The following is a 115,343-nucleotide window of genomic DNA, read 5'->3' on the forward strand; positions in this document are numbered from 1 at the left end:
GGCTCTGGCTCTGGCTCTGGCTCTGGCTCTGGCTCTGGCTCTGGCTCTGGCTCTGGCTCTGGCTCTGGCTCTGGCTCTGGCTCTGGCTCTGGCTCTGGCTCTGGCTCTGGACGAGTGTCCTCCGGCGACGCGGCGGACTGCTCCACCGGCTCAGCGGGAGATTCAGGGATCAGCGAGGACCGCTTGGGCGTGGGGTCTTCGTGGACCTCAGGCTCGTCCACGTCGTCTGCTTCGACGTGGAGCAATTCCTCGGAAGCGGTGCGCGCATCGCGCTGGGCTTCTTCTGCCTTTTCGCGAGCAATGTGCTCTTGCTCAGCGATACGTTCTGGAGTCATCGCGGGGATCTGTCCCGTCGCGATCATTTCCTCTTCAGCGGTCCAGGTCTCGACAGGACGCTCAAGGCGCTCGAGCCGCCGGCGCTCGCGTCGCGACAGCGCGCGGCCGTCAGGAGCGTAGAGCGGCATACCGTGGGTGTCGAGGCCAGGTTCGAGTGCAGCAGTGTCGTCAAGGCGCTGTGCCTCGCGCTGCTCCTGCACGCGTCGCTCACGGCGTGAGAGCGGACGCTCCTGGTCACTCATCCATTCCTCCTGCATACAGGTCGTGCTCTGCGATGTAGTCCGCCACAGCACGCGGAACCAGGTAGCGAATCGGTGCACCCTCAGTTACGCGTCGACGCACGTCCGTCGAGGATACCGCCATAGCGGGAACCTCCACCAATGTGTGTGGCGTATTCGACTCAGACAACGAATGACCAGGGCGAGTTACTCCCACGAATGTCGCCAATTCGGACAACGTCTCGGCGTCTCGCCATTCGTGAAACCGCTCCAAGGCATCGGTCCCTGTGACGAAGAAAATCTCGGCGTCCGGGTACTCGGCGTGGAGGTCGCGCAAAGTGTCGACGGTGTACGTCACTCCCCCACGATCGACGTCAACGGCGGACACCTCGAAGCGTTCATCACCGTTCACCGCAAGCCGGCACATTTCGAGGCGATCGTCAGCGTTAGCGGCACCCTCGTCAAGCTTGAACGGCTGCACATTGACTGGCACCAGCAACATGAGATCGAGGTCCAGCGTGGCGCACACGTCCGATGCCGCGGCCAAGTGACCGTGGTGAACGGGGTCGAAACTGCCGCCCAGGACCCCGATCCTGCGCCGCGTCGCGCTCACGTTAGTGACGGGTGCCGATGCTCCGGAAGGCGAATGTGATGAACAGCAGGGCCATGAGGCCAGTAAATGCGAGCAGGCCAAACGCCTCTGCCGGCATGGGCAGTTCGTTGACGACGTGCTCGGCCTCAGCGGCAGCTTCGGTAATCACAGGTGGGGTCCTTCCGTCAGGGGTTGGGCGTCATTATTCCACGCGTGGGCGTCGTCACGGGCGCACGTGGCCGTCGCCGTAGGCGATCCAGGTCGTGGTGGTGAGTTCTGCCAGTCCCATGGGCCCGCGAGCGTGGAGCTTCTGGGTTGAAATCCCGATCTCGGCACCGAGCCCAAACTCTGCACCATCAGTGAAGCGAGTCGAAGCATTGACCATGACCGCAGCAGTATCGAGGCGGCTGACGAATTGCTCTGCTGCACCGATGTCCTCGGTCACGATCGCCTCGGTGTGGCCCGTCGAGTAGCGATCGATATGAGCGATTGCCTCGTCAAGGTCGTCAACAACGCGCACGGCAATGTCGAGGCTGAGGTACTCGGTTTCCCAGTCCTCATCGGTGGCGGGCACGACAGGGACGTCGGCAGGCGCGAGTTCCGCGGCGGCGGCGTCGGCGTGGAGAGTCACACCCTCGGCGTGAAGGGCGGCGAGGACCGCGGGGAGCAAATGAGGGGCCGATGCTCGGTGCACCAAGAGCGTCTCTGCTGCGTTGCATACACCGACGCGGTGGGTCTTGGAGTTGACGACAATGTCGATGGCGCGTTGCAGCGGGGCCGACTGATCGAGGTAGACGTGGCAGTTACCCTCGCCAGTCTCAATCGCCGGAACAGTCGAGTCGCGCACCACGGCCTGGATCAGCGAACTTCCGCCCCGAGGAACGAGCACGTCGACCAGACCACGCGCGTTCATCAAGACGTGAGCGCCTTCACGGCCGTAGGCATCGATGGATTGGACCGCATCCCGGGGCAAGCCCACCGAGTCGAGGGCGTCCTGGAGGACTGCCACGATGACTTCATTGGAACTGGCGGCCGCGGACCCGCCGCGCAGAACCGCAGCGTTTCCCGACTTCAACGCCAGTCCCGCCGCGTCCACGGTCACGTTCGGTCGAGCCTCGTAGATCATCCCGACCACGCCCATCGGCACAGCCTTTTGCACAAGACGAATGCCGTTGGCGAGAGTCGAGCCGCGCTTGATCTCTCCCACTGGGTCCGGGAGCCCGGCTAAATACCGAAGTGCCTCTGCAATAGAGCCGATGCGGTCCTCGGTGAGGGCCAGGCGGTCAAGCAGTCCAGGGCTCATATCGGTGGCGCGCCCACGCTCAAGGTCCTTCGCATTCGCTTCGACGATGCGTGGCGCTTGGTCCACCAAAGCATCGGCCATTGCGAAAAGTGCCTGGTCTTTGGTGGTGCGTGTTGCGGTCGCGAGCGCGCGGGAGGCGAGCTTGGCACGTTGGCAGGCCTCAAGGACTGCTGCCTCAACGCCTGGGGTCACGGCGGTGTCAGTCATGCCACAAGAGTCTACGCGGGCCGAGCGAACGTCACCGGCCGCGCGCAGGCGCCACAGCCTCCGCGACGGTGGGTCGAGTTGCCGGTGCCCCGAGCCGCTTGCGGAGGACCGCCTTGTGTCCTTCGACAACAGCGAGAACCACGGCGGTCAGTGCGAGACACACTCCCCACTGCCACGCATCAAGATGGGTCGTCTGAAGCCAACGCTGGAGGAAGCCGAGCTCTGTCGAGGCGACAGTCAGAACCACCGGCCACACTAAGAGCTGCGGGGCCTTGCCCCACGGCCCGGTAAGGCCTGATTCAGGGTCTCGACGTAGAGCAAGACCGGTGACGACCGTGCCTAGCGCCATGATCACGAAAGCCATGGTCATCGGTGCCGAAGCAGAGTCCGTGGACAACTCATCACCCCACACCACGAGCGGCAAGAGCGCGGCAAGGAAGAGGGGCACGCCATACAGAGCCCACCTGGCGAGGTTTGAGCGACTCGCGATGCCCTGCTCAGGATCGCGCGGCGGACGCTCCATCAGTCCCTCCGGAGCGGGATCAGCGATGATGGTGAGAACGCAGAAGAGGACAATCGCGAAGTTCAGCGCGAGCGCCATGATCGGAGTCAGGGCCATTCCGTCATTGATGTTGAACACGCTCGCCGCGAGAAACAGCGAGATGAGCGCGATCAACTGCGACATCTGGAATGTGATGAAGTTCAGGATCTTTTGGTACACCACGCGACCCAGGCGAACCGCGTTCACGAGCGTCGCGAAGTTGTCGTCAGTGAGGACCAGCTTCGCGGCTTGCTTCGTAACTTCGGAGCCGGAGCCCATGGCCACACCGATCTGAGCCTGCTTGATCGCGGCAGCATCGTTCACTGCGTCGCCAGTCATCGCGACCACATCACCGCGTGCCTGAAGCCGCCGGACGAGCCGAAGTTTGTCTTGTGGCGTCACACGCCCAAACACCGACATGCGTTCGAGGTCTGCATCAACCTCATCATCGGACATCGCGGCGAACTCCGCGCCTGTGAGCGCACTGCCCTGCAGTCCTAGGTCGGCGCCAATTGCCTGAGCGGTTACTACGTGGTCGCCGGTGATCATGCGGACTTCAATACCTGCGGCCTGCGCTTGCTGGACGGCGACCTTCGCGGCCGGCCGGAGCGGATCCACGATGCCGACAACACCCATAAACGTGAGTTCGCGTACCGCAGCCATGGGATCTGCCAGCGCAGCGTCCTCGTCTGCGGGGTCAACAAGTCGGATTGCGAGCGATAGCGTGCGTAGTCCTCGCTCACTCATGCCCTCGATCTGGTCCGTCACATCCTGTGCACGTGTGTCAATCGGCACGACCGACTGCGATTCAGCCTCGAGGAACGTAGCGGACCGCTGGAGGATAACGTCTGGTGCACCCTTCACCACAACCGCGAGGCGCTCAGCGCCTTCCCACTCGATGCGGTGGAAGGTGGCCATAAACTTGTGGTCCGAGTCGAACGGTACCTCTGCGAGCCGTGGGAACCGCCGGTGCGTGGCGGGCACGTCGACCCCAAGCTTCTCGGCGAACACCACGAAGGCAGCTTCCGTCGGGTCCCCGACAACGTCACCATCCGGACTCACCGTTGCGTCGTTTGGCAACGCAAGCGCATAAGCCATGGCTGGCGTCTCCTCAACAGGCGCTCCAGCTTCGCGTCGAATCGTTCCCTCAAAGGAGTACCCATGCCCGTCAATTGTGAAGGCGCGGCCACCAAACCATGCTTCGCGCGCCGTCATCTCGTTCATGGTGAGCGTGCCGGTCTTGTCCGAACAGATGGCGCTGGTCGCGCCCAAAGTCTCCACGTCGTTGAGAGACGCAACGATAGCTTTTGCATCCGTCAACTGGTTTGCGCCCCATGCCAGCATCTGCTGAACGAACGTGGGCATACCCGTGGGGATTGCCGAAATGGCAACCGCCGTACCCAGGAACATCAGATCAGCAAAGGACTGACCGCGAGTAACGCCGAGGACAATGATGACAAGAACGGCGCCCCATGCAACGGAACCGATAACGCGGGTCAGCCCACTCAATTCCTGCTGGAGCGGGGACGCAACACGCTCCACGTCCGCGAGCATGGTTGCAATCGCGCCCATCTCCGTGCTCATCCCAGTCGACACCACAACGGCAGTCGCTGTTCCGCGAGTCACCGAAGTGTTCTGGAAGAGCATTGACGTGCGGTCGCCCAAGACGGCCTCGCGATCGGTCGGGTCAGCGCGCTTCTCAATCGCGGCGGACTCACCTGTCAGTGCGGACTCTTGAGTCTCGAGCGAACTGGCCCGGAGCACTCTCGCGTCTGCCGGAACGATGTCGCCGGCTTCCAGCTCAATAACGTCACCTGGGACGAGATCCACGGCTGGAATCGCTGCCACTTCACCGTCGCGATGCGTGCGAACCGTCGGCACTTGCATGGTCGCCAGCGCGTCGACACTGGCCTGAGCCTTCGCTTCTTGCGCTGCGCCAGACCACACGTTGAACAAGACAAGAAGGCCCACGAGGACGCCGGTAGGGATCTGTCCGATGCCCAGCGAGACTGCTGTCACAGCGAGGAGCATCAAGTTCATCGGGTCAACGACTTGCTTGAACGCGAGCTGATACCAACTGGCGGACTTCTTAGCTTCGAGTTGATTGGGTCCGTAACGCGCCAGGCGGCTCGACGCCTCGTCTCCGCTCAGACCTGCCGTCGTCGCGTCAACGTGGTCGAGAACATCGTCCGCGGGAAGTGCCCACCACAGTGGCTCGTCGCGCTGAGTGGTCGTCGCTGACATGACCCTCCATCATCGTGTGAAACGAGCCTAGCGTCCGGACACCCCGCAGCAAGAGCAGAGCACCGTTAAATTACGGCTACGAATGCGATCGACGCCGGAGCCCGCCGAGTATGTACGGCCAGGGGAAATGGGGGCTAGTGGGTGACGATCAAGTCGTCGATGTGGACCAGGGGCTTGGCGAAACGGTCGCCCAAGTCGGTCCTGAGGGTGTCCGTCGACAGCCCAAGCATCGGGGGAATCTCATGCGCGGCAAACGCGCTGAGGCCGCGCGCGACGACGGCGCCGTCGGGCCCCACGAGTTCCACGGGGTCGCCAGCATCAAAGTCGCCCCGCACTGCGCGTACTCCCGCAGCTAGCAAGGAGGCTCGCTGCCCCTCGACCGCCTTTGCGGCGCCCGCATCCAGCACGAGTTGGCCCTCCGTGCGCGCCGCGTGAGCGAGCCATGTGAGCCGGGTAGCGTTGTGACGTCCCGTCGCAAGGAACAGCGTGCCCACGTTGTCGCCCGCGACGGCCGCAGAGACCGTGGGCGCAGACGTCAGCACGGTGGTGACACCTGACGAGGTCGCAATGGTGGCAGCTTCCAGCTTGGTCACCATTCCGCCGGTGCCCAGGGCTGAGCCACGCTTCGTGATGTCAATGCCGGCGAGATCCTCGGGACCGGCCACCACATCGATGCGGCGAGCGCCCGGTGTGTCAGGCGCGGCCGTGTAAAGCCCATCGACATCCGTCAACAGAACCAGAGCATCGGCCCTAATGACCGTCGCGACCAGCGCCGCCAGCCGGTCGTTGTCGCCAAACCGGATCTCGTCTGTCGCAACGGTGTCGTTTTCGTTGACGATCGGCACAACGCCCAAGTCGAGGAGCTTCTCGAGAGCGCGTTGCGCGTTCCCGTAGTGGGTGCGGCGCACCATGTCTTCAGCGGTCAGCAACACTTGGCCGACGTGTAGCCCATGCGCGCCAAATGCACGTGAGTATGACGCGATCAACATGCCCTGACCCACCGACGCCGTGGCTTGGGCCAGCGGCAATTCGCGCGGACGAGCCGGCAGCCCGAGTGGGCCGATCCCGGCGGCGATCGAACCCGATGTCACGAGGACAACGTCACGCCCCTGCGAGCGCATCGCAGCGAGGACATCGACCAGAGAGGTCAATGCCGCCTCATCGAGACGGCCATCGGCTCCCGTCAACGACGATGAGCCAATCTTCACCACCACACGATGAGCTCGTGCGATCCCCTCCCGCGCGGTCATTCTCAGTCGTCCTCCGCGGGGTCCGTCCAGTGCCCGGCATCGCGTTCAGTCCACAATTCTTCGCGGGCAGCGCTCTTGGCGTCCATCCGCTCCTTGTGCTCGGCGCGCTTCTGCGCGCGCGTGGCACGGCCGCCTGCGCGCTCGTGCTCCTCGACTCGCAGGTCTGTGCCGCGCGAACCGAGCAGTTCGGCGCCAGCAGCCATGGTGGGCTCCCAGTCAAAGATCACGCCGCCTTCACGCGGACCAATGACAACCTCGGAACCGGGCACTGCACCAGCGCGGAAGAGTTGGTCCTCGACCCCGGCGCGTGCCAAGCGGTCAGCCAGGTAGCCGACGGCCTCATCGTTGGCGAAGTTGGTCTGCTTGACCCATCGCTCCACCTTGCGGCCACGGACCTCGAAGTAGTCGAGGGCACCGTCGCGCACGTGCTCAACGGTGAATCCGGAATCGTCCACGGCCTTGGGGCGAATGGTGATGGGCGCCTTCTCGACCTCAGGCTCTGAGATCCGGTGATCGGCAACCATGGCAGCGAGGGCGAAGGCAAGCTCTCGCAGGCCCTCGCGCGACACTGCGCTGACCTCGAAGATCGGCATGCCGGCCTTCTCAAGGTCGTCGCGCACAATCTGTGCGAGCTCGCGGCCATCGGGAACGTCGATCTTGTTCAAGATGATGACCTGCGGGCGCTCGGCCAGCGGTACACCGCTGATGGCTTCATCGCCGGTGTACGCGCGCAGCTCTTCCGCAATGACGCGGAGGTCATTGACGGGGTCGCGATCGGACTCGAGCGTGGCGGTGTCCAGCACGTGGGCAATCACGGAGCAACGCTCGATGTGGCGCAGGAAGTCGTGACCGAGGCCCTTGCCTTCCGACGCACCGGCGATCAGGCCAGGAACGTCCGCCATGGTGAAGCGAGTGCTGCCTGCTTCCACGACACCCAGGTTCGGCACGAGAGTGGTGAAGGGGTAGTCCGCAATCTTGGGACGAACCTTCGACATCGAGGCGATCAGGGAGGACTTTCCTGCGCTGGGGTATCCCACGAGGGCAACGTCCGCGATCGACTTCAGCTCGAGCGTGATGGTCTGCTCGTCACCAGGCTCACCGAGGAGGGCAAAGCCAGGAGCCTTGCGCTTTTGCGATGCCAGCGCAGCGTTGCCGAGGCCACCACGGCCGCCTTCAGCAATGACGTACTCGGCGCCCTCGCCAACGAGGTCGGCGAGCACTTCGCCACTGGGTGACTTCACGATGGTGCCGCTGGGGACGCCAAGACGCAGGTCAGGTGCGTTGGCACCGTGACGGTTGTCTCCAGCGCCCTGTCCGCCATTTTCGGCAGTCCTGTGCGGCGAGTGGTGATAGTCCAGCAAGGTCGTCACCTGAGCGTCGACGACGAGGAGGACCGAGCCCCCGCGCCCGCCGTTACCGCCGTCAGGGCCGCCCAGGGGCTTGAACTTCTCACGATGCACGGAAGCGACTCCGTGTCCGCCCTTGCCGCCCGCGGCGTGGAGCACGACGCGATCCACGAACGATGCCATATTCGTACTCCTCTCACGGTCGCCGGGCGCGAACGCGCACGGGTCTAGAAATGCGTTAGGGGCGCCACCTCACCGGCGACGCCCCTAACGGAACAGTAATGAAGTGTGGCTCTTAGCCTGCCACCACGTCGACGACCTTGCGGCCGCGGCGGTTGGTGAACTGCACGGTGCCCGCTTCAAGAGCGAACAGGGTGTCGTCCTTGCCACGGCCAACGTTGTTGCCGGGGTGGTGGTGGGTGCCACGCTGACGGATCAGGATCTCGCCGGCCGAGACGGACTCGCCGCCAAAGCGCTTCACGCCCAGGTACTGAGCATTTGAATCGCGGCCGTTGCGCGAGGAGCTCGCGCCCTTCTTGTGTGCCATGAGTGTCTCCTCGCTTACTTGATACCGGTGACCTTCAGGCGCGTGAGCTCCTGACGGTGGCCAATACGCTTGCGGTATCCGGTCTTGTTCTTGTACTTCAGGATGTCAATCTTCTTGCCGCGCTCGTCGCGAACGACTTCTGCGGTCACCTTGACCTTGGACAGCGCCTTCGAGTCGGAGGTGACCTTGTCACCATCGACGAGCAGCACTGGTGCGAGCTCAACAGTCGCACCCTGGTCTGCCTTTAGGCGGTCAACGACGATGACGTCGCCTTCGGAAACCTTCTCCTGGCGGCCGCCCGCCTTCACAATCGCGTACACCATGAAATCGAATCCTTCAAAGCTTGTGGTTTTCCTGCCGCTGCCATGCAGGGCGCAGGCAGGCTTCGGTGCTCAGCACCGACGTACAAATATACGTCGCGCAGCCCGCCAGGTCAAACTGACAGGCCGCCCTCCGCACTACTTCTTCGTGTTGTCCTCGTCCGCATCGGCGACGGGCGCAGGCTCAGGGGTCTGATCCTGCTTTTCCGACGATGAATCGGCCTCAGACGGGGCTTCGTGGGCTGGTTCCTCAGTGTCAGCTTCCGGGGTCTTCTCCGGCTGCTGAACCTCTGGCTCAGTTGTCACTGATGACTCGACCGTGGCATCGGGCTGTGCCCCAGCATCGACCGCTTCGTCGTCAGTGTGATGGGCCTTCTCTGCTGCTGCCGCGATGGATGCCAGCGTCGCCTTGACGGCAGCGCGGGCTTCCTCACGGTCATCGAGCGCGTGAAGTTCAGCGGCGGGAGGCTCGTCGACCTTTGGCTTGTCAGCCTTCTTCGACTGCTGGCTGTTGCCGCCCCCACCGTTGTTCTGGTTGGAGTTCTGGGTGTTGTTGTTGCCACCGCCACCCTTGTTGCGACCACCGCGACGACGCTCAGGCTGCTTCTCGCTGACCTCGGCCACGGGCTCGCCGTGCACAAGGAAGCCACGGCCCTTGCAGCAGTCACAGGTCTCCGAGAACGCTTCCACGAGTCCCTGGCCCACGCGCTTACGAGTCATCTGCACCAAGCCAAGGCTCGTCACCTCTGCCACCTGGTGCTTGGTCCGGTCACGGCCCAAGCACTCAATCAGACGGCGCAATACGCGGTCACGGTTGGCCTCGAGCAGCATGTCCACGAAGTCCACGACGATGATGCCGCCGATGTCGCGCAGCCTCAGCTGACGCACAATTTCTTCGGCGGCCTCAAGGTTGTTGAGCGTCATCGTCTCTTCAAGAGTTCCGCCCTTGCCGACAAACTTGCCGGTATTGACGTCGATGACGGTCATGGCCTCGGTGCGGTCGATGACCAGCGAACCACCCGAAGGCAGCCACACCTTGCGGTCCATGCCCTTGGCGAGCTGCTCGTCAATACGCGAGTCGACGAAGACGTCGCCTTCACCGTGATAGCGGTGCAAGCGCTCCATCAGGTCAGGTGCAACCTGGCCCACGTATGCGCTCAGCGAGTTCCAGGTGTCTTCACCCTGGACAGTCAGTGAGTCAAAGTCCTCGTTAAAGATGTCGCGCACCACGCGAATAGCCATGTCTGGTTCGCCGCGCAGAAGCTTGGGGCCCTTGCCGTTGGCAGCCTCAGCCTGGATGTTCTCCCACTGACGCTTGAGGCGCTCAACGTCGGCGCGCAGCTCGTCCTCGGAAGCCCCCTCTGCCGCCGTGCGCACGATGACGCCCGCGTCGGAAGGGATGACTTCGCGGAGAAGCTTCTTCAGTCGAGCACGCTCGGTGTCGGGCAGCTTGCGCGAGATGCCGGTCACGCCACCTGCGGGCACGTAGACCAGGAAGCGGCCTGCGAGCGAAATCTGGCTCGTGACACGAGCACCCTTGTGACCGATCGGGTCCTTCGTGACCTGGACCATGACCGTGTCGCCGGGCTTGAGAGCCAGTTCGATGCGGCGCGGCTTGCCTTCAAGACCTGCTGCGTCCCAGTTCACCTCACCGGCGTACAGAACGGCGTTGCGGCCGCGGCCAACATCGACGAAGGCTGCTTCCATTCCGGGGAGCACGTTCTGCACGCGTCCCAGGTAGACGTTTCCTGCCATCGACTGCTGCGCCTGGTGCGAGACGTAGTGCTCGACCAAGACATCGTCTTCCAGCACGGCAATCTGAACGCGGTGGTCCTTCTCGCGCACAACCATGGAGCGCTTGACGGACTCACGGCGCGCGAGGAACTCGGCCTCAGAAATTACGGGGCGGCGGCGCTGGCCGTCACGGGAATCGCGGCGACGCTGCTTCTTGGCCTGGAGACGCGTAGACCCCTGCAACTGGTCCTCGCTGGCACCGCCACCTGAGCTTCCGCCCGAGCGCGATCCGCGGCGACGGCGACGACGACGCGACGAGCTACCGCCCTCACCGTCATTGTCACCCTGGTTCGACTCGTCCTGCGCGGACTCGTCGTTGTCGGAGGAGGCCTTGTCCTGCTGCTTGTTCCCCTGCTGCTCGGGCTGGGCCGAACCTGCGTCTGAGGACTTGTCGGAGTCGTCCGAGGACTGCTCGTTCTCGTTGCCCTGGCCGCCCTCGCCGCCGGTCTTGCTACGGCCTCGGCCCCGGCCGCCACGACGGCGGCGACGCTTGGCGCCGCCTTCAGAACCGTCACCGGAGTTGTCAGGTGAACCGCCGTTGTCGCCTTGGGCCTTGCCAGAGCCGGCATCCTGAGCGCCGCTGTTGCCAGCATCGGCCCCAGACTTGGCGTTATCGGACTTTGGCTTCTTGTCACCGTCGGAAGCGTCAGACGACTTCTTCTGTGACTTCTGACCGGACTGGCCCTTGCTGCCCTTGGGCTTGTCGCCGGCGGGCTTATCGCTCTTAGGGCCCTTGTCTGCCTTGTTCGCGTTGTCGCCCTTGTCCTTCGGGGACGACTTTGCGGCGGGCTCGGGGTCCTTCTTGGCCGACGACGGCGGACCAGCGGGAGCCGATGCGCGACGCGGCTGGGCAGGCTCCGGCGCCTGGAAGATCACAGCGGTCGTAGGAGTTTCGGGTGGAGTACGTTCCTCGCTCAAGGCGGGTACCTCTCATCGGCACGGGCCACACCCCGCGCCGACGCTGTTGTCGGTCATGGCTCACACGTATGCGGCCACCTGAAGTCTGAAGGTCGCGGCGGACAGCGGCGCCTGGATCACGAGCGCCTATCCCCGATGTCTCCGCCTACCGGCTGTAGCCCGGCGGGACCGTGACGGGACTGGCTGCTGCGCAGTCGCTGCTTCTGTCGCGCGGTTGGCACCCGGTGTGGCTAGGTGCGACCTGTGGACCATTGTGACACACGGGGGGCCATACCTACTCAAAGCCCCTGGATCCAGCGTGTCTGAGGCATCGTGATCGAACCGTAATCACGCCTAGGACCTAGGTCCTCGGGCGCTACCAGCACCATCACCGGTACGTTGGTCCCTAACGACCAATCTGAAGGGAAGTCCCCCCGTGGATGTGCTCGAGTTAGCGCGGTGGCAGTTTGGCATTACCACCGTGTATCACTTCATCCTTGTGCCCCTCACCATCGGCCTGTCGACCCTTGTGGCGATCATGCAGACCGCATGGGTGCGCACAGGCAAAGAGAAGTACTACCGGATGACGAAGTTCTACGGGAAGCTTCTCCTGATTAACTTCGCGCTCGGTATCGCCACCGGAATCGTGCAGGAGTTCCAGTTCGGCATGAACTGGGCCGAGTATTCGCGCTTCGTAGGCGACGTCTTTGGCGCTCCACTGGCGATGGAGGCACTCGTCGCGTTCTTCCTCGAGTCGACCTTCTTGGGACTGTGGATCTTCGGTTGGGACAGGTTGCCCCGGAAGGTGCACCTCGCGACTATCTGGGCGTTTGCGATCGGCACGATTTTGTCGGCGTATTTCATTCTCGCCGCTAACTCGTGGATGCAGCACCCCGTGGGAGCTGAGTTCAACCCCGAGACGGGCCGAGCAGAGATGACTGACATCTTTGCGGTCCTTACGAACAGCACGACGCTAGCCGCATTCCCGCACGTGATCGCCACAGCATTCCTCGTCGCGGGAACGTTCGTTGGCGGTATTGCCGTGTATTGGATGGTGCGCAAGTCCCGCGAGGCCAAGGGCCACGAGGACATCGGCGTCTACCGCACCGCCGCTCGTTTCGGAGCCGTCACCATGCTCATCGCTGGCGCTGCAGTCATCGTGTCAGGCGACGTACAGGCGAAGTTGATGTTTGAGCAGCAGCCAATCAAGATGGCGGCCGCCGAGGGGCTGTGCCACACAGAACAGTCCGCAGAGTTCTCGCTCCTGGCGATTGGAAATCTTGCCGGGGACGACTGCGAATCGGTCAAGCACATCATTGTCATGCCCGGCCTGCTCAGTTATCTGGCCGAGGGTGATTTCAACGCGGAGGTTCGGGGTCTCGACGAGCTCCAGGAGTACTACGCCGACCGTTACGGAGCCGTGGATGAAAATGGCGAGGAGATCGTTTATGAGCCCAACCTCCTGGTGACGTACTGGTCCTTCCGGCTGATGATCGGCTTGGCGGTGTTCTCAGCCGCGCTGTCGCTGCTCATCCTGTGGTTCACCCGCAAGGGCCGAGCTGTTGAGCAGCCGTGGATGTCCAAGCTCGCGTTGATCTCCCTGCCGATGCCGTTCCTTGCCGCGAGCTTTGGCTGGATCTTCACGGAGATGGGCCGCCAGCCGTTCGTGGTGGCACCCAACCCCACGGGGTCGGACGAGATCATGCTGATGACAATGTTCGGAGTCTCCGAAGCGACATCGGTGTTCGAGGTTGCGCTGTCGCTGACCGTCCTCACGCTTGTCTACGCGATATTGGGAGTGTTCTGGTTCCGGCTGATGCATCGGTACGCCGTTGAGGGGCTACCCAACGTGGAACCCGAAGAGGTATCCACTGACCCTGACCGTCCCATGTCCTTCGCGTACTAGGAGTCCCCCATGGATCTGCCACTCCTTTGGTTCATTCTCATCGCGGTCCTGTGGACCGGCTACCTCGTTCTCGAGGGCTTCGACTTCGGTGTCGGCATGCTGCTCGAGAAGGTCGGCAAGGGCGACAAGGGGCGTCGAGTCGCACTCAACAGCATCGGCCCAGTCTGGGACGGCAACGAAGTGTGGCTACTCACGGCAGGTGGCGCCATGTTCGCGGCCTTCCCCGAGTGGTACGCGACGCTGTTCTCAGGCTTCTACATCCCGTTGCTACTGATCCTGCTCGCCCTCATTGTGCGTGCCGTCGCGATCGAGTACCGCGGAAAGATCAACGACGACGGATGGCGCCGGCGTTGGGACTGGATGATCATGGGCTCCGCGTGGGTCCCGTCGATCCTGTGGGGTGTGGCGTTCGCCAACATCGTGCGCGGTGTGCCGATTGACGAGAATGGCACGTACACGGGCGGCTTCTTTAACCTGCTCACGCCCTATGCCCTGCTGGGCGGTGCGACAACCTTGGTGCTGTTCCTCAGCCACGGCGCAATCTTCCTGTCACTCAAGACATCCGGCGACGTGCACGACCGTGCAGTGTCCGTCGCGCGCACCATGGCACCCATCGCCGTCGTCGTCGCTGGCGCGTTCGCGATCTGGACTCAGCTCGCCTACTCGGTGGCCTGGACCTGGGCTGCCGTTGCGATCGCCGCTCTAGCGCTTCTTGCCACATGGTTCTTCGGTGGCAAGGGTTCTTACGGCAAGGCCTTCGCCGCAAACGCGATTGCGATCGCTGCGGCCGTCGTCCTGATCTTCGGCTCGCTCTACCCCGACGTGATGCCGTCCACGACTGACCCGGCATACTCCCTCACCGTGGAGAACGCCTCGTCGACCGACTACACGCTCACCGTGATGTCGTGGGTCGCCGTGGTCCTTGTGCCGATCATCCTGATCTACCAAAGCTGGAGCTACTGGGTGTTCCGTCGTCGCCTGTCGACCGACCACATCCCCGAGCACAACTCCCTGACCTTCCTGCCTAAGAAGAAGTAACGGGTTGAAACCTCTCGATCCGCGCCTGGCGGGGCGTATTGGCCCCGCCAGGCGCTACATCGTTGTCACCGCGATTCTCGGTCTCGCGACTGCGATCACGATTGGCTTCCAAGCGCTCGTCCTAAGCCGAGCGCTCGCGCCCGTTCTCGCACCGTCTCCCCTCACCGAAGACGGGCTTGGGCCCCTAGGCGCCGTCGTGCCGACCGACGTGCGCACTCTGTCGGTAGCGCTCGCCTGGCTCGCGGTGATCGTCGCGGTGCGGGTAGTCCTGACCTGGACGCAGGAACGCCTGGCGCACCGAGCGGGCGCGCAGGTGATCTCGGAACTACGAGAACAAGTCGTCGCGCACGCCTCCGCCCTGGGGCCACGGTGGATCGCGTCTGGCGAGGGCACCGCGGTCGCGACCACGGTGACGCGCGGGCTCGAGTCGTTGATGCCCTATTTTGTGCGCTACCTGCCCCAATTGCTGCTCAGCATGACGGTCACCCCGGTGATGCTCGTGGTCGTGTTGGGTTTGGACTGGGTCTCGGCGCTCATTGTGATCGGCACGCTGCCCCTGGTCCCGATCTTCATGATCCTGATTGGGTTGGTGACCCGGGAACGCTCTGCAAAGCATCTTGAGGCAATGCAAAAGCTGGCCGGACGCACCCTCGACCTCATCGCCGGTCTTCCCACGCTGCGAGCGCTCGGCCGCGAGCGTGGACCGGCCTCACGGGTTCGTGAACTCGGCGAGGCACAACGCAAGGCGACGATGGGGTCGCTGCGCATCGCCTTCATGTCCGGCATGGCCCTGGAACTGCTGACGACACTCGCAGTCGCCCTCGTCGCAGTCACGCTGGGATTCCGCTTGGTCGACGGAGACGTGTCCATCGAAACGGCCTTGGCGGTGCTCATTCTTGCGCCCGAGGTCTATCTCCCCTTGCGCATGGTCGGCACCCACTTCCACGCGTCTGCGGATGGCCTTGCGGCAGCCGATGACGCCTTCACCATTCTTGAACGGCCCATCGCACACCGCGGCGGCGACAAGCCTGCGCCCACGCTCCACGATGCGACGCTCGTAGTCGAAGACGTGTCGGTCGCGACACCCGACGGTCGCCGCCTCGCTCCCGCGCGCCTCAATATGGTCGCCCGGCCCGGCACGGTCACGGCACTCGTGGGCCCCAACGGCGACGGCAAGTCCACCGCATTGGCAGCGGTTATGGGACTGCTCGAACCCGACTCTGGTTTCGTCGCGGCGCTGACCCCGGAAGGCCGGACCGACCTCATCGACGTCGCCGTGGACGGGTGGTCCACTCAGTTCGCGTGGTCACCCCAGCGCCCGGACCTGGGCCCCGACGGTCGCACCCTCAGCATTGGCCAACGCCAGCGTGTTGCGCTGGACCGCGCTTTGTCCGCCGAGCGGCCCGTCATCATTCTCGACGAGCCCACCAGCCACCTCCACCGCGCCGCTCGCGACGAGGTCATCGAACGGATCGTCGCCGCGGCCCGCGACGGTGCAACTGTGATCGTCGCGACTCACGAAGACGAGCTCATCTCTCAGGCAGACTCCGTGGTTGAGGTCACCGCAATGGAGGTGGCCCGATGACCGCACTAAAAGACCTCCTGCGGGAGTCCGAGCTCTCCCGACCGCGACTCACCCTCGCAATCCTGACGGGGTCTGCGGCACTCGGATCTGCGGTCGGCCTCGCAGCTGTGGCCGCATGGCTGATTGCCCGTGCGGCGGGCATGCCTTCCCCCGCCGATCTTGCCTTGGCAGCCGTGGTCGTGAGGTTCTTCGGCATTGGCCGCGGACTGTTCCGCTACCTCGAGCGACTCATCTCGCACGACGTTGCGCTCCGTGGCGTGGTCGCACTCAGGGCACGTGTCTTTGAGCGCCTCGCTGCGGCGCGCGCGGACAAGGTGCTCGGGCTACGCCGTGGAGACACTCTCGCGCGCTTGGGCGCGGACGTCGACGCCGTTGGCGATGCGGTGGTGCGCGGAATAGTCCCGCTTGGTGTCGCAGTTGTGGTGTCGGGCATCTCGATTGGCATCAACACCTGGATGGATCCGCGGGCGGGCGCGATTTTGGCGGTAGCGATGGTGATTGCCGGACTCGGCGCCGCAGGACTGACGTGGCGTTCCTCGCGCCTTGCGGCTGAAGCCGCGGTGACGGCCGATGCTCGGGTTGCGGAAGCAGTCGTGTCCAGTCTCGATGCCGCAGCAGAGCACAAGGTCTGGGGCACCGCCGGAGCTGCCGAAGATGAGTTGCGGGAGGCCGATGCCCGGGCTGAGCAAGCTCTTGACCGTTCCGCGAAGCCCGCATCCTTTGCCGTAGCGTTGCAGACTCTCAGCGCAGGTATCGCGCTGATTGGCTGTCTCTGGGTTGCTGTCACCGGCGCGAACGCAGGCATGTACGGACCGACCACGGCCGCCATCATCGCGCTGCTGCCGTTGGCGGCATTTGAAGCGGTAAACGCTGTCCCCAACGCCGTGACCCAACTGTTCCGTTCGCGCACCGCCGCCGAGCGCATCGTCGACATCGCTCCCGCTCTCCCTGCTGACTACTCCCCCGAACCACGCGAGGCAACCGCAGCATCGGCCGCACGCCCTTTCTCCCAGCCGAGTGAACTGACCCTTGACCGCCTCAGTGCGGCGTGGCCACAGATGAAGCCCACCGTCCCCGTCACTGCGGACGTGGCTCCAGGAAGCTCGCTCGCGATTGTTGGGCGCTCCGGCGTGGGCAAGACGACATTGCTGACGACGATTGCTGGTGCGCTCGAGCCCGCCAGTGGCACGGTGTCCGTGGGAGGAACTCCCGCATCGCGCGAGATGGTCGGCACGCTCGTGGGCATGACCGCCGAGGACGCGCACATCTTTGGAACATCGGTCCTGGAGAACCTTCGAGTGGCGCGCGGGGACATCACTGAGACGGAAGCGCGCGAGGCACTCGACTTGGTGGGCCTTGGCTCGTGGTTGTCCGCGCTCCCGGATGGGCTCGACACCGTGCTGGGCAGCGGCGACTCAGTTTCTGGCGGAGAGCGCCGACGACTGCTCCTCGCCCGTGCCGTCCTCACGGCCCACCCCATCGTCCTTATCGATGAACCTGCAGAGCACCTGGACACCGCAGGGCGCTCAGCGTTGCTCGCGGTTCTCGCGCGACTGCGAAGCCAGGGCCGTACCGTGGTGATCGTGACGCACCATATGAACTTGACCGAATCCGTCGATGAGGTGGTGAGCTTGGATGAGTGATCTTGGACCCAAGGAGCTTTCACTAGCGGACGCCATCACGGCGCTTAATCAGAACCTGCAGATGGACGAAGTGCTCGACACCCTGACTGAGTCAGCACGCTCACTGACGGGCGCTAAGTATGCGGCGCTCCACGTATTTGACTCCCAGGGCGAGTCCGTGGCGTTCCGGGTCAAGGGTATGGACGCCGACACCCAGGGCATGATTGGGCACCCGCCGGGCAAGGTCGGCGTGCTGGGCAAGATCCCCGACCACGGCACGCTCGCGCTCGAAAACGTCCGCACCCACCCTGCCCATCAAGGTATGCCTGCTGCCCACCCGCAGTTGGGCACGTTCCTGGGTACATCCTTGACCGTCGGCGACTCCGTTTTCGGCCACCTCTACCTCGCAGATAAACCCACGTCGTTCGATGCGGAAGACGAGCAACTGATCCTTGCATTGGCAGCGGGAGCCTCGGTCGCAATCGACCACGCCAAGCTATATCGCCAGGGTGCCGAACGCGAGCGGTGGCTCGAGGCCTCTCAGAAGATTACGACTGAGATGCTCACCATCACCGATGAAGAAGAAGCGCTCCAGGCGATCGTCGAGGCGGTGCGCGAGCTCGCCCAGGCCTCAACAGCTGCGCTCGTGCTCCCGGGGATCGAATCGCGGTGGGTAATTGAGATGGCCTCCGGGGACGGCACCGAGATGCTGCTGGGCCTCGAGTTGCCAAAAGAAGGCCGCGCAATGGATGTGATCCGTTCCGGGGACGGACTCATCGCTCCTGAGCCGCCAGGGAATCACGTCCTCAAAGAAGTCACCGACTACGGACCTTCCCTCTACGCGCCTCTTGAGGCGGAGGGAAAGGCCCTGGGCCTCCTCCTGCTGTGGCGGGACAACGGTGAGGAGCCCTTCAGCGAGGAAGATCTCCAAACTACGCAACGGTTCGCTCACCAGGCTGCGTTGGCCCTGAGTCTGTCCGAGCTATCGCACGCGCGCAACCACTCCGCTCTGCTTGAGGAACGCGGGCGCTTGGCCGATGACCTCCACGACTTTGTCTCCCAGGAGCTCTTCGCGACCGCGATGCAGATCGAGGCGATCTCCGAGGATGCCCCCGATGCGCTTCACCCGCGCCTGGCTACGACGCTAGATCACGTGAAGCGTGCCCAGCACGAGGTCCGCGGAGTCATGCGGGAGCTTTCCGGACAACGTAGTTCCGAACCAATTTCGGAACGCGCTCAACGCGAGATCACGCTTGCTGCGGCTTCACTGGGGTTCTCTCCCACGGTCGTGGAGGCTCAGTGGGTGCCGCTTTCGATGGCTGTCTCCGCCGACCCCACCCTGGGCGACGATGTCGTTGCCGTGCTCAGAGAGCTCCTGTCCAATGTGGCCCGCCACGCACACGCCACTGAATTGCAGATGTGGGTACGCGCCCAGGACGGCCGCCTAGAGCTCGGCGTTCAAGACAACGGCATCGGGCCGGCCGGCGCTCTGAAGCGCTACTCAGGCACGTCTAATCTCGCGAACCGTGCCTTGCGACGGCATGGAAGTTTTTCCCTCCATGCCGTCGACAAGGACGCTGCGCAACCGGGGTCGGTAGCGCGTTGGAACGTGCAGCTACCTGGCTAGTCGGTGTTGCGGGAGCGCATGCGTTGCGCGACCACGAGGGCGATCACGAGTGCGCCTACGACTGCGGCTGCGATCAGCCACCACGCCCCAGAGCCCGCACCTTCATCGTCTGATGCGAAGGCGTCGCTCGCGGTCGGCATGGAGCTAGGAGACGGGCTGGCGTCAGTCTCAATCGGATCGCCCACAACAGTCGAGGGCTCCACTGATGGCTGTGCCGACGGCGCTTCCTCTAGCTCCGGGACCTCGATCGTGGACGTCGTTTCCGCGTCTTCGGGAGTAGTTGTGACAACTGTCACAGTCCACGTCCCTGGAGTCATGAACGGCTCCTCGGAGATCCATAGGCCTTGCCCCTGGGACGATGAGATGAGCTCGATAGGGCCAACCTCCTCGCCCTCGTCAGAAACGGCTGTAACGACAGGGTCCATGATCTCTTCCACCCGGTGCCCGTCCTCGTCGTAGTCTGCGGACACCGTCACCCCTCCCGCAGCGTCTCCCTTGATCTCAAGGGTGTAAGGGCCGCCATGGGCCGATGCTGGGGAAGCGATGACAACTGCCGTCACCAATGCCGTGAAGACCGCGGCTACGAGAGCCCGAAGGCCCCGGAGGGCGGCCGCTGACCGCCCTCCGAGACCCAGGGTGTGAGAGGTAACGCCGGTCATCGACCGCTGTCCGTTCCACGGCGAGCAATGATCACCATGGCACCGCCGAGTGCGACCAGGAGGGCTGCAGCGTAGACCCAGAGCTGAGTCTGCTGCTGCTCAGGTCCAGTCGCAGGCAGGTTCGCCGAACCCGATCCGCTCGTGGAGCCGTCGGTCGAACCGCTAACCGAGGTAGTACCGCCGGTCGAACCCGAGCCGTTGTCGGTCGAGCCGCCGTCAGTCGAACCACCGTCAGTCGAACCACCGTCGGTGGAGCCGCCGTCAGTGCCACCGTCGGTTCCGCCGTCAGTGCCTCCATCGGTGCCTCCATCGGTTCCGCCGTCTCCGCCGGGATCGACGTCAACAGCCGTGACCGTCACCGGCGTACGCGCCAGTTCCGTGCCATCGAGGAGCACCACGAAGTGGTGATCGCCGGCAGGCAGGTCCGTTGGCACCTGAACGTTCAGGCTGAACGTACCGTCGGCCGTCGTCGTGACTCCACTGAGCTGACGTGGCACCGAGTAGACCCACACCTCGACGCCAGCACCCGCGGGCAGTCCCGATCCGCTGATCGTGATGATGTCTCCGGGAGAGACATCGTTATTCGACGCCGTGACCGAAGCCACGGGATCGGTCGGGTCAACAGTGTCCACTGCATCGACCGTTGCGTTACCGATCTCAGAGACGTGGCCAGCGTTGTCGATTGCACGGAACTCGAGGACGATCTCGTCCTCACCCTGGACGGCTACCGCTGTGCTGTAGACGGACCAGGTGTCCTCGCCAGCTTCGCGGTATTCGATCTGAGCGACACCGGAGGTATCATCCGCGGCCTCGACTGTGACATCACGCTCGTCAACCGTTGCAGTTGCGGTGGGAGCCACGGTGTCGACCTTGATCGTGGACTGCACCGTCGATGACACGTGGGTGCCATCCGTAGCGCGGAACCACATCGTGGTCTCGCCCTCAGCGTCGACCGTGATCGCATCCGTCATCGCGGTGAAGGTGACCCCATCGGTCGAGAACTCGGCAGACGCCTGGTCCTCGCCAGTGGTGGTCACTGCCGCAGCGACGATCACGGACTGGGTAAACCAGCCGTTCTCGCCATCCGCTGCCTCAGGCGTCGTGGTGACGTCAACCGTGAAGGTCGGCGCCTCCTCATCAACCTCGGGGAGCGAAGTGCTCGCGGCTGCGGACACGTTGCCCGCCCCATCCGTGGCGCGGTAGTGGGCAACCTGAGCATCGTCGGTGAGGTCGACAACCGCGCTGTATGCGGTCCAGTCACCCTCATCGATGCGGTACTCAACTGCCGCAACACCGCTCAGATCGCTCGCGGCCTCCAGCGTCAGTGTCCGGGGACTTGCATCCTCGTCCACTGTGGCCGTCAGCGCCGGGGCGGTGGCGTCAATCTTGAACGACACCTCTCCGGAAACTGTCTCGGCCTCTGGGCTGGATGCACGGTACGCAACCGTGTGCTCGCCGTCATCGGTGATCGCGATAGGCGCGGTGTACTCCGCCCAACCACCATCGTTGATGTTGACCTCACGGTAGACCGAGCTCTCGCCGCCTCCCGTGGTGTCCACTGCAACCGAGACTGCACCGGTGTACCAGTCAGCCGAGCCCTGAGGAGTCTCAGGGTTCAGAGTGTGAGACACCGTGAGCGGCTCCACCGCGTCGTCCTCGACCACGTGGAAGTAGTCGAAGCGTGCCGTGGAGGATGTGTCGCCCTGTGCAGAGTTGCCCAGTGCGTAGACACCGACGCTGCCCGAAGCGGCAGGCGCATTCGTAAGGGCCTCCTCGCCGATCTGTGCCCAGGTTTCTCCATCAGTGCTGTAGAAGCCAGTGAAGTCGTCACCCGAACGCGTCAGGCGGAGCCAGATGTCCTCGCCACCGTCCAAAGAGACGTTGGGCTGAGGGCTCTGCACCGAAGCGTCGATCTCCGAACGCATCTCAACGTTACGGGCCACCGTTGCGCCGGCCCGGTTCGTCGCGAGCACATCGACCTTGACGTAGTTGTCATCGTCGAAGCGTGCGATCAAACCACCCTGCTGGTAGCGGCGGTCAAGATCGGAGTAGTCGACCTTCGTCTCGACCGTCCACTCGTCTCCCTCAACGTTCTGCACTACGAAGTTCGGCACGTCTCCCGCAGAATCACCGAAGATGTCTGCTGCAGTCGTGTCGATCTCCAACTGGCCGTCAGCCACACGGTACAGCGAGGTGTCCTCGTTGATCACGCTCCAGCGGCATGTGTCCAGCTGCGAACCGTCGAACTCATCGTTCGGAGTCGCCGCAGTTGCGGTGTCATCCGGCGTGATGTGGAACCAGTCGAAGTGAGCATCGACAATCTCATCTGGCGCGGAGGCATTCGCGAATGCCGCCAGGCCGATGCGCGGGTTGTCCATTCCGTCAAGCGACTTGGTTTGGGGCATCATCGTGAAGTCGACGCCGTCGACCGAGTACCAGGCGTTCAGGTTGCTGCCGTCGCTCGTGTACCGCACGTAGTAGGTGTCAGGGAACTCGGCACCCAACTGGCCCGTGTTCGAATCGTTCACCTCGTTGGCGCTACCTTCTTCTTCCCGCACGAACTGGAAGATGCGGTTGCCAGCGTTGTCTGTCCCGCGCGCTTGAAGAACCATCTTGGCGTAGTTGTCATCGTCACCGTAGATGACGAGTCCAGCCTGCTGATAGCTGTTGCGTGCAGGGAACGTCACCTTGGCGGTGGCCGTCCACGGGCCCTCAGGCAGTGCCTGGAGGATGATGTTGTTCGCCGTGTTCGTCCCTTGGTACAGGTCGGTCTGCGATGCGGGAATCACCAGGTGGCCATCCTCGACGCGAGCGAACTGATCAGGGCGAACTGACTCGTCCCAGCGGCCCTCGTCCAAGTGACCGCTCTCGAAGTCATCCGAACGTCCCGAGAAGCAGATGGTCTGCGCGGGCTGAGCCACGTTGATCGACACATACTCCTCGCCGTAGGCACCCGACTCATCCGTGGCACGGACTCGCAGCAGGTACTGACCAGGCTCGGTGTACGTGAAGGCCTCCGTCGCGGTTCCCTCGACAAACCCTTCACCGAAGCCCTGGTCCCACGAGTACGTGATGTCAGTGCCTTCGGGGTCTGTCGCCGTCGCCGTGGCATTCACCACGAGCGGCGGCGCACCAGCATCATTGTCAACGTTGAGCTCCACAACCGGCAGCTTGTTGCCATCGAGCCCACTTCCCAACCAAGAGAAGTAGTTGATGTTCACACCACCGGTCTCGTTGACGAAGTAAAGGGTTCCCGTTCCCGTCGGCAGGTCGGGGAGGTCGACTTCCACGTCGGTGTAGGTCTGCCACCCGCCTGTTGACGAGTAGTCAAAGGAGCCAATCTCAGCGCTCTCTTCCAAGGAGTTCCAGCGCAGGGAGATGTGTCCAGTGCCACTAGGCGCTGCGACTCGAGCTGTCATGCCCTGGATGCCCTTGAAGTTCACGGGCTCGTATGACCACCAGTCACCCTCGCCAATGTACGAGACGTTTTGGCCACCGTCACCGTCGTCGTTGTCCTCTGTCCGGACCCCGTCACTGTCGCCACCGGTCTCGTCGAAGTACTCCGCTTCGAAGTGCTTCGGGTTGAGGATATTGGTGCCGTATGCGGTGAGAGGCACGCCGGCGTTGCCACCATCATCGGTGTAACGAACGTCGACCACCCAGAAGATGTTCGCCGTCAGGCCGTGACCGCTGTCGCGCTGCGTGACAAGAGTTCCTTCGCAGCCAGTGAGCGAGTCCATGGGGTGCTGGTGCGAGTCGTGACCCAGCGCCGTCAATACCTCGACGTTGTCGCAGTTGATCTCGCCCGAGCCGTCGGGGTCATCAATGATGACTTCGTAGTCGACGCCATCGCCCCATTCAAAGAATCCGCCCTGTTCGGGGAAGACAATATCGACGGTTGGCATCGCGTTTCCGACCACGATCGGGACCGTGGCAACTGCGAAGCGGTCGTCCTCGTCGCGCACCGTGAGCGTTGCGGTGAACTCCCCCGTCTCGGTGTACGTGTGAGTGGGGTTTTCCTCGTTTGATACTGCTGAGCCATCGCCGAAGTTCCACTCGTAAGTAAACGGCAGAGCAGCCGGATGACGCGATCCTTCAGACGAGAACTGCACCGTCATTGGTGCCTCAGCACCGTGAGTGACGTCAGCCGAGGCCTTGGCCACAGGCGAGGGGTTCGCCGCGATGTAGTCGATGCGGTACACGCCGGAGGTGGCGTTGTTACCACCAAAGCCAGCACCCCAGTCGATCACGTACAGCGAGCCATCAGGGCCCCAGGTCGCATCCATCACGCGGTTGAAGTCTGCCGCTGATCCGATGAGGTCAGGCAGCAGGGGCGCGGTGTGCAGTATCTCGGTGCCTGGGTTGTCGCCCTCGCGGTTGAGGTGGAAGGCGAAGGCCGAACCTGCATTCCAGTCTCCGAAGAAGGCTTTGCCATCCCAGTACTCGGGCCACTTGGTCTCAACGTCCAAGTCGGGGTCAAACGCATAGGCCGGTCCTGCCATGGGAGCTCCGGTGTAACCGTTGCTCGCAACGCCGGGCCAAGGGTTGTCTGAAGCTCCACGCTCACCGTGGAACTCAGGCTCGATGATGGGAGGCAGGTTCGTCAGTCCCGTGTTGTTGGGGCTGTCGTTGACGATCGCGTTCGGGTCGAACTCGTCGCCCTCCGCTCCGTTCTCGAAGTTGTAGTCGTGGTAGCACTCGTCGCCCGCGCAGTACGGCCAGCCGTAGTTGCCCGGCTCAGCGACGATGTTCCATTCTGTTGTGGCAGCTGGTCCGCGAGTTGCGCTGTCGCTACCCGCGTCGGGACCGTAATCCGCCACCAGAAGGTGTCCGGTATGAGGGTCAAGTCCGATACGGAACGGGTTACGGAAGCCCATAGCGAAGATCTCTGGACGCGTCAGATCTGCGTCGCTTGCGCTCTCGTCGAAGAGGTTTCCGTCCGGGATGGTGTAGCTACCGTCGGCCTGCGGCGTGATGCGGATGATCTTGCCGCGCAGGTCATTGGTGTTGCCCGAGCTGCGCTGAGCATCCCAAGGCGACCGGCCGTCGCGCTCATCAATGGGCGTGTAGCCATTTGATGCAAACGGATTGGTGTTGTCACCAGTCGCGAGTATGAGGTTGCCGTCGTTGTCGAAGACCATGTCGCCACCTGCGTGGCAGCACTGGGTGCGCTGGGTCTCGACCTCGAGCACGACGACCTCGGAGTCCGTGTCAAACGTTCCGGTAGAGGGGTCGTACGTAAAGCGCGAAATCTGGTTGTATCCCATACCTGAGGGGGTACCAGCACGCACCTCGGAAGGTGAGTAGTAGATGTACGCCCAGTTATTGGTGTCGAAGTTGGGGTCGAGCACCATGCCCAGCAACCCGTCTTCCTGCCCAAGCGAGACGTCCAGGTCGAGCGACGTCGACGTCGACAAGGTGTCGGGGTCCACCATGCGCACGCGTCCATCGCGCTCGAGGTAGAACACCGTGCCGTCGTGAGCCACGTTGAGCGACATGGGGTTGCCCGTGTCTGCGTCGAGCGTCACAAGTTCGTACGCCTCAGAGTCCGTCGCGTTGCACTGCGACATCACTGCGCCAGCCGCTGTCCGAATGCCTTCGAGTACGTGCTCCAGGAACTCCGGCTCAGCGAATGCAGCTTCCGTGTGGCCGCCGCCGGTGTACCAGGAGCGTCCACCGTCATAAAGCTGGCACCATGCGATGGGGTGGTCGTCACCCATGCCACCGCCGTTGTAGGTGTCCTCGTCCAATGAAGCGAGGACGTGCACGTCGCCGCGGGGGTTGTCGCCGTAGTCATACCACTCGTCGGTGCGAGTCCAGGTCTCAGGAAGGTGCTCCGTCGAGGGGTGCGCGTGATCCTCAACGTGCACATCTGCCTCTTGCACCGCAGGGTGCCCGTCGAAGTAGGCGCCAACGAGGCCGCCGTACCAATCCCAGGCATATTCCGTGTCCGATGCTGCGTGGACACCGGCGTACCCGCCGCCGCCCTGGATGTAGGACTCGAAAGCGGCCTGCTGGTCGGCGTCGAGGACGTCGCCAGTCGTGGATACCCACACGACGACGTCGTACTGCGCGAGGTTCTCCTCGGTGAATGCCGAGGCATCCTCGGTCGCGTCAACGTCGAAGTTGTTCGCGTCTCCGAGACCTTCGATCGCTGCCACAGCGGTCTCGATATTGCCGTGTCGGTAGCCTGCCGTCTTGGAGAAGACCAGCGCCTTGAAGTCTGCGGTTTCTTCAACCGCTGCCGGAGCCTGAATCTGGTTCAGCTCGGCTGGTGCGGAAGCAGGGGCCGCGGTAGCGGATGTTGCCCCTATTCCAACAGCAGGAATCGCGAGGGCCAGGCCGGCAACGGCTGATCCCCACTTCCTGGACCGTGTATGCACATCGTTGTACAAGAGTTCCTCCTGGTATTCGCATCATTGCGACGTTATGACTGCACGCGCACATAAGTCGTGCAAACGGACACCTAACGGAACTCAACGTAAGTCGGTATTTGTTGCATGTCAAACCAAATCGCCAAAGTAACGGTCACGATTGAGTCAAATCGGACATCGATCAGTGCGATCCGGCAGCGCAGATCGTAAGAGTGACGGAAGTCACTCCAGCGCTTTTACGTGAGCGATTGGCCCGCCAAGGCAGGCCACATGGCAGTCAGACAGAATGCGAGTGCCCGTCGGAAGGCACACCCCGCAGCGGTTCTATGGCGCGAGGTTAGCCGCGGAACGACTGGGCGCGGCGCTGCGTCGCCCACGCGACGATCTGCGTGCGCCGGCGCAGGCCCATCTTCGCTAGAACACTTGTGACGTGGTTCTTGACGGTCTTCTCGGCAATGCCGAGCTGGTCCGCGATCTCGCGGTTCGACTTCCCTTCGCCCACGGCCTTGAGCACTTTGCGCTCGGTCGGGGTCAGGCTTGAGATCGTCTCGTCCTCTTCAACATTGATGTGCTGCCCGTGCTCGCGCCCCGTCGCGCTGTCGCGCACGGCCTTCACGACCTCAGCTGAGCCTGCAGTCTTGGCGACAAAAGCATCGGCCCCCGCCTGTCGCGCTGCGGCACGCGCCTCGTCATCGTCATAACTGGTGAGCACCACGATGTGCGTGTCGGGCAAGGTGGAGCGGACGTGAGAGATGACATCGAGACCGGTGCCGTCTGGAAGTCTCAGGTCCGAGAGGATCACATCTGGACGTACGGCGTCGGCACGGCGAATTGCCTGCGCCACACTCGCTGCCTCGGCAACCACTTCGATTCCGTCGGCCCTATCGAGGATGTCGCAGATTCCGCGTCGCACCACTTCGTGGTCGTCGAGTACCAATACACGCACGTCAGACATACCCTGCATCGTAGGCGTTACCTGCTGTTCTGCACGACTCGGCTCGCCCACGGCACCGCTATGGCGGCGTTCAGCGACTCACGCCACGCGGCGAGTACCGCCGCTGGCACCGCGCACACCAGTGCGTCGCACGCCCGCCAACGCTCGCCCGCTGCACCAGTGAGCCACACCGCGCGCACGGCTCCCCCGCACGCCCATAGGCCTCTAAGCCACGCTCAAAGTAGCCGGACTCACCATTCACGTTGACGTAGAGCGCGTCGAAGCTCGTGCCACCAGCCCTGAGCGCGCTGCTCATCACGGTACGCGCGGCATCGACGAGCGTCCGCGCCTGCACCGAGGTCACGGCGTGGGCAGGGCGCTGAGGGTGCACACGCGCGTGCCACAGCGCCTCGTCCGCGTAGATGTTCCCAATACCGGAGACCAGGCTCTGATCAAGCATGACCTGCTTGATGCCACGTGTCCCCCGGCGCCACGACCTCATCGCAGCGCGCTCGTCAAGGTGTGGATCCAGCGCGTCGCGACCGATGTGCGACACGCTCACCGGCAACCTCGCGGCACCATCTCCGGCCCCGCCGGGCGCTCCATCGACCGTGGGTTCGAGCTCCTCGACGTGGAGATACCCAAATGTGCGCTGGTCCAGGAAGTCCAACACAAACTCATCGCCGCCACGGCGGAGCGCAAGCCGGGCCCTGCAATGGGAGTGCGGCTGAGGGGCATCGGCAGCGGTGTGCACCCGGAATTGGCCGGACATGCCCAAGTGAGCCGAGAAGGCCTCAACCGGCACGGCCTTGCCAACCCCAGCATCGGCCGGATGCTCCAGCGGCATCCACAAGAACTTGCCCCTGCGAACGGGCGCAACAATCCGAGAACCCACCAGCATCGATTGGAACTGACGAGAGCCGCCGGGGAGGAGCCTCACACAGGAGTCGCGCCTGACATCAACGGAGGTAATGAGCGCGCCGGTGACGAATGGGACGAGGCCGGCGCGAACGGTCTCGACCTCGGGAAGTTCGGGCATCGAGGACCCTACGCGGGAGCGTCAGCTGCGCTGGTGTCTGCAGCGATGAGCGCGGCGTATGCCTGAGACGCGGCCTCTTGCTCAGCGTGCTTCTTCGCGGACCCCACGCCCGTGCCGTATGCGGCGCCGTCGATCGTGACGGTCGCTGTGAAGGTGCGCGCGTGATCGGGGCCCTCCCCCTCACACGTGTACACAGGAGCACCCTTGCCTCGCTCAGCAGCGGCTTCCTGGAGCGAAGTCTTCCAATCCAGCGCCACGCCGGAGGTGGCGGCGGCTGCGAGGTGATTGGAAACCAGGCTCAACACGAAGTCACGGGAGGCATCCATGCCGTGAGTGAGGTAGACCGCACCGATGATCGCCTCAACGGCGTCACACAGGATGGAGTCTTTGTCAGCGCCACCGGTGGTGCGCTCGCCCTTACCCAGCAGAATGCATGGGCCCAAGTCGATGGTGCGTGCAATCTGCGACAGCGCCTTTTGAGAGACGGTGGCGGCACGCATCTTCGCGAGTTCACCCTCGGGAAGGTCGGGGTGATCGCGGTATAGGCGGTCGGTAACGACCACCCCGAGCACCGAGTCTCCGAGAAACTCCAGGCGCTCGTTGGTGGGAAGCCCGCCCGCCTCGTAGGCGAACGAGCGATGAGTGAGCGCGAGGACAAGTAAATCGGGGTCGATTGTGACACCCAGGCGTGCCACCAAGGCGTCGGCCGCAGCCTGCCCTGGAATGGTCACGTTACTTGTCCTCGCGCTGGAAACTCTTTACAGCTCGTTCTCGGTGCGCAGCGCCTCGGCGTACTGGCGGCCGTTGTAGGCACCACACGAGGGGCATGCGACGTGAGCGAGCTTGTCCGCCTTGCACGACGGGCACGTCGCGAGATTCGCAGCGGTGGTCTTCCACTGGGAGCGGCGAGCACGCGTGTTGCTGCGCGACATCTTGCGCTTGGGAACTGCCACGGCTAACTCTCTTTCTGTTCAGTCAAACTCTGGAGCGCCGACCACCTCGGGTCGATCGCTTCGTGGGCGTGGTCCGGATCATTCTCGAGCCTTGCACCACATTGGTCACACAGCCCCGGGCAATCCGGGCGGCACAGCGGGGTGAACGGCAGTTTCATCACTACCGCGTCCCGCACCACGTCTTCAAGATCGAGGCTCTCACCATCAAACTTAAAGACGTCCTCGGGCTCTTCGCCGTCCTCGTCAGACTCGATCTCGCCGACTGTGAACAATCCCTGGACAGTAGCGTCGACATCAAGCCGAACCTCATCCAAGCAACGTCCACACTCGCCAAGAGCCTGCGCGCGGGCGGTTCCGGAAACCCAGATGCCTTCCGACACGGACTCGAGGCTCACATTGAGCTCCAGATCCGCACCTTCAGGCACGCTGATGATATCTGTGCCCAGGGCCTGGGGCACCGCAAACGATTCGCTCACCTCGCGGTGTGCACCGGGACTCCGGACAATGTCCCTCACATGGAACACGTACGGAGAGGTGGTTGGGCGGTGCGACATCGTGCACCTCCCATCGTTTCCAGTCCCTCAGGACCTGGCCCTTACAACATCAGCAGGACCGACGCACTACTTTACGCGATAACCGGCCCTAGTCTCAACTTGACGCGGCCAGTGAGCGTGCAATCGCCTCAGACACGCCGGCCGGCACGTACGACGACACGTCCCCGCCGTGCCTTGCCACGTCCCTCACCAGCGATGATGCGACGTGGCTGAGTCCATTGTCTCCCACAATGAAGACGGTCTCAATTCCGCTCAGCGACCTATTCATCAGCGCCATGGGACGCTCTGCGTCGAAGTCCGCTCCCCCGCGCAATCCCTTGACGATGGCATCGGCGCCTGCGTCACGGCAAAAGTCGACCAGCAGGCCGTCTGTCTGGGTGGCGCGGACGCCCTCGATATTCACCGTAGCGGCGGCCGCGAGTGCCACCCGGGTCTCGGAGTCCAGGAGCGGCGTCTTGGTCGAGTTGTGTGCGACCGCGATGATCACCTCGTCGAACAGGGCAGCGGCACGCGCGGCGATGTCGACGTGGCCGACCGTGATGGGGTCGAAGGTGCCAGGAAAGACAGCAATGCTCATGGGGCCGACGCTACCTCACGCACCTGCGGCCGTGTCCGGCTCGCTGTGCTCGCCCGGGTCCGCTTCGTCACCTGAGCGAGCCTCCGCGAGCGCCGCATACGTTAGGCGGGTCTCCCCGTAGTCCTTTTGGGCGACGATCTCGAGTTGCGCAGGCCAGGTCGCAGCCTCTGCGCGAGTCGAGGATTCTAGGACAACCGTGGCGTCGGGAGCCAAGAGCGCGGGAAGTGCGGACAGCACGGCCTCAACTTCCTTGGGCGGCAAGTCATACGGAGGATCGATCATCACGAGGTCATAGGAGCCCGCTGTTCGGGAGACAAAGCTCCCGGCCTTCTCCTTGACGACGCGGGCACGGGTGCCCACCGACAGCGTGCGAACATTGCCTTGCAACACCCGCGCGGCTGATGCCGCCGACTCCACCAACGTGACGCTCGCGGCTCCCCTGCTCAGGGCCTCGAACCCGAGTGCTCCGGATCCCGCATACAGATCGAGTGCGACTGCGTCCCTCAGTACGTCGGAGTGGTCGAGACGCGAAAACAGCGCTTCGCGGACACGGTCTGTCGTGGGTCGCGTGCCTCGGGGCGGCACGCTGAGCCGCCTGCCGCCGAACTCTCCCGCAATGATTCTTGTCACACTTCCAGCGTACGGGCAGGGTGGGCGCCGGCGCGTCACTAGGGTGGATCCGGAGCATTGAATACCTGAGGGGATCCACGTGAGCGAGCACAACACCACCGTCTGGTGGCGCCAGCGGCGAGTCATCATTCCAGCGGCGGTGGGAGCCGCATTACTCCTGGTAGCAGCAGGGTGGGCAGTAGGACGCGCGATCGACCCGGCCGCCCCTGCGCCGACCCAGGCAGACGCCGCTTCACCAGGAGCGTCGGCCGAGCCAACGTCGAGCGCATCCCCCGAGCCTGACGAGGTGGTCTTGGGCCCCGCATGTATGGCGATGGTCGACATCACGTCGGAGTGGGACGGCGGGTATCAAGCGGACGTGTCCGTGACCGCTGCAGGCATCGACATTCCAGACTGGACCGTGTCACTGGACCTGGCCGATGCGAAGGTCACGTCATCGTGGAACAGCACTCTCGAGGTGGACGCTTCGGGCGCGACCTCGGCAGACAACATGGACTACAACGGTGCCGTCGACGCCGACGCCAGTACCGATTTTGGCTTCACCGCGACGGGCGAGGCAAACGTCACGGACGTCACCTGCTCGTCTTCAGTGGCGGGCCTCACTACAGCGAAGGACGATACCGATACGGGCATGGCCGACTCGGCCAACCTCTCCGCACCAGTGAATGCACCGAGCGGCGATGACTGGCTCAGCGTCGATGGCAACTCCCTTGTCGATTCCCATGGCAACGAGGTGTGGCTGACGGGGGCCAACTGGTTTGGCTTCAATACGTCTGAACGAGTGCTTCACGGCCTGTGGTCGGTCAACCTCGCGGACACCATGGCGGCCTACGCGGACCAGGGCCTCAACGTCATCCGTATCCCGATCTCGACGCAGCTGTTGCTCGAGTGGCGCGCGGGCGAGGCGAGCACGACAACCAACGTCAACACCTCGGCGAACCCTGAACTCGAAGGGCTCACGACGCTCGAGATCTTCGACGTGTTTCTCGCGCAATCGAAGGCCCACGGAGTGAAGGTCATCCTTGACATGCACTCTGCGGAGGCCGACAACACCGGCCACCTGGCTCCGCTGTGGCACACCGCGGCTGTCTCCGAAGACGACTTCTTCGCAGCATGGGAATGGGTAGCCGAGCGGTACCGCGACGACGACACGGTCATCGCCTTCGACCTTCAGAACGAACCTCACGGCAAGCCACCCGAGGATCAGCGAGCAAGTTGGGGCGACGACGGCGACAACGACTGGCGCGCGGTGGCGTCAGAGGCGGCTGACCGAATTCACGACATTCACCCCGACGTCTTGCTAATGGTCGAGGGCATTGAGTCAACGCCGCGCAACGGGTCCTCGTGGTCGAGCAACGATCCAGGTGACTACGACATCACCTGGTGGGGCGGAAATCTGCGACTGGCGGGCGACGATCCAGTCGATGGCCCCGACGACAAACTCATGTACTCTCCGCACGATTACGGCCCCCTGGTCTACGAACAGCCATGGTTCCAGGGCGACTTCACCGCGGACAGTCTTGAGTCCGACGTCTGGACCCCCAATTGGCTATACCTCCACGATGAGGGCATTTCACCGCTTCTCATCGGCGAATGGGGCGGGCGCTTGGGCGAGGACGATCGACAAGATCGTTGGCTCACCGCATTGCGCGATCTCATCGAGGACCGGCGACTCCATCACACGTTCTGGTCGCTGAACCCCAACTCTGGAGATACCGGAGGCCTCTTGCTCGATGACTGGACGACGTGGGACGCCGACAAGATGGCGCTGCTCCAGCCCGTGCTGTGGACAGACGGTGCCGGGTCCGCTGTGGGGCTTGACCACGAGGTTCCGCTCGGGGCTACGGGAGTTTCACTGAGCGAGTACCACCGCTGAGCGGTCCCCACCAGGCTGACCTCTAGCCTCGCTCGAGGAAGGCCTCGCGCTCGGGGTCAAGCCAGTCTTGGACGGCCGATGCCAGGGCGGGGTGATCGCCAAGGCTCGGATCAGCGTCAATCACCTCGGCAGCAGCCACGCGCGCGTCTTCAATCACCTTGGCGTCGCGCACGGCGCGCAGGAGCCTTAAGGAAGAGCGGCCGCCCGACTGCGCGGCACCCAACACATCGCCTTCGCGACGCAACTCCAGGTCCTTTTCTGCCAGCACAAACCCGTCTGAGGTGTCCGCGAGCGCCTGCAGACGCTCGCGCGCAACGGTGCCATCCTCCGCGCGTGTCACGAGCAGGCACAGTGATGGGAGGTCCGAACGCCCAACGCGGCCGCGGAGCTGATGCAACTGAGAGATTCCGAAGCGCTCAGCGTCCAGCACCACGATCATCGTGGCTTCAGGAACGTCGACACCCACCTCGATCACCGTCGTGGACACCAACACCGGCGTCTGCCCGCTCGCAAAGGCTGACATCGCCGCGTCCTTGTCGTCCGCGGACAAGCGGCCATGCATCATCCCGATGCGCACACCCTTGAGTTCGGGACGGCGCGCCAACTCGTCGACTGTGGCTGTCACCGATGCCAAGGGAACCTTCGGCTCCTCTGTCGCCACGGCATCGGCGATATCCAAGGTCAACTCTTCGGAGTCGTCGCCATCGGGCTCGACAGTCTCCGCAGGCTCATCGACGTCCTCGTCAATGCGCGGACACACCACGTAAACCCGATGGCCCTTGTCGGCTTCCTCGCGAACGCGCTGCCAGGCACGCGCGAGCCACGCTTCGTTCTCCGCCGGTACCAGGTGCGTCGTGATGTCGACGCGCCCAGCGGGACGCTGCCCAAGCACTGACGTCTCGAGGTCTCCGAAGACGGTCATCGCGACCGTGCGCGGGATCGGCGTGGCAGTCATCACGAGCGTGTGGGGCGGACGGTCTCCACGCTCGCGTAGGGCATCGCGCTGCTCAACCCCGAAGCGGTGCTGCTCATCCACGACGACTAAGCCGAGATCGGCGTACTGAACGCCCTCAGACAACAGTGCATGGGTACCGACCACGATCCCCGCGGCCCCCGACGCCGCCTCACCCAGGGCCTGCCGACGCGCCTTGGACCCCAGCGATCCAGTGAGCAGCGCGATCCGCGTCGCGCCGTCCGCACCAGTCAGCATCCCGCCGTCCGCGAGCGGGCCAAGAAGTTCTCTCAATGAGCGCGCGTGCTGGGCGGCGAGCACCTCTGTGGGCGCGAGGAGCGCCGCCTGTCCCCCGGCGTCGATCACCTGCGCCATGGCGCGCAGCGCCACCACAGTCTTGCCAGCGCCCACGTCGCCCTGGAGCAACCGCAGCATCGGCCGGTCTCGCTCAAGGTCAGCCGCGATCTCACGACCCACGTGAACTTGCGCCTCGGTTAATGGAAACGGAAGCCGGGCGTCCAGCGCCGCGGCGAGCCCGTTGGCCTTCGCGGGGCGCGGTGTCGCAGTCAGATCGGCATGCGCGGCACGTCGCCTGGCGAGCGCCGTTTGGAGCACAAACGCTTCCTCAAAGCGCAATCGGTCGCGGCCGCGCTTCCAGTCGGCGTCGGTGTCGGGGACGTGGACCAATTGGAGCGCCTCGCGCAGTCCCGGTAAGTCGCGCTTTTCCAGGGCCGATGCTGGCACGGGATCCGGCAGATCCTCAGCGGTGAGGGGGTCAAGAACGGTGCGCACCGATCGCCCGATCCGCCACGTCGGGACCGATGCTGTGGCGGGGTAGATCGGGATAGGGCGAGAGGCTTCCAGAACAGCCTCGTCCTCGCTGGCAGCGTCCACGCCAACGATCACGTAGTCGGGGTGCGTGAGTTGCCGGCGCCCGCGGTACTCACCGACGGTGCCGGTGAACAGGCCAGTCCGGCCGGCGCGGAGTTTGTCCTCGTGCATACGCAGCACGCCCGCGCGCTTGGCGAAGAATGTGAGTTGAAGTGAGGAGGCTCCGTCGGTCACGACCGCCTCGAGCATCGCGCCGCCGCGGGAGCGCATTGACCGCACTTGGACGGATTTCACCTGCGCCATGACCGTGACGTGTTCGCCCAGGCGCAGCGCGGCGATGTCCGTCATCTCCCCCGGCGCTCCATAGCGGCGCGGATAGTGGCGGACTAGGTCACCGACAGATTCGAGTCCGAGTTTCTTCAGCCCCCCAGCAGTACGGGCGCCGAGCACTGCCTTCAGCGGCTCACGCAGTCGCTCAGGACTCATGCGCCGCTCTCGACGCCGATCAGGACTGCGGGATGAGATTGACCGCCGCGGTACACGTGAATGTCCGCGGTCGGCGCGGCGGCGGAGACAGATGTGCGCACCACTCCGGTGACAGATTCCGGGATACCAGTGGCGAGGATGAGCGAGACCACTTCGGTATCGCGGTCGACGAGGGCGTCGACGTCCTCGTCGAGCGCATCAGCACTGCTGCGCCCCACCACGGTGCGGGCGACCGCTGCGGCCATCTCTTCGGCCAGGTCTTGCCCTGGTGTGACGAGGGCCGCGGCAGCGACGGCGGCGAGCACGTGCGCCTCGTGTTCGGCCTCGAGGACCGTGAGGAACGGCTCCTTGCGACGTTTGCGCGCCACGTCGGTCGCAACCGCCCGTAGCTGCGGGTCACCCGCGACAACCACGGCGAGGGTGCCCGATGCGTCCTTAACGGCGCGCCGCAGGCCCCGCTTCTTCATCGCGGCCGGGTCCGGCACCACCAAGACGACAGCGCCCGCGTCCGCGAAAGGCTCGGCCATTCCGGGGCACGTCGTGAGGGCGACGACTCCGGTCGAGGCGCGGTCAGCGTCATGCGAAGCCTTGATGTTGCGCACGACGATCTGGCGCGCGTGACTGGCGATGCCCTGGTCGACGGCGGTGTGCGGAAGGTCGGTATGCACGTGAGCTTGATAGAGGCCGTGAGCGCCGGTGACCGTCACAGAGTCGCCCACCGCATGGAGAGAGTCCGTCAGGGCCTCGCGGATGTCGTTGTCGTCCTCCACGACGAACATCACTTCATACGCGCCGCCGTCATGCACATGCGCGCCTTGCGTCGTCAGGTGCGTGTCGTGGTCGTGCAGTTCCCATGGCACCTCCTCGAAGGAGGCAAGGGCCTCGGGACCCGCGATGGTCTCCGCCAACATCTCGAGCTGCAACACCAATCCGGCAGCACCTGCGTCAACGACTCCGGCCTCGCGCGCTTGGGGTAAGTCATCGTGCGTCGCTGTGAGCGCGGCGCGGGCGCTTACGACCGCTTCAACGACGGTCCCTTCGCGGTCTGCGCCTGCGCTGGCCGCGGCACGAGCGCCCTGGCCCGCGAGCCTTGCGACAGTGAGCACCGTGCCCTCAACGGGCGATCCGACGGCCCGATATGCCGCGTCCGAGGCATGTTCGAGTGCGTCCGCGATGGCCTTGGGCTTGGCGCCCGTCAGCCCGCCGTGCGAGTCAACCGAGGACAAGAATGACGTGAGGTACTGGCTGATGATGACGCCGGAGTTGCCGCGCGCACCAAGCAGCGCGCCCCGGGAGAAGGCCGCGACAACCTCGCGGTGCGTGGCGCTCTCGGGAAGCTTCGCGACCGCGCGATTTCCCTCTTGCAGAGTGAGATACAGATTTGTCCCGGTGTCGGAGTCTGGAACGGGGAAGACGTTGATCGCGTCAAGATTCTTGCGGGCGCGCTTCACGGCACCCGCTCCCGAAGTGAGCCAGTGCCGCAGGTCCGTCGATTCCGCCATATCTCCCGCACATCGAGCGCTACCCGTGCAGCGCTGTCGCCATCTATGCTGTCATGTACCGCCGACGTGGCCCATGCCACACGCTCGGCGTTTGCCGTCAGGGGTGTCCGTCGGATACTCTAGTGCGGTTGCCCGAAGACTCGGGCTCTTAAATGTGGCGCTCCGCACCTGACGTGGACGCGCAAAGACACCAAGGAGAACTATCGTGGCTGCCAACTGCGACGTCTGCGGCAAGGGACCTTCGTTTGGTCACTCCATCTCGCACTCGCACCGCCGCACCAAGCGTCGCTGGAACCCCAACATCCAGCGCGTCCGTGCAGTGGTTGCCGGTACCCCTAAGCGGGTAAACGTGTGCACCTCGTGCCTCAAGGCCGGTAAGGTGCAGCGCGCCGTCTGACGTACATAAGACTCGTAAAAAGCGGGCGATTCCCCTCGGGGGACGCCCGCTTTTTCGTGCGCCCACGCGCTGGCATCGTTTACCCGTGAAGACCCTGCGGTCACGCGAATCGGCTTGTCGCGGGGCCGCACAACTCGCCAGACCCGATTGCGCTCACCGCAGGTTGTTCACGCGCTCGGTGCGAGTGCGACAACGGTGCGGGTGCGATAACAGTGCGAGTGCGACGACAGCGCGGTCACGACGCGTGCCGCGAGGAGCATTTAGCGGAAGTGGTCCCAGCCGGCCTCTCCTGGCCGCTCGCCGTCGATCACGAGCCCAGGCTCCCCGTCCTCAACCCGTCCGATCACGTGCCACCCGGCGGGCACCGCGGACTGGCGCGGGAAGCACGCCAGCATGTGGTGGTCCTCACCGCCGCCGATAGCCCAGCCCAGCGCGTCCTCGCCGAGCACCTGCCCCGTGAACTGCGCCGCCTCGTGAATGGGGATGGCCGCCGATTCAACCGCGAGCCTCACCTGCGACGCGCGAGCCATCCGAGCACCGTCACGTGCGAGCCCGTCGGACAGGTCCATCATCGCCGTTGCTCCGTGCAGCGCCGCCTCGAGCCCAGCCCCAATGCGAGGACTGGGACGCAGGAAGAGCTTGATCGCCTCAGGCGCATCGCGGCGCCCGGCCTCAAGCAACGCAAGCCCCGCGCGTGCCGCGCCCAATTCTCCGGCGACAGCAATAATGTCGCCCACCTCGGCATCGGCCCGGGTTACAGGTTCGGTGCCGTGTGTCTCGCCGATCGCGGTCACCGCGACGACGATCTCGCTCCCGCCGGAGAGGTCGCCACCCACCACGCCAACTCCGTGCGGCTCACACGCCTCGCGCAGACCATCAGCCAAGCCAAGAACGAACTCGACATCCGTATCCCCCGGTGCCGACAGACACACCTCAAGGGCCGTGGGCACGGCGCCCATTGCGTCGATGTCGGCGAGGTTCTGCATCGCAGCACGCCAGCCCACATCCGCCCCCGTGGACCACGCCCGGCGGAAGTGCCGGTCCTCGACCAGCATGTCTGCAGACACCACAAGATCACCGTCGACGGCGAGCACTGCAGAGTCGTCACCGGAGCCCAGAATCGTGGCATCGGTCTCGGGCAGTCGGGGCGCGAACAGAGCGATGAGCTCGTCCTCGGACATATCGCTAATGCGGGTCATGGAACGAGGGTAGCCAGCATTAGGCTTGGCGCATGCGTCGCAGTGCCACCTTTGCCATTCTCGGCTCCGTTGCCGCGGTCGCTTTGAGCGGCTGCGCGCACCCGCTGGTCGTCGAACCGGCCGAATACGCCGCCGACCCCGCGTGCGCGGAAGTGATGCTGGCGATCCCTGAGGTCGTGGGTGGTCTTGAGCAGCGCGGCACGACGTCGCAGGCAACTCAGGCCTGGGGTGATGAGTACGAGATCATCGCCCGCTGCGGCGTGGAGCCTCCCGGGCCCACGACGGAACCGTGCCTTGCCATTGCGACCGCCTCCGCAGACGTGGACTGGCTTGTGACAGAGGGCTCCGAGGACTGGGTGGCCGTGACCTTTGGCCGCTCCCCCGCGCTCGAACTGACCGTTCCGAAGGCCCGCGCGGACGAGGCCGTGACGGAGGTTCTGGCTACAGTCTCAACGGCCGCAGCCCGCGCTCCTGTCAACAATCTCGAGTGCCGCTAAGGCGACGAGTTCGTCCGGCCCGGCAAGCGGTGACGCCCCGGTGCTGAGCGCGAAAAGTTAGCGCAGTCCGAGCGGACGTGCCATCGCTGTCGCGAGCATTGTCGCGACGAGCTCCTCGAACCCCACGCCCCCAGCGGCCCACATCCGCGGGTACTGGCTGGTAGGCGTAAATCCCGGCATGGTGTTGATCTCGTTGACGGTGACGGTCCCGTCCTCCGCCAGGAAGACGTCTGAGCGCGCAAGACCTTCGGCACCCACGGCACGGAAAGCCCGTAGCGCGATGTCCCGCACGTTCGCGGACGTGTCAGCGTCGAGATCGTCCGCCATGCGGAGCACAACGGCGTCCTCGTCGAGGTACTTGGCCTCAAAGTCGTAGAACTCGTGGTCGCCGCCGGTGATGATCTCGCTCGGCATCGAGGCAACGGGACCGTCCGGGGTTTCGAGAACGGCCGTCTCAATCTCCCGGCCAGCGACAGACTGCTCAATGAGGACCTTGGGGTCGTGCTCGATGGCCGCCGCGATAGCCGCGGGGAGGTTGGCGAGATCGGTGACCTTGGAGATGCCCATGGAGGATCCAGCGCGCGCAGGCTTAACGAACAGTGGAAGACCGAGGGCGCGCACGTCGTCCATGCGCTCGGCGACATCATCGCCACGTAGTAGCGTGACGTCCGGAGTCACAGGCAGGCCCGCATCGCGGAACGCAGCCTTCATGAACTGCTTGTCCATGCCGGCAGCAGAGGCCAAGACGCCGGACCCGACGTACCGCACGTCCAGGAGTTCAAGGGCCCCCTGCACCGTTCCGTCCTCGCCCCACGGGCCGTGGAGCAACGGGAAGACCACATCGACATCGGCGAGGTCACGGACTTTGCTATCCGGCGCGATCACGCGCCAGCGCTTCTCCCCTGCGTGGTGCGGCAACAGCACGGTGTCACCGGACTCGTCGATGGTCGGCATCGCGCCGTCGACGATCTGCCACTGAGCAGGGTCATCACTGACGTGAACCCAGCGCCCCTGTTCGGTGATGCCCACCGCGATGACGTCCCAGCGGTCGCGGTCAATCGCCGCGAGCACGCCGCCTGCGGTCACGCAGGACACACCGTGCTCGGACGAGCGGCCGCCGAAGAGGACGACGACGGTGGCCTTGGCCATTAGGAGACCTCAGCCTTACGAGGGCGCGAGAGCAGGCCGCGAATGACCTGGTTGATGGGCTGGCCTTCGTGAAGCATGCTCACGACGGCATCACAGATCGGCACATCGACGTCGTAGGCGCGCGCGAGTTCCTGAATGGACTGTGAGGTCTTCACGCCCTCAGCAGTTCCGCCGGTGCGCTCGATCGCGACGTCAAGGGTCAGTCCGCGGCCGATGTGCGCACCAAGCGTGTGGTTGCGCGACAGCGGCGAGGCGCAGGTGGCGATGAGGTCGCCCATGCCCGCGAGCCCAGAGAACGTGTCGGGGTTCGCGCCCACGGCGACACCCAGGCGCGTGATCTCCGCCAACCCGCGGGTGATGACTGTCGCGGTCGTGTTGTGACCAAAGCCCAGTCCGTCCGTGGCTCCCACACCGACTGCGATGACGTTCTTGAAAGCGCCGCACAGTTCCACGCCCACAAGGTCGGGGTTCGTGTAGGGCCGGAAATAGGACGATGCTGTGGCCGCCGCGACCAGTTCCGTCGCCTCGGTGTTGGTACCCGCCACCACGGTGGCGCAAGGCTGGCGCGCCGCGATCTCGCGCGCAAGGTTGGGACCGGAAACGACCGTCATGCGCTCGGGCTCGATGTCCCACAGTTCGGTGAGCACTTCGCTCATACGAAGGTGCGTACCGATCTCGATGCCCTTCATGAGCGAGACCACCACCGCATCGGCCGGAATCAAGTCTTTCCACTCCGCGACGATGGTGCGGAGCTTCTGCGCCGGCAGTGCGACGACCACAATCTCTGCCCCTGCGAGTGCGGCCTCGACGTCGGTCGTGGCCTTGATGCCCTCGGGTAGCGGCAGGTCAGGGAGGAATCGCTGATTGAGGCGCTCGGCGTTGATCTGCTGCGCAGTTTCCTCGTCGCGCCCCCACACAGTGACGTCGGTGCCGGCATCGGCGAGCACGGCCGCGAATGTCGTGCCCCATGCTCCTGCTCCCAGGACGGTGGCCTTCGTCATTTACTCTCCCTCATGGTCGCGAGCACGTGAGGCGCGCGGGTCGAAAAGTTCGCTGGGCGGTTCTTCGCCGCGGATGCCAGCGAGCATAGTCGTCAGCGTGGTCATGATGCGGTCGGTCGCGCCACGCAACGTGGCAAGGTCGGGGTTCTGCCCGCGGAACTCATCGAGATCAACCGGCGGGCCCGCCTGGACAACGATCCTCTTGCGCGGGAACAGGTCTGGCTTCTTGGCATAGGGCGCGAGGAGCTCGTGGGCACCCCACTGCGCCACGGGAATCACGGGAACGTCGTTTTCGAGCGCCATGCGCGCAGCGCCCGTGTGCCCCTTCATAGGCCACATGTTGGGGTCTTTGGTGAGCGTTCCCTCGGGAAAGATCGCGATGGATTCGCCGCGCTCGAGGAGCTCGTGGGCCGCATCGACGGCGTCCTTGGCTTTGGCGCTACCGCGATGGACCGGGACCTGGTCAAGCTTGGCCAGCACCTTGCCAGCGACGGGAATGTCGAACAGCGATGCCTTGGCAAGGAAGTGCGGCGGGAAGCCGTTGTCGTACAGAAAGTGCGCAAACGTGAACGGGTCCGCGTAACTGGCGTGGTTGGCCACCGCGATGAACCCGCGGTCACGCGGAAAGTGCTCAGCGCCGGACCACTCGCGCTTGGTGACGGCGAGGATTGGCGGCTTGACGAAGGCGGCTGTCGCACGGAAGCCGCCCGGGATGCGCTTGCCCACGTCAGTCGATCACCGCGCCCAAATCTGCGAGCTTGCCGCGGAAGTTTTCGTATCCGCGGTCAATGATGCCGATGTTCGTGACAGTCGAGGTGCCCTCGGCCGCGAGCGCGGCGATCAGGTACGAGAAGCCGCCGCGCAGGTCGGGAACCTCAATCTCGGCGGCCTTGAGCGGCGTGGGTCCGGAGATCACGGCGGAGTGCTTGAAGTTGAGCTGGCCAAAGCGGCACTGCTTGTCTCCCAAGCACTCGCGGAACAACTGAACCTGCGCGCCCATCTGGTTGAGCGCGTGGGTGAAGCCCAGGCGGTTCTCGTAGACGGTCTCGTGGACGATGCTCAGGCCCGTGGACTGCGTGAGCGCCACGACGAGCGGCTGCTGCCAGTCAGTCATGAAGCCAGGGTGGACGTCTGTCTGCAGCGCGATCGACTTCAGCTCGCCGCCGGGGTGATAGAAGCGAATGCCGTCTGGCGTGACGTCGAACTGCCCGCCGACCTTCCGGAACGTGTTGAGGAAGCTCCCCATGTGCCGCTGCTGGGCACCACGGGCAAAGATGTCTCCGCCAGTCGCGAGCGCGGCGGCGGCCCAGGATCCGACCTCGATGCGGTCGGTGAGCGCGACGTGGTCATACCCGCGCATCTCCGGCACGCCCTCGATGGTCACGGAGCGGTCCGTGTCGACCGAGATGATGGCGCCCATCTTCTGAAGGGTGTCGATCAGGTCCTTGATCTCGGGCTCGACCGCGGCATTGTGGAGGGTCGTGATGCCCTCGGCCATGACTGCGGTGAGCAGCAACTGCTCGGTCGCACCCACCGACGGGTATGCCAGTTCGTGCTTGATGCCTTTGAGCCCGTTGGGGGCCGTGAGGTGGAGACCATCGGCCTCTTGGCGCACCTCGGCACCGAACTTGGTGAGAATCTCGAGGTGGAAGTCGATAGGCCGGTCACCGATGCGGCAACCGCCAAGGTCAGGGATGACGGCCGCGCCCAGGCGGTGCAGCAGCGGGCCGCAGAGCAAAATCGGGATCCGCGAGGAGCCTGCGTGCTGCGCGATGTCCACCGCGTCCGCGCTCGTGAGCTTGCTGGTGTCAGCTTCCAGGACACCCGAGTCCACGTCATAGTCGACACCCACGCCGTGCAGGCGCAAGAGCGACGACACAATCTCGACGTCTCTAATGCGCGGCACGTTGCGCAGTGTGGAAGGGGTCGAGCCCAGTAGCGCAGCCACCATCGCCTTGGATACGAAGTTCTTCGCACCTCGGACGTGGACCTCGCCGTTCAGAGCGCGCCCACCGGTCACGCGAATCGAATCGGTCATGTGACTATCGTGCCTCATGGCGCGCTAAGGCTCGCGCAATATCGCTGACAGGACAATGGCAGGATCGACTCATGAGTTCCTCGCCCGCGGTGATCTGTGCCGGATTGACCACCCTCGACGTGGTGCACCTCGTGGACGCCGTCCCTCCGTCCAACCAAAAGGTCGCCTCCCGGGACTTCTTCATGGCGGCCGGCGGTCCGGCCACAAATGCGGCGGTGACAGCGGCGCGGTGCGGGAGCGCGACCACCCTGGTGACGGCCTTGCCGCAGCACCACTTGAGCACGGTGATCCGCACAGACCTCGAGGACTGCGGCGTGGCGCTCCACGTCGCCGACGACTCCCCCACCGGACCGCCGCTCACCGCCGCCATCATGGTGACCCAATCGACAGGCGACCGGGCCGTGGTCTCACCCACAGCATCGGCCGTCGACGTGCCTCCCACCCCAGCGGACTTTGACCCACACGCGCTCCTTGACGGCGCCGGGGCCGTCCTTATCGATGGCTATCACCGCCACCTCTCGCTGCCCCTCGCGCGTGCGGCGCGTAAGGCGGGCATCCCTGTGGTGCTCGATGCCGGATCGCACAAGCCCTACACGGACGAGCTCCTCGCGGTGACGGATGTCGCGGTGGTCTCCGAGGACTTCGCGTTCCCAGATTCGCCCAGAGACGCCAGCGCCACGTGGGCGCGACTGCGGTCAGGCGGGGCGGTCGCCGCGGTGATCACGCAGGGAGCCGGGCCGATGCTCGTGTCAGTAGGCGCTTCAGTCACCGAGGTTGCGGTGGAGCAACTAGAGGTCGTCGACACCCTGGGAGCCGGGGACGTCCTTCACGGAGCGCTCACGCATTGCATCGCCTCGCTAGGCCTGGATGTGGCTCGTCTCGATCAAGACCTGGCTTGGGCCAGTCGCGTTGTCCGGGTCTCCCTGGGATCTTTCGGCACGCGGCGGTGGCTTAGCGAAGCTCTTCCGGAGTAATCACTCGGTCGACGCTGCGGGTCTTGCTGCGCACAAGTGCGTCGTTGTCGCGGTCCACTGACTCGACCCACTTCCGGGCTTCAGTGACGTCACGGCCCGTCTCGACACGGCGCGCGATCAGGCGCTTGCTCGTCACCGGCCACGGCTGGTCGATGTACCACAGCAGGTCCAGTAACGGCCTGACCTCATTCCACGGAGCGCGGTTAAGGCCCAGGTAGTTGCCCTCGAGAATCACGGTCGTGATCGCGGCGGGAATCTCGATCGCGTCAGCGACCGGCTCGTGCAGCTCGCGCGAATAGTCGGGAGCGGTGAGATCGCCGCGTTTGGGATCGCGCAACGCTTCCAAGAACTTGATCAAAGCCGGGACGTCGTATGTGTCAGGTGCACCCTTGCGATCAGCGAGGCCGCGCTCTTCCAGCGTCGCGTTCGGCAGGTGGAAGCCGTCGACGGGGATGGTGGCGGTCCCCGGTCCCCACTGGGCCGTGAGAGCCCATGCGAGGGTCGTCTTGCCTGATCCGGGAGGGCCTGCGAGGCCAAGAATGTTCATCGTGAAGTGGCCCCTGGGTGTCGACTACGGGAGGAATCCGCGGCAAGACCGCGGCTACGCTCCACGCTACTGCACGGCTGGGTGTCACTCACAAGGGCCGATGCCGTGGTCAGGCTTGGGCGTGAACCCCACCGTCGGTTTCGGCAATGGCGGGCACGACATCGGCGAGGTGGTCAGCCAGGTGAGCGGCGACGTCGATCTCGTCGGGTGCGTAGAGCCACTGGTACTGCAGGCCCTCCCACAGTGCCACGAGCCAAAGCGCCTCAAAGGCGGGGTCGCGGTCCAGCGACATGAGTCCGTCACTCTGCGCGGCAGAAAAGACCGCGGCGAAAGAATCAATCACCATGGTGAACCTGGTCGTGAAGTACTCATGCGCGGGGTGGCTCTCGGGCACGGCCTCACATGACAGCACGGCGTGAACAGCAACCAATCCCGCTTCGGAGTCCGCGTTCGCTTGAGCGGTCGCCACGCTCGCGCGCAAGAGGTCTAGCGCGGTCACAGGAGTCTGGGTCAGTCCGCGCTGGCCCACCTCACTGTCGCGGTAGGCCAGAACCTCACCCAGCAGGTCCTCCTTGGACCCAAAGTGGTGAAGAAGCGTCGATGCCGACACCCCAACCGCCGCAGCAATGTCTCTCACGGATGTGTCGGTGTAGCCGGAGGTTGAGAACAAGGCCATCGCGTCGCGCACAATGTCCGCCCGGCGCTTTCGTCCAGGCGCGTAGCCTGCCGTGTCTTCGGCGGGCCCAGCGTCGAGGGCGGGAAGCGCTATCGGCGTCGTCGCACGCGGTCCGTACTCTCCCGCGCCACGCTCTCGAGATAGGACTGCCTCGTGGGCGTCCAGAGCGTCGGGAACCGACACCCGCTCAGGGAGGTACTGCGCCAGCAGCTGCAGGCCGTCCCATGCCGCGAAGGTGCGCACGTGTTCGTCGTGCAGGTCGCGGCCGTCTGCGATCGCCCGGCCCAGCCCGGTGACGTCGATGACCTCGTCAGTGCGCAAGGTGGCGTACCTGGTCTTCATGTAACCGTGCGTGGGATGCTCCGGCGATACGGACTCCCCGATGAGCGCCGCGAACAGCGGCAGGTAGCCGACGATTTTGTCGTTAATGCGCGCAAGGTCGGAGAGATGCTCGACCCGAAGACTCTCCGCGCTTCCGCCAAATCTCGCGAATATTGGCTTCTGCAGATGTTCGATGACCGATGCGAGCAGCGCGTCCTTAGTCGCGAAGTGACGGCGGAGTCCCGTGTGGGAGATGCCTGCCTGGGCCGCAACGTCCCTCAGCGACACCGATCGGTAACCGCGGGACGCGAAGAGCTCGCTGGCACTTTCCACGATGGTTTGCCGCGTCTGTTCCGACGCCTGCGCACGCGCTCCGGGCCGCGGAGCGCCGCGTTCGGTCTGCGTAACTGACGTCGGTGCCATGTCCACACCCTACCGTCAACTTCCACTTGTTCGAGTTTAAGTTTCCACTCGTTCTATTTTGATGTACATTCGTTGCCAGACGCCGCATCAGCGGAGATGCACCAGTGCGTCAGGCTTCGAGAGGAAACCATGACAGAGACGTCATCAGCAGCCACGGACAGTTTGTCCACACCCCAGCCCATCAGAACGCCACGCGGCTTCGCACTCGCACTTTCGGGCGTCAACTTTGGTGTCTTCATTGCACTGATGACTCCCGTCATGGTGTCGATGGCTTTCAAGATCGAACACATCACGGCGAGCCGCGAAGAGGCCACCTCGGCACTCGGCCTCGTGTTGGGCGTGGGCGCACTCTTCGCACTGTTCGCAAACCCGCTGGCCGGACGCCTGTCCGACCGCACCACCTCACGGTGGGGAATGCGCCGCCCGTGGATCCTTGGCGGCACCATCGTTGGCCTAGGGGCGTTCGCACTCATCGGCGTCGCGACGTCCGTCTGGGTTGTGCTGATCGCGTGGTGCCTGGTTCAGGCTTCCTACAACGCCGTCCTCGCGGCAGCCCAGGCCACCCTCCCCGACCAGGTTCCCGAGAACGACCGCGGACGCGTCGGCGGCATCGTGGGCCTCATGACCCCGATGGCGATCCTCGCCGGAAGCTTCCTCGTCAACTTCCTGCCCGGGGATTTCGAGCGCTTCGTCGTCCCGGCAGTCATCGCGGTCATCGCGTCGGGACTCTTTGTGATCTACCTCAAGGACCGCAAGCTCGACCACGCCCCTGCTGAGCGTTTTACGGCCAAGCAGTTCTTTGGGTCCTTCGTCTTCAACCCCGTCAAGCACCGCGACTTTGGGTGGACATGGCTGACCAAGTTCATGATCATGTTCGGCTATGCCGGTATCGCCACGTTCCTGCCCTTCTACCTCGGCGACAAGTTTGGTCTGAACGAGCAAGAAACCATTGCCATCATCTTGGCCTCCAACGTCGCGGCCATGGCCTGCATGGCAGTGTCGAGCCCGCTGGGCGGCTACCTGTCGGACAAGATCGGAAAGCGCCGTCCGTTCGTCGCTGCTGCCGGAATGGTGATGGTCATCGGGCTGCTGATCCTGGCGTTCGCCCCATCGGTCCCAGTTCTCATCTTCGGTCAGGCGATCATCGGTCTGGGTGCCGGTTGCTTCTTCTCCGTTGACCTTGCCCTCGCGACCCAGGTCCTTCCGAACCGCGACGACATCGCCAAGGACCTCGGCGTGCTCAACATCGCTAACGCCCTCCCCCAGTCGATCGCCCCCGCTATGGCCCCGGCGGTCATCGCATTCGGTGCGACCACCGCATTGGGCGGCTACGAGACTTGGTACGTGTTCGGCGCACTGGTCGCACTCGCCGGATCGGTCCTCGTGTACCGCATCAAGGGCGTCAAGTAGCCGGATCGCGCTAGACCTCGGGAGATCAGCATGACCACGACTCAGCAATCACAGACCCGGCCATGGCTCGACGGCACCCTCCCCATTGAGGAGCGCATTGAGCTTCTCCTAGGGGAGATGACGATCGAGGAGAAGGCGGGCCTCTTCTTCCACACGATGACGGCAGCCCACGCCCTTGAAGAGGGGGACCCCGCGTTCAATCTACCGAGCGGACGCGACCTCGTGACTGACATGCACATCACGCACGTCAACCTGCTCGGCGCGGCGCCCACAGCGCGGGAACTTGCGCAGTGGCATAACGCGCTGCAAAGAATCGCTGCGGAAACTCGGCTCGGCATCCCCGTGACCGTGTCGACTGACCCGCGTCACTCGTTCACCGACAACCCAGGTGCCGCCATCATGGCCGGGCCGTTCTCGCAGTGGCCGGAGACCCTGGGTCTTGCCGCCATTGGCGACGAGGAACGCGTGGAGCGCTTCGCGGAGATTGCCCGCCAGGAGTACACCGCGGTGGGATTGCGCGTCTCGCTCCACCCACAGATTGACCTGGCAACCGAGCCCCGCTGGTCTCGTCAGGTCGCCACCTTTGGCGAAGACGCGGACCTCACGGGCCGTCTCGCGGCGGCGTACATCCGTGGCTTCCAGGGCGAGACGTTTGGACCCGGGTCTGTGTCAACCATGACGAAGCACTTCCCCGGCGGTGGTCCTCAGAAGGATGGCGAGGATCCCCACTTCGCGTATGGCAAGGAGCAGGTCTACCCTGGCGACCACTTCGATCACCACCTGGCTCCTTTCGAGACGGCCATTGAAGCGGGAACGCGCCAGATGATGCCGTACTACGGCATCCCAATGGGCACCGAGCACGAGGAAGTCGGCTTTGGCTTCAACAAGTCCGTCATCACGGGCCTCCTGCGTGAGCGCTTTGGTTTCGATGGGCTCGTGTGCACCGACTGGGGCCTGATCACCGACACTTCCGTCATGGGCGAGCCCTTCCCGGCGCGCGCTTGGGGCGTTGAGCACCTGAGTCCACGTGCACGCATGAAAAAGATCCTTGACGCCGGCGCTGACCAGTTCGGCGGCGAGAAGTGCGTGGAGACCTTGGTCGACCTCGTAACTAGCGGTGATGTCTCGCAGACACGCATCAATGTCTCCGCACGCCGCATCCTGCGCGAAAAGTTCGAGCTTGGACTCTTCGACAACCCCTACGTGGACGAGGACGCCGCCGAGCAGGTCGTCGGCAGCGCCCATTTCCGCGCCGAAGGTCGGCAGGCACAGCGCGACTCCGTCACCGTGCTGACAAACGACGGCACGCTCCCCTTGCAACGCGGAAAGCGCATCTACGTCGAGGGAATCGACGAGGAAACGGCGTCAGCCTACGGCGAGGTTGTGGCCAATCCGGCACAAGCTGACGTCGCGATCGTGCGCCTGCACGCCCCCTTCGACGAGCGCGCAACCGTGTTCGAGAACTTCTTCCACGCCGGCTCGCTCGAATTCGCGCAGGACGTCGTGGATCACATCCAAGAGATCGCCGCCGCGGTCCCCACCGTGGTCGACTTCGCGCTGGACCGCCCGGCGATCATCGAACCCGTCGTCAACGTCGCACACGCCACGACGGCGAACTGGGGCACCGAGGGATCGTGCTTGCTGGACGTCCTGTGCGGCCAATCGGAGGTGCGCGGAACGCTTCCGTTCGACCTGCCGCGGTCCACGGCGGCCATCGAGGCCTCGCGCCCCGATGTGCCCTTTGACACCGAAGACCCGCTGTTCCGTTTCGGCCACGGCCTCAACCTGTCCTGACCGTGCGAGGCGCCGCGCAACCAGCGGCGCCTCGCCTCACGGAGCAGTGATGAAGATGTCGAACATCTCGGGGTGGCGCGCGTGCACCAGCGCCGCGAACACCACAGCGTCAAACAACAAGTGGACCGTCACCACATAGGAGAACGACTTCCACTTTGCGAAGAGCCATCCTTGAATCAGCGCGAACGGAATCGTGAATACCGGCGCCCACTCGCGGTAGCCGAGTTCCCATAGGAACGACACAAAGACGAGGGTCTGCAGCCCGTTCGCCCACCACAGCGGGAAGTGGCGACACAAGAGCGCGAAGACCACGCAGATGAAGAACAGCTCGTCCCAGATCCCCACCGCATTCACGCCGACGAACAGCCTGGCCACATCCGTGTCTCCGGACAGGTCTGGCCAGTTCATATAGGCGCCTGAGCCAATGAAGTAGAACGGCAGCAGCAGGTAGCCCGCGACAATCACGATCCCGAGGTACCACCACTGTGCGCGCGTCCACTGGCGCCCAGTCCGCACGGGAAACTTCACTCCCCCGTGCCCCAGTACCCACCGTGCGAGCGCCCAAGGCACCAGGACCGCCAGCGACAGCGCCACAGTGAATCGCGCGATGCCCGCGTTGGTCAGATCTGCTTCAAGGGAGATGGTCGAGATGATGGCTTGGCCCAGCGCGATGAGCACCAAGTCTTTGCCCAGTTCACGGTCCGCCCACAGCCCCAGGGCGACTCCGGCCACGAGCGGGATATACCCCTCGGGCCGGGCGTGGATGGCAAACAGGACGACAGCTGCCGCGCACACCAAGAACGCTGCGCTGAGCCGCGCCCAATCGCGACCCTGGGTGAGGTCGAGCGACGGGGTGACCCTGGCATCGGCCGTCTGTGTCATGCGACCCAGCATGCCACGTCGCTCACCGCGCCTGCGGACATTTTGCAGGGCCGATGCTCGGTTCAGTTGGCCTTTAGACCGACAGCGCGACCTTGCGCGTCAACCGGGGATAGAGCGCGCCGAGGGACACCTGACGTACGACGTTGAGCGCGAGGAAACTGGTCCACACGAGGCCATTGGTGAGGCCTCCGCCGACCATCGCGCCGATGAGCAGCATCGGCAGGAAGACGCCCAAGACCGACACAGCCATCGCACCAAACATCAGCCCCGCTTGGCCCGCACCGAGGAAGACGCCGTCCAGCCAGTACGCCCCCCACGACAGCAGAGGGAGCAGTGCAATCCAGGGCCAGTACTCAAGAGCCGTGGCGCGGACCTCCGGCAAGTCCGTCAACAACGTCAAGATGACTCCTCGGCCAAGCCAGTACACGGCGGTCATCCCCACGCCGATCACGGCCATCGGAATCGCTGTGGCAATGACGGCGGCGTGGAATTGCGGCACGTCGCCGGCTCCCGCCGAGTGCGCCACGAGAGCCTCCGCGGCATTTGCGTACCCGTCGAGCGCGTAGGAGGCGAGGTTCATCAACTGGAGCATGATCGCGTTGGCGGCGAGCACCTCGGGCCCAAAGTAGGACCCAACGGAGGCCACGAACGTCACGACACCGGTCAGCAGCGCCGTGCGGCCCATGAGCGCACCGTTGAACTTGAGCAGGGTCCCCCAGCCGTGCCGGAGCGTGCGGTCGCGCCAGTCCCTAAAAGTGGCCCGCTGCGACTCGCTCAGATGTCGCCACAACAACGTGAGAGCCAGCCCGGCCCCAACGAGCTCGGAGCCAAACGTGCCCCATGCCGCCCCCTGAGCACCCATGCCGAGTCCGCCGACAAGGATGAGGTCGAGCACGATGTTCGTGAGCGCCTGCGTAGTGGCAATCACCAGCGGAATGCGGGTGTTCTTGGAGCCGATGAAGTAGCCGGACACGACGAGCGTCATCAGCAGTGCGGGAAGGCTGAGTCCCCGGATTAGCGTGTACGCGATCGCGGCGTCCCTGGCCGGGCCTTCCGGGGCAAGAATGTGCAGGATGCCAGGCACCACGACCCACATCACCACCAGCCACACCGCCGCCATTGCCAAGGCCAGCCCGAAGGCTCGCTGGACGTGACGCACTGCACCTTGCAGCTCGGCCCTACCCAAGGACCGGCCCACGAGCGACGTGGTGCCGGTGCGCAGGAAGGCGAAAATCCAAAACAACGTCGAAATAACTGCTGCACCCAAGCCGACGGCGCCGATGTCCGTGGCGGTTGCGAAGTGGCCCAGTGCGGCCGTGTCGACCAGGCCCGCAAGGGGCACCGCGATGTTGGACGCGATCGCGGGCAACGCAAGCGACGCCGCGGCCCGATGCGGTAGCGGTCGGGCGACGCGGCGTCGCTGTGACGTGGGGTGGCTCGTGATGAGCTCCTGTCGAATTACTTGGCGGGGCGGGCGGCCACGACTTCCTGCTTGGGCTCGGTCTTGGCCGGGAGGGTCTTGGGACGCCAGGATGCACGAGTGGCCTCGAACGCCGTGATGTCTTCCTCATTCTGGAGGGTCAGGCCGATGTCGTCCAAACCTTCCATGAGGCGCCAGCGCACGTAGTCGTCGATCTCGAACGGCACCGTGATGTCGCCGCAGGTGACGGTGCGGTCCTCGAGGGACACCGTGAGCTCCTTGCCGGGCTCGGCCTCCATGGCCTTCCACAGCAGCTCGATGTCGCCCTGCTGCACCTCAGCGGCGAGCAGTCCCTGCTTGCCGGAGTTGCCGCGGAAGATGTCAGCAAAGCGCGAGGCGATGACGACCTTGAAGCCATAGTCCTTGAGGGCCCACACGGCGTGCTCGCGGGAGGAGCCGGTACCGAAGTCGGGACCCGCAACCAGCACGGAGCCAGCCTTGTACGCGTCCTGGTTGAGAATGAAGTTCTCGTCGCCGCGCCAGGCAGCGAAGAGAGCGTCCTCGAAGCCCGTGCGAGTGACGCGTTTGAGGTAGACGGCGGGGATGATCTGGTCGGTGTCGACGTTGGAGCGGCGCAGCGGGACGCCGACGCCGGTGTGAGTGGTGAACTTCTCCATGGCGGTGTCTCCTTTACGCGGAGGCGCCGACGAGTACGTCAGCGTCTTCCAGGTCGGCGGGGCTGGACAGGGTGCCGCGCACGGCGGTGGCTGCCGCGACAAGCGGGCTGACCAGGTGGGTACGTCCACCCTTGCCCTGGCGGCCCTCGAAGTTACGGTTCGAGGTGGACGCGCTGCGCTCCTGCGGCTTGAGCTGATCAGGGTTCATGCCCAGGCACATCGAACAACCGGCGTTGCGCCATTCGGCACCGAAGTCGATGAAGATCTGGTCCAAGCCCTCGTCCTCTGCCTGGAGGCGCACCCGGGCGGAGCCGGGCACCACGAGGAAGCGGGTGTTGGGAGCCTTGGTACGGCCCTGAATGATTTCCGCAGCGGCGCGCAGGTCCTCGATACGACCGTTGGTGCACGATCCCAGGAACACGGTGTCAATCTCGAGTTCCTTGAGCGGCTGACCCGCGGTGAGGCCCATGTACTTCAGGGCGTTCTCGGCGGCCTCGCGCTGGTCGGCATCCGCGATGTCTTCGGGGTTGGGCACGTTAGCGCTAATCGGCAGGCCCTGGCCCGGGTTGGTTCCCCAGGTCACGAAGGGCTCGAGGTCCGATGCTTCGAGGTTGACTTCCGTGTCAAACACGGCGTCGTCGTCCGTGACGAGGGTCTTCCAGTCCTCGACTGCGGCGTCCCAGTCGGCACCCTCGGGGGCGTGGGGGCGGCCCTTGACGTACTCGAAGGTGGTCTCGTCGGGGGCAATCAGACCGGCGCGGGCGCCAGCCTCAATCGACATGTTGCACACGGTCATGCGTGCTTCCATCGACAGCGACTTGATGGCGTCACCCCGGTACTCCAGGACGTAGCCCTGGCCGCCGCCGGTGCCGATCTTGGCGATCACGGCGAGGATGATGTCCTTCGCCGTGGTGCCCTCAGGCAGGTCGCCGTTGACGTTGATCGCCATGGTCTTGAACGCCTTGAGGGGCAGCGTCTGCGTGGCGAGCACGTGCTCGACCTCGGAGGTACCGATACCGAAGGCAAGCGCGCCGAAGGCGCCGTGGGTCGACGTGTGCGAGTCACCGCAGACGACCGTCATGCCCGGCATGGTCAGACCAAGCTGCGGGCCCACGACGTGCACGACGCCCTGGTCCGCGTCGCCCAGTGAGTGGATGCGGACGCCGAACTCCTTGGCGTTGTTGCGCAGCGTGTCGATCTGCGTGCGGCTGGTGAGGTCCGCAATCGGCTTATCGATGTCCAGCGTGGGGGTGTTGTGATCCTCGGTCGCGATCGTGAGATCGGGACGGCGGACCTGGCGACCAGCGAGGCGCAAGCCCTCGAAGGCCTGCGGGCTGGTGACTTCGTGACACATGTGCAGATCGATGTAGATGAGGTCGGGCGCGCCGCCCTCACCCTTGTGGACCAGGTGACTGGCCCACAGCTTCTCCGCGAGCGTGGTTCCCATGATTACCTCCGAATGTTCGCATCTCACGATACGAGACGCTAGTATCGCTCTATGGACAATCATAGCGGCGTTGGCGTGGTGGACAAGACCGCAGCGATACTTTCTGTTCTCGAAAACGGGCCCGCGACCCTTGCGGAGCTCGTTGCCGAGACGCACTTGGCGCGCCCCACTGTGCACCGCCTCGCGCTAGCGCTCGAGCACCATCACCTCGTGGGCCGGGACTCTACCGGGGCATTCGTGCTGGGACCGCGCTTCGCGCAGCTCGCAGCATCGGTTGGCGAAGACCGCCTCGTGTCCGCGGCACTGCCCGTCCTCACCACGCTGCGCGACCGCACCGGAGAATCCAGCCAGCTGTACCGCCCGCATGGAGATCAGCGCATCTGCATCGCGGCCGTGGACCGCCCCGTGGGATTGCGCGACTCCATTCCCGTTGGCACGACCATGACAATGCACGCAGGATCCGCCGCGCAGGTGCTCCTCGCCTGGGCCGAGCCCGAGCGGATGCACGCAGCACTGTCCGGCTCTGCGTTTTCCGCCAGCGACCTCGAACGCCTGCGCGAGCGCGGCTACGCGGAAAGCGCGGGAGAGCGCGAGTCAGGCGTGTCCTCCGTGTCTGCACCCGTGTGGGGCACCGCCGGCACGGTCATTGCCGCCGTGTCGATTTCCGGCCCCATTGAGCGACTCACCGCACACCCCGCAGGCGAGCACGCGACGGCCGTCGTCGATGCCGCGCGCCAGCTGAGCGACGTGCTCAGACGCACCGAACAGTAGTGGCAGGACGTTAGTCCCTTGCAACATTGAGCCCGCGCGCGTAGACCAAGAATATGGATGCCGCGATCGTCTTTGAGTCAATGTGGGGCAATACTGCTGCAATCGCGCACGCCATCGCGTCTGGATATGGAGACAGCGCACGGGCACTCACTACCGACGAGGCAACTCCTGGACTGGTTCAGACCCTCGCGTTACTCGTAGCGGGAGCTCCGGTGCACGGGCTCAACCTTCCAACAGAACGGTCCCGCGCTACGGCAGCGGCAAGGAACACGGACCCCGACGAAATCCCTGCAGACACGACCCATCCCAGGCTTGAGATGTGGCTCGAATCCCTCCCCGCCGGGCATATTGCGTTTGCGGCGTTCGAGACGCGCATCGCTGGTCCGCTGGGCCGTGGCGCGGCGACCACGATCGAGCGGCATCTGCGGACGCTCGGCTACCGAGAGATCGACCGTCGCCATCAGTTCACCGTGACGATGCGGCCCCACACCAAAAAGCCTGCCGCGATGTTACTCCCGGGCGAGGAGCAGAAAGCCTTCGAGTGGGGCATTCGGCTGAGAAAATCTGTCCAAGCCGCACCTTAAGGGCATTCCATAACCCCAGGTATAGGCACGATCGAAACGATGTTAACGCGCACTTCTCCCGCATCGAATCGTTTCGTGTTACGTTCGGCTCACACTGCTCTGACAACCCCAGCGGAGCAGCATGTGCAATCCCCCACCGAAGGCTCAAAGGAGAGCAACACGTGAAACGCACCACGATTTCCCGCATCGCCGGAATCAGCGCCGGAGGCTTACTCATTTCTACGATCGCCCTCGCGCCAGCATCGGCCGACCTCGCCAATCAAGACTTCACCGAGGACGCCGGTAGCTTCTGGAGTTGGGGCCTCGCCGACGGCCATCAGGTCGTCGATGGCCAACTCTGCGGCACCTCAACCGGCGACGGCACTGGCGCCGGCGGCCTCGGCGCCAGCTTTCCCTTGAGCGCTGGCGACAACGTCGCAACGCTCGACCTCGACTCGACCGGCGAGGTTCAGGTCAAGGTCGTGTCCGGCCCCAGCGACTCTGTCGCCCACGCCGAGGTCATGGTCGACGCCGACGCCGAAAGTTCCGTCGAGATCCCGTTCACAGCGGACGCAGATGCGGACCCAGCAAAGATCATCGTCGACGTGAGCCACCTCGACGGCGTCCCACGAGAGGTCTGCATCGACAACGTCGCTGTCACCGCGCTTGTCGAACAAATTTCCAACGGAGGCTTCGATGATGGCCTCGACGGCTGGACACACTACGGATTCGAAGACGGCACCGCTCGCGTCACCGAAGAAGGCGTGTTCTGCGCAACGGTCCCGGCAGGCACCGCGAACCCATGGGACGTCGCGCTCTTCCAAGATCTCGAACTCACGACCGGCCCCTACACCTTCAGCTTTGACTCCTCCGGCGCAGGACCCATCCGCGGGCACGTGCAACAAGAAGGCGGCAGCTACACGCCCTACGGCGTCATCGAGGCGGCAGGGTCGGAGGAACTCACCACCCACACCGTCGACGTGACGATCACGGACGAGCCGGTCGATCCTCGCATGGCCTTCCAGGTGGGCGGAAACGCTGACGAATGGGAGTTCTGCACAGACAACGTCTCCTACGTCGGTGGTGCCGAGGCGGAACCGTACGAGCCAGAAACCGGCCCCCGCGTACGCGTCAACCAGGTGGGATACCTGATCCACGGCCCCAAGAACGCGACCCTCGTGACCGACGCCGCCGAGCCAGTGTCGTGGGCCCTCGAATCCGACGGCGGTGAGGCCGCATCCGGCCTCACCGCGGTGCAAGGCGTTGACGAGTCCGCGGGCCTGAACACACACGGCATCGACTTTTCCGATGTCACGAGCCCCGGCACCTACACGCTGAGTGCTGACGGCGAGACCTCTTACGAGTTCGAGATCGGCACGGAAGCCTACGAAGACCTCCGCACCGACGCGCTGAACTACTTCTACCTCGCACGCTCCGGCATTGAGATCGACGGCGACATTGTTGGCGAGGAATACGCCCGCGATGCGGGTCACGTCTCACAGGCCGGCGGCGACGCGACCAACCAGGGCGACCTGGGAGTGGGATGCCAAAACGCAGCGGATTCTGCTCGCGTCTACACCGACTCCTACGGATGGGAGCCGTGCGACTACACGCTTGACGTGGTGGGCGGCTGGTACGACGCCGGCGACCACGGCAAGTACGTCGTCAACGGCGGCATCTCGACCGCCCAACTGCTCGGAACCTATGAGCGGACCAAGACCGCAGCATCGGCCGACCTCGATGCCCTGGCCGATGGCACGCTCAACGTGCCGGAAGCTGCCAACGGCGTACCGGACGTCCTCGACGAGGCCCGGTGGGAACTCGAGTTCATGCTCAAGATGCGAGTTCCCGCGGGCGCGCAGTTCGAGGGACTGGTGCACCACAAGGTCCACGACGACGGCTGGACGGGCCTTCCGCTCATGCCTGCGGACGACCCTCAGGTACGCGAACTCCACCGTCCGTCTACGGCGGCGACGCTCAACCTGTCGGCCACCGCGGCGCAGGGCGCACGCCTGTTCGCGCCGTACGACGAGGACTTCGCCAACGAGCTGCTCACGGCGGCGCGTGAGACCTTCGTGGCAGCCCAGGGCACGCCGGACCTGTACGCACCGGCGGCCGACGGCGCTGACGGAGGCGGTCCCTACGACGACTCGGACGTGTCCGATGAGTTCTACTGGGCGGCCGCAGAGCTGTTCCTCACCACTGGCGAAGACCAGTACGAGGACTTCCTGCTCGCCTCCGAGATCCACGAGGCGGACTCGTTCCCGACCAGCGGATTCAGCTGGGACCAGTTGGACGCGATCGCGAAACTTAACCTCGCGGCCGTGCCGAACTCCTTCACAGACCGCGACGCGATCACGGAGCAGGTCCTTTCGGGGGCCGATGCCGTGGTTGCCGAGCAGTCGAGCCAAGCGTTTGGGCTGGCGCTACCTGACGACGGGTTTGTGTGGGGATCGAACGCCTCGGTTCTCAACAACCAGGTAGTTCTGGGAAGTGCCTTCGATCTCACGGGCGACGGCAAGTATGCGGACGCGGTCGTCGAGTCGATGGACTACCTGCTGGGCCGCAACGCGCTCAACTGGTCCTACGTGACCGACTACGGCGATGTGACGAGCATGAATCAGCACAGCCGCTGGTTCACGAACCAACTCGACGAGACTCTGCCGAATCCGCCGTCCGGTTCGGTTGCCGGTGGACCCAATGCCGACATCGGCACCTGGGACCCCGTCATCACCGCGACGTACCCGGACAAGGACTGCTCGGCGCAGCAGTGCTACATCGACCACATCGAGTCCTGGTCCACGAATGAGATCACCGTGAACTGGAACTCCGCGCTGTCGTGGGTTGCCTCCTGGCTCGCCGACTACGACCAGGGCGCCGGGATCGTGGAGCCCTGCTCAGTCAGCTACACCGTTCACGGGTCATGGCCCAAGGGGTTCAACACCCAAGTGTGGGTAGAAAACATCTCGGACGAGGCGATCACCGACTGGCAGCTCACGTGGGCCTTCCCCGCGGACGATGCCGTGACGCGCCAAGCGTGGAGCGCCACCTGGTCGCAGGACGGTGCTTGGGTCACCGCTGAAGGCAAGCGATGGAACGGCACCCTCCAGCCGGGCAATCGCACCACGATCGGGTTCATCGGGTCGCCGGGCAGCCTGTCCGACGCGCCGCCCGAACAGTTCTGGCTCAACGGCCAGGCCTGCGAGATGACCGGGTGAGGGTCGCTCGCTAGAGAAGGGTCAGGCCCGGCGGGAGGATGCCCCCGCCGGGCCTGATCTCTGTCTCAGTGCGCGGCTCGCTCCGACACCAGGTTCTCCATCGCCGCAGCTGCGCGGCGAAGTTCCCGGTACACGCTGTCTCGCCCGTCGCCGCGGCGCGCCACCACCACGATGAGGAATGCTTCAGCGACGGTTCGCGAGATGATTTCGTGCTCGCGGCCATGGATCACGGCGCCTTGCAGATCAGCGACTCCAAGACTGCGGGCGGTAAGTTCCACGACTCCCATCAACGAAGCAACCGAGGCTGCACCTCGTTCACGGTCAACGAGCGTGGCGTCGTCGACGTACGCAATCCCGTCCGCGGTGGCGACAATCACGCGCTCGACGTCGTCACATTCGCGCAAAGGCGCAACTAAGGACTCGACGTGTTGCCGGTCGATCAACTTGCCACCCGCGCCATGCCCGACATGGACCGAAGCCACTCAGATTCGCGCTGGACTACCTCACGCACCGCATCGCCCACCGGCACGTCGGCGCCAAGAACCACGGCGAGCAGGTGGCCCGCGTCAACGGGCGCGATCACGAGACTGCCAGCCTCTCCTTCGAGCACGGCGAGCCTCGCGGCGCCGAGGGCGAAGCTACTTGTGGCGGTCGCGGCAAGACCGACGGTGGCCGCCGTCAGTGCGGCCGCACCGTCCCGCGCGGCAAGCGGGACATCGTCGTACAGAGCGATGCCGTCTGTGCGGGAAATGATGACGCGCTCAATCCCGGTGACACTTCGCTTCAAGCGCGCGGCCACCAGGAGGCCGTGTTTGGGAATGATCATGAGTGTCCTCCCCCGGACGGGGTTGTGGTCGAGCCAGGGTTCGATACCGAAGTGGCCGCGGGACGAAGTGCGTGTCCGACCACGGCCCGCAATGCGCGCGAGGTGTCTGACATGAGCCTCGGATCGCACTCCACAAGGCTTTGCTCGGGCACGCCGAGCGAGGTCGCAAGGTCGGCCGCTGATACAGCCGTGCGATCCCAGCGGTTCACGGCTAGGACATACGGCACATCGGGCGCGAAGGATTGAAAGCGCTTCAGAATTCCGCGGGCCTGAGCTTGAGACTGCAGTCTGCTGGCGTCAACCACAATGACGTAACCTGCCATGCCGTGCCCCAGGATCGGCCACATGAAACTAAACCGCTCTTGCCCGGGGGTCCCGAACAAGGTCACAAGGTACTCCGAGCTGTCGACACGAATTCGCGTGGTGCCGTGGTCGAGCGCGACCGTTGTCTGCTCCTTGAGCCGTGACGTCTCGTCAGACACTGCTCGTTCAAATCCCAATGCATCAGTACAGGCAGTGGTCACAAATGTCGTCTTGCCTGCGCCAAAAGGCCCAGCGATGACGACCTTCTTCACATCGCTCATAGTGTCGACGGGTCACACGGCGGCGGGGCGGCACGTCTCCGGACCGCCCCGTGCCTCCGTGGCGCCCTTAGACCTCGAGGGCCTGCTCGACAGCCTGCAGCTGACGGCGAGCCATTGCCAGGTTGGAACGTGAACGCTCAAGCGCGACATAGATGAAAAGGCCGTGACCGTTCGGGGCGGTGACCAAGCGGATGAGGTGAATCTGGCTTCCGAGGGTGATGAGAATGTCCTCGATCTTGTCGTCGAGGCCGAGCGAATCCATGACACGCATCTTGGCGCGCACGACCTCCGTGTTACCGGCTGCAGCCAGTTCGAGGTCGAGGCCCGATCCCTGGGTCGCAAGCGTCATCCCGCTGTCGTAGTCCACCAGCGCGGCGCCGATTGCACCGTCGATGTCGAGGACCTGCTTCATTGAGTCGGCTGCGTTAGCCATGGTTTCCCTCCCAGGAATTGCGGCACAGGTGTGTGCCTTCAGATTGGAGTGCTGTGCGGCGCGGGCGTCTTCACGACGCGACACAAGCGTTCAGGTAAGACCCTGAAACGAGGAATCCCCGTCGCTGAAGCAACGTGGGACCGGGCAACTTTATGCCTTAACCAGGAGTTTCGTCTACGGCTGGGGGTTGACCGCCGGTCGAGGACGAATCTGCGAATCATGGGACTTCACAACCACGCCGGTGCACCATGTCCGATTCGCGAACTTTCATCGCGGATTTGTTGTGAGACTCAACAAGAACAGTCGACTCAGGCACCATCGTTATCAATTTCTAGACCGATCGGTGCGCGCCCTTCCAGTGCGACCATCTCTCACTTTCGAACCACTTAGAGTGGAAAGATGCCTGCTAAGCGCCCCTCCCCGATCGTCGTCTTCGACGGCGACTGCGGTCTGTGCAACGGCTTCGTGGCGTGGCTCATCCGACGCGACCGCGAGGCGCGGTTTCTGATTGCGGGGAGCGCCGGAGAGGTGGGGCGTGCTGCGTTGGAGTCGATGGGGTTGCGGCAGGAGATTGCCGACTCGACGCTGGTGGTTGCCACTGCTGACGGTCCGCGGACTAGGGCCGATGCTGTGAGGACCGTGCTCGTCGGGCTCGGATGGCCGTGGCGTGCGGGCGGCGCCATAGTGATTGTGCCCAGGCGCGTGCGCGACGGCGTCTACGACCAGATCGCGCGGCGCAGGCCGCGCCGACCGGCGGAAGATCCCGCGTGCGGTACTCCCCCAGTGGGTCTGGTGGAGCAATGGCGAGCGCGGTTGGCCACCGTCGCGGATGTGACTGCGCTGGCGCCTCCCCAGTAGGACGCCTGTGTACGTCTGCGCGTCAAAAGTGACGCAAATGTCCTACTGAGACCGGAACAGGAAAGGTCTGGATACGAAAAAACTCCCCACCGTACTCGGTGAGGAGTCCATCCGTAGCCCCGACGGGATTCGAACCCGCGCTACCGCCTTGAGAGGGCGGCGTGCTAGGCCGCTACACAACGGGGCCCTAGCTGCCAAAGCCACCTTCACTGGGGGCTGGCGCGAGATAAAACTCTACACTATGGCTGGCGATATTTGCTAATCGCCCGCCAGGAGGATGCGGCTCACTCTCGCGGCCGATGCGCGACTGCCCGCACGGCGGGCACAGTCACTGTGTGACAAACACACAGACGCTCCGCGCACTCGACGATATCGCCCTTGCGACCAGCCACCGCTCCCTCACCTCGCAGGTGCGCTTCGAGGTCCAGATGCCGGGGCTCCAATGGTCGTTTCTCGACGACGGCGCACCCGAGCAGTACTTCGTCGCATCGATCACGAAGTTGGCGACTACGGCCATCGTGTTCCAGCACATTGATGAGGGACACTACGCCCTGACAACCCCAGCACAGGACCTCCTCGAAGGCTCTGTCACAGAAGGCGTGCCTGGTTTCGCGACAAGCTCGCCACCGGTCACGGTGGCGGACCTCCTGGGCCACACCTCCGGCATCCCCGATTACTTCGAGACCGCACCGCGGGGCACGGACACGATGCTGGCGAGAATCCGCCGCGAGGACGTGGGGTGGACGCCGCTGGAGGCGATCGACAGCGTGCGCGGACGCGATGCCGTGGCGACGCCCGGGGACACGTCCAAGGCTCACTATTCGGACACCAACTTCCAACTGCTGCAGCTCATCATCGAAGGCATCGACGGGCCGTACGCGACCGCCGTGCAGCAGCGTATCTGTTCGCCGCTGGGCCTCACGCAGACGTTCGTGTTCGGCACCGAGCACCTCGAGCGCTTTGACGACATCGCAGCCATCACGGACGGCAAGTCCGCATTCGCGAGGCCGCTCGCCATGGCCTCGTTTCAAGCCGACGGCGGGATGGTGTCCACCACTGTGGAGCAGATCCGCTTCTTGCGTGCGTACATGGGCGGTCAACTGTTCTCCCAGGGACTCCTCGAAAGAGCCACGACTAACTGGCGCCGCATGTTCTTCCCCCTTGAGTATTCGCTCGGCACCATGCGCTTTCGCCTCCCCCGCGCCATGTCGCCGTTTAGCCCCATGCCGCCCTTCATTGGCCACTCCGGCGCCAGCGGTGCCGTGCTCTTTCACGACCCATCACGGGACCTGACCATTGCAGGCTCGGTGAACCAACTGCGCAAGCGGTCGATGGCTTTCCAGGTCCTCGGGAAGATCGAGCGCGCACTGCGCTAGTCCTGGCGGACTAAGTCCATCCAGTCCACATCAGCACCTGAGCGTACCCAGCACCCCTCCCCCCGTTCGCGGGTGCACCCTTGCGCAATTCGATACGCGTTATGTAAACTTGAGCGTAGGTGACTCAAGGTGAGTCACGGCAGAGCATTCACCAGGAGGTTCACATGACTGCCACCCCGCAGACTCCTGACACCCAGGAGCAGCAGTCCGCGCTCGAGCAGTTCGGGCAAGACTTCACCGCGCTAGCTGAGGCGGGCAACCTCGACCCGGTCATTGGCCGCGATGAGGAAATCCGCCGCGTCATGCAGGTGCTGACGCGCCGCACCAAGAACAACGCCGTCCTGATCGGCGAACCCGGCGTGGGCAAGACCGCGATCGTGGAGGGCCTGGCCCAGCGCATCGTCGCGGGCGACGTCCCCTCCTCCCTCAAGGACCGGCGCGTCATCGAAATCGCGATGAGCTCCGTCGTGGCCGGCGCGGCCTTCCGCGGTCAGTTCGAGGAGCGCCTCAAGGCAATCCTGGCGGAGGTCGAGCAGGCGGAGGGCCGCATCATCCTCTTCGTCGACGAGCTCCACACCATCGTGGGCGCCGGAAAGGCGGATGGCTCCGTGGACGCGGGCAACATCTTGAAGCCCATGCTCGCGCGCGGCAAGCTCCGCATGATCGGCGCCACAACCCTGAGCGAGTACCGCGAGCACATCGAAACCGACAGCGCACTCGAACGCCGCTTCCAGCCCGTCTACGTGGGCGAACCGAGCATCGAGGACACCGTCGCAATCCTCCGCGGGCTTCAGGAAAAGTACGAGGTGCACCACGGTGTGAAGATCACCGATGAGGCGATCGTGTCCTCGGCGCGTCTGAGCGACCGGTACATCTCAGATCGCTTCCTGCCGGATAAGGCCGTCGACCTGATCGATGAGGCGACCAGTGCACTCAAGATGCAACTCGACTCGATGCCCATCGAGTTGGACCGTGCGCGTCGCCGCATCATGCAACTCGAGATCGAACGCACCCAGGTTGCGAAGGACAAGGCGGCGCGCGCTCGTCGCGACGAGATCGACGCCGAGATCACTCGGCTCAAGCAGGACTCCGAGGCTCTCAACATGCGCTGGGCCCGCGAGAAGGATCTGATTATCCGACTCTCGGGTGCCACGGAGCGCCTGGAGAGCCTGCGCGGCGACCTTGAGCGCGCCGAGCGGCTCGGCGAACTCGAAAAGGCCGGACGCATCCGCTACGGCGACATCCCGGACGCAGAGCGAGAAATGGCCGATGCTCGGGCTGAGTTGGATGCCATCGATTCCGACGAGCGCATGCTGCGTGAGGAGGTCACCGGTGAGGACATCGCGGCCGTCGTGGCACGGTGGACCGGCGTTCCTGTCGAGAAGCTCCTGACCGACGAGTCCGCCAAGCTTGGCCACCTCGAGGAGCGCCTCCACGAGCGCGTTGTGGGCCAGAACCGCGCGATCGAGAGCGTGTCCGACGCGATCCGGCGTGCTCGCGCCGGCATCGCAGACGAACACCGCCCCATCGGCTCGTTCTTGTTCCTCGGTCCCACGGGTGTCGGCAAGACGGAGCTGGCCCGCGCTCTCGCCGAGCAACTCTTCGACGACGAGCGTGCGATGGTTCGCATCGACATGTCGGAGTACATGGAGCAGCACGCCGTGGCGCGTCTGATTGGCTCTCCCCCGGGCTACGTCGGCTACGAGCAGGGCGGTCAGTTGACGGAGGCAGTGCGCCGACGCCCGTACAGCATCGTCCTATTCGACGAGGTGGAGAAGGCCCACCCGGACGTGTGGAATGTGCTGCTGCAGGTACTCGACGACGGTCGCCTCACCGATGGCCGTGGTCGCACCGTGGACTTCACGAACACGATCCTCATCATGACGTCCAACCTGGGCAGTGACGTCGTGTTGGCGTGGGACGGCATCGACCGCGGGGCCCTCGAGAGCGACCTTCACGGCGTTCTCAAGCAGGCATTCCGCCCCGAGTTCCTCAACCGCTTGGATGACGTGGTCATCTTTGACCGGATTGACCCCGTGGCGATGGAGGGGATCGTCGAGACGGAAATTGCCTCCACGACGGCACGGCTGCGCACGCAGAAGGAGATCGATCTGTCCGTGAGCGAGGCTCTACGCGAGTCGCTTGCACGTGACGGGTTCGACCCGGCCTTTGGCGCACGTCCGCTCAAGCGCTTGATCCAGACGCGCGTGCTGAATGTGCTGGCGCGCGCCATCGTGGACGGCAAGGTGCGTGAAGGAGACACGGTAGCGGCGGACTGGGACGGCGCCACGGTGCACCTCACCATCGCGTAGTTCGCGACGCCCGCCGGGTAGAAGCATGAACTGCTCGGCGGGCGCACGTGCACACATGGCTGCGGTGACAAAAAGAAAAAGGCCCGCCGTAGCGGACCTTCAACCTGGCTGGCCTACCTGGACTCGAACCAAGACTAACGGAACCAGAAACCGTCGTGCTGCCAATTACACCATAGGCCAGTGTGGCCGGGCTGTTCCCCCGACCGGCGCACAACTGTACCGCGACCTAGGCCCTTCAACAAAATCGGCGCCGGGTCCTCGAAGGCGCCCCCAGCATCGGCCCTGCTCACTAGTCCCAATAGACCTCTGCGAGTGTTTCAGCCTCAACGAAACCTGCACTGATCAACGCGTTGCAGGACGTCGCCAATGCACCCAGCACGTCGCTCAGATCGCTCGCCGAGCCCCACGGCCGGCGCACCCCCGCGCTGACCGTGATGTCGGCGCAGCGGATGAAGTCCACACGGGTGAGGTAGGACCCAATTCCGAGTTGGGCATCGTCCCGCCCCACCCGCAGCACCACCGCGGAGCCGTCGGCGAGGACCGCCGTGGTCTGCCCAAATGCATCGGCCCGGGCTCGCACGGTGGGCACCCACACCATCTCCTCCGCAAGCGCCGCCTCAACGACCTCGTGCGCGGCGCCCCAGTACTCCTGCGCATCGCGATCCTCGCGCGCGGGCTCCTCTCCGTCGGGACGCAGGAGCGCGAACCCGTGGGTGACCTCGGCGGGGTGCTGTGCAACCCACGCCTGCTCGGCCACGACCGCGAGGAAGTCTTGGTCGTGACGGGCCGATGCTATGAGGGAGTCGATCTGCTCGGTGGCGGTTTCGTCGATGGGGTGATGGCTGACCGGGCAGTCCGCGGTTCCGGGCACGGTCTCGTCGACGGTGCCGTAGGTGTTGAGATAGAGGTCGGGATCGCGGAGCTCGGGAACGGGCCTTGAACTGTCGACTGGTTCCGCGTGAATGCCCAGATAGTCGGCGACCACTCCCACGTGATGGCGATGCGTGACGATCCGCGGCTCGTAGGGGTACCCCTGGGCGGCGGAACAGGCGACGGCGTCCACTCTGGCCTCCCACTCTGCGTAAACCTCCGCAGTCGCGACCTGCGCATCCGTCAGCGTGGCGTCCTCAGTTGCGCCGAGGTTCGGTGTGGGCATGGCCGTGGATTCATCGGCACCACCGGCTGCTCCGGGGTAGAGCCAGATCACTGCGGCCGCGATCAGCGCGCCGCACCCGAACGCGAAGAGAAGCCGGACGGGATCGCCCACGCGCGGACCGCGATGCTTAATTGAGGCGTTGGAATCGTCAAAGGTGTGATGGTCAGCGGCGGCTGTCTCGTCATGGCTAGCCGCGCGGATGCGCTTGCGTTCGCGCCGAGACGGGCGCGGAGGTGTCACATCGACATACTCGTGCTCCATCAGCGCCTCCGCAGGGTGCGGCCCTGCACCCTCACAGTCCAGATTAATCCCGGTGCGAGCGGCGGGCGAGGCGGACCCCGGATATGGATGGCCGCTAGGACAGGAGGTCGAGCACCTCGAGAAGACCTTCGATGCGTGACGTTCCCGCCGGAGCCTCCCCGTGTCCTGCGCGGCGGGTGCCCGGGCGATCGAGCCACACGCCATGCAATCCTGCGCGCTGGGCCCCGCCCGCGTCGAGGTCAGGCTCGTCCCCGATGTAGGCGGTAGTGGGGCTGTCAACGGTGAGGAGCCTGCATCCTTCGTGAAAGACGCGTTCGTCGGGCTTGCCGACACCAAACGTGTCGACTCCCACCAACATGGGCACGCGCTGGATCCCGCACGCGGCAAGCTTCAGCACTTGGTACGCACTGTCGGCGTTGGAGACCGCGCCGTAAGGGATGCCCCGCTCATCGAGAGCGTCCAGGAGTGCGGCGGAGTCATCAAAGGCACGCCATCCTTCGCGGAAGTGGCGCTCAAACCCCTCGTCCCAGATGTCGTAGGCCTCGTGATCCAAGGCTGGGCCGCCGAAAGTCGCGTGGAGGTCGTTGGCGCGGCGCATGCGTTGTTCGCGATGGGTCATCTCACCGCGCGTATGGGCCCGGTACCAGCCGCCGCGATCATCGCGCCAGTGAGCTAGCACCTCTTCCGGGTCCGCACCGGCGTCGAGATACTCGTCCGCTACTCGCAGCAGTGCGTGCCGGAAGGCGCCGCGTGTGTCGACGAGGGTGTCGTCAATGTCCAGCAAGATGGCCTCAATCATTGGCCACTCCGACAGCTGGCGTCGCGCCGAACGTTGGGTCCAAGACTCTCCATGCCACCACTTTTTGCACCCGGCCATGGTAGACCCCGACACGGCGACAGCGACGATCGCTCAACGAGTTGACTGAATGAGGCCGCGAACACTACTCTTCGTGAGCATGAAAACGATTATCATTCCGACAGCCGCATTGGCCGTTCTGACCCTGGGCCTCGCCGGTTGTGCATCCTCCGACGCCGACACCACCGACGGGGCTTCGGCCGGAGCCTCGACTTCACCTTCTGCCTCCCACGACGAGATGGAGCACTCCGAGGCCACCGCGACAGAAGTCGACGCGCCCGTGTCGCGCCTGACCGTTGCCCACGAAGGCGGTGTCTCCGTCCTCGAACTGGCCGGAGACACCCTTGAACCCGTCGGTGAAGTTGCAGTCGACGGCCACTTCCGCGCCAACGCGGGAGCGGACGGTCGCTACGTCTACCTCGCGAACTCGGAAGCCGGGACAGTTCAGATCGTGGATGCCGGCGCATACGCCGAGCCCCACGGTGAGCACTACCACTACTACGTGACCGAGCCCGCGCTCCTTGACGACGCACTCACCGGCGCTAACCCCGTACACGTCGTGGGCCACGCGGGCCAGGTCGCCGTCTTCTACGACGACTCCGGAGCAGTGGACATCATCGACGAGGCATCGGTCGCCACTGGCACCATGGCCGTGAGCCAGCAGTCCGCGGACTTTCCGCATCACGGCGTAGCCGTGCCGCTCGAGGGTGGCCTCGTTCTCACCGAAGCCGCAGAAGGCGAGTCACTACCCGCTTCCGTGCGCCAGACCGATTCCGCTGGCGAGTCCGTTGCTCTGTACGAGGACATCTGCCCCGGCCTTCACGGCGAGACGATGGTTGACGAAGTTGTCTACTTCGGCTGCACCACCGGGGTCGCAACGGTCAACACCTCCGATAAATCCAGCGGCTTCATTACCTACCCCGCTGATGCAGCCGAGGGACGCATCGGGACGTTCTACGGCACCGAGGACGTCCTCGCAGCCCCGTGGGACGAGGACACCATCGTCCTGCTCGACACTGCGCACGAGTCGTTCACCTTCGTTGATGTTGAAGGAACCATTGGTACCGTTGCGCGCGGCGCTCACGACGAGGTTCTTGTTCTCACGACCGACGGCATGCTGGCAGTTCTCGACGAGTCCGGTGAGGAACTCGCTCACATCAGTGCCATCGGCGAGTTTGAACTACCTGAGGGCCACGGCGGCGTCCGCCCCGCCATTGCAGTTCTCGACGAGACCATTGTGATCTCCGACCCCAATGCTTCCACTCTTGAACTTGTCGACGGCGACGAGTGGGCGCTCCTGTCCACGGTTGGACTTGACGCTGCTCCGACGGCGCTCGTAGCGACTGGCGGTTCCATGGAGGACGCTCACGCTCACGAGGAAGAAGCTGTCGAAGAAGACCACGACCACGGCGAGCACGCCGAAGACGGTGACCACGATGAAGACGAGGCTCACGACGATGCGCACGATCACGACAACGAGGATCACGACGACCACGATCACTAAGCCAACGAGTCACCTGCTCTAGCAAACACGTAGGAAAGCCCGTGTCCCAGCCGATGGGTCACGGGCTTTCCTACGTGTCAGGCGCGAGTGGCCGGGCGGCGCGCCGCCATCACGATCCAGTCCTCGCCGTCCTCGCTGTACTGCGACGTCTCGACAAACCCAAGACGCTCGTAGGAGCGCCGGGCACGCGGATTGCGGGCAAGGACCTCGAGCGTGAGTCGCTGCAAGCCCATTGTCGCGAAGGCGTGATCGACGACCAGCTGGCCGGCTTCCGTCCCCAACCCCCTGCCGTACCAGGCAGGCCCGCGAAGCGCGATGCGGTAGTTCGCAGCCACGGCGACCCCGGCATCGTCCGTCACCGGTTCGTTGAGAACAACTTCGCCTGCCACCTCACCGGTCGCGTTGTCGACGACCACGAGGTCGAGACGCTCAGGAGCCACGGCCCGCGAGCGCACCCACGCGTCGATCTGCGCACGCTCAAACGTCGCGGTCGTGGCCGTGAGGTCGTTGCCCTCGGCGTCATGGGCCATCTCCCACACGGCGTCGACGTCACGCTCCGCCTGTGCGCCCCGCGAGGCGTACGGGCGCAGCGTGACACGGTCGCCTGTGAGCGTGGGCTTAGCCCACACACCTAAGTCAGGCGTCGTCATCGCTCACGCGAGCCAGTCGCGTGCCTACAGCGTGGCGCGCAGCCGGCGCAGGCGCTCAAGCGAGTGCTCCTTGCCGAGAATCTCCATGGACTCGAACAGCGGCGGCGACACCTGACGACCGGTGATTCCGACACGCAGGGGGCCGAAAGCGAAGCGCGGCTTGATGCCCATCTCCTCAACGAGGACGGCCTTCAGCGCCTCCTGCTGCGGCTCTGGACCGAAGTCCTCAAGACCCTCAAGCACGGCGATCGCGGCGTCGAGGATCTCTGCGGCGTTCTCGGGAAGCTTGGCGAGGGCCTTCTCGTCGTAGGCAATCGCGGCGTCGTCGACGAAGAAGAAGCCGAGCATGTCCGGCGCATCGCCCAGCAGCTGCATGCGGGTCTGCACCAGCGGCGCTGCCTCGGCAAGGATCTGCTCCTCGGCGGGCTCCAGCTCACGGGTGTCCGCACTCGACACAAAGCCGCCTGCGTGGAGATACGGGACCATGCGCGCCACGAACTCGCCCACGGGGAGCATGCGGATGTGGTCGCCGTTGATCGACTCGGCCTTCTTGAGGTCGAATCGCGCGGACGTGGGCGTGACGTCGCGGATGTCGAACGCCTCGACAAGCTCGTCCGGCGTGAAAACATCGCGATCCGGGCCGATGCTCCAGCCCAGCAGGGCCAGATAGTTCAGGAGGCCTTCGCGAATGAATCCGCGGTCGCGGTGCAGGAAGAGGTTGGACTCAGGCGCACGCTTAGAGAGCTTCTTGTTGCCGTCGCCGTTGACCATGGGCATGTGGCCGAACTCGGGCACGCGGTCTGCGATGCCGAGCTCCACCATGGCGCGGTACAGCGCGATCTGGCGCGGAGTCGAGGACAGCAGGTCTTCACCGCGCAGCACGTGCGTGATCTTCATCAGCGCGTCGTCAACGGGGTTGACCAGCGTGTACAGCGGTGCACCGTTGCCGCGCACGATCACGAAGTCGGGGATGGAGCCGGCGGGGAACGTCACGTCGCCTCGGATCAGGTCCGTGAACGTGATGTCCTCGTCGGGCATACGCACGCGGATCACGGGCTGGCGGCCCTCTGCGCGGAACGCCGCCTTCTGATCCTCGGTGAGATCGCGGTCAAAGCCGTCGTAGCCGAGCTTGGGGTCGCGGCCGGCGGCCTTGTGACGCTCTTCGACCTCCTGGGGCGTCGAGAAGGACTCGTAGGCGTAGCCGCCCTCAATCAGCTTCGCGGCAACGTCCATGTGGAGTTCGTGACGCTCGCTCTGGCGGTATGGACCGTAGGGGCCGCCAACCTCGGGGCCTTCGTCGTAGTCGATGCCCATCCACTGCAGCGCATCAAGCAGCTGCAGGTAGGACTCTTCCGAGTCACGCTCGGCGTCCGTGTCCTCGATGCGGAACACGAGCTTTCCGCCAGTGTGGCGGGCGTAGGCCCAGTTGAACAGCGCGGTGCGGATCAGTCCGACGTGCGGGGTTCCGGTGGGCGAAGGGCAAAAGCGCACGCGCACGTCGGCGGGTGCGAGGGTCTCAGCGGTCACTGTGATGTTCTCCGTGTGGGGGTGTTACGAACGGCGGATGACGGGGTTGCGCAGGGTTCCAAGACCCTCAATCTCGACCTCGACGATGTCGCCGTGGTTGAGCGCGGTCACGCCCGCTGGCGTGCCGGTGAGGACCAGGTCACCGGGCAGCAAGGTGGTGACCTCTGAGGCGAGCGAAATAGCCTCGGCGACGCCGCGAATCATGTCGCTGGTGTTGCCGACCTGGGTCGCCTCTCCGTTGATGCGCGAGGAGATCCCGAGAGCGTCGGCATCCAGCTCGGTCTCGATCCACGGACCAATAGGCAACGAGGTGTCGAAAGCCTTGGCGCGGAACCACTGGTCTTCCTGTCGCTGCAGGTCGCGTGCGGTGACGTCGTTGGCGCAGGTGTATCCGTAGATGTATTGCTCAGCGTTCTCTGGCGTCACGTCCTTGCACATGCGGCCAATGACCACGGCGAGTTCGGCCTCGAGCTGGACGTCCTGGCTGTACGAGGGCAGGACGATCGGGTCATCTGGGCCCACGACGGACGTGTTGGGCTTGAGGAACAGGATCGGGACCTCGGAGGCCGGCCCGCGGGCAGGAATCTCCTTGGCGTGCGCCTCATAGTTCTTGCCCAAGCAGACTGCCTTGGAGCGAGGGATGACCGGAGCGAGCAAACGCACGTTGTCGGTGAGCTTGATTCGCTCGCCGGTGACGTTTCCGGGCGTGTACATGGGGTCGCCGGTGAGAACAATCAGTTCCTCCTCACCGGGTGCTCCGTCGACGATGGCGTACTGGGGTTCGTCACCTGTGGTGAATCGGGCGATGCGCATGCCGTCCAGCGTAGTCGCTCACCCCGCCGCGGCGCTTCCGCGCATGGCGTACCTGTCTTGTGACCGCTCCCCCGCCGTCCTACGCTGGCGATCATGAGCCCATCGGACCCTGACTCGGCACAGACCCCCGCGACACCGGTGCCGGATACCGCCGTGCGCAGTAGCGCGGCAGCACTCATCGCGGACGCGGATGCCGCGCTCGCCGAACTGCTGCACGAGGCCGATGCCCGCCCCGACCACGCCGTCGCCGACGACTTTTCCGGGACTCGAGTCGCCGACATCTTCGCTCACTTGGTGGGCTGGCATGAGTTGTTCCTCGGGTGGCTGGCCGCCGACGCCCGCAAAACCACGCCAGCGTTCCCCGCCTCCGGTTACGAGTGGGATCAGTTGGCGGAACTGAACGCGGCGCTCGTCGACCGTCGCAAGCACGATGACTACGCCACCCTGCGCGCGGCTCTCACCGAGTCGCACAGCCAGGTCACCGCCGCCGTGCGCGCACAGAACGAGGAACTCCTCTTCAACCCCGATGCCCACGCGTGGCTCGGAGACGAGTCCCTGGGCGCCGTCGCCTTCGAGTGCCTGGGCAACCACTACCGGTGGGGCGTCCTGATGCTCGGCGAGTGCGCAGCGCCGTGACCGAACAACCATTTGTCGCCAACTCTGCCGGTCGCCACTTTGGGGCCGATGCTGGGGTGACCCGAACATCGGCCCCCCGCATTGCTGCGCTTGACCTTGCACGCGGCCTCGCGGTGCTCGGCATGGTCGCGGCGCACGTGGGCAACGATGGCCAGCGCACCGGTCCCGAAGGCGCGTGGCCGTGGCTCGTGGTTTCGCACGGCTTCCCGTCTGCGCTGTTCGCCGTGCTCGCGGGAGTGTCGATGACGTTCATGCTGACGGCCCGCGGCACCATCCCCGTCGAACAGGTTGGCCGCGAGCGCCTGCGCTCCACCCGGATCCGCATCGCCACCCGGGCCGCCCTCCTCATCCCGCTGGGCTACGTTCTCGCCGCACTGGACACCCCTGTGGTCGTGATCCTCGCCAATCTGGGCGTGATGTTTGTCCTGGCGCTGCCGCTGTTGCGCGCGCCCATGTGGGTGCTGGGAACGGTTGGCGGAATCGCGATCGCTGCGGGCGGCTGGGCATCGCGCGAACTCCTCGAAACTCTGCCGGACATCCCGATTGTTGACCTGCTGTGGGCCGAGCACTACCCAGCCATCGCGTGGATGGGCTACATCTGCGCGGGGCTCATCGTGGGGCGCCTCCGCATGTCTTCCTTCCGAATGGTGTGGGCGCTGCTCGCCGTCGCGGTCGCGTCCGTGGTGATCGCATTCCGCCTGGTGCGCTTGGGAGCGTCGCAAGGATGGGACGTCGACGGACCGTGGCTCACGACCGAGCCGCACAGCTACTCGCCCATCGAGATGCTCGCCAACACAGGAGTCGCGCTCGGTGTGATCGCCGTCTGCCTGATGCTGGTCTACCCGGGCCATGGCGCCGTGGGCCGCATCCTTCGCGGAGCCCTGTGGCCCATCATGTCGGTCGGAACCATGGCCCTGACCGCCTACGTCGCGCACATCATCGTGATCGCGATCGTGGGCACCGAGATGGTGTGGGAGCCCACTAATGAGGGCCTTATGGCGCTGTGGCTGGGACTGCTCGTGGGGTGCTCGCTGTGGCGCTGGCAGTTGGGCGCCGGCCCCCTGGAGCGCGGACTCACGAAGGCCTCCACAGCAGCCGCCACCCGCTGGACTTGAGCCCCACTTCTCCCCTGGCCGTACATACACGGCGGGATTTCGGCATCCCGCGCCTCCAGGCCGTCATTTCTCGACGCTCGCGACCGCTGAGACAATGGCGGGATGACCGCTCTTCCCACCTCCACGCCCTCGGCACCCACAACGGTGCTGACGCGCGCTGACTGGGAAACCCAAGCATCGGCCCACGCGGAGCGGGCGAACGCCCTGACCGCCGGCCAGCGCGAGCGCTCCCCAAGCGGCAAACGCCACGCGGTCGAGGACTTCCTCTTCGACTACTACAGCACTAAGCCGCGCCACATTCGCCGTTGGCACCCGGGCCTCGGAGTGGGCTTGGAGCGGGCCGATGCTCACGCTGGGTACCGCTGGTTCGCCACCGATGACAACGGGGTCACCCGCCTCGACGTGGCTGCGTTTGCGGCAGATCGCGGCGACACGGTCGCCTACATTCGCCGACTCCTAGCCGCGACCGCGGGACGCCGGCCAGTGCTGGGATGTTTCGGTATGCACGAGTGGGCGATGGTCTACCAGGCGGACGAGACCGATAGGCGGCACGGGCTGCCGCTGCGCCTGGGACGCGACGGAACAGACGCCGTGGTCGAGTCACACGACCTTGTGTGTACCCACTTCGACGCGTTCCGGTTCTTCACTCCGCAGGCCGTGCCGCTCAACGAGCACGCCCTCACGCGCGAGACGCAGCCCGCGATGGACCAGCCTGGCTGCCTCCACGCCACGATGGATTTGTTCAAGTGGTCCATGAAGTTGGGTCCCGCGGTTCCCGGGGAGGTGCTGCTCGACTGCTTTGAACTAGCACGCGACGTGCGCCGCGTCGACATGCAGGCCTCGCCCTACGACGTGTCCTCCTACGGGCTGGACGCGATCGCAGTGGAGACTCCGGAAGGCAAGCGCGAGTATGCGCTGCTCCAGCGGGAATTTGCGCAGCGAGCCGAGCCGCTACGCGCACAGCTCATCGAGATCTGTGACGCGGTGCTCGGATAGCCCCGACCACGTCCCCGGTGTGAGCGTTGACCTACGTCTCGAATCCGACATCGGCGGAGACCTCCTCGGCCGCTGGGACCGCCCGGCGTCCTGCCGAGGCCACTGCACCAACGCCCGCAACGGTCACAAGAGCGATTCCCGCGGAAATGGCCCACGTAAGTTGTTGGTCGAGCAGAATGAGCCCGGCGAGCGCGGCGATGGCGGGCGCGAGCGCGAGCAGGATCGCGAAGGTCTCAGCCTTCATGCGGCGGAGCGCCGTCAGTTCAATCCCGTAGGGAATCGCCGAGGACAGCACGGCGACCGCGAAACCCAGCGCCAGCGCCTCGGGAGACAGCAGCGCGGCGCCCGCGATCGCTCCGGCGACGGGCAAGGTCACGACGGAGCCGACCACCATCGCGAGCGCCAGGCCCACGACGCCCGGCATGGCGGCACCCGCCGCCCGGGCGGTCAAGATGTACGCGGCCCACATGACGGCAGCGCCCACGGCGTAGAGCATGCCGAGGGGATCAAGGCTGGTGTCCGAGCCCGGGAGCAGTCCCGAGCCACCCAACAGCGCAACACCGGTTGCCGCAAGGAGGGCCCACATCAGGCCCTTCCAACTGCGGCTCGCCACGACACTGAGCACCAGCGGGCCCATCACCTCGATCGTGACAGCGGGACCTAGTGGGATGCGCTCGAGCGCGAGATAGAAGAACACGTTCATCGCGGCCAGCGACAGACCAAACAGCACCACGTGCTTCCACGAGATGGCTCCGCCGCGACGGATGGACACGATGGCCAACGGCAGCAGCACAATCGCCGAGAAGACCAGCCGCATCGCGACCACACCCCACGGCCCCACGGTCGGAATGAGGTTCACCGCGACGGCGGCGCCCACCTCCTGGCAGATCAGTCCGAGGATCACCAGCAACGGCATCACCGTGGTGCTGGATTTGTGGGTCATGCGCGCACTCTATCGACGATCCCAGTGTCGCCAATGACCGCCTGAGCGGACCCGGCAGTGATCGCAGCCACCTCGGCGCGGGCAGCATCAACTTGCTCGGGCGCGACCCGCATCGCAAGCCTTGCCACGGCCCCGTAGACGGGGTCGTCCAGGACTGCGCCGTGGGCATCGGCCCAGGTGTGGAGGGACGCCAGCACTCGCCCGGCATCGGCGTGAGGCAGGTCGATCGTGAGGGCGGTGAGCGGGACGCGGTCAACCCATTGCGCTTCGTCGAGCGCAGCGGACACCGCCGAGCCGTAGGCCCGCACCAGTCCCCCGGCTCCCAGTTTCACGCCGCCAAACCAGCGGCTCACGACGGCCACGACATCGGTCACGTGGCGGTGGCGGAGCACCTCGAGCATGGGCACGCCCGCAGTCCCTCCGGGCTCACCGTCATCGCTCGAGCGCTGACGGTCGGCATTGACCCCAACGACAAGCGCGGTGCAATGGTGACGGGCATCCCAGTCTTGTTTGCGGATTGAGGCAACCACGGCATCGGCCCGCTCCACGGAATCCACGGGAGTGATACGTGTGAAGAAGACTGACTTCTTGATCTCGAGCCGGTGTTCGACGGGCGCCGCGATGGTGGCGGGTAGCGGCGCGGCGGTCATCGCACCAGGCTACGGCTCGCAGTTAGGAGCCGCGGACCTGGTCTACGCCCTTGTTCGCGAGCGCGTCGGCCGCCTCGTTGCCCGGATCTCCGGCGTGACCCTTCACCCAGACCCACTTGATCTGATGACGCGCGACCTGCTCGTCCAGCGCCATCCACAGGTCCTTGTTCTTGACGGGCTTCTTGTCGCCGGTCTTCCAGCCATTGCGCTTCCATCCCTTGATCCACTTCGTCACGCCATTCATGACGTACTGGGAGTCAACGTGCAGGGTGATGTCGCATTCGCGCTTGAGCGCGCTCAGGCCTTCGATGACCGCGGTGAGCTCCATGCGGTTGTTCGTAGTGTCTTTCTCGCCGCCAAAAAGTTCCTTCTCACGGCCCTCGGCGCGCATGAGCGTGCCCCAGCCGCCGATCCCGGGATTGCCCTTGCAGGCGCCGTCGGTCCACATGTCGACATGGGTCAGGTCTGAGGAGGTCACGCCGCCACGATAGGGCACACTGGGGCTATGTCCCGCAAGCCTCACGCCGCGACGACGACCGGCACGCCGGCCATTCAGCTCTTGGAACGCGAGGGTGTGCCTCACGGGGTGCACCCCTACGAGCACGACCCCGCATCTGACTTGTCCTACGGGCTCGAGGCGGCCGCGTCGTTGGGCGTCGAGCCCGAGCTGGTCTTCAAGACCTTGTGTGTGGAGGCCGATGGCGTGGTCACGTTGGCGATGGTGCCCGTCACCGGGTCATTGGATCTGAAGGCCGTGGCTCGGGCCGCCGGCGCCAAGAAGGCCCACATGACCGACGCCGCGGATGCCGAGCGCATCACCGGATACGTCGTAGGCGGGATTTCGCCGCTCGGTGGGCGCAAGCAGTTGCCCGCGCTCCTGGACTCCTCCGCGTTCGACCACGACCGTATTTACGTCTCGGGCGGCCGGCGCGGCCTCGACATTTCACTTGCCCCGGCGGACCTGGTGCGCCTCACGGACGCCTCGACCGCCCCGATTGGGAAGGACTCATGAACCTCAATCCCGCACCCGCAGATCGTGACTACGCCGCCGAGCTTGCGGAGGTCAAGGCACGCGTTCACGTCGCCGAATCCTCGTGCGGCCGCTCCGGCGCAGGCACCCAGATCCTCGTCGCCACCAAGGCGTGGGAGGTCGATGCCGCGGTTGGCGCCGTACGCGCCGGCGCCAGGCTTGTGGGCGAGAGCCGCATGCAGGAGCTGGCACACAAGGGTGACGCTCTGCGCAAGGCGGGGGCCGTGGTGCACGTCATTGGGCAGCTCCAGCGCAATAAGGCGGGCATTGCCGTGGAGTACGCGTCGTGCGTGCAGACGGTCGACTCTTTGAAGTTGGCCGAGCGGTTGTCGCGCCTGTGCGTCGAGGCTCAGAGGGACTTGCAGGTCATGATTCAGGTGAACGTGTCCGGCGAGGATTCGAAGGCCGGGGTTGCGCCGGAGGAGGCGCTGTCGCTCGCGGCGGCTGTCCATGCGCTGCCCGCTCTCGAGGTCGTGGGGTTCATGACCATTGGGCTCAACTCCTCCGTTGAGGCGGATGTGCGCGCGGGATATGCGAAGTTGCGGGCTATTCGCGATGAGGCTTTGATCTCCTCAGAGCGCGGCAAGATCGACCTGTCCGGCGCGTGGCAGTTGTCGATGGGAATGTCGAACGACCTGGAGTGGGCGATCGCGGAGGGCGCCACCATGGTGCGCGTCGGAACAGCAGTAATGGGCGACCGAGACTAGGTCCCGCCACCCCCGGCTGTCCCCGTTCTCCCCTGGCCGTACATACTCGGCGGGATTTCGCCGCCGCGCCCCTCCTGGCCGTCACTTTGCGTCGGTCTGGACCCCAGCATCGGCCCCGCACGCAAGAATGGACAGCGATGACTGACGTGAGCCGCTCCCTCCTGCCCTACTTGCCCGCCGCCGAGCAGGGCACCGCACCCGACCCCGACGCGCTGTACGAGGCGTTCTCGCAGTGGTCGATCGAGCAGTCCCTGCCGCTGTATCCGCACCAGGATGAGGCGCTCATGGAGATCGTCTCCGGCTCGCACGTGATCCTCGCGACGCCGACCGGCTCAGGAAAGTCCCTGGTAGCAGCTGGAGCTCACTTCGCGGCGCTCGCGGCGCACCAGGCAGGCACCGGCGGCCGCACGTACTACACCGCACCGCTAAAGGCCCTGGTCAGCGAGAAGTTCTTTGACCTCATCGCGCTGTACGGCACGGAGAACGTCGGCATGATGACGGGCGACTCTGCGGTCAACCCGGACGCGCCCATCATCTGCTGCACGGCGGAGATCCTGGCCAATCTTGCCCTGCGCGACGGCTCCGCCACGGATGCCTCGCTCGTCGTGATGGACGAGTTCCACTTTTACGCCGACCCCCAGCGTGGATGGGCGTGGCAGGTGCCGCTCATCGAGTTGCCGGGCGCGCAGTTTGTGCTGATGAGCGCGACGCTGGGCGACACCGAGTGGCTGGTGGAAGACCTCGAGGAGCGAACATCACGGTCGGTCGCGGAGGTGACGACGCTTGAACGCCCGGTCCCGCTGAGCTTCGACTACAGCGTGGAGCCGCTACCGGAGGTCGTGGAGCGGCTGATCGAGACGGGCAAGGCGCCCGTGTACATCGTGCACTTCACGCAGAAGGATGCGGTGGACCGCGCGCAATCGCTACTCAGCATGAACGTCGCGTCCAAGGAAGAGCGCAAAGCAATCGCCGATGCTCTGGACGGCACCCGCTTTGGCACCGGCTTTGGCAAGACGCTGAGCAAGTTCCTGCGGGCCGGAATTGGCGTCCACCACGCGGGAATGCTGCCCAAGTACCGGCGCATCGTTGAGCGCCTGACGCAGCGCGGACTGCTCAAGGTCGTGTGCGGCACGGACACTCTCGGCGTCGGCATCAACGTGCCGATCCGCACCGTGCTCATGACGTCGCTCGTGAAGTACGACGGCGAGCGGATGCGCCACTTGAGCGCCCGCGAGTTTCACCAGATCGCCGGTCGCGCTGGCCGCGCCGGCTTCGACACCGAGGGCGACGTAATCGTAATGGCGCCCGAGCACGTCATCGAGAACCGCAAGGCCCTGGCCAAAGCCGGTGACGATCCCAAGAAGCGCAAGAAGATTGTGCGCAAGAGCGCGCCCCAGGGTTCAGTGAATTGGACCGATGCCACATTTGAGCGGTTGCGCGACGCACCTCCCGAGCCGCTCACCAGCCGGTTTGCCGTCACGCACGCCATGGTCCTGAACGTGTTGGCGCGAGGAATCGAGAATCCGGCGCTGGACCGGCCTGCACAAGATCCCGTGCAGGCGATGGTCGCACTGCTCGATGCGCTCCACGAAACGGACGCCCAGAAGTCTGCCCACGTGCGTCAGGCACTGCGGATCTACAGGTCGCTGCGCGTTGCGGGCGTGGTGGAGGCCGTTCGGGTCCCGGACGCGACGCACCCGCGCAGCGAGCGACCCTCGGTGCGTCTCACTGTCGATGTCCCCCGCAACTTCGCTCTGAACCAGCCGCTGTCGCCCTTCGCCCTCGCCGCGATGGACCTGCTCAACGTAGAGTCCCCCGACCACGCGCAGGATGTGGTGTCTGTGATCGAGGCGACGCTGTCCGATCCTCGCCAGATTCTTGTCGCGCAGCAGCACGCAGCCCGGGGCGAGGCCGTCGCGGCGATGAAGGCCGACGGGATTGAATACGAGGAGCGCATGGAGCTGCTCGAGGAGATCACCTGGCCTAAGCCGCTCGAGGAACTGCTGGAGCCCGCGTTCATCGCGTACCGACAGTCCAATCCATGGATCCTGGATGCGGAGCTGTCGCCCAAGGCGGTCGTGCGGGACATGCTCACCAAGGCGATGTCCTTCGGAGACCTTGTGTCCACCTATGGCCTGGAGCGCACCGAGGGCATCGTGCTGCGCTACCTCGCCGAGTCCTACCGGGCGATGCGCCAGACCGTGCCGGAAGATCACCGGACCGAGGACGTTGTGGCCATCACAGAATGGCTGGGCGAGATGGTCCGGGCCACCGACTCATCACTGCTGGACGAGTGGGAGATGCTGCAGAACCCGGAGGCCGCCCTCGCAGCGGCAGCCGACGGTGGCGACCTGGCGGCGGATGCCCTCGCTCCCCCGCCGGTTGCACAAGCACGCCCCATGAGCGGCAATCCGCGGATGCTGCGCCGCTTGGTGCGCAACGCGATGTTCCAGCGCGTGGAACTGGCTGCGCGCGAGGACTATTCGGCGCTGGGTGCGCTCGATGGATCGGCCGGATGGACCGCCGATGCGTGGCGTGAAGCTCTGGATCCCCTGTTCGAGGAGCAAGGCGACGACGCCATTCAGATTGGTCCCGACGCCCGGTCCGCTCGACTGATCACGTTCGTGGAGCCCGGCGGCGACCACTCCGACGGCTTGGCGCAAGCGGCCCTCGCCGCGACTCCGGATGCGGCACTGCCCGATGGCACGTGGGTGGTGCGGCAGGTCTTCGACGACCGGGATGGTGGCCACGACTGGGCGATGGTCGCGGTCGTGCACCTGGAGGACTCGGACGAGGCGGGAGCGCCCGTCTTCGAGATCATCGCGGTAGGCCCCCAGTAGCGACTCGACCACGTTGCCAGGTGGTGGGCGTCGCGGAAGGCGACCCTGGCATCGGCCCTATTCACGTCGAATTTACGGACGGCCGAACTTCTGCTTTCGGCATATCTACCAGGGATTTCAGGGCCAGTTAAGACAGGCTTGCCTTCCTAGCGGGCGGGCCATGGGTCGTTCTACTCTGACGGCTATGAGCACGATCGACCCACACCACATTGACGAAGAATCCGTCTCGCGACGCCTGAACGCCCTGCGCGCGGGCGTGCTCGGGGCGAACGACGGCATCGTTTCTGTCGCCGGCCTCGTCATCGGTGTCGCAGCGGCTACGCCCAATAATCACGGCGCAATTCTGGCCGCCGGTGTGGCGGGCCTCACGGCGGGTGCGCTGTCGATGGGCGTGGGCGAGTACGTCTCCGTCTCCTCGCAGTCCGACGCCGAGAAGTCGCAACTCCGCCGCGAGAAGCGCTGGCACCAGGTGCGGCCGGACTACGAGCTCGAGCAGCTGGTCGAGCTCAACATGGAGACCGGCATGAGTGAGGCGACCGCACGGGTGGCGGCGCAGGAGCAGACGGCGCACGACCCCGTCGCGATCCACGCTCGCATGCACCTCGGGATCGACCCCGACGAGGTCACCAGCCCGTGGCACGCGGCCTATGCGTCGCTAGGGGCGTTCACCCTGGGCGGGCTGCTGCCGCTGCTCACGATCCTGCTGGTGCCGGCATCGGCTCAGGTACCGGCCACTTACGCGGCCGTGATTGTCGCTTTGGCCATCACCGGGTTCGTGTCGGCGCGCTGGGCTCACTCACCGCGTGGCCGGGCCGTACTGCGCAACATCGTGGGAGGAACTCTCGCAATGGCGATTACTTACGGGATTGGCTCGCTGATCGGGGTTGCCGTCTAGTTTTCCACAGGCGGTCGCATTGCTCTGGCGCGGGCGCTTGCGGGGCGGCTAGGGTCACGTGGCATGGGGGCAACGCAGACTCTTCACTTGTTTAAGCGCGTCCGTGGTGCGCTGGCGGCGCTGGGCATCCTGGTGGGCGCGACGGCGTGCACCGGCGGCGGTTCCGCGGCGCCTTCCGTGAGCCCCACGGCCGATGCTGGGGAGGCTTTGCCTTCTGCCTCGCCCAGCGCGTCACCTAGTACTTCACCCTCGCCGTCGCCAAGCCCGACCGAACTGTCGGTCGAAGAAGTACGGGCGCAACTACCCGAGGCGGCCCTCACCGAGGACTTTCCAGGTGCCGATGCCTTCGCATCCTATTTCCTTGACAACTATCAAGGACTCTCTCAGCAGAACCCACTCCTTTTCAAAGCACTGTCCGCCGACACCTGTGACTTTTGCCAGTCGGTTGCGACCGCGCACACCCGGCTCCGTGAAGACGGCGTCACGATAGCCGGAGGCGATCTAGAGATCGTCAGTGACCAGGGCTACGGAGGCCAACAGGTAGACGGCACATTCGGACTTGAGTACGACTTCGCCACCTCCGACCTTGTGGAGACCGCTGCGGACGGAACCGTTATCCGCGAGGTCGCTGGCTCGGAGGGCCGTGCAACCATCATCGTGAATTTCGACGAGCATTGGAAGGTAGAGGCCGTTGGTTCGGATCAGGCGGGCGAATGACGGCAACAGCCTTTATCCATGCCATTGCGGTAGCAATTGCTGTCGCGGCGGGCACTGGAACGACCGACACTAGCGACCACGAGTTCACTGGCGTCACAAGGGACACTGATGTCCGCCTGGATCTCGTCACTCCAGGGGATGAACCGGCAGATCGTGCAGGAGCTAGCAACGTCTCCGCAGCGAGTACCCCGACTCGTTGGCAGCGTGCGCCGATGTGCACGGACTGGGCCATGGCGGGTGAGGATCCGCATGCGGTGAGCGTCGAGTTCTTTGGGTCGATTCCTGCATGTGGTGCGGAAGGTCAGGTCACGGCGCGCATCGAATGTGGTGACGGCGAGGAGATTCAGGATCCTCTGTGGCGTTCGGACCCACTCGATGGCTCAGATCTCTACGGTGGCTGGCGACGTGTCAGCTATTACACATGCACGACTGATCCGATTCATGCGTTGGCGATTGAGGCCTGGCAGTCCATGACGATCGCGCCCGAGGGCTATGTGTTGCAGCCCGACAACGGATGGGCGACCACTCACCAGGGGTTCTACGCCGTTCCTAATGCCGAAGCGCAAACTGCGACCGTGACGCTCACGGGCACCACGGTCACACTGCGAGCCACTCCAACTACATGGCACTGGTCTTCCACCGACGGCGACAAATACGTCCACACCACCCCGGCAGGCGGCTACGAGAGCGATGATCTGCCAATTACGTTCACGCCGGGTGAGCGACGCATCGGCTGGAACCTCACCACGACATGGGAAGGTGCCTACAGCCTCAACGGCGGCAGCACGTGGATCGATGCGCCGGGCACGGCAACCACGACGAGCGAGCAACGCTCTATTCACTTGTACTCGCCGACACCACGCCTTGTCGACTGTGACTTGGGCGGCAACTGCGCATCCGGCCAGAAGGCACCCACCGGTGCAGTCCCAACATTGACCGACCCGGACGCAGACGGCATCGACAACCACGCCGTCCCAGACGACGACATCAACGCCTACCTCGACAAAGTCGGACGCGGCTAACCCCGGCCACCACGACTCACGCAGGAACCACCGAAAACTGACGGCCACGGACCCGCCAACCCACAAACCCCGCCGAGTATGTACGGCAGGCGAGATAGGGCGCCAGGGGAAGTGGAGTTATGGCACCAGGCCGATCCACTCCGGCTTCGAGAACTTGGTCTCGACGAGTTCCGCCGCAGCATTGAGCTCATCAGGGCTCACCGAACCCGCAGTCGTCGCGTAGCGCCCGGCAAAGTGGCCAAGGAACGCATCGATCACGTCCTCGCGGGCCATGCCGGTCTGCGACCGCAGCGGATCAACGCGTTTGTTGGCGCTCTTGGTGCCCTTGTCGGACATCTTCTCGCGGCCGATCCGGAGAGTCTCGAGCATCGCGTCAGCGTCAATGTTGTACGCCATCGTCACGTGGTGGAGGACTGCACCGGACGAGTACCGCTTCTGCGCAGCGCCCGCGATCTTGCCAGCGTCTGATGCGATGTCGTTCAGCGGGATGTACCGCGCCTGAATACCAACGTCCGCGAGTGCGCCAAGCACCCAGTCGTCGAGGAAGGCGTAGGACTGCTCAAACGACAGTCCCTCGACCAGCGAAACCGGCACGGACAGCGAGTAGGTGATGGTGTTACCAGGCTGAATAAACATCGCGCCACCACCGGAAACGCGACGCGTGACGGTGATGTCATGCTTGGCGGCGCCCTCGGGGTCGACCTCGTTGCGCAGCGACTGGAAGGACCCAATCACGACGGCCGACGAGGCCCACTCCCAGATCCGCAGCGTGGGACCACGACGGCCTTCGGCGACCTCGCGGGTGATGACATCGTCGAGCGCCATCTGCATGTGTGGCTCGCGCGGCTCGTCGTGAAGGATCTCGAACGTGTGGTCGTGCCAACCGGTCGCATGGCCCAGGGCGCGGCGCACGGCGATCGCAACCGCTTCCGGCGAGAAGCCGACGAACTGAGCATCGGGTCCCGCGGCGCGCTCGACCACAGCCGCGAGCGTGGCGACAGAGGACTGCGCAGGCATCCCGGTCAGCGCGAGGCGAATGTCGAGGAGCGCCTCCGACGGCTCCAAGAAGAAGTCGCCCGAGATCACCACCTGCGACAGCGCGTCCGCAGACACCTCGACATCTGCGACGACAAGCTTGCCGCCAGGAACCTTGTATTCACCGTGCATAGCTCCATTGTGCCCTCGACCTAAGCCCGTCAAATACTTGGGTCCCGAAGGCGCCCTAGTGTGCGCCATCCTCGCGGCCAGTCACGACCTCCAAGAGTTCTTCTGCTCCCTTACCGACAGCCCCACCTGGGTGGCTGTGCAACACGCGGTCCCAGGTATAGCCACGACGAGACATCAATACAACGGCGAGAGCGTCGCCCCAGGCAGCTGTCGCCAACGTGCTACCCATGGCGATGATTCCCCCCAGGTCCGCCGCATCGCTGCTGACCCGGACCACCAAGTCACAGCCACGTGCCAACGGGCTCGTAAGCTGCCCGGTCAACGCGACTGTGAATGTCCCACGATCCTTAACCCTCGACACGAACTCGACTAGTTCAGTTGAGTCACCTCCTTTCGAAAGTGCGATGAGGAGGTCGTTTTCGTTGGCAACTGCGAGACTACCGTGCAACGCATCTGAAGGGTTTTGATAAAACGCAGGCGTGCCGGAAACGTTGAGAAGGTGCGCGAGCCGCCGTGCAATCGTTCCCGAGGTTCCGGCACCAGACACAATCACTTTGCCAGACGTCGCCATGATCTGATCAACCAGAGCGAAGAAATCGTCATCCACCTGATCCGCTACATATGCGACCGCTTCCGCTTCCGACCGGATGAAACGTTGCGCCTCATCGCGCTCACTCGCTTTATCGACCCTCACTTTTGGTGCTCCTTCTGCTGATTCGTCTGACTTGTCTGGGCATTGGCCCGCCGGCGTCTCCTGCTTATCGCTTCCGAGACTCGTTTTCTTTCGAATGCCACGACGAATACGCCGACCAAAATCAGACCTTGAACAATTTGATAGATATACGTGCTCACGCCCATCATGTTGAGACCCGAGGCGATGAGCTGGAGGACGATTGCGGCGAGCGCAGCGCCGACAACCGCAACTCGCCCGCCAAACGGATTCGCCCCACCGAGTACGGCAATCGTGATTGCGAGCATCAAGTACGAAGAGCCATAACCGGCTGAAGCGGAAGCCGTGCGCGAGACGAGAACCAAGCCGGCGACCGCCGAGATGAGTCCCGCAAGAACATAAGTCCTTGTCACGACCCACGTGTAGGCGATACCGCTGTACTCAGCCGCGGTTCTTGAGGCACCCATCATCGTCGAGCTCACGCCATACTTGGTCTTGGTCATGAGCAGCCACACGGCAACCACGACGACCCCGAACAGCCAGAACACGATGGGTACACCGAGCAGCGAGTTGTAACCGAACGATGAGAGCGGGTCTGTCACCCCATACGCGGCCTCACCGCGCGTGATCGCGACGGCGACTCCCGTGAAAATCTGCATTGTCGCGAGAGTCGTCAGAATCGGTGCCACCTTAAGTTTCGCAATAACCAGCCCGTTGAGAAGGCCGCACAGCACACCGATCAGCAACCCACCTGCCACTGCGATCAAGGTTGCGGTGAGTTGCCCCTGACCTTGCTCAACCCCAACACGGGAATACCAAGCAATGAATATTGCTGTGAGGTTCGCTACCGCGACGGTGGACAGATCAATTCCGGCTATCGTCATTGCAACCGAAATAGCCAGCGCCATCAGCCCCACTTCTGGGATCGAAAATGCGATGGACTCTACATTCAGCAGAGTTGCGTAGGAGTCAGGATTAATAGCGGAAAAAGCCATCGCAAGCACTAACGCGAGCGAGAGGAGCCCGAAAGTGCTTCCATTGCGCTTGACCGCAAGCGCCCAAGGCGGAGTGGCCTGCTCGACGGACCGCGAGGCCTGCCGTCCCGTATCAATACTCATGCCGACGCCTCCGTCGATTCTAGGATCCTAGTAGTTTTCGCTTCACGTGACGAGGCCTGTGCCTGAATCGCGACACCGACAAGCACCACAACACCGACTACAAGTACGTGCCAATAGCTCGAGACTCCGAGCCGCACTAGAGAGTTCTGAACAAGTGAAATAAGCAGTACGCCATACACCGTGCCCTTGACAGAGCCACGTCCGCCAGAATCCAACGCTCCACCGATGACTACGGCTGCAATCACATTGAGTTCGGTGCCCACCAGCTCAAAGGGCGACGCATGGCGGGACAGAACGACGTGCACCATGCCGGCAAACCCTGCGAGTGCTCCGGCGATCAGGTAGATCCGGACCTGGACGCTCGGCACACGAATGCCCACACGGCGAGCCGACTCTCGATCACCACCAATCGCATAGATCGAGCGGCCAAACATTGTTTTCCGGAGCATCCACGAGACCAAAAAAGCAAGTGCGATCACGGGAAGGACAAGAATGTTCACGGGGCTGTTGCCAAGCCTCATGATGGACGAGGCCCCGATCGCGTCGAGCTGCGCCGGAAGCGTAGATATGTACACACTTCCGATGAACGCGAGGAGCACACCTCGGATGATGACCTGTGTCCCCAGCGAGGCAATGAGCGTCTCCATTCGATAGCGAGCAACGAACAAAGCGTTCAGTGAGCCGAGTGCAATGCCCATTATCGAAGCCAACAAGAAAGGCCATAGAGCCCCGTCTACGCCGAAGAAGTTCATCACGGTTATTGTCGCGTAGCCACTGAAAATTGCGATGGCGGGAAATGACACATCCATGCCGCCCGAAATAATCACCAAGAGCAACCCAAGCGCAAGAGCGAGAGTCACAATCCCGGAGCGGATGATATCTCCTACAAAGGTCATGGTGAGCGCTGAGGGCTCGACGATCGCCATGACTCCCAGGAGGGCGAGAATCAGCAGCAACAGCGCTGTCTCGTGATTTTCGCCCTTATAACGGTCCCAGATTTCGTGCACTCTCAATCGTGCGCCGCGGGATCTGCGCGTATACGCCTTCATCGGTCCAACCTTTCGCGAATACGTTCGGGCGACACTTCGTCCATCTCCAGTGCGCCATCCATCCGGCCGCGTCGCACAAACAAGACTCGATGGCACACGCTGACGAGTTCCGGAACATCGTCGGAGATCATCAGGATGCCTGTGCCCTGTTCCGCGGTGAGTCGCAGAATGTCTAGAATCACGGCCTTGGATCCGGCGTCCACGCCAACCGTGGGTCCGTTCAGTATGAGAACGCTAGGCTCGGTCTCCATCCATTTGCCGAGTACGACTCTCTGTTGGTTTCCCCCCGAGAGTGAACTCACTGGGTTCGCGGGATTGTCGGTTTTGATGCCGAGCTTCTCAACCGCGTGTTGCGACGCGCGAGCCATCTGCCCACTATCGAGGAAGCCTCCGCGCCCACTCACTTTGTCGAGTGACGCAGCGATAAGATTTGACTCAATGCTCTGCTCAAGAATCACGCCTTGGGTAAGTCTGTCTTCCGGCACGTACCCGATACCAGCTTCAATTCCCTCTTGGACCGACCCGATGGGTTTGGCTTGGCCGGCTACGCGGATCTCGCCGGTATCGATCGGCAAGATGCCAAAGATCGATTCTGCGATCTCTGAACGACCTGACCCGAGAAGTCCTGTCAGTCCAACAATCTCGCCGGCACCGACTTCGAAGGAGACTCCTTCAAAGAGATCGTTTCGGCCGATCTCGTGTACTTCAAGCGCTGGCGCCTTGTCTTCTACGGGGAGCGCGGAAAGTTGGCGCTCTTCTGACGGCAGATAGCCAAGAAGCGACTCAATCAGCGTGTCGGGAGTAAACTCAGCGGCAGCCCCGCTCTTGACGACCGCACCATTTCGTAGAACCGTTATCCGGTCCGACATCATGAAGACCTCTTCGGTCTTGTGCGACACAAAGACGATGGCAACGCCGTCTGCTTTGAGCTGTTCAACGACGCGACTGAGGGAGTCGATCTCCCTCCAGGTAAGAGCGGTGGTCGGCTCGTCCATAAACAAAACCTTGACGTCGAGCGCGAGCGCCCGGCAGATCGCGACGAGTTGCCGGTCCGCGACCGAAATGTTCTCGACCTTTTCATCTAGGCTCAGTTGGAGGCCTAACCGCTCAACTACCCGCGCCGCTATAGACCGAGCGGCTTGTACGCGGACGACCTTGCTTCTTGCCTTCACTCGTGCAGACATTGCGATGTTCTCCGCCACCGTGAGGTTCGGGAACAGAGACATGTCCTGGTAGATGACCTGAATGCCCAGATCAATAGAGTCCGTCACGGACGGCCGACCTACATCCACACCATCCATTTCGATGTGACCTGCGTCCGCGGTTTCTACGCCGGAGATAATCTTGATCAACGTCGACTTGCCTGAACCGTTGGCACCAGCGAGACACATTACTTCGCCAGCGCGTACGTCGATGTCAACCTCGGTCAACGCCTTGACGCCACCGTAGGTTTTGGTTATTCCCTTTGCCTGCAATGCAAGCGGCATGATGTCTCTCCTCAAAGGGGCGCGGGGGCCGACCGGGAGGGATGGCCGACCCCCGCTGAAAATCACTTAGAACGGGTAGTCTTCGAGGTTGTCCAAGCGGATCTCGATCCACGCGTCACCGTAAAAGTTGTTGGCGATCTCCGGGTCCTGAGTGATCGACTCGTACCCGGGGACGCCGAGGTCCATGCCATCAACGATCTCTTCACCGTCCATCACCAGCTGCGCTGCCTGCAGCATGGCCTGACCCGCCAGCGCGGGGTCCCAACCAGTGATGACATCAATTGAGCCATCGTCGAGGAGACTGCCTGCCGTGGATGGCGTGGAGGTTCCGACCACACAGGTGTCGCCTTGCAGACCTGCTTCTTGTACAGCCCGCCCAATACCTGCAATGTCGGTTGACGCGGCGCCAATGAAGCCCTTGATATCTGGATAGGTTGCGATAATTTCCTTGGTTCGCTGATACGCGGTCTCTTGATCTTCTTCCGAGGAAATGGGGTCGGCCACACGTGAGATGTCAGGGTAGTCAGCGGCAGCACGTTCGAGCGCTCCTTCTGCCCACACGTTGTGGCTTGCAACTGTCAGCGAGCCAACCATATGGGCGTACTCTCCGGAATCTCCCATGCACGCGGCGAGCGTGTCCATCTGGAAGCCTCCATACGCGTTGTTGTCGAACGCTTCAATATTGGCAACAGCGTTCTCAATGCCCGGTGCTTCGTGAGTAATCACGACGATGCCCGATTCCTCCGCACGCTTGAGGACGGACTCAAGCGACTCGGGCGAGTTCGGCACAACCGTCAACGCGGCCGGCTGCTGCGGGATCAGATCATTGATCACCGCAATTTGCTTCTCTTCAGATGCATCGTCGCCGGCTGTTTGGGTGACGACAGTACCGGGGTGTTCAGCTGCCCACTCCTGGTTGCCGACCTCCATCCGGTTAAACCAATCTCCGCCGGCCAGCTTGACGACGTTGACCATCGTCACTTCGCCTTCATCGCCCACTCCGGCTTCTGTAGAGTCCGCACTGGCGCTACAGGCTGCGAGCGCGACACCTGCTGCCGCCGTGAACGCGAGGACTTTGACACGACTTTGTGTAACCATCTTTTCTTCCTTTTGTGTGTTGTGTGTTGAGTACTAGGAGGAGTGAGCTCTCAAGGAGTGCATCAGTTCCCGGTCAGCGTTCCCAAAGTGCTCGTACAACCGGTGATAGAGGTCGTAGAGGCCATCAAATTTCTTGGCCCTGCGGGCGTTGGGGAAGTATCTGGTCGCAATCGGACTAGCGATCTTGGCAGCCTCGTCGAATGAACCGAAGCCTCCGAGATCAGGACCGGCCGCGATAGCTGCGTGGAGTGCAGCACCTACGGCAGGAGTGTGAGCTGAGTCGCTCACTTCGATCTCCACGTTGAGGACATCGGCGAGCGTTTGCATCAACAACGGCGCCTTTCTGGGAAGACCCCCGCACGCGACAATTCGCCGGACAGGGAGGCCCGCATCCTGGAATGCCTCGATGATTCGTCGCTGTCCGAACGCCGAGCTTTCGATCAGTGCTCTATATACGTGCTCCGGCTTCGACTGCAGTGTCAATCCCACGAGTAGCCCGCTGAGGTGCGAGTCCATCAAGGTGGATCGATTTCCGTTGAACCAGTCCAGCGCAACGATCCCACTCTCACCGGGCTCCATGGCAGCGGATCTTTCTTCAAGCAGCTCAAATGTCGTTTGTGAGCGTGACTCCGCTTCGATTTCGTATTCAGCGGGGACAAAATTGCGTACGAACCAACCGAAGGTGTCGCCGACGCCGGCTTGCCCCGCCTCATATGCCCAGTAACCAGGAATCAAACCGTTGAACACCACACCTGCGGCACCAGGCACAAACTGCTTCTCTTCGGAGAGCATGAGGTTGCACACTGAAGTACCCATGACAAGGAGCATTTCGCCCGGTTCGGAGACACCAGCCCCAAGCACCGCAACGTGCGCATCGAGGTTGCTCGTACTCACGATAGTTTCGGGCGAGAGGCCTAGAATCTTCGCCCACATTGGAGTCAGGGTGCCGGCGCGGTCGCCAGGCTCTAGAAACGCGTGGCCATACTTTTCCAACATCTTCGAGAATCCCGGAGACAACGCCTCAAGGAACGCTGGGGACGGGTAGCCGATGTCACGCTGATATGCGGCCTTATATCCGGCAACCGCCACTCCCCGGGCCTCTGTGCCCACGAGAGTTGAGACGAGCCAGTCGCCGCACTCGTAGATTCGCTCCGCAGCGTCGAAAACTACGGGAGCCTCCTCGAACCATTTAAGCGTCTTGGCAAGCACCCATTCCGCAGAGACTTTGCCCCCGTAGTAGTTGAGGAAGACCTCTTGCCTGAGTTCTGCGAGGGCGTTGACGCGGTCTGCCTGCGGCTGCGCGGAGTGGTCCTTCCACAACTTTGCATACGCGTGGGGCTCTGACCTAAACGCATCGAGATCTGCTAACGGAACGTCATTGGCGTCGACAGGGATGAGGGTGCAGGCAGTGGTATCGATGCCGAGCCCCAACACCGCCTCGGGGTTGATCTCGTCGTGGCCGAGGACTCCCTTGACGGAAGCGACGAGGGCTTCAAGGTAGTCCGCAGGGTACTGAAGCGCCCAGTCGTTCGGTAACTTCTTGCCGCTTTCGGGAAAGATGTCGTCCACTACTCCATGGCGGTACGCAGACGATGCGATTGCAACTTCCCGACCGTCGGACAAATCAATTGCCACTGCGCGACAGGTCTCAGTGCCAAAGTCAACACCGATTGCGTACTTAGTCACGCGTTTTCCTCTCCGTTGAGCATCGGACACGTGGTCCGACCTTCGTTCCTATGCGGCTCCGGAGTCGCACTCTATGGTGCGCATTTCGAGGAACTCAACGATACTGTGCTCATATGAGCAAAGAATCTGATCGGCTGCAGTCAGCTGCTGGCGCGCTGGCACACGATGACCTCCTCATGGAAGTCGCAAGAAGTCACTACTTTCACGGCCTCTCGAAGGTCGAGATTGCGACTGAACTCGGGTTGTCCCGGTTCAAAATTGCACGCCTCCTCGACGAGGCGCTCGAGCGGGGGGCGGTCAGAGTGACATTGCACCGACCACGTGAACGTTGGACCGGATTGGCGATGCGCCTCAAGGAGCGCTTCTCACTTCAACATGCTGTGGTCGTGAATGCCGGCAGCGGGAACCCGGTTCACATCAGGCAAGCGCTCGGACGCGAAGGCGCCTTGCTTCTACAGCAACACCTCTCTCACGAGGACGTACTTGGAGTGGGGTGGGGCCGCACAGTGAAAGCTACTGCGGACTACGTGACGTCACTCCCCAAGTGCACGGTAGTCCAACTGGGAGGAATCGCAGGCAATCCCGGCGAGAACCTCATGGACCTCGTTCGAATTTTCTCCGGCATCACTGGGAGCGAGGCATACCCGCTCTACACGCCGCTCGTAGTGCCGAGTATTGAGACAGCAGAGAGCCTCAAACAGGCGCCGGAGATCAGCGCCACGATCGACCGCTTCCGGGACGTCTCGGTCGCGATCGCCTCGGTCGGCAGCTGGAACCCACCGAACTCGCAGTTGCGCATGTTCTGCTCCCCTGAAGTGCGAGAGGACCTCGACAGAAGAGGCGTCCAAGCAGAAATCTGCGGAGTGCTACTCGATAGCGAGGGGAATGAGATCGAAACGGCGCTGAAGGGCCGAATCATCTCGGCCACCTCCAGTGACCTGCGCCGCATTCCGACTGTCATCGCTATCGCTGGGCACCCCTCGAAAGCAGCCGCCCTTCGCGCGGTTCTGAAAGGCGGATACGCGAACATGTTGGTCACCGACACACAGGTTGCGCGCCTGCTACTCACTGACGATGCGAAGTAACGGATCATTCACAAAGGGGAGCGACAACTAGCCAGCCGGACCACGCGCAAGGAAAGCGATGCGACACACAGAGGGATCGAGCCGACAACGATGCTCATCTGAGCGAAAAATCGGGTGGGTGGGACCAGTGCAGGTGTTAGGTTGCGGACAATCACAACTACCAAGACTCTGGGAGATCCATTGACGCACCCACGCCTCTTCCTTGATTCCGCGGATAGAGCACGCAGCACTGACCTGTTCAGCACTGGAGTTTTCTATGGCCTCACGACGAATCCCACGATTCTTGACAGAGATGGTTGCAGCGTTCGAGACCTTGCTTCCGTCTACGCCTGGGCGCACGACGCCGGCGCCCAGGAAATCTGCTTCCAAGCATGGGGCCCGAATACGTCCACGTTGCTGTCCAATGCTAAACAAATCTTGAGAATTGACCCCAACATCATCGTCAAGCTGCCTGCAACGCGAGACGGCTTCGCTGCGGCACGGATCCTGAAAGAACATGGGACAACCGTGCTCATTACAGCGGTCTACCGCGCCTTTCAAGTGGCCGTCGCGGAGGCGATCGGCGTCCGCTATGTCGCACCTTACTTCGGCCGAATCAATGACGGTGGCAGAGACGCTAGCCAAGAAATCGCGGCAATGCAGAAAATATCGGAGCGCGGACACAGCCACACGCAAGTACTGGCAGCAAGTCTGAGGACCGTCGACGACGTCGCCGGCCTGTGCGCACTGGGGGTTCCTGCGCTCACACTAAACCTAAACTTGGCGGAAGAGATCCTATCCGCGCCTGAATCTGTCGCTGCCGCACTAGAGTTCGAGCGCGTTATCGACGCTTCTCTCGAAAGGTAATTCGTGCGGTCTTCGATACTGCTCGACCAGCTTGAGGCAACGGCCGAACAGTACCGAAGGACAACTCTTTAGCGCCGCGAGACGCCTTCCTTGATGAGTCCGTAGACCAGCGAGTCAACGAGCGCTTCCCAGGACGCCTCGATGATGTTGGGGCCTACGCCGACGGTGCGCCAGGTCTCCCCCGTCTCGCCGTGCACGGTCGTGATCAGGACGCGCGTCACGGCGTCAGTACCGTGCGATGCCTCCATGATGCGAACCTTGAAGTCGGTCAGTTCGAAGCGCTCGATTTCGGGGTACACCGCGCACAGAGCGCTGCGCACCGCGTGGTCGAGGGCGTTGACGGGACCGTTTCCTTCGCCGACCGCGACCTGTCGGGTGCCGCCCGCAACGAGCTTCACGATCGATTCGGCGTCGGCATCGGTGGGGTCGCCCAACTTGGATGACACACGCACGCGCCAGGTCTCGACGTCCCAGAACGTGTTGTCCTCGCCCATCTCGTCGCGAAGTACCAACTCAAACGAAGCATCGGCCGCATCAAAGGTGTAGCCGGCGGCCTCAGCGTGCTTGACGCGGTCGGTCACGCGGCCCAGAAGTTCGCCCTGACCCTCAAGGTTGAATCCGAGCTCCTTGCCCTTGAGCTCGATCGAGGCGCGCCCCGCCATGTCGGACACGAGCATGCGCAAGCCGTTTCCAACCTTCTCCGGCTGAGTGTGCTGGTAAAGGTCGGGGTCCACGCGGATCGCGGATGCGTGCAGGCCCGCCTTGTGAGCGAACGCGGAGGCACCGACGTAGGGCTGACGCGCGAAGGGAGCGATGTTGGTGATCTCGGAGATCGCGTGGGCGATGCGGGTCGACTCGGTCAGGCCCGCACCCTTGAGGACGCTGAGGCCCTTCTTGATCTCGAGGTTTGCGACCACGGAGACGATGTCCGCGTTGCCGGTGCGCTCGCCGTAACCGTTGATGCAGCCCTGGACGTGCGTGGCTCCGGCGGCGACGGCGGCCATGGAGTTCGCGACCGCGCAGCCAGAGTCGTTGTGGGCGTGCATACCGAGCACGGTATCGACCTTGGAGCCGACGGCGCGCACGATCTCGCTGACGTCGTCGGGGAGCATTCCGCCGTTGGTGTCGCACAGGCACAGGGTGTCGGCGCCACCGGCGACCGCGGCCTGGAGGGTGCGCAGCGCGTAGTCGGCGTCGTAGCGGTAGCCGTCGAAGAAGTGCTCGGCGTCCATGATGACGCGGCGCCCCTCGCCGGTGAGGAAGGCGAAGGTCTCCTCGATCATCGCGAGGTTCTCGTCGGGGGTGACGCGAAGTGCGCGCTCGGCGTGGCGGATGTCCGCCTTGCACACGAGCGTGACGATGGGTGCCTCGGAGTCCAGCAAGGCGCGCACCTGGGGGTCAGATGCGGCCGTGGTGCCGGCCTTGCGCGTCATGCCGAACGCGGCGAACTGCGCGTTCTTGAACGACAGCTCCTTGTTCACGAGGCTAAAGAACTCAGTGTCCTTGGGAACCGCACCGGGCCAGCCGCCCTCAATAATGCCGACACCGAGCTCGTCGAGCAGTGGGGCAATCGCCATCTTGTCCGCTACGGACAGGTTCATGCCTTCTTGCTGCGCACCGTCGCGCAGGGTGGTGTCGTAGACCTCTACCTTGAGATCCGTCATGGTGCGGGCTCCTTGTGAAGTGTCATCATTCCGTGCGGCCGGCCGCTAGGCGGCGGTGCTTGTGGCGGTGCCGGAGAGTTTTCCCAACAAAAAAGCCTCCCAAGGGTACGGGAGGCTGCGCGTCGGGGAATTCTCTCGCCGACGCGCTACGGAATGATGATCGCGGTGTACATCGAGTTCAGTATGGCACAGGGCCGATGCTGCGGGAACCCCAGGCGCTCAGGCTCCGGGGGCGCTGTGTGGCACCGAGAACGCGACGTGGTCGAGCATCGATCTCGAGCAGCCGGTCCACGCCTCAGGGCTTCAGCCGCGCAACCAACTCCGGCAGCAGCACTTCCGGTGCCACCATGTGGTCCTGTTTGGGGATCACTGCCACCTCTCCGCCCACCGCCGTAGCGAGCGCATCAGCGACCACGTGCAAGGATGCCGGGCTGCGCTCCCCCACCACCACGTGCACAGGGGAGGTGACCGCCGCCGCAACCTCGGTCGGGGGAAGGTCCGCCGTGAGCTCCATGTCGTAGCGCACGGTGGGTGCGAGCGCGACCATCGTCCGCCAGCCCCCGAACATGGGCAGTAGAGCGACAAACACACGTGGCATGCCAATCCCGGTCAGGAAGCGCCGCAACGCGGCAGCGTCCTTGCCGCGGTCGAGAAGATCGTCCACGTGCGACCTCAGCGCAGCGTATTCATCCTTTTCCTTCTCATCCGCCACCCAGGGGGCGTCGTAGAGCATGGTGGCTTGAACTTTCTCTCCCAGTCGATGAGCGGCGTGGAGCGCGATCACGGCGCCGGACGAATGCCCGTAGACATAGGCCTTCCCGCCTACTTGGTCGATCATCGCCTCCAGGTCGTCCACTTCCCGCTCCAGAGACCATGGCTCGCCCGCGCCAGAGTCACCCCGGCCGCGACGGTCGTAGGTGATGACTTGGAAGGCCTTCGCGAAGGACTTGGCATCCTTAACAATGGGGCCAAACCTACGAAACACCGTTGCTCCGGTCACGTAGATCAGCGGCGGCCCCTCACCTTGAATGTCATAGGCGAGCGTGGTGCCGTCCTGTGAAGTTGCGACGTTCATGCGGTGCTCGTTTCGTCGGGAGCGGTGTTGCCGGGATTCTTGACTTTCTAGACTACGCCGTCTTATATCTAGAAACTAGACTACTTAGTCTCACGAATCAAGGAGCCCACGTGACCATCAGGCCAACGTCGCTGGAGAAGCGGCGAGCAGTGCTGGCTGCCGCCGAGGAGGAATTCCTCAGCGGCGGCTACGACACTGTGTCGATGGATCGCATCGCCGCGCGCTCGGGCGTCGCCAAACAGACGCTCTACGCGCACTTTGGCAGCAAGGAAGGCCTGTTCCTGCAGTTGGTGACCGCAATGACCGAGGAAACTGGTGACCGCGTCCACGCCGATCCCCTCGCCGTCACCTCCGCTGGGGACCTGCCCGATGCACTCCACCGCTTACTGTCTAGACAGCTCGACCTGGTGCTCACGCCACGACTCATGCAACTGCGCCGACTCGTCATCGGAGAGCTGGGCCGCTTCCCCGACCTTGCCCGCACGCTCGCAGAACGCGGCCCGCACAGGGCCATTGACATCCTCGCCGATGTGCTGGCTGACCTCGACGCACGCGGCCTGCTCGCAGTCCCCCACCCCGGGCAGGCAGCTTCGCAGTTGAACTGGCTGGTGATGGGCCAGCCGGTGAATGACGCGATGCTGCTAGGCGATGCCAGCATTCCGTCTGCGGCTGAGCGAGACTCGCACGTGCGTGCCGCGGTCAGAACGTTTCTCGCGGCGTATGGAACGTAACGCCGCCCGCACTCGTGCCACGATGGGTCGCATGACGCTCCCCGGCACTAATGCCGCCACCAGCGCCCTCGCCACCGACCAGTACGAACTCACCATGGCCGCGAGCTACTTCTCGCAAGGCGTGACCGGGTCGGCGGTCTTCGACCTGTTTGTGCGCCGGCTACCGCTTGAGCGGCGGTTCCTCGTTGCCGCGGGCCTGGCCGATGCGTTGAGTTACCTCGATCAGTTGCGCTTCACTGATTCGGATGTCGAGTACCTGCGCTCGCTGGGCACCTTCAATGCGGATTTCCTGGACTACCTCGGGGACTTCCGTTTCACCGGCGATGTGTGGGCGATCCCGGAAGGCGAGATTTGCTTCCCCGACGAGCCGCTGCTCCGCATCGAGGCGCCCATCATCGAGGCCCAGATCGTGGAGACGGCCCTGCTGTCCACGGTTGCTCATCAGACGGCCATCGCGTCCAAGGCCGCGCGCGTGGCGCTGGCCAGCGGCGAACGGGGCTTTGTCGACTTCGCTTCGCGGCGCGCACACGGGCCGGAGGCTGCGGTGCGAGGCGCACGCGCCGCGTATGTGGCGGGCGCTTCGGCTACCAGCAATGTCTTGGCCGGCAAGGCGTATGGAATACCGCTGAGCGGCACGATGGCGCATTCGTATGTGATGGCCTTTGAAGACGAGGTGGACGCGTTTCGACGTTTCGCCCGCGACTTCCCCACGTCCGCGGTGCTGCTGATCGACACCTACGACACCGTGGAGGGCGCGCACCGCGCTGTCCAGGTCGCGCGTGAGCTCGCCGACGAGGGCGTTCGTCTGCGGGGCGTCCGGCTCGACTCAGGAGACTTGGCGGCGCTGTCGCACAAGGTGCGGGAGGTGCTTGACGAGGGCGGCCTTGAGGATGTCCGCATCATCGTGAGTGGCGACCTCGACGAGTATCGGATTACCGAGCTGCTAGAGGCGGGGGCTCCATGCGACGCCTTTGGCGTGGGAACCCAGATGGGAGTGAGCGCCGACGCACCCGCGCTCAGCGCCGTCTACAAACTCGCGGAGTACGAGGGTCGCCCCGTGCTGAAGATGTCCACGGGCAAGGACTCGCTGCCCGGCCGCAAGCAGGTGTGGCGCCGTGAAGTCGACGGCGGCTTTGGCGCCGACGTGATCGGGCTCGCAGACGAGTCGCTGGAGGGACGTCCACTCCTCGAACACGTGATGGCTGACGGCTCGCCCGTAGGAGAAACCCGGTCGCTAGCCGATGCCCGCGACCGTTGCGCCCGCGCGCTGACGTCGCTGCCAGACAGCCTCCGCTCGCTCGACGTCAGCGACCCACAGGATGAGGTGCCGACGTCCCCACGGCTGCGCGCGCTCGTCACCGAGGTCAACGCACTCCGGAACTGACGCGCTACCGCTGAGGCTTCTTCTGCAAGGACCGCAGCGCCGCGCGCCGCGCCTTCCAGTCCGGAAGGTGCCGGTCCATAATCGCGTAGAAGCCGAGACCGTGATTGGACTCGAAGAGGTGCGCGAGTTCGTGAACCAGCACGTACTCGAGTGCGTCGCGCCCGCGCCGACCAAGTTCGACATTGAGCGAGACTCGGCGTCGCACAGCGTTACAACTGCCCCATCGCGACGTCATGATCTTGAGGCTCACCCGCGGCTCAACATCCACGCCCATCCGCTCACACCACATCGGCATCAGCTCGTCGAGTTGCTCCCAGATCCACGCCTTCAACTGCTCGGCCTCGGGCCCGGCCTCAAGCTGCGGCGGCAAGTCAGTAATGAGTGAGCGCCGCTTCTCAATCCAGCCCGATTTGGCGCGGACAAAGCCGTCGATTGTCGACCGCGACATCGAGTACGGCGCGCTCACGGCCAACGAACCATCGGCAACGACGCGCAGCCAAACGCGACGCATACCCTTCTTGCGGGTCAGCGTGTACTCAGGAGTGGACTCGTTCATATCGCCACAAGGCTAAGCGCACCGCACGGTACGTCACAGACACGTCACACTTCTTGGGACACGGACCGCAGGCTCGCTCACCTGGGGACGACGCCCCGCATGGCAAGAATCCACAGCCCCTACGAGACCTCAGAGACTCGAGCCTCGGGGAACGCGAGAAAGAATGCCGCCGCCGCGAGCGCCGAGTTCCAGTTGATCGTGATCTCGTTGGTCGCCCACGAATGAATGTCGTCGACGTACGCTAGCTGCGGAGCGCAGTCTCCGTCCGGGTACTTCTCCCGGATGGCGTCGTCCCAGGTCGGGGTATCCGCGTTCGGGCCTCCCGCGACAGACCCGTTCGGAGGGTGTGGAAGCGTCGGGTCGACCTGGTGGGCGAACCACCGTGAGTGCTGATTGTGCACAGAGGTAACGCCGTAGCCCGTAATGTACGACAGCCCCAGCGCGTTGCGACCAAGCAGGTAGTCGATGCTTTCTTGAGCCGAGCGCAGTAGCGCAGCATCGCCGCTCAGGTCATACCCGGAGCCGAGCACCACGATGTTGTTCAGGATCTGGCTATTGGATCCCCACACGAACCCATCGGCTGGCAGCGCCATCCCGAACGGCTGAGCATCCTGCACGGCGGCAATCATGTGCGCACCCGCTACGACCTGCGCCGCGATCGCTTTGCGGTCCCTGAACCCGCTGTCCACGGTCGCGAGGTTGATCTTTGCGATGGCATCCAGCCGGTCCCAACTGAATCCCCCGAGCGGAAAAGAGTCGGCTGTGTGGACGTCGGAAGCGAGCAAGAAGTCTTCAAATTCCTGCTCACCCGTCGTCAGATACAGCTCGGCCGCCGCCCAGTAGAACTCGTCGCGAACGTCATCGTCGTCGTAGGGACCGCCTCCAAAGAAGCCATCGGCTTGCGGGGCATACACGTCGGGGTGGCGCACGGCCGCAGACCACGATGTCCGTGCTGCCTGCAGCAAGCGTGCCGCATAGTTTGCGTCGTATGGCTCCCACAGCCGCGCACCCTGGGCGGCGACGGCGGCCACGTTGAGGGTGGCTGCCGTCGAGGGCCGGTGGAGGTAGCGGGTGTTCGGTCCGTCCGCAGGTAATAGCGGCAGGCCGGTCCATCCATAGTCGTGCACCTTGTGATGAGCCATACCCGCCATCTCTTCACCGGCAGGCACCATCATCGACGTCATGAAGTCCAGCTCCCATCGGGCCTCGTCAAGCACGTCAGGGACGCCGTTGCCGTGTTCGGGCAACACCAGGGAACGATCGCCTAGGGCCGATGCTGCGGCACCTCCCGCACGTGCCGCACGCTCCCACACGCCCAACAGTTGGGCGACGGCGATACCGCCGTTCACGACGTACTTGCCGTGGTCCCCGGCGTCGTACCAACCCCCGACGACGTCGAGGGAGTAGCCCGCAGTCCACGGGGTTCCGTACACCTTGTCGGAGTCCTCCGCCGGCTGGCACGGGACGTCATAATCGCCCTGGTTGATGTCGTTGTCGCTTGGTCGCGAGATGTGGCCGGCGGCCCGCGCGTACTCGGGACCCACCAGGGACTGATCAATCTTTATCCCGGACCGCGCCAAGTAGAAGTAGTTGAGCGCGTCGCGAGTCAGCGGCTCGTAGAGACCCGCACGGACCACAATCGGATCGCTCTCGACACCACACGCCCGCACCACGTACGTGCCAGGTTCAACGAGCTGAGAGAAGTCGATGACATGCACGTGACTGCCCGCGGACGGGTCCACGCCAGCCACAACTGTGGTCCTCTGTGCCACCACCTGACCGTCCCCCGTCGCGACCTCCCAGTCCACCGCATCGGCCCCCTCAAAGACCAACGTCGCGCGTTTGGGCCCGTCGGGTAGATAGCCGTATTGGTTGACGTGGATGGTGGGCTCAGCGCTCACAGGGGCGTCCTTTCTCACAGCCGCTCAGGGCAAAAGGGGGACGCCCTTCACGATACGCGGGTCATCCACCCAAAGCGATCCTCAGCGCGCCCGTACTGAATATCAGTCAGGGCGCCGCGGACGTGCATGGTGAGCGTTCCCGGCCCGCCGTCGGCAACAACCTCGTCAAACGACGGCGACACTAGGCGCGCGATTGGCGTCACCACGGCGGCGGTTCCACAAGCAAATAACTCCACCACGGACCCATCGGCAATACCCGACCGCAAGTCCTCGAGCGCGATGTCCCGCTCGACGACCTCGCGACCCTCGGCGCGCAGCAGTTCAATCACAGAGTCGCGCGTCACGCCCTCGAGGATCGTGCCGGTGACCCGCGGAGTGACGACGGTGCCATCGCGACGCACTGCGAAAACATTCATTCCACCGAGCTCCTCGATGTACTTGTCCTCGCGCGCATCAAGGAACAGCACCTGGTCGCACCCGTTGTCCTGAGCCTGTTGTTGCGGCATGAGCGAGCCTGCGTAGTTTCCGCCGGTCTTGGCCTGGCCAGTTCCGCCTTCGCCCGCACGATGGAAGCCCTGCGCGACCCAGATCGACACGGGCCGCACGCCGCCCGCGAAGTACGCGCCCACGGGGCACGCCATCAGCAAGTACTCGACTTCATGAGAGGGGCGCACGCCCAAGCATGCCTCCGTGCCCATCAGCAGAGGTCGTAGGTAAAGGCTGGATTCGCCCTGGGTCGGCACCCAGTCGCCGTCGACCGCGAGCAGGGCCTCGACCGATGCAAGAAACTCGTCCTCGCTTACAGGAGGGAGCGACAGCCGGGCGGCAGATGCTGCCATGCGCCGAGCGTTGCCCTCGGGCCGGAACAGCCGCGTCGAACCATCAGCCCAGCGGTACGCCTTGAGGCCTTCAAACACCTGCTGCGAATAGTGCAAAACCGTCGCGCCCGGGTGCAACGATAGGTCAGCGAACGGTTCCACTCGACGATTTCCCCAGCCGCCCTCAAGCGTCCAGGTCGCGCGGGCCATGTGGTCGGTAAAAACCATGCCGAAGGCGGGGGCTTCCATCGCGAGTTCGCGGTCCGGGGCCGATGCTGCATTCGGGTTCCGCTCGAGCGCGTAGTCGGCTGCGGTGACAGGGGCTGATACGTCCATTCCGTCACCATATCCGCGCCCCCTCTCCCCTGGCCGTACATACACGGCGGGGATCCGGACTCCGAGACTCCCTGGCCGTCACTTTTCGTCGTGCAACCCGCACCACGCGGACGTACCGTCAAGAAGTAAGGCCACCACAGCATCGGCCCGCCCCAAGGAGGAAACATGGCGATCACTCACATCAACCCCGAAGGTATGCACGCCTCGCCAGTGTTCTCGCAGGCAGTCGTAGCATCCGGCACCCGCACTGTGTACGTGGGAGGCCAGAACGGCACCGACGAGTCCGGCGCGATCAACGGCGACCTCGTGGACCAGACCGAGCAGGCGCTACGCAACCTGTTGACGGTCTTGTGGGCGGCCGATGCCACACAGGCTGACGTCGTGAAGCTCACCATCTACCTGCATGAGGACGGCGACGTTCAAGAGGCGTTCGCAGGGTCGCAGGAGATCTGGGGAGCCCAGCCCGTGCCAATCACGGTGGTGAAGGTGGCCGGCTTCGCACGCGCCGAAGCGCTCGTAGAGATTGAGGCGATTGCTGTCGTGGACTGACGTCCCCGCCACCGAAAACCTACGGCCAGGAGTGCCGCGAGCCGCAAACCCCGCCGAGTATGTACGGCCAGGGGAAAAGGGGGTTAGGCGGCGGAGCGCGGGGGCTTGTTCTTGCCCGGCTTCTTGGCGTAGATCGACTCGATCACATCGGAGAAGTGCTCCATGACGACCGTGCGACGCACCTTGAGCGACGCGGTGATCTCCTCGCGCGTCTCAGAGAACTCGCGCGGCAGGATGCGGAACTCCTTAATGGCCTCGGCCTTCGACACCTGCTCGTTGGCAGATGCGACGGCGCGACCCACGGCCTCGCGAACCTTCTCGTTCATCGAGGCGGTTTCGAGATCCATCTCGGGAAGGTCGTGCGCGGCCAGCCAGTCGGGCAGCAGGACCGGGTCAAGCGTCACGACAGCGGACACGAAGTGGCGGCCATCGCCAATCACGACGGAGTCCTGAATGGCGGGGTGCGAGCGGATGAAGTCCTCGAGCATTGCGGGCTGAATGTTCTTGCCCGAGCTCAGCACGAGCAGTTCCTTCTTGCGGCCCGTGATGCTGATCGAGCCGTCCTTGATCTCGCCAAGGTCGCCGGTCGCGAACCAGCCATCGCGCATGACCTGCGCGGTGGCGTCGGGCGCGTTCCAGTAACCGGGGAAGGTTCCGATGCCGCGCACCAGGATCTCGCCGTCGTCGTCCACCTTGGCCTCGCAGCCCGCGATGGGCCGGCCCACGGTTCCCATGATGGAGCCGGTGACGGGGGTGCCCACCACTGCGGCGGAGGTCTCGGTCAGTCCGTAGCCCTGCATCACCGTGATGCCGAGGCCGCGGAAGAAGTGTCCGAACGACGGTGTGAGCTTCGCTCCACCCGCGAGGACGTACTGCAAGTTGCCGCCCAGAAGAGCGCGGATCTTGCTCAGCACCAGGCGGTCGGCAAGCTTGTAGCGGAAGTTCAGGCCAGACGAAGGCCCGCCGGTTTCCATCGACGCCGACATCTCGCGCGCGACCTTGGCCGACCAACGGAACAGGGTCTTGCGGATACCCTTCATCGAGGTATCTGCGCGGTTGTAGACCGTCTCGAGGACGCGCGGCACAAGTGGCATCCAGGTGGGCTTGAAGGCCTGAAGGTCGGCGGCGAGGCTCTTGTGGTTGGGCGTGTAACCGATCACGGAGCCCGTCTGCAGCGCCAAGATCATGGCGAAGCGTGCGAAGACGTGGGCCAGCGGCAGGAACAGCAGCACGCGGGTCTCGCCGTGCACAAAGGTGCCGAAGTTGGGGTCGGCTTCCACGTTGGCGGCGTGCTCGACAAGGTTGCGGTGCGTGAGCATCGCGCCCTTGGGGCGGCCCGTGGTGCCGGAGGTGTAGATGATGGTCGCGAGGTCGACCAGCGTGACGTCGGCGGTGCGCGCGGCGAGGTCCTCGTCGCTCACGGAAGCGCCGCGCGCGGCCAGTTCGTCGAGGCCTGCTGCGGTGAGCGGCAGTACCTCGGGCGCGCCCTCCAGCGCGGCGAGCATGGCCTGGTTCTCATCGCTCTCGACGCCCACGAACGAGATCCCTGCGTCTTCCACGATCCACGCGCACTGCGAGGCCGAGGAGGACGGGTAGATCGGAACCGTCACGCCGCCGGCGGCGAGGATCGCGTAGTCAAGCTCGGACCACTCGATGCGGGTGTCGCCCATGACGCCCACGCGGTCACCAACAGAAACGCCGGTCGCAATGAGGCCCTTGGCGATCGCGCGCACGCGGTCACGGAACTCGCCGATCGTGACGCCGGTCCACTCGCCCTGTTCATCCTTAACTTCGGCAAACGCTGCGGAAGGATTTGAACTCGCGCGCTCATTGAGCACCGCGGTCAGGTGCAGCGACGGGTCAAGGGTCACCAGGGGCGGTGAAGTCATCACGTTTTCGGCCATACTTAATCGTAACCTACGGGCGCGTAGGTTACGGAGACGTAGGTCACGGGTGAGCCGTGGGCGAACATGCCCGATGCTGCGCTCACCAAGGCGCTGTCAGAGGGCCGATGCCGTGGTCACCCCAACGCGGAACGAAGCGCGCTAGCCGCAGTAGTCGCAGGCGCCGGTGGCCGGCAGGTTGGTGAAGCACGAGGGGCACGTCGGCACCACGGGCTCTGCCTTCTTGGGGCTAGCTGCCTTCTTCTTTGCAGCGGCGGCAGGCTTGGCCAGCGTGGCAGTCATGGTTCCCGAGGTTGCCGCTGCGGGAGCACCGGCATGGGTGTCGGCGTAGGCGCCCGAGGGGTCGAGGTCCGCGTCGCTGTGCGTGCCCATCGGAAGGTCCAGGTTCCACTGCGACGACGATTCCGTGGGAACCACGCTGTCAGCGCGCGTCGCGCCCGGAAGCTCAACCCACTCGCTCTCGCCATCGGCAGGGTGTAGCGCGATGTACAACTCGGTGATGAACGCGACCGGCTTGGTCTGGCCCAGCGCCTCGAGCGCGATGTACTCACGCGAGGCTGGGATGTAGACGTGCTCGAAGTCGAAGTCGCGCGTCACCTCCCGCACACGATCGACCGCCCCCAACCCCAAAGCGAAGTCTGCCAGGGCGGCATCGAGAGTACGGAAGTAGGTGCGCTGTTCGAGGTCAGTTGGGGAAGTCACCGGTGAATCTTGCCCCACTTGCGGCACCCCATTTGACCACCTGCGCTCAGATTGAGAGAAGTCTCACGTGTCCGTGTCAGCTGGGGTCGCGATACTTCCACATGGTCAGTGTTCCGAAGACGGCGACGAGGACCGCCGACCACACCAACGCGAGCGTGAGATCCGCACCGGGCGACATCCCGTCCATCAGTGCGCGCACCGCTGTAACCAGGTGCGATACCGGGTTCACGTCCACCCACGCCTGCAACCAGCCAGGCATGGTGGACGGGTCCACGAAGATGTTGGACGCGAACACCAGCGGCATCATCACCATCATCGCGACACCCATCACCGCGTTGGGACTGCGCAGCAACATCGACAGGAACGTCCACACCCATCCAAGCGAGAACGCGAAGACGAGCAGTAGCGCCACCCCGAGCACGACGCCCACGAAGCCGCCGCCAGGGCGCCAACCAATCAGGAGGCACACAACCGACGTCACGATGGCGGCCACGGTGAATCGCACGGCATCGCCCAGGAGCATGCCCACAAGAGCGCTAGGACGCCAGATAGGCAGCGAGCGGAAGCGGTCAAAGACGCCCTTGTCGAGGTCTGTGCGGAGCGTGGTGCCCGTGTACATCGTGATGAACAGCACCGACTGCACCAGGATGCCCGGCGCCAGGTAGGCGATGTAATTATCGACCGAGCCGGCGATGGCACCACCGAAGAGGTACGTGAACAGCAGTGTCATCACGACGGGGAACACAGTGACGTCGAGCAGTTGCTCGGGCACGTGCTTGATCTTGAGCAGTGCACGCCACCCGAACGTCACCGAGGTCGACAGCGCACTGGGCCGCGCGGGGCGCTCGGTGTTCGCGAGCGCGTGGGTGATCGCATGCGCCTGGGGCGCTGGGGTGTTCTCCGCGGCTGGCTCGGGCGTGGACTCGGCTTGTGATGTCTCGGTGCTCATGCCGCCTCCTCCGTCTCGGAACCGGCGGTCTCCGCCGCGGGCTGCCCGGTCAGTGACAGGAAGACCTCGTCCAACGTGGGTTGACCCAGCGAGAACTGGGCAAGCCCCACTCCCTCGGAGTCCAGCGCACTCAGGGCTCGCGTTACGCGCGTGCGGTCGTCAATGACGGCGGACAAGGCCTGCGGGTCGGTGGGCAGTTCCACCTCGACGCCGAGTTCGCGGATCAAGATTTCCCGAGCCTTGTCCCTCTCCTCGCGCTCCATCACGCGCACGTGCAGAGCTCCTGCCCCCACGGAGGCCTTGAGCTGCGTCGCGGTGCCCTCGGCGATGATCTTGCCGGAGTCAATCACGGAGATCCGGTCTGCCAGGGCATCCGCCTCGTCCAGGTACTGCGTGGTGAGCATCACGGTTGTGCCGAAGTCGACCATGGCGCGCACGATGTCCCACACCTCATTGCGACTTCGCGGGTCCAGGCCGGTGGTGGGCTCGTCGAGGAACAGCAGTTCCGGCGTCACCACGATGGAGGCCGCAATATCGATACGCCTGCGCATGCCGCCGGAGTACTTCTTGACCTGGCGGTCGCGCGCATCGGTCAGCGCAAACGCTTCGAGCAGTTCGTTCGCCCGCCGCGTCGCCGCCTTGGGCGAGTAGCCGTACAGCTTCGCAATCAGCCGCAGGTTCTCGAGCCCCGACAGATCCTCATCCACGGAAGCGAACTGGCCGGTCAGCGATACCCGCGACCGCACCTCATCTGCCTGCGAGGCTATGTCGTAGCCGAGTACGGAGCCTGTCCCGGCATCGGCCCTCACCAAGGTCGCCAGCATGCGAATCACGGTGGTCTTGCCTGCGCCGTTGGGGCCCAGAAAGCCGTGCACTCCCCCGCGTTCAATCGCGAGATCCACGCCATCAACTGCGCGCGTGCTCCCGTACGTCTTGACGAGACCATGTGTCTCGATCGCCAACTCCGCCACGACACCTCCCCAAGTGACTGAGGCACCGGGCGCTCCCGATGCACCTCACAAGACTAAGCCCGGGCGCTGACACGCGCCCGGGCTTAGTCCGTGGATGAGCTACTTGAGGCCGGAACGCACAAAGGCGTCGACGATGTAGCGCTGGAGGAACAAGTACAGCAAGAGGATCGGCAGAGCGGCGATGGCAGAGGCCGCCATCAGTGCACCCCAGTCATTGCCCTCAGAGGACAAGAACTGGCGAATACCCACCTGCAGCACCGGCGCGCCGGTACGCAGCACGAGCGCTGGCCACAGGTACTCGTTCCACGCCGAGATGAACAGCATGATCGTGGTCGCGGCAATCGCGGGTGTCACGTTGGGCACCACGACCGTCCACAGCGTGTTCCACGACGAACGCCCATCAACCTTGGCGGCATCGATGATCTCCCGCGGGAAGGATTCCATGTGCTGACGCATCAGCAACACCGCGAATGCGGCGCCCAGGTTGGGCAAGATCACACCCCACAGCGTCCCGAGGAGCCCCAGGTCAGAGATCAACACGTAGTTGGGAATCATCGTGACCTGGAACGGAATCAGCCAGGAACCGATGAACAGCATCAAAATCACGTTGCGGCCCGGGAAGCGCCACATCGCGAAGCCATAGCCGGCAAGCAATGCGACAAGCATCTGCCCGGCCGCAATTCCCGCGGACAGCAGGATCGTGTTGAGCAGCATCTCACCCAGGCCAATGCGCGTCCAAGCGTCAGCAAACGTCTCGAAGCTGATGGGCCACGGAATGATGGACTGGTCGAGGACATCGCCCGGGGCACGCAACGCGGCCGCGAACATCCAGTACACGGGCAGGATGGAAAACACGGCTAGCGCAAGCAGGATCACGTGCCCGGCAAGTTTGCCTGGCGAGAAGCGGCGCTTGGGACGGGCCGATGCTCGCTCATGCTGGTCTGTCGGGTCCGGTTCGGGCGTGACGACAGGCGACGACGAGGCAGGCGTGTCGAGAAGCCCAAAGGCCGGCTTGGACGGCAGCCGAGGAGTCTCGACGCCCGGGTCTGCGAAGGCGAAAGTCACAGTCGGCTCCTAGTTGTCATGGAAGTTGAGCTTTTCGGACAGCAAGACGAATCCGACCGCGACAAGCCCAAACAGAAGGAAGAACACCACTCCGGCGGCTGCGGCGAGCCCTGCGTCAAAGCTCTGGAATCCGAGCTGGTACAGGAGGTAGTAGATGTTCGTGGTGGAGTTGATCGGGCCACCCTGGGTGAGCAAGTCGATCAGCGGGAAGGACCACTGCGCGGACAGCAGGATCGCCATGAGGCCCAGGAAGAGCAGCGTGGGGCTCAGCAGCGGAACGGTGATGCGCATCGTGGTGCGCCACGAGCCCGCGCCATCGGTGGCAGCCGCGTCGGCGTAGTCGGGGTTGATGCCCGCCACACCGGCAGCGACCACGAGGACGCCGAATCCGAGCATCTGCCACACCATGATCGCGATGATCGCCCAGATTGCAGTCGACGGATCACGGAAGATGTTCCCGAGATCGAGGCCCGCATTGTTAGCCGCAGTCCACAACAGTCCGGAGTCTTCAGCGAACATCCAACGCCAGACAGCTCCGGCAGCAATGGGCGGAATCAGGAACGAGACAAAGATCAGGCCCTGATACACGCTCTTGGAGCGCGTGCCGACCTTGCGTGACAGCAGCACAGCGATCGTGGGAAGAATGACCGCGGCCACGAAGCCCGCTGCGATGTACACCAGAGTGTTGCGCATCGCGGCGATCATCTCGGGATTGGTCACCACGTCTGCGTAGTTCTCGAGACCCACCCACTCCTTGGGGCTGGTGGGTAGGAGATTCCAGTCGTAGAACGACAGCCCGAAGCCCTCGACCATAGGCCGGTAGATCCACAGTCCGATCAGAGCAACCGCGGGCAACAGGTAGAGGTACGGCGCCAGCGGGGGCCGCCGGTGAGCCTTGCGAGGCTCCCCGACGGCCGCCTCCGGCGCGGCGACTTGCGTGAACATTAGTTCTGCGCCGCTCCCGACATTGCAGCCTCACGCTGCTCAGGCGTCATCGCGAGGAAGGCTTCCATCTGGTCAGCCTGCATCTCGTACAGCGTCGCGAAGTCTCCCAGCGGAACAATGGAGTGCATGACCTTGTCGCCGTAGACGTGCACGAGGTTGTGCGACTGGCCACCGTCCATGCCGCGAGCGCCAGGCTGCGCCATCGCGAGGTCCTGCGAGTAGCACGTTGCCGACGCGACGGACACGGGCACCCCTGCGAAGTCCGTGAAGGTGCTGTAGTGCAGGTGGCCGCCCAGGATTCCGCGCACGTCGGTGCCCTCGATGACCTTGGCCAGACGGTCCTGGTCCTTGAGGTCGACGAGCTTCATCATGGCGATGGGGCTCGGCACGGGAGGGTGGTGCAGCGCTAGCAGGGTGCCGTGGGGAGCCGGGCTGGCGAGCACGTCCGCGAGCCAGTCGAGCTGCTCGTCCGTGATCTCACCATGGTGCTTGCCCGGAACTGTGGAATCGAGTGCGATGATCCGCAGGCCGTTGATGTCGTAGACGGCATCGACGGGCTCCGAGGAGGCTTCGCCACCCAACAGGACCGACCGGAAGGCGCCGCGCTCGTCGTGGTTACCCATGACCCAAATCACTGTGGCGCCCATCTCTGCCGCGACGGGCTCAACCATGTCGCGGAGACGCTCATACGCCTCGATCTCACCCATGTCCGCGAGGTCACCGGTGAAGATGATGGCCTCGGGGTTCTGCTGGCGCGCAGAGAGCGAGTCGAGCAGTTCACGAAGGTTCTTGTCGGAGTCAACGCCGCCGTGGAGCAGGCCCTCGCCTACGAAGTGGGTGTCAGAGATGTGCAGCAGGAAATGGTCAGCGGTGTCGGGGGTCAGGTCAGTCATGATGCCTCCTCGGCAGTGGCGGGTACGGTGATGTTGCTGATCAAGGTGTCGATCTCCGCGGCTGTCATGCCGTGGGCAATCAGGTAGTCGCGGACGCTCCCGTGAGCGGCTTCAACGCGGTCGAGCGTGGCGGCGAGTAGCTCACGCGGACTCGCCACCAAGAGGTCGTCGATGTCTTCGGGAAGTCCAGGGAACTGCGCGGCAATGGCCGTGCGCATCTGCGCCGCCCACTCCCCTGCCAGATACTCCTGCGACAGCGTGTAGTCGTCGAGAACAATCTCGCGATCAACTCCCGCAAGCTCGAGCGCCATCGCGATCACGACGCCCGTGCGGTCCTTGCCCGCAGTGCAATGCACGAGGGCGGCACCTTCAGGCCCTGCCTCGGCGATGCCGCGCAACGCCTCGACGAGAGCCAGGCCAGACTCATCGACCATGAGTTCGTACACGGTCGCGAGCATCTGAGCGCCCGTTCCAGCAACCTTGGGGGCCGCATCGGAGTGCACGGGGACGTGGATCTCCACGATCCCGCTACCCGCGTAGTCGCTGGGCGACTTCAAACGCTCGTCGTCGCTGCGCAGGTCGACAACGCGAGTCACGCCAGCATCGGCCAAGTGCTTCACGCCTGTCTCTCCCACGCGTGCCGGCGCATCGGAACGCAGGAGTGCGCGCCAGCGAATCGATCCGGTCGTCGTGGGGTAACCGCCGACGTCGCGGAGGTTGAAGATTCCGGGCAGTTCGATGCGCCGCTGGGGCGCGGCCCCCGTCTCGTTGACGGGGGCCAGCGTCGTGTCACTCATTGATGAGGTCCTGTGCGCGCTCGGCGGCATCGGTCATGGCTGCCTCGGGGTCTTCGCCGTAGAACACGGCCTCCTCGATCGCGGTGGAAACGATCTGGGTGACCTGCGAGTAGTTGTCGCCGGGGTACGAGACCCAGGGCTCGAGGTTCTCGAGCTGGTCCAGGTTGGGCTGTGCGAGGGGGTTGGCCTCAAGCCAGTCGGCAAGCGCGCCGTCACCCTCAGTCAGGCCGGTGCGCAGCGGCAGGTATCCGATCTGCGAGGTGATGAGCTCGTAAGCACGCTCGGAGGTGAGGAACTGCGTCAGCTCCCATGCGGCGGCCTGCTTGGCCGGGTCATCAGACAGGATGAACAGCGCCGAGCCCGAGTTGGTCGGCACGGCGTCCATGCCTTCAAAGCCAGGCAGTGGTGCGGAGCGCAGTTCCCAGCCTCCGGCCTCTGCGGACTGCTGGAGGTAGCCCTGGAGGGCGGAGGAGTTGATGATGAAGGTCACCTCACCGCGAATTGCTGCCTCTAGTTGACTCTGCACATCGAGGTTGGCGATGACACCCTCATCCGCGAGTTCCCGCATCTTCTCGACTGCGGTCACCGAGCCTTCTTCACCGAAGGTGATCGTGGAACGGTCATCGCTGAGCACTGAGCCGCCCGCTGAGGCGATGATGCCCTGCATGCACCAGTCACCGCCCACGTTGACGCAACCGAGCGCCACTGGCTCAGTGCCGACGCTCTCGCCAACCTGAGTGGCGACCTCGGCAAGGGCGTCCCATGTGGAGACGTCCATGGTGTCGGGGTCAATGCCTGCGGCCTCAACGGCATCCGCGTTGTAGAACATCACTGGGGTGGAGAACACGTAGGGCATGGCCCACTGCTGGCCGTCCCACTCACCGAGTGCAGCTGCGCGCTCGTGCATGGGGTACTCGCCGCCGAGGTGCTCCTCAACGGCCTCGGTGCCCACCAAGGACTCGATGGACTTGGTGCCCAACGCGTTGACGGCGAAGTCAAAGGTATCGAAGGTCAGCTGCGCGACATCTGGCGCATCTCCAGCGAGCAACTGCTGCTGGACGGACGATGCAGTGGCGGAGTTTCCGCCGGTGAGGTCAGCCAGCGGGGGCTGGCCGGTGACGCTGATGTTGGGGTGCTCAGCCTCGAACTCCTCGAGCAACTGGTTGACGGTGTCAGTCCAGACACCCTCGGTCTGCAGGTTGTAGCTCTCGAACACGATCTCGACCTGCTCGTCGGGGTCGAGTGCTTCGATGGCGGCGTTGAGATCGGCGCTTGCGGCGTCGACATCGCCCGCAGCCTCAACGTCGCTGCCGCTTGAGCAGGCAGCGAGTCCAAGCGCGGCTGCGGCGACGAAAGCGCCGGAGCGGAGGTATGGGGACAGCATGATTTCTCCTCTTGATGGGGTCAGGTGTGGTGGCCGCCGTCACGGCGGTCGTCAGTGAAGTTCGGTGGGGGTGGTTAGACGGCGACGGCGGCAGGTACCGAGTCGACGACATCGGTGGAGGGCTCCTCGATCCACTCCAGTCGCCGGCCGCTGTCTGCCGCGAAGAGGTGGACGTGCTCCACGTCTGCGGTGAGCGTGATCGGCGAGCCGAGCGCAACCCCGTCCTCGCGGGAGGCTCGCACCGCGACGCGCTCGGTGCCGACGCGGCACGTGACGTGGAGTTCGTTGCCGAGGTTCTCGACCATCTCCACGGTTCCGGTCAGCGACAGGCCCGTCGCCGCGAAGCGTGCGGTGACGCGGAGGTGTTCGGGCCGCACTCCCACGTAGGCAGCAAATTCGGGGACGTCTCCGACAAAGAGCGATCCCCCGACGCCCTCGCCGTGCAGCACGATCTGACCCTCGCGGGACTCGACCGTCGCCGGAACAAGATTCATGGGCGGGCTACCGATGAACTGCGCCACAAAGACCGAGGCCGGGCGGTCGTATACGTCCTCGGGGGTTCCGATCTGCTCGATGCGCCCGTCATTCATGACCGCGATACGCGTCGCCATCGTCATCGCCTCGACCTGGTCGTGAGTGACATACACGATCGTGGCGGCCAGACGGCGGTGGAGGGTTGTGAGCTCGTGTCGCGTCTGGACGCGCAACTTGGCGTCGAGGTTGGACAGCGGCTCATCCATGAGGAAGGCCTTGGGCTCACGCACAAGCGCACGGCCTACGGCGACTCGTTGGCGCTGGCCACCGGACAGCTGCTTGGGCTTGCGCTCGAGCAGGTGCTCAATTTCGAGGATGCGAGCCACTTCCTCAACACGCGCCGTGCGCTCCGTCTTGGCAACCTTGCGCGACTTGAGGGGGAACTCAAGGTTGGCTCGCACGCTGAGGTGCGGGTAGAGCGCGTAGCTCTGAAAGACGAGAGCGATGTCGCGCTCTTTCGCGGACACGTCCGTGATGTCCTCGCCGTCGATCGCAATGGTTCCCGCGGTGGGCTCAAGGAGACCGGAGAGGATGCGCAAGAGCGTGGACTTGCCACATCCCGACGGCCCCAGCAGGGCGAGGAAGTCGCCGTCGTTCACGGTCAAGGTTGCGCTGTCGAGTGCGACAGTCTCGCCGAACTTCTTGGTCACGCCGGAGATCGCGATCTCAGCCACTGTTGCTCCTTCAGTCGGTATGGATCTCCTCGTTAGGAAATCCCGTTACCGATAAAGGTAAGGAGCCGTAATGAACATACGGTGACGCGTAATGGAACGCGCGGCAACGTCACCGTGAAGGTCACGTGACAGCGAAATCAGGCAGACGGAGCAGACTCCGGAGTGCCTTCGTTCGAGCCGACGCCACCGTCGACTGCCTCGGCAATGAATCGGAAAATCTCCGGCGAGAAGTCGTGCTCTCCCCCACGTGCGGACACCACACCATCGGCCAGTGCGGTGAGCACAACCATCTGTGCCGCCACAATGCCCGGCATCCCTACGGCCCAGTCCCTGACGGGCGGCCCTGCGATCAGAGCATGGGTGGCCATCTGAGCGAGCGGGGACCGCGCGTACCCCGTGAGAGACACGATTGCAGCACCCGAGCGCCGGGCGGCGTCGGCCGCCTCGATCGTCAGCGCATTGGTGCCGGAGTTAGACACGGCGATGCACACGTCACCCTCCCCCAGGCTGACGGCCGCCATGTGCTGGACCACAGCATCGGCCGGAGCCTCAACAGACCGGCCGTTCTGAATCAGCAAGAAGGCCCCCAACTGCGCGGCGGGCGCGGACCCACCATTGGCCGCGACGAGGACGCGGCGCGCGCCATGCACAGCCGACACCGCCGCCGCGAGCTCCGCGCGGTCGAGAGTAGACAGGGCTTGAGGCAAGTCCCCAACCGTAGTGTCGACGATGCGGTCCACCCCGGTGGCCTCCGAGGGCTCGCGCCCACCGACTGCGCCCGCCGCTGCGAGATCTCGCACCAGCATCATCCGCAGGTTCTGGAATCCCACCAGGCCCAGGGACTTGAAGGTGCGCACGACCGTCGCGGGCGACGTGCTGGCGCGCTCAGCGACGTCTGCCGCGGACCCCTGCGACACAAACTCCGGGTCCGCCACGACGACCTCTGCGACCCGGCGCTCGGCCGGTACCAGCCCTGGCAAATGGGAAGAGATGAACCCGACAGTGCCACCCACGGGAACGTTGACTTGACCGCTATCCATAGGCTCGTGTCTACCACTTGGCCACCTTGGCGCCTGCTCGTCTGACGCATCGTTCATCTTCTGTTTCGCTGATTTCACCCTCAGGAAACGCAAATTCGTCTCGGGCTAAGGTTTCTCCCCATACCTCCCGCACGTGCGCGGTGTTGAACTGACAGCGACGGACCGCCATGCAGGGAGATGGCCATGCTGACGACACGACTCACGATCGCAGGCGGCGCCACGATCGCGCTCACACTCCTGGCGGGCTGCTCCAGTAGCGACGGCACTGCCGAGAGCGCCGCGGACATTGGGGCCGGTGCCTCGGCAGCCGCGGAGGACATTGGCGAAGCCGTCGAGGAAGCGCTCGACGACGCCACGACCGATGAAGACTCCGGCGGCTTCATGGAAGGTGACGGCGAGGAGGACGACGACGCGATGGCGGGCGAGTCCGGACCGGACACCGCAACCGTAGAAATCAACGGCGAAACCTACAACTTCGCAATCCCCGAGGGCCACGACGGCTTGGACGCGCAATGCCTCGCGCTCGATGGGTCGTTCCAAGGCGTCATGCCGTTCGAAGGCTCCGACGACCCGGATACATACTTCTCCTTCGCACTCGTCGACTGGGACGCCGTGTCGGACGCGGAGGCCCATAACGACCCATCCATGAATCTGGCCCTGCCCGACGGCACCGAGTGGGTCGCGGGCGAGCAAGCAACCTGGTTTGGCCTGGACCCGGCAAACGTTCCTGTTGACCTGGTCCCGTCCTTCGACGACGCGGGCGCCTATGCGTCCGGAACCATCACGTTGCAAATGGTGCCCGAGCTGACCGATCTGGACGCCGAGGACGTCTTTGCAGATGCAACCGTCGAAATGGCCTGCCTGCGCTGATAACACACCTACGTTCATCTCTCCCGCTGAGGGAGGCTCGGATAGCGTGCCCATGAGGGGTGGGCGCGCTGTCCGAGCCTGTCGCGCGCCCGCTCGCGTCTGGCTGGAGGTGGCGCGGTGGACATCGTGGGACGCGATGCGGAGGTGGATCACTTCCGCGCGGCCCTGGCCGCCGCACGCGAAGCACGCGGTTCCACAGTCGTGATCACCGGCGAGGCCGGCATGGGCAAGTCCGCGCTCGTCGAGGCATGCTCCGGGATTGCCCACGCATCAGGCTTCACAGTCCTCACCGGCCACTGCCTGCCCCTTCACGATGTGCCGTTTGGCGGGTTAGCCGATGCGCTCCGTCCCCTGGCCGCAGGTTCCGCAGATGCGGCGGGAGACCTGGGATGGCTCGTCCGGTCTGGGCATAGGGCCGATGCTCGCTCACCTCGCGCACCCGTCGATGCCATTGTGGTGGCCGGCAGCGCGGCTCGCCTGCTGCGGGAGGGCACGGCGCCGCGTGAGGCGGTGATCGTCGTCGAGGATGCGCACTGGGCGGATG

101 protein-coding genes and 2 tRNA genes (1 of these 103 only partly in view) are annotated in these 115,343 nt (G+C 64.3%); 34 read left to right on the plus strand and 69 right to left on the minus strand.

The features are described from left to right. The 10 genes from AOP74_RS12305 to AOP74_RS11300 form a co-directional block, all read right to left on the minus strand. On the minus strand, nucleotides 1-578 hold a 578-nt coding region (locus tag AOP74_RS12305), incomplete at its 3' end, for a hypothetical protein (protein ID WP_201774331.1). Further along, the gene (gene nadD / locus AOP74_RS11265; RefSeq protein ID WP_061962448.1) at nucleotides 571-1,167 is read right to left on the minus strand and encodes a nicotinate-nucleotide adenylyltransferase; all 597 of its coding nucleotides are present in this window, start codon (nucleotides 1,165-1,167) and stop codon (nucleotides 571-573) included. The genes nadD and AOP74_RS12305, both read right to left, overlap by 8 nt. A gap of 1 nt (nucleotide 1,168) precedes the next feature. After that, nucleotides 1,169-1,315, minus strand: a complete 147-nt coding sequence (locus AOP74_RS12265) for a hypothetical protein (RefSeq protein ID WP_160297488.1) — start codon at nucleotides 1,313-1,315, stop codon at nucleotides 1,169-1,171. 54 nt (nucleotides 1,316-1,369) lie between these two features. After that, the gene (locus AOP74_RS11270) at nucleotides 1,370-2,656 is read right to left on the minus strand and encodes a glutamate-5-semialdehyde dehydrogenase (protein ID WP_061962449.1); all 1,287 of its coding nucleotides are present in this window, start codon (nucleotides 2,654-2,656) and stop codon (nucleotides 1,370-1,372) included. Between the two features lie 31 nt (nucleotides 2,657-2,687). Next, complete coding sequence (locus AOP74_RS11275) at nucleotides 2,688-5,441, minus strand: cation-translocating P-type ATPase (RefSeq protein ID WP_061962450.1); 2,754 nt, start codon at nucleotides 5,439-5,441, stop codon at nucleotides 2,688-2,690. A 134-nt stretch (nucleotides 5,442-5,575) separates the two neighbouring features. After that, entirely contained in the window at nucleotides 5,576-6,691 is a 1,116-nt protein-coding gene (gene proB / locus AOP74_RS11280; protein ID WP_061962451.1) for a glutamate 5-kinase, read from the minus strand. Nucleotides 6,692-6,693: 2 nt separating this feature from the next. Further along, nucleotides 6,694-8,220 carry a GTPase ObgE gene (gene obgE, locus AOP74_RS11285; protein WP_061962452.1) on the minus strand — a complete coding sequence of 509 codons (1,527 nt, stop codon included), beginning with the start codon at nucleotides 8,218-8,220 and terminating at the stop codon, nucleotides 6,694-6,696. Nucleotides 8,221-8,332: 112 nt separating this feature from the next. Next, complete coding sequence (gene rpmA / locus AOP74_RS11290) at nucleotides 8,333-8,584, minus strand: 50S ribosomal protein L27 (protein WP_061962453.1); 252 nt, start codon at nucleotides 8,582-8,584, stop codon at nucleotides 8,333-8,335. 14 nt (nucleotides 8,585-8,598) lie between these two features. Continuing rightward, complete coding sequence (rplU, locus tag AOP74_RS11295; RefSeq protein ID WP_061962454.1) at nucleotides 8,599-8,907, minus strand: 50S ribosomal protein L21; 309 nt, start codon at nucleotides 8,905-8,907, stop codon at nucleotides 8,599-8,601. A 135-nt stretch (nucleotides 8,908-9,042) separates the two neighbouring features. Next, on the minus strand, nucleotides 9,043-11,616 hold the full coding sequence (locus AOP74_RS11300) for an Rne/Rng family ribonuclease (protein WP_082096300.1): 2,574 nt from the start codon (nucleotides 11,614-11,616) through the stop codon (nucleotides 9,043-9,045). A gap of 415 nt (nucleotides 11,617-12,031) precedes the next feature. Here AOP74_RS11300 and AOP74_RS11305 point away from each other — a divergent pair, with 415 nt between their 5' ends. Genes AOP74_RS11305 through AOP74_RS11325 form a run of 5 tightly spaced genes read left to right on the plus strand, consistent with a single transcriptional unit; the run spans nucleotide 12,032 to nucleotide 19,373 of the window. After that, nucleotides 12,032-13,501 (plus strand): cytochrome ubiquinol oxidase subunit I, encoded by a 1,470-nt coding sequence (locus AOP74_RS11305; protein WP_061962456.1) that lies wholly within the window; start codon nucleotides 12,032-12,034, stop codon nucleotides 13,499-13,501. Between the two features lie 9 nt (nucleotides 13,502-13,510). Beyond that, nucleotides 13,511-14,539 carry a cytochrome d ubiquinol oxidase subunit II gene (cydB, locus tag AOP74_RS11310; RefSeq protein ID WP_061962457.1) on the plus strand — a complete coding sequence of 343 codons (1,029 nt, stop codon included), beginning with the start codon at nucleotides 13,511-13,513 and terminating at the stop codon, nucleotides 14,537-14,539. Between the two features lie 4 nt (nucleotides 14,540-14,543). Continuing rightward, complete coding sequence (locus tag AOP74_RS11315; RefSeq protein ID WP_061962458.1) at nucleotides 14,544-16,124, plus strand: ABC transporter ATP-binding protein/permease; 1,581 nt, start codon at nucleotides 14,544-14,546, stop codon at nucleotides 16,122-16,124. Further along, nucleotides 16,121-17,767 carry a thiol reductant ABC exporter subunit CydC gene (gene cydC / locus AOP74_RS11320; protein ID WP_061962459.1) on the plus strand — a complete coding sequence of 549 codons (1,647 nt, stop codon included), beginning with the start codon at nucleotides 16,121-16,123 and terminating at the stop codon, nucleotides 17,765-17,767. The genes AOP74_RS11315 and cydC overlap by 4 nt, the downstream gene beginning before the upstream one ends. Then, on the plus strand, nucleotides 17,760-19,373 hold the full coding sequence (locus AOP74_RS11325) for a GAF domain-containing sensor histidine kinase (protein ID WP_061962460.1): 1,614 nt from the start codon (nucleotides 17,760-17,762) through the stop codon (nucleotides 19,371-19,373). Before cydC ends, AOP74_RS11325 begins: the two co-directional genes overlap by 8 nt. On the opposite strand, the gene AOP74_RS11330 is transcribed toward AOP74_RS11325, so the two are convergent. The 9 genes from AOP74_RS11330 to rsmD all read right to left on the minus strand — a co-directional run bounded on the left by AOP74_RS11330 (nucleotide 19,370) and on the right by rsmD (nucleotide 31,093). Continuing rightward, on the minus strand, nucleotides 19,370-20,032 hold the full coding sequence (locus AOP74_RS11330) for a hypothetical protein (RefSeq protein WP_061962461.1): 663 nt from the start codon (nucleotides 20,030-20,032) through the stop codon (nucleotides 19,370-19,372). The genes AOP74_RS11325 and AOP74_RS11330 overlap by 4 nt on opposite strands. After that, nucleotides 20,029-26,427 (minus strand): ThuA domain-containing protein, encoded by a 6,399-nt coding sequence (locus AOP74_RS11335; protein ID WP_061962462.1) that lies wholly within the window; start codon nucleotides 26,425-26,427, stop codon nucleotides 20,029-20,031. The genes AOP74_RS11330 and AOP74_RS11335 overlap by 4 nt, the downstream gene beginning before the upstream one ends. Nucleotides 26,428-26,743: 316 nt before the next feature. After that, nucleotides 26,744-27,361 (minus strand): response regulator transcription factor, encoded by a 618-nt coding sequence (locus AOP74_RS11340; RefSeq protein ID WP_236683816.1) that lies wholly within the window; start codon nucleotides 27,359-27,361, stop codon nucleotides 26,744-26,746. Nucleotides 27,362-27,431: 70 nt separating this feature from the next. After that, nucleotides 27,432-28,379, minus strand: a complete 948-nt coding sequence (mutM, locus tag AOP74_RS11345) for a bifunctional DNA-formamidopyrimidine glycosylase/DNA-(apurinic or apyrimidinic site) lyase (RefSeq protein ID WP_061962464.1) — start codon at nucleotides 28,377-28,379, stop codon at nucleotides 27,432-27,434. 8 nt (nucleotides 28,380-28,387) lie between these two features. Further along, the gene (rnc, locus tag AOP74_RS11350; protein WP_061962465.1) at nucleotides 28,388-29,110 is read right to left on the minus strand and encodes a ribonuclease III; all 723 of its coding nucleotides are present in this window, start codon (nucleotides 29,108-29,110) and stop codon (nucleotides 28,388-28,390) included. Nucleotides 29,111-29,137: 27 nt separating this feature from the next. Next, on the minus strand, nucleotides 29,138-29,332 hold the full coding sequence (gene rpmF / locus AOP74_RS11355; RefSeq protein WP_061962466.1) for a 50S ribosomal protein L32: 195 nt from the start codon (nucleotides 29,330-29,332) through the stop codon (nucleotides 29,138-29,140). Nucleotides 29,333-29,334: 2 nt separating this feature from the next. Next, nucleotides 29,335-29,808, minus strand: a complete 474-nt coding sequence (locus tag AOP74_RS11360) for a YceD family protein (protein WP_236683817.1) — start codon at nucleotides 29,806-29,808, stop codon at nucleotides 29,335-29,337. 172 nt (nucleotides 29,809-29,980) lie between these two features. Then, nucleotides 29,981-30,463, minus strand: a complete 483-nt coding sequence (gene coaD / locus AOP74_RS11365; protein WP_061962468.1) for a pantetheine-phosphate adenylyltransferase — start codon at nucleotides 30,461-30,463, stop codon at nucleotides 29,981-29,983. A gap of 15 nt (nucleotides 30,464-30,478) precedes the next feature. Continuing rightward, complete coding sequence (rsmD, locus tag AOP74_RS11370; protein ID WP_061962469.1) at nucleotides 30,479-31,093, minus strand: 16S rRNA (guanine(966)-N(2))-methyltransferase RsmD; 615 nt, start codon at nucleotides 31,091-31,093, stop codon at nucleotides 30,479-30,481. A 79-nt stretch (nucleotides 31,094-31,172) separates the two neighbouring features. Between rsmD and AOP74_RS11375 the strand changes: the two genes are divergently transcribed. Then, nucleotides 31,173-32,969, plus strand: a complete 1,797-nt coding sequence (locus tag AOP74_RS11375) for a cellulase family glycosylhydrolase (RefSeq protein ID WP_061962470.1) — start codon at nucleotides 31,173-31,175, stop codon at nucleotides 32,967-32,969. Nucleotides 32,970-32,991: 22 nt separating this feature from the next. Here the strand turns inward: AOP74_RS11375 and AOP74_RS11380 are convergent, their stop codons facing one another. Together AOP74_RS11380 and AOP74_RS11385 are read right to left on the minus strand one after the other, a co-directional pair. After that, nucleotides 32,992-35,238, minus strand: a complete 2,247-nt coding sequence (locus AOP74_RS11380) for an ATP-dependent DNA helicase RecG (protein WP_061962471.1) — start codon at nucleotides 35,236-35,238, stop codon at nucleotides 32,992-32,994. Beyond that, a complete protein-coding gene (locus AOP74_RS11385) occupies nucleotides 35,235-36,740 on the minus strand; it encodes a DAK2 domain-containing protein (protein ID WP_061962472.1) in 1,506 nt (501 codons plus the stop codon). Before AOP74_RS11385 ends, AOP74_RS11380 begins: the two co-directional genes overlap by 4 nt. A gap of 205 nt (nucleotides 36,741-36,945) precedes the next feature. On the opposite strand from AOP74_RS11385, the gene rpmB reads away from it, so the two are divergent. After that, the gene (rpmB, locus tag AOP74_RS11390) at nucleotides 36,946-37,137 is read left to right on the plus strand and encodes a 50S ribosomal protein L28 (protein WP_061962473.1); all 192 of its coding nucleotides are present in this window, start codon (nucleotides 36,946-36,948) and stop codon (nucleotides 37,135-37,137) included. Nucleotides 37,138-37,397: 260 nt separating this feature from the next. On the opposite strand, the gene AOP74_RS11395 is transcribed toward rpmB, so the two are convergent. Further along, on the minus strand, nucleotides 37,398-38,336 hold the full coding sequence (locus AOP74_RS11395) for a thiamine-phosphate kinase (protein WP_082096302.1): 939 nt from the start codon (nucleotides 38,334-38,336) through the stop codon (nucleotides 37,398-37,400). Between the two features lie 32 nt (nucleotides 38,337-38,368). Between AOP74_RS11395 and AOP74_RS11400 the strand changes: the two genes are divergently transcribed. Beyond that, nucleotides 38,369-38,833, plus strand: a complete 465-nt coding sequence (locus AOP74_RS11400) for a DUF3515 family protein (RefSeq protein ID WP_061962475.1) — start codon at nucleotides 38,369-38,371, stop codon at nucleotides 38,831-38,833. A 57-nt stretch (nucleotides 38,834-38,890) separates the two neighbouring features. Here AOP74_RS11400 and AOP74_RS11405 read toward each other — a convergent pair whose 3' ends face one another. Genes AOP74_RS11405 through murA form a run of 4 tightly spaced genes read right to left on the minus strand, consistent with a single transcriptional unit; the run spans nucleotide 38,891 to nucleotide 43,021 of the window. Then, nucleotides 38,891-39,982 (minus strand): D-alanine--D-alanine ligase family protein, encoded by a 1,092-nt coding sequence (locus tag AOP74_RS11405; protein ID WP_061962476.1) that lies wholly within the window; start codon nucleotides 39,980-39,982, stop codon nucleotides 38,891-38,893. Beyond that, nucleotides 39,982-40,983: an NAD(P)H-dependent glycerol-3-phosphate dehydrogenase gene (locus AOP74_RS11410; protein WP_061962477.1), complete on the minus strand. Its 1,002-nt coding sequence runs from the start codon at nucleotides 40,981-40,983 to the stop codon at nucleotides 39,982-39,984. Before AOP74_RS11410 ends, AOP74_RS11405 begins: the two co-directional genes overlap by 1 nt. After that, on the minus strand, nucleotides 40,984-41,709 hold the full coding sequence (locus tag AOP74_RS11415; RefSeq protein WP_061962478.1) for a lysophospholipid acyltransferase family protein: 726 nt from the start codon (nucleotides 41,707-41,709) through the stop codon (nucleotides 40,984-40,986). It lies immediately after the preceding gene. 1 nt (nucleotide 41,710) lies between these two features. Continuing rightward, nucleotides 41,711-43,021, minus strand: coding sequence for a UDP-N-acetylglucosamine 1-carboxyvinyltransferase (gene murA, locus AOP74_RS11420; protein ID WP_061962479.1), 1,311 nt, complete (start codon nucleotides 43,019-43,021; stop codon nucleotides 41,711-41,713). 71 nt (nucleotides 43,022-43,092) lie between these two features. Between murA and AOP74_RS11425 the strand changes: the two genes are divergently transcribed. After that, entirely contained in the window at nucleotides 43,093-43,995 is a 903-nt protein-coding gene (locus AOP74_RS11425; RefSeq protein WP_061962480.1) for a PfkB family carbohydrate kinase, read from the plus strand. On the opposite strand, the gene AOP74_RS11430 is transcribed toward AOP74_RS11425, so the two are convergent. Together AOP74_RS11430 and AOP74_RS11435 are read right to left on the minus strand one after the other, a co-directional pair. Continuing rightward, nucleotides 43,973-44,542, minus strand: coding sequence for a nucleoside/nucleotide kinase family protein (locus tag AOP74_RS11430; RefSeq protein ID WP_061962481.1), 570 nt, complete (start codon nucleotides 44,540-44,542; stop codon nucleotides 43,973-43,975). The genes AOP74_RS11425 and AOP74_RS11430 overlap by 23 nt on opposite strands. 109 nt (nucleotides 44,543-44,651) lie before the next feature. Further along, nucleotides 44,652-45,962 (minus strand): TetR/AcrR family transcriptional regulator, encoded by a 1,311-nt coding sequence (locus tag AOP74_RS11435; RefSeq protein ID WP_061962482.1) that lies wholly within the window; start codon nucleotides 45,960-45,962, stop codon nucleotides 44,652-44,654. Between the two features lie 129 nt (nucleotides 45,963-46,091). Between AOP74_RS11435 and AOP74_RS11440 the strand changes: the two genes are divergently transcribed. Together AOP74_RS11440 and AOP74_RS11445 are read left to right on the plus strand one after the other, a co-directional pair. Beyond that, nucleotides 46,092-47,372, plus strand: a complete 1,281-nt coding sequence (locus AOP74_RS11440) for an MFS transporter (RefSeq protein ID WP_061962483.1) — start codon at nucleotides 46,092-46,094, stop codon at nucleotides 47,370-47,372. Nucleotides 47,373-47,402: 30 nt separating this feature from the next. Further along, complete coding sequence (locus AOP74_RS11445; RefSeq protein ID WP_061962484.1) at nucleotides 47,403-49,166, plus strand: glycoside hydrolase family 3 protein; 1,764 nt, start codon at nucleotides 47,403-47,405, stop codon at nucleotides 49,164-49,166. Nucleotides 49,167-49,202: 36 nt separating this feature from the next. Here AOP74_RS11445 and AOP74_RS11450 read toward each other — a convergent pair whose 3' ends face one another. The 4 genes from AOP74_RS11450 to leuC form a co-directional block, all read right to left on the minus strand. Further along, on the minus strand, nucleotides 49,203-50,048 hold the full coding sequence (locus tag AOP74_RS11450) for a CPBP family intramembrane glutamic endopeptidase (RefSeq protein ID WP_152649280.1): 846 nt from the start codon (nucleotides 50,046-50,048) through the stop codon (nucleotides 49,203-49,205). 73 nt (nucleotides 50,049-50,121) lie between these two features. Continuing rightward, complete coding sequence (locus tag AOP74_RS11455; protein WP_061962485.1) at nucleotides 50,122-51,417, minus strand: MATE family efflux transporter; 1,296 nt, start codon at nucleotides 51,415-51,417, stop codon at nucleotides 50,122-50,124. A gap of 89 nt (nucleotides 51,418-51,506) precedes the next feature. Next, nucleotides 51,507-52,145, minus strand: coding sequence for a 3-isopropylmalate dehydratase small subunit (gene leuD / locus AOP74_RS11460; protein WP_061962486.1), 639 nt, complete (start codon nucleotides 52,143-52,145; stop codon nucleotides 51,507-51,509). A gap of 13 nt (nucleotides 52,146-52,158) precedes the next feature. Next, on the minus strand, nucleotides 52,159-53,592 hold the full coding sequence (gene leuC / locus AOP74_RS11465) for a 3-isopropylmalate dehydratase large subunit (RefSeq protein WP_061962487.1): 1,434 nt from the start codon (nucleotides 53,590-53,592) through the stop codon (nucleotides 52,159-52,161). 51 nt (nucleotides 53,593-53,643) lie between these two features. Between leuC and AOP74_RS11470 the strand changes: the two genes are divergently transcribed. The 3 genes from AOP74_RS11470 to AOP74_RS11480 all read left to right on the plus strand — a co-directional run bounded on the left by AOP74_RS11470 (nucleotide 53,644) and on the right by AOP74_RS11480 (nucleotide 58,144). After that, nucleotides 53,644-54,363 (plus strand): IclR family transcriptional regulator, encoded by a 720-nt coding sequence (locus AOP74_RS11470; RefSeq protein ID WP_061962488.1) that lies wholly within the window; start codon nucleotides 53,644-53,646, stop codon nucleotides 54,361-54,363. A 53-nt stretch (nucleotides 54,364-54,416) separates the two neighbouring features. Next, on the plus strand, nucleotides 54,417-54,947 hold the full coding sequence (locus AOP74_RS11475) for a hypothetical protein (protein ID WP_061962489.1): 531 nt from the start codon (nucleotides 54,417-54,419) through the stop codon (nucleotides 54,945-54,947). A gap of 161 nt (nucleotides 54,948-55,108) precedes the next feature. Continuing rightward, nucleotides 55,109-58,144 carry a glycoside hydrolase family 9 protein gene (locus AOP74_RS11480; RefSeq protein ID WP_061962490.1) on the plus strand — a complete coding sequence of 1,012 codons (3,036 nt, stop codon included), beginning with the start codon at nucleotides 55,109-55,111 and terminating at the stop codon, nucleotides 58,142-58,144. A 65-nt stretch (nucleotides 58,145-58,209) separates the two neighbouring features. On the opposite strand, the gene AOP74_RS11485 is transcribed toward AOP74_RS11480, so the two are convergent. The 4 genes from AOP74_RS11485 to AOP74_RS11500 all read right to left on the minus strand — a co-directional run bounded on the left by AOP74_RS11485 (nucleotide 58,210) and on the right by AOP74_RS11500 (nucleotide 59,987). Next, a complete protein-coding gene (locus AOP74_RS11485; RefSeq protein WP_061962491.1) occupies nucleotides 58,210-58,587 on the minus strand; it encodes a roadblock/LC7 domain-containing protein in 378 nt (125 codons plus the stop codon). After that, nucleotides 58,584-58,970 carry a roadblock/LC7 domain-containing protein gene (locus AOP74_RS11490; RefSeq protein WP_061962492.1) on the minus strand — a complete coding sequence of 129 codons (387 nt, stop codon included), beginning with the start codon at nucleotides 58,968-58,970 and terminating at the stop codon, nucleotides 58,584-58,586. Before AOP74_RS11490 ends, AOP74_RS11485 begins: the two co-directional genes overlap by 4 nt. Beyond that, nucleotides 58,967-59,554: a GTP-binding protein gene (locus tag AOP74_RS11495; RefSeq protein WP_082096308.1), complete on the minus strand. Its 588-nt coding sequence runs from the start codon at nucleotides 59,552-59,554 to the stop codon at nucleotides 58,967-58,969. The genes AOP74_RS11490 and AOP74_RS11495 overlap by 4 nt, the downstream gene beginning before the upstream one ends. A gap of 67 nt (nucleotides 59,555-59,621) precedes the next feature. Continuing rightward, complete coding sequence (locus tag AOP74_RS11500) at nucleotides 59,622-59,987, minus strand: hypothetical protein (protein WP_061962493.1); 366 nt, start codon at nucleotides 59,985-59,987, stop codon at nucleotides 59,622-59,624. Nucleotides 59,988-60,386: 399 nt separating this feature from the next. Here AOP74_RS11500 and AOP74_RS11505 point away from each other — a divergent pair, with 399 nt between their 5' ends. Continuing rightward, nucleotides 60,387-60,845, plus strand: coding sequence for a thiol-disulfide oxidoreductase DCC family protein (locus AOP74_RS11505; RefSeq protein WP_061962494.1), 459 nt, complete (start codon nucleotides 60,387-60,389; stop codon nucleotides 60,843-60,845). A gap of 114 nt (nucleotides 60,846-60,959) precedes the next feature. Here the strand turns inward: AOP74_RS11505 and AOP74_RS11510 are convergent. Then, a tRNA-Glu gene (locus AOP74_RS11510) sits at nucleotides 60,960-61,032 on the minus strand. A gap of 148 nt (nucleotides 61,033-61,180) precedes the next feature. Between AOP74_RS11510 and AOP74_RS11515 the strand changes: the two genes are divergently transcribed. After that, entirely contained in the window at nucleotides 61,181-62,221 is a 1,041-nt protein-coding gene (locus tag AOP74_RS11515) for a serine hydrolase domain-containing protein (RefSeq protein ID WP_160297489.1), read from the plus strand. Nucleotides 62,222-62,385: 164 nt separating this feature from the next. Further along, the gene (locus AOP74_RS11520) at nucleotides 62,386-64,533 is read left to right on the plus strand and encodes an ATP-dependent Clp protease ATP-binding subunit (protein WP_061962496.1); all 2,148 of its coding nucleotides are present in this window, start codon (nucleotides 62,386-62,388) and stop codon (nucleotides 64,531-64,533) included. A 105-nt stretch (nucleotides 64,534-64,638) separates the two neighbouring features. Here AOP74_RS11520 and AOP74_RS11525 read toward each other — a convergent pair. The 3 genes from AOP74_RS11525 to AOP74_RS11535 all read right to left on the minus strand — a co-directional run bounded on the left by AOP74_RS11525 (nucleotide 64,639) and on the right by AOP74_RS11535 (nucleotide 66,749). Further along, nucleotides 64,639-64,713: transfer RNA gene (locus AOP74_RS11525), tRNA-Gln, on the minus strand. 109 nt (nucleotides 64,714-64,822) lie between these two features. Next, complete coding sequence (locus AOP74_RS11530; RefSeq protein ID WP_061962497.1) at nucleotides 64,823-65,950, minus strand: hypothetical protein; 1,128 nt, start codon at nucleotides 65,948-65,950, stop codon at nucleotides 64,823-64,825. 94 nt (nucleotides 65,951-66,044) lie between these two features. Further along, nucleotides 66,045-66,749 (minus strand): HAD family hydrolase, encoded by a 705-nt coding sequence (locus AOP74_RS11535; protein WP_061962498.1) that lies wholly within the window; start codon nucleotides 66,747-66,749, stop codon nucleotides 66,045-66,047. Nucleotides 66,750-66,906: 157 nt separating this feature from the next. On the opposite strand from AOP74_RS11535, the gene AOP74_RS11540 reads away from it, so the two are divergent. Next, complete coding sequence (locus tag AOP74_RS11540) at nucleotides 66,907-68,310, plus strand: hypothetical protein (RefSeq protein WP_061962499.1); 1,404 nt, start codon at nucleotides 66,907-66,909, stop codon at nucleotides 68,308-68,310. A gap of 77 nt (nucleotides 68,311-68,387) precedes the next feature. On the opposite strand, the gene AOP74_RS11545 is transcribed toward AOP74_RS11540, so the two are convergent. The 3 genes from AOP74_RS11545 to AOP74_RS11555 are packed head-to-tail and all read right to left on the minus strand — an operon-like array spanning nucleotide 68,388 to nucleotide 71,300. Then, entirely contained in the window at nucleotides 68,388-68,960 is a 573-nt protein-coding gene (locus tag AOP74_RS11545) for a GNAT family N-acetyltransferase (protein WP_061962500.1), read from the minus strand. 24 nt (nucleotides 68,961-68,984) lie between these two features. Then, on the minus strand, nucleotides 68,985-70,487 hold the full coding sequence (gltX, locus tag AOP74_RS11550) for a glutamate--tRNA ligase (RefSeq protein WP_061962501.1): 1,503 nt from the start codon (nucleotides 70,485-70,487) through the stop codon (nucleotides 68,985-68,987). A gap of 24 nt (nucleotides 70,488-70,511) precedes the next feature. Continuing rightward, complete coding sequence (locus AOP74_RS11555) at nucleotides 70,512-71,300, minus strand: fumarylacetoacetate hydrolase family protein (protein ID WP_061962502.1); 789 nt, start codon at nucleotides 71,298-71,300, stop codon at nucleotides 70,512-70,514. Between the two features lie 93 nt (nucleotides 71,301-71,393). On the opposite strand from AOP74_RS11555, the gene AOP74_RS11560 reads away from it, so the two are divergent. From AOP74_RS11560 to AOP74_RS11570, 3 genes are all read left to right on the plus strand, one after another. Further along, nucleotides 71,394-71,936, plus strand: coding sequence for a ClbS/DfsB family four-helix bundle protein (locus tag AOP74_RS11560; RefSeq protein WP_061962503.1), 543 nt, complete (start codon nucleotides 71,394-71,396; stop codon nucleotides 71,934-71,936). After that, nucleotides 71,933-73,051 (plus strand): heparan-alpha-glucosaminide N-acetyltransferase domain-containing protein, encoded by a 1,119-nt coding sequence (locus AOP74_RS11565; protein ID WP_152649281.1) that lies wholly within the window; start codon nucleotides 71,933-71,935, stop codon nucleotides 73,049-73,051. Before AOP74_RS11560 ends, AOP74_RS11565 begins: the two co-directional genes overlap by 4 nt. Nucleotides 73,052-73,153: 102 nt before the next feature. Then, nucleotides 73,154-74,047, plus strand: a complete 894-nt coding sequence (locus AOP74_RS11570) for a hypothetical protein (protein ID WP_061962505.1) — start codon at nucleotides 73,154-73,156, stop codon at nucleotides 74,045-74,047. A gap of 31 nt (nucleotides 74,048-74,078) precedes the next feature. Here the strand turns inward: AOP74_RS11570 and AOP74_RS11575 are convergent, their stop codons facing one another. From AOP74_RS11575 to rnhA, 3 genes are read right to left on the minus strand one after another with little or no spacing between them, the layout of a single operon-like run. After that, nucleotides 74,079-74,990 (minus strand): EamA family transporter, encoded by a 912-nt coding sequence (locus AOP74_RS11575; RefSeq protein WP_061962506.1) that lies wholly within the window; start codon nucleotides 74,988-74,990, stop codon nucleotides 74,079-74,081. Further along, nucleotides 74,987-75,640 carry an IMPACT family protein gene (locus AOP74_RS11580; protein ID WP_061962507.1) on the minus strand — a complete coding sequence of 218 codons (654 nt, stop codon included), beginning with the start codon at nucleotides 75,638-75,640 and terminating at the stop codon, nucleotides 74,987-74,989. The genes AOP74_RS11575 and AOP74_RS11580 overlap by 4 nt, the downstream gene beginning before the upstream one ends. Before the next feature lie 22 nt (nucleotides 75,641-75,662). Further along, on the minus strand, nucleotides 75,663-76,088 hold the full coding sequence (rnhA, locus tag AOP74_RS11585) for a ribonuclease HI (RefSeq protein WP_061962624.1): 426 nt from the start codon (nucleotides 76,086-76,088) through the stop codon (nucleotides 75,663-75,665). A gap of 57 nt (nucleotides 76,089-76,145) precedes the next feature. Here rnhA and ybaK point away from each other — a divergent pair, with 57 nt between their 5' ends. From ybaK to AOP74_RS11615, 6 genes are all read left to right on the plus strand, one after another. Next, nucleotides 76,146-76,652 carry a Cys-tRNA(Pro) deacylase gene (ybaK, locus tag AOP74_RS11590; RefSeq protein ID WP_061962508.1) on the plus strand — a complete coding sequence of 169 codons (507 nt, stop codon included), beginning with the start codon at nucleotides 76,146-76,148 and terminating at the stop codon, nucleotides 76,650-76,652. After that, the gene (locus AOP74_RS11595) at nucleotides 76,649-77,377 is read left to right on the plus strand and encodes a YggS family pyridoxal phosphate-dependent enzyme (RefSeq protein ID WP_061962509.1); all 729 of its coding nucleotides are present in this window, start codon (nucleotides 76,649-76,651) and stop codon (nucleotides 77,375-77,377) included. Before ybaK ends, AOP74_RS11595 begins: the two co-directional genes overlap by 4 nt. A gap of 137 nt (nucleotides 77,378-77,514) precedes the next feature. Then, nucleotides 77,515-80,217: a DEAD/DEAH box helicase gene (locus AOP74_RS11600; RefSeq protein WP_061962510.1), complete on the plus strand. Its 2,703-nt coding sequence runs from the start codon at nucleotides 77,515-77,517 to the stop codon at nucleotides 80,215-80,217. 184 nt (nucleotides 80,218-80,401) lie between these two features. Continuing rightward, entirely contained in the window at nucleotides 80,402-81,112 is a 711-nt protein-coding gene (locus AOP74_RS11605; protein WP_152649282.1) for a VIT1/CCC1 transporter family protein, read from the plus strand. Between the two features lie 87 nt (nucleotides 81,113-81,199). Further along, entirely contained in the window at nucleotides 81,200-81,829 is a 630-nt protein-coding gene (locus AOP74_RS12400) for a hypothetical protein (RefSeq protein ID WP_174435647.1), read from the plus strand. After that, nucleotides 81,826-82,851 (plus strand): hypothetical protein, encoded by a 1,026-nt coding sequence (locus tag AOP74_RS11615; RefSeq protein WP_061962513.1) that lies wholly within the window; start codon nucleotides 81,826-81,828, stop codon nucleotides 82,849-82,851. Before AOP74_RS12400 ends, AOP74_RS11615 begins: the two co-directional genes overlap by 4 nt. A gap of 117 nt (nucleotides 82,852-82,968) precedes the next feature. Here AOP74_RS11615 and lplAB read toward each other — a convergent pair whose 3' ends face one another. The 7 genes from lplAB to AOP74_RS11650 all read right to left on the minus strand — a co-directional run bounded on the left by lplAB (nucleotide 82,969) and on the right by AOP74_RS11650 (nucleotide 91,126). Next, nucleotides 82,969-84,018: a lipoate-protein ligase LplAB gene (lplAB, locus tag AOP74_RS11620; protein ID WP_061962514.1), complete on the minus strand. Its 1,050-nt coding sequence runs from the start codon at nucleotides 84,016-84,018 to the stop codon at nucleotides 82,969-82,971. A 55-nt stretch (nucleotides 84,019-84,073) separates the two neighbouring features. After that, on the minus strand, nucleotides 84,074-84,712 hold the full coding sequence (locus AOP74_RS11625; protein ID WP_061962515.1) for an SIS domain-containing protein: 639 nt from the start codon (nucleotides 84,710-84,712) through the stop codon (nucleotides 84,074-84,076). After that, nucleotides 84,709-85,806 (minus strand): ABC transporter permease, encoded by a 1,098-nt coding sequence (locus AOP74_RS11630; protein WP_061962516.1) that lies wholly within the window; start codon nucleotides 85,804-85,806, stop codon nucleotides 84,709-84,711. The genes AOP74_RS11625 and AOP74_RS11630 overlap by 4 nt, the downstream gene beginning before the upstream one ends. Next, nucleotides 85,803-86,855 (minus strand): ABC transporter permease, encoded by a 1,053-nt coding sequence (locus AOP74_RS11635; protein WP_082096310.1) that lies wholly within the window; start codon nucleotides 86,853-86,855, stop codon nucleotides 85,803-85,805. The genes AOP74_RS11630 and AOP74_RS11635 overlap by 4 nt, the downstream gene beginning before the upstream one ends. After that, entirely contained in the window at nucleotides 86,852-88,342 is a 1,491-nt protein-coding gene (locus AOP74_RS11640; protein WP_061962518.1) for a sugar ABC transporter ATP-binding protein, read from the minus strand. The genes AOP74_RS11635 and AOP74_RS11640 overlap by 4 nt, the downstream gene beginning before the upstream one ends. A gap of 66 nt (nucleotides 88,343-88,408) precedes the next feature. Continuing rightward, nucleotides 88,409-89,440 carry a substrate-binding domain-containing protein gene (locus tag AOP74_RS11645; protein ID WP_061962519.1) on the minus strand — a complete coding sequence of 344 codons (1,032 nt, stop codon included), beginning with the start codon at nucleotides 89,438-89,440 and terminating at the stop codon, nucleotides 88,409-88,411. A gap of 33 nt (nucleotides 89,441-89,473) precedes the next feature. Further along, nucleotides 89,474-91,126 (minus strand): ribulokinase, encoded by a 1,653-nt coding sequence (locus AOP74_RS11650; protein ID WP_061962520.1) that lies wholly within the window; start codon nucleotides 91,124-91,126, stop codon nucleotides 89,474-89,476. A 113-nt stretch (nucleotides 91,127-91,239) separates the two neighbouring features. On the opposite strand from AOP74_RS11650, the gene AOP74_RS11655 reads away from it, so the two are divergent. Further along, complete coding sequence (locus tag AOP74_RS11655) at nucleotides 91,240-92,211, plus strand: sugar-binding transcriptional regulator (protein ID WP_061962521.1); 972 nt, start codon at nucleotides 91,240-91,242, stop codon at nucleotides 92,209-92,211. Nucleotides 92,212-92,391: 180 nt separating this feature from the next. Beyond that, the gene (locus AOP74_RS11660) at nucleotides 92,392-93,057 is read left to right on the plus strand and encodes a transaldolase family protein (RefSeq protein ID WP_061962522.1); all 666 of its coding nucleotides are present in this window, start codon (nucleotides 92,392-92,394) and stop codon (nucleotides 93,055-93,057) included. A 68-nt stretch (nucleotides 93,058-93,125) separates the two neighbouring features. Here AOP74_RS11660 and cimA read toward each other — a convergent pair whose 3' ends face one another. Together cimA and AOP74_RS11670 are read right to left on the minus strand one after the other, a co-directional pair. Continuing rightward, nucleotides 93,126-94,721, minus strand: coding sequence for a citramalate synthase (gene cimA / locus AOP74_RS11665; protein ID WP_061962523.1), 1,596 nt, complete (start codon nucleotides 94,719-94,721; stop codon nucleotides 93,126-93,128). A 295-nt stretch (nucleotides 94,722-95,016) separates the two neighbouring features. After that, entirely contained in the window at nucleotides 95,017-95,796 is a 780-nt protein-coding gene (locus AOP74_RS11670) for an alpha/beta fold hydrolase (RefSeq protein ID WP_061962524.1), read from the minus strand. A 110-nt stretch (nucleotides 95,797-95,906) separates the two neighbouring features. Here AOP74_RS11670 and AOP74_RS11675 point away from each other — a divergent pair, with 110 nt between their 5' ends. Continuing rightward, nucleotides 95,907-96,527, plus strand: a complete 621-nt coding sequence (locus tag AOP74_RS11675) for a TetR/AcrR family transcriptional regulator (RefSeq protein ID WP_061962525.1) — start codon at nucleotides 95,907-95,909, stop codon at nucleotides 96,525-96,527. A 31-nt stretch (nucleotides 96,528-96,558) separates the two neighbouring features. Then, nucleotides 96,559-97,911, plus strand: a complete 1,353-nt coding sequence (locus AOP74_RS11680) for a nicotinate phosphoribosyltransferase (protein WP_061962625.1) — start codon at nucleotides 96,559-96,561, stop codon at nucleotides 97,909-97,911. A gap of 4 nt (nucleotides 97,912-97,915) precedes the next feature. Here the strand turns inward: AOP74_RS11680 and AOP74_RS11685 are convergent, their stop codons facing one another. The 3 genes from AOP74_RS11685 to AOP74_RS11695 all read right to left on the minus strand — a co-directional run bounded on the left by AOP74_RS11685 (nucleotide 97,916) and on the right by AOP74_RS11695 (nucleotide 101,522). Continuing rightward, nucleotides 97,916-98,467 carry a M48 family metallopeptidase gene (locus tag AOP74_RS11685; protein WP_061962526.1) on the minus strand — a complete coding sequence of 184 codons (552 nt, stop codon included), beginning with the start codon at nucleotides 98,465-98,467 and terminating at the stop codon, nucleotides 97,916-97,918. A gap of 119 nt (nucleotides 98,468-98,586) precedes the next feature. After that, nucleotides 98,587-100,368 carry a glycoside hydrolase family 9 protein gene (locus tag AOP74_RS11690; protein ID WP_061962527.1) on the minus strand — a complete coding sequence of 594 codons (1,782 nt, stop codon included), beginning with the start codon at nucleotides 100,366-100,368 and terminating at the stop codon, nucleotides 98,587-98,589. Between the two features lie 47 nt (nucleotides 100,369-100,415). Further along, nucleotides 100,416-101,522 carry a branched-chain amino acid aminotransferase gene (locus AOP74_RS11695; RefSeq protein ID WP_061962528.1) on the minus strand — a complete coding sequence of 369 codons (1,107 nt, stop codon included), beginning with the start codon at nucleotides 101,520-101,522 and terminating at the stop codon, nucleotides 100,416-100,418. Nucleotides 101,523-101,687: 165 nt separating this feature from the next. Here AOP74_RS11695 and AOP74_RS11700 point away from each other — a divergent pair, with 165 nt between their 5' ends. Beyond that, nucleotides 101,688-102,071 carry a RidA family protein gene (locus tag AOP74_RS11700; protein ID WP_061962529.1) on the plus strand — a complete coding sequence of 128 codons (384 nt, stop codon included), beginning with the start codon at nucleotides 101,688-101,690 and terminating at the stop codon, nucleotides 102,069-102,071. A gap of 83 nt (nucleotides 102,072-102,154) precedes the next feature. On the opposite strand, the gene AOP74_RS11705 is transcribed toward AOP74_RS11700, so the two are convergent. From AOP74_RS11705 to AOP74_RS11755, 11 genes are all read right to left on the minus strand, one after another. Then, nucleotides 102,155-103,960: an AMP-dependent synthetase/ligase gene (locus AOP74_RS11705; RefSeq protein WP_160297490.1), complete on the minus strand. Its 1,806-nt coding sequence runs from the start codon at nucleotides 103,958-103,960 to the stop codon at nucleotides 102,155-102,157. A gap of 156 nt (nucleotides 103,961-104,116) precedes the next feature. Further along, a complete protein-coding gene (locus AOP74_RS11710) occupies nucleotides 104,117-104,677 on the minus strand; it encodes a hypothetical protein (RefSeq protein ID WP_152649283.1) in 561 nt (186 codons plus the stop codon). Nucleotides 104,678-104,753: 76 nt separating this feature from the next. Then, nucleotides 104,754-105,626 (minus strand): ABC transporter permease, encoded by an 873-nt coding sequence (locus AOP74_RS11715; protein WP_061962532.1) that lies wholly within the window; start codon nucleotides 105,624-105,626, stop codon nucleotides 104,754-104,756. Then, nucleotides 105,623-106,597, minus strand: coding sequence for an ATP-binding cassette domain-containing protein (locus AOP74_RS11720; RefSeq protein ID WP_061962533.1), 975 nt, complete (start codon nucleotides 106,595-106,597; stop codon nucleotides 105,623-105,625). The genes AOP74_RS11715 and AOP74_RS11720 overlap by 4 nt, the downstream gene beginning before the upstream one ends. Nucleotides 106,598-106,696: 99 nt before the next feature. Next, nucleotides 106,697-107,662 carry a carbohydrate ABC transporter permease gene (locus AOP74_RS11725; RefSeq protein ID WP_201774332.1) on the minus strand — a complete coding sequence of 322 codons (966 nt, stop codon included), beginning with the start codon at nucleotides 107,660-107,662 and terminating at the stop codon, nucleotides 106,697-106,699. A gap of 9 nt (nucleotides 107,663-107,671) precedes the next feature. Further along, a complete protein-coding gene (locus tag AOP74_RS11730; RefSeq protein ID WP_061962534.1) occupies nucleotides 107,672-108,607 on the minus strand; it encodes a carbohydrate ABC transporter permease in 936 nt (311 codons plus the stop codon). After that, a complete protein-coding gene (locus tag AOP74_RS11735; protein WP_061962535.1) occupies nucleotides 108,607-109,500 on the minus strand; it encodes a phosphodiesterase in 894 nt (297 codons plus the stop codon). Before AOP74_RS11735 ends, AOP74_RS11730 begins: the two co-directional genes overlap by 1 nt. Further along, nucleotides 109,497-110,297 (minus strand): tyrosine-protein phosphatase, encoded by an 801-nt coding sequence (locus AOP74_RS11740; protein WP_061962536.1) that lies wholly within the window; start codon nucleotides 110,295-110,297, stop codon nucleotides 109,497-109,499. Before AOP74_RS11740 ends, AOP74_RS11735 begins: the two co-directional genes overlap by 4 nt. Further along, nucleotides 110,290-111,681 carry an ABC transporter substrate-binding protein gene (locus AOP74_RS11745; RefSeq protein WP_061962537.1) on the minus strand — a complete coding sequence of 464 codons (1,392 nt, stop codon included), beginning with the start codon at nucleotides 111,679-111,681 and terminating at the stop codon, nucleotides 110,290-110,292. Before AOP74_RS11745 ends, AOP74_RS11740 begins: the two co-directional genes overlap by 8 nt. 74 nt (nucleotides 111,682-111,755) lie before the next feature. Continuing rightward, nucleotides 111,756-112,889, minus strand: coding sequence for an ABC transporter ATP-binding protein (locus tag AOP74_RS11750; protein WP_061962538.1), 1,134 nt, complete (start codon nucleotides 112,887-112,889; stop codon nucleotides 111,756-111,758). Nucleotides 112,890-113,026: 137 nt separating this feature from the next. Continuing rightward, on the minus strand, nucleotides 113,027-113,929 hold the full coding sequence (locus AOP74_RS11755; protein ID WP_061962539.1) for a MurR/RpiR family transcriptional regulator: 903 nt from the start codon (nucleotides 113,927-113,929) through the stop codon (nucleotides 113,027-113,029). Nucleotides 113,930-114,112: 183 nt separating this feature from the next. Here AOP74_RS11755 and AOP74_RS11760 point away from each other — a divergent pair, with 183 nt between their 5' ends. Further along, entirely contained in the window at nucleotides 114,113-114,799 is a 687-nt protein-coding gene (locus AOP74_RS11760; RefSeq protein ID WP_061962540.1) for a hypothetical protein, read from the plus strand. A gap of 117 nt (nucleotides 114,800-114,916) precedes the next feature. Beyond that, nucleotides 114,917-115,343, plus strand: partial view of a helix-turn-helix transcriptional regulator gene (locus AOP74_RS11765; protein WP_061962541.1) — the beginning only. It continues 2,357 nt past the right edge of the window; the window shows 427 of its 2,784 coding nt (coding positions 1-427); its start codon is at nucleotides 114,917-114,919; its stop codon lies off the right edge, out of view.

This window comes from Demequina flava, from assembly GCF_000975035.1.
GTDB lineage: Bacteria > Actinomycetota > Actinomycetes > Actinomycetales > Demequinaceae > Demequina > Demequina flava.

What these genes read in the sequence shown, in the direction of transcription:
- AOP74_RS11270 (WP_061962449.1), bottom strand. Translation starts at nt 2,656, where the DNA reads ATGACTGACACCGCCGTGACCCCAGGCGTTGAGGCAGCAGTCCTTGAG.
- AOP74_RS11275 (WP_061962450.1), bottom strand. Translation starts at nt 5,441, where the DNA reads ATGTCAGCGACGACCACTCAGCGCGACGAGCCACTGTGGTGGGCACTT.
- proB (WP_061962451.1), bottom strand. Translation starts at nt 6,691, where the DNA reads ATGACCGCGCGGGAGGGGATCGCACGAGCTCATCGTGTGGTGGTGAAG.
- obgE (WP_061962452.1), bottom strand. Translation starts at nt 8,220, where the DNA reads ATGGCATCGTTCGTGGATCGCGTCGTGCTCCACGCCGCGGGCGGCAAG.
- rpmA (WP_061962453.1), bottom strand. Translation starts at nt 8,584, where the DNA reads ATGGCACACAAGAAGGGCGCGAGCTCCTCGCGCAACGGCCGCGATTCA.
- rplU (WP_061962454.1), bottom strand. Translation starts at nt 8,907, where the DNA reads ATGGTGTACGCGATTGTGAAGGCGGGCGGCCGCCAGGAGAAGGTTTCC.
- cydB (WP_061962457.1), top strand. Translation starts at nt 13,511, where the DNA reads ATGGATCTGCCACTCCTTTGGTTCATTCTCATCGCGGTCCTGTGGACC.
- cydC (WP_061962459.1), top strand. Translation starts at nt 16,121, where the DNA reads ATGACCGCACTAAAAGACCTCCTGCGGGAGTCCGAGCTCTCCCGACCG.
- AOP74_RS11325 (WP_061962460.1), top strand. Translation starts at nt 17,760, where the DNA reads ATGAGTGATCTTGGACCCAAGGAGCTTTCACTAGCGGACGCCATCACG.
- AOP74_RS11330 (WP_061962461.1), bottom strand. Translation starts at nt 20,032, where the DNA reads ATGACCGGCGTTACCTCTCACACCCTGGGTCTCGGAGGGCGGTCAGCG.
- AOP74_RS11340 (WP_236683816.1), bottom strand. Translation starts at nt 27,361, where the DNA reads ATGTCTGACGTGCGTGTATTGGTACTCGACGACCACGAAGTGGTGCGA.
- mutM (WP_061962464.1), bottom strand. Translation starts at nt 28,379, where the DNA reads ATGCCCGAACTTCCCGAGGTCGAGACCGTTCGCGCCGGCCTCGTCCCA.
- coaD (WP_061962468.1), bottom strand. Translation starts at nt 30,463, where the DNA reads ATGAGCATTGCTGTCTTTCCTGGCACCTTCGACCCCATCACGGTCGGC.
- AOP74_RS11380 (WP_061962471.1), bottom strand. Translation starts at nt 35,238, where the DNA reads ATGAGTCCTGAGCGACTGCGTGAGCCGCTGAAGGCAGTGCTCGGCGCC.
- AOP74_RS11385 (WP_061962472.1), bottom strand. Translation starts at nt 36,740, where the DNA reads ATGGCGGAATCGACGGACCTGCGGCACTGGCTCACTTCGGGAGCGGGT.
- AOP74_RS11395 (WP_082096302.1), bottom strand. Translation starts at nt 38,336, where the DNA reads ATGACCCGCATTAGCGATATGTCCGAGGACGAGCTCATCGCTCTGTTC.
- AOP74_RS11400 (WP_061962475.1), top strand. Translation starts at nt 38,369, where the DNA reads ATGCGTCGCAGTGCCACCTTTGCCATTCTCGGCTCCGTTGCCGCGGTC.
- AOP74_RS11405 (WP_061962476.1), bottom strand. Translation starts at nt 39,982, where the DNA reads ATGGCCAAGGCCACCGTCGTCGTCCTCTTCGGCGGCCGCTCGTCCGAG.
- AOP74_RS11410 (WP_061962477.1), bottom strand. Translation starts at nt 40,983, where the DNA reads ATGACGAAGGCCACCGTCCTGGGAGCAGGAGCATGGGGCACGACATTC.
- murA (WP_061962479.1), bottom strand. Translation starts at nt 43,021, where the DNA reads ATGACCGATTCGATTCGCGTGACCGGTGGGCGCGCTCTGAACGGCGAG.
- AOP74_RS11425 (WP_061962480.1), top strand. Translation starts at nt 43,093, where the DNA reads ATGAGTTCCTCGCCCGCGGTGATCTGTGCCGGATTGACCACCCTCGAC.
- AOP74_RS11430 (WP_061962481.1), bottom strand. Translation starts at nt 44,542, where the DNA reads ATGAACATTCTTGGCCTCGCAGGCCCTCCCGGATCAGGCAAGACGACC.
- AOP74_RS11435 (WP_061962482.1), bottom strand. Translation starts at nt 45,962, where the DNA reads ATGGCACCGACGTCAGTTACGCAGACCGAACGCGGCGCTCCGCGGCCC.
- AOP74_RS11440 (WP_061962483.1), top strand. Translation starts at nt 46,092, where the DNA reads ATGACAGAGACGTCATCAGCAGCCACGGACAGTTTGTCCACACCCCAG.
- AOP74_RS11445 (WP_061962484.1), top strand. Translation starts at nt 47,403, where the DNA reads ATGACCACGACTCAGCAATCACAGACCCGGCCATGGCTCGACGGCACC.
- AOP74_RS11450 (WP_152649280.1), bottom strand. Translation starts at nt 50,048, where the DNA reads ATGACACAGACGGCCGATGCCAGGGTCACCCCGTCGCTCGACCTCACC.
- leuD (WP_061962486.1), bottom strand. Translation starts at nt 52,145, where the DNA reads ATGGAGAAGTTCACCACTCACACCGGCGTCGGCGTCCCGCTGCGCCGC.
- leuC (WP_061962487.1), bottom strand. Translation starts at nt 53,592, where the DNA reads ATGGGAACCACGCTCGCGGAGAAGCTGTGGGCCAGTCACCTGGTCCAC.
- AOP74_RS11470 (WP_061962488.1), top strand. Translation starts at nt 53,644, where the DNA reads ATGGACAATCATAGCGGCGTTGGCGTGGTGGACAAGACCGCAGCGATA.
- AOP74_RS11475 (WP_061962489.1), top strand. Translation starts at nt 54,417, where the DNA reads ATGGATGCCGCGATCGTCTTTGAGTCAATGTGGGGCAATACTGCTGCA.
- AOP74_RS11490 (WP_061962492.1), bottom strand. Translation starts at nt 58,970, where the DNA reads ATGATCATTCCCAAACACGGCCTCCTGGTGGCCGCGCGCTTGAAGCGA.
- AOP74_RS11495 (WP_082096308.1), bottom strand. Translation starts at nt 59,554, where the DNA reads ATGAGCGATGTGAAGAAGGTCGTCATCGCTGGGCCTTTTGGCGCAGGC.
- AOP74_RS11500 (WP_061962493.1), bottom strand. Translation starts at nt 59,987, where the DNA reads ATGGCTAACGCAGCCGACTCAATGAAGCAGGTCCTCGACATCGACGGT.
- AOP74_RS11505 (WP_061962494.1), top strand. Translation starts at nt 60,387, where the DNA reads ATGCCTGCTAAGCGCCCCTCCCCGATCGTCGTCTTCGACGGCGACTGC.
- AOP74_RS11520 (WP_061962496.1), top strand. Translation starts at nt 62,386, where the DNA reads ATGACTGCCACCCCGCAGACTCCTGACACCCAGGAGCAGCAGTCCGCG.
- AOP74_RS11530 (WP_061962497.1), bottom strand. Translation starts at nt 65,950, where the DNA reads ATGGAGCACGAGTATGTCGATGTGACACCTCCGCGCCCGTCTCGGCGC.
- AOP74_RS11535 (WP_061962498.1), bottom strand. Translation starts at nt 66,749, where the DNA reads ATGATTGAGGCCATCTTGCTGGACATTGACGACACCCTCGTCGACACA.
- AOP74_RS11540 (WP_061962499.1), top strand. Translation starts at nt 66,907, where the DNA reads ATGAAAACGATTATCATTCCGACAGCCGCATTGGCCGTTCTGACCCTG.
- AOP74_RS11545 (WP_061962500.1), bottom strand. Translation starts at nt 68,960, where the DNA reads ATGACGACGCCTGACTTAGGTGTGTGGGCTAAGCCCACGCTCACAGGC.
- AOP74_RS11555 (WP_061962502.1), bottom strand. Translation starts at nt 71,300, where the DNA reads ATGCGCATCGCCCGATTCACCACAGGTGACGAACCCCAGTACGCCATC.
- AOP74_RS11560 (WP_061962503.1), top strand. Translation starts at nt 71,394, where the DNA reads ATGAGCCCATCGGACCCTGACTCGGCACAGACCCCCGCGACACCGGTG.
- AOP74_RS11570 (WP_061962505.1), top strand. Translation starts at nt 73,154, where the DNA reads ATGACCGCTCTTCCCACCTCCACGCCCTCGGCACCCACAACGGTGCTG.
- AOP74_RS11575 (WP_061962506.1), bottom strand. Translation starts at nt 74,990, where the DNA reads ATGACCCACAAATCCAGCACCACGGTGATGCCGTTGCTGGTGATCCTC.
- AOP74_RS11580 (WP_061962507.1), bottom strand. Translation starts at nt 75,640, where the DNA reads ATGACCGCCGCGCCGCTACCCGCCACCATCGCGGCGCCCGTCGAACAC.
- rnhA (WP_061962624.1), bottom strand. Translation starts at nt 76,088, where the DNA reads ATGTGGACCGACGGCGCCTGCAAGGGCAATCCCGGGATCGGCGGCTGG.
- ybaK (WP_061962508.1), top strand. Translation starts at nt 76,146, where the DNA reads ATGTCCCGCAAGCCTCACGCCGCGACGACGACCGGCACGCCGGCCATT.
- AOP74_RS11595 (WP_061962509.1), top strand. Translation starts at nt 76,649, where the DNA reads ATGAACCTCAATCCCGCACCCGCAGATCGTGACTACGCCGCCGAGCTT.
- AOP74_RS11600 (WP_061962510.1), top strand. Translation starts at nt 77,515, where the DNA reads ATGACTGACGTGAGCCGCTCCCTCCTGCCCTACTTGCCCGCCGCCGAG.
- AOP74_RS11605 (WP_152649282.1), top strand. Translation starts at nt 80,402, where the DNA reads ATGAGCACGATCGACCCACACCACATTGACGAAGAATCCGTCTCGCGA.
- AOP74_RS11615 (WP_061962513.1), top strand. Translation starts at nt 81,826, where the DNA reads ATGACGGCAACAGCCTTTATCCATGCCATTGCGGTAGCAATTGCTGTC.
- lplAB (WP_061962514.1), bottom strand. Translation starts at nt 84,018, where the DNA reads ATGCACGGTGAATACAAGGTTCCTGGCGGCAAGCTTGTCGTCGCAGAT.
- AOP74_RS11630 (WP_061962516.1), bottom strand. Translation starts at nt 85,806, where the DNA reads ATGAGTATTGATACGGGACGGCAGGCCTCGCGGTCCGTCGAGCAGGCC.
- AOP74_RS11635 (WP_082096310.1), bottom strand. Translation starts at nt 86,855, where the DNA reads ATGAAGGCGTATACGCGCAGATCCCGCGGCGCACGATTGAGAGTGCAC.
- AOP74_RS11640 (WP_061962518.1), bottom strand. Translation starts at nt 88,342, where the DNA reads ATGCCGCTTGCATTGCAGGCAAAGGGAATAACCAAAACCTACGGTGGC.
- AOP74_RS11645 (WP_061962519.1), bottom strand. Translation starts at nt 89,440, where the DNA reads ATGGTTACACAAAGTCGTGTCAAAGTCCTCGCGTTCACGGCGGCAGCA.
- AOP74_RS11655 (WP_061962521.1), top strand. Translation starts at nt 91,240, where the DNA reads ATGAGCAAAGAATCTGATCGGCTGCAGTCAGCTGCTGGCGCGCTGGCA.
- cimA (WP_061962523.1), bottom strand. Translation starts at nt 94,721, where the DNA reads ATGACGGATCTCAAGGTAGAGGTCTACGACACCACCCTGCGCGACGGT.
- AOP74_RS11670 (WP_061962524.1), bottom strand. Translation starts at nt 95,796, where the DNA reads ATGAACGTCGCAACTTCACAGGACGGCACCACGCTCGCCTATGACATT.
- AOP74_RS11680 (WP_061962625.1), top strand. Translation starts at nt 96,559, where the DNA reads ATGACGCTCCCCGGCACTAATGCCGCCACCAGCGCCCTCGCCACCGAC.
- AOP74_RS11685 (WP_061962526.1), bottom strand. Translation starts at nt 98,467, where the DNA reads ATGAACGAGTCCACTCCTGAGTACACGCTGACCCGCAAGAAGGGTATG.
- AOP74_RS11695 (WP_061962528.1), bottom strand. Translation starts at nt 101,522, where the DNA reads ATGGACGTATCAGCCCCTGTCACCGCAGCCGACTACGCGCTCGAGCGG.
- AOP74_RS11700 (WP_061962529.1), top strand. Translation starts at nt 101,688, where the DNA reads ATGGCGATCACTCACATCAACCCCGAAGGTATGCACGCCTCGCCAGTG.
- AOP74_RS11705 (WP_160297490.1), bottom strand. Translation starts at nt 103,960, where the DNA reads ATGACTTCACCGCCCCTGGTGACCCTTGACCCGTCGCTGCACCTGACC.
- AOP74_RS11715 (WP_061962532.1), bottom strand. Translation starts at nt 105,626, where the DNA reads ATGAGCACCGAGACATCACAAGCCGAGTCCACGCCCGAGCCAGCCGCG.
- AOP74_RS11730 (WP_061962534.1), bottom strand. Translation starts at nt 108,607, where the DNA reads ATGTTCACGCAAGTCGCCGCGCCGGAGGCGGCCGTCGGGGAGCCTCGC.
- AOP74_RS11735 (WP_061962535.1), bottom strand. Translation starts at nt 109,500, where the DNA reads ATGACTGACCTGACCCCCGACACCGCTGACCATTTCCTGCTGCACATC.
- AOP74_RS11740 (WP_061962536.1), bottom strand. Translation starts at nt 110,297, where the DNA reads ATGAGTGACACGACGCTGGCCCCCGTCAACGAGACGGGGGCCGCGCCC.
- AOP74_RS11745 (WP_061962537.1), bottom strand. Translation starts at nt 111,681, where the DNA reads ATGCTGTCCCCATACCTCCGCTCCGGCGCTTTCGTCGCCGCAGCCGCG.
- AOP74_RS11755 (WP_061962539.1), bottom strand. Translation starts at nt 113,929, where the DNA reads ATGGATAGCGGTCAAGTCAACGTTCCCGTGGGTGGCACTGTCGGGTTC.
- AOP74_RS11760 (WP_061962540.1), top strand. Translation starts at nt 114,113, where the DNA reads ATGCTGACGACACGACTCACGATCGCAGGCGGCGCCACGATCGCGCTC.